Annotated in this window: 116 protein-coding genes, 7 tRNA genes, 1 other RNA gene, 2 pseudogenes, 1 riboswitch and 1 other annotated feature (1 of these 128 running past the window's edge); of the genes and pseudogenes, 63 read left to right on the forward strand and 63 right to left on the reverse strand. The window is 50.4% G+C overall.

All coding sequences use genetic code 11. The features are described from left to right. Window positions 1-428: 428 nt before the first annotated feature. The gene (locus tag DESHY_RS08145) at window positions 429-698 is read left to right on the forward strand and encodes a hypothetical protein (protein ID WP_048818005.1); all 270 of its coding nucleotides are present in this window, start codon (window positions 429-431) and stop codon (window positions 696-698) included. Window positions 699-850: 152 nt separating this feature from the next. Then, entirely contained in the window at window positions 851-1,225 is a 375-nt protein-coding gene (locus DESHY_RS08150; protein WP_008411886.1) for a DnaJ family domain-containing protein, read from the forward strand. Between the two features lie 243 nt (window positions 1,226-1,468). Here the strand turns inward: DESHY_RS08150 and DESHY_RS08155 are convergent, their stop codons facing one another. Continuing rightward, window positions 1,469-2,998 (reverse strand): YifB family Mg chelatase-like AAA ATPase, encoded by a 1,530-nt coding sequence (locus DESHY_RS08155; RefSeq protein ID WP_008411887.1) that lies wholly within the window; start codon window positions 2,996-2,998, stop codon window positions 1,469-1,471. Between the two features lie 347 nt (window positions 2,999-3,345). Here DESHY_RS08155 and DESHY_RS14885 point away from each other — a divergent pair. The 7 genes and pseudogenes from DESHY_RS14885 to DESHY_RS08180 all read left to right on the forward strand — a co-directional run. Further along, window positions 3,346-3,504, forward strand: a pseudogene (locus DESHY_RS14885) (stalk domain-containing protein); the annotation flags it as partial. Between the two features lie 89 nt (window positions 3,505-3,593). Beyond that, entirely contained in the window at window positions 3,594-3,674 is an 81-nt protein-coding gene (locus tag DESHY_RS14890; protein ID WP_420795117.1) for a hypothetical protein, read from the forward strand. Window positions 3,675-3,838: 164 nt separating this feature from the next. Beyond that, window positions 3,839-4,186, forward strand: a complete 348-nt coding sequence (locus DESHY_RS08165) for a cupin domain-containing protein (RefSeq protein WP_008411891.1) — start codon at window positions 3,839-3,841, stop codon at window positions 4,184-4,186. Window positions 4,187-4,238: 52 nt separating this feature from the next. Beyond that, on the forward strand, window positions 4,239-4,991 hold the full coding sequence (locus tag DESHY_RS08170; protein ID WP_008411893.1) for an SIR2 family NAD-dependent protein deacylase: 753 nt from the start codon (window positions 4,239-4,241) through the stop codon (window positions 4,989-4,991). Window positions 4,992-5,088: 97 nt separating this feature from the next. Then, window positions 5,089-5,979: an MBL fold metallo-hydrolase gene (locus DESHY_RS08175; protein WP_008411896.1), complete on the forward strand. Its 891-nt coding sequence runs from the start codon at window positions 5,089-5,091 to the stop codon at window positions 5,977-5,979. Window positions 5,980-6,026: 47 nt separating this feature from the next. Further along, the gene (locus DESHY_RS14275) at window positions 6,027-6,185 is read left to right on the forward strand and encodes a hypothetical protein (RefSeq protein ID WP_008411897.1); all 159 of its coding nucleotides are present in this window, start codon (window positions 6,027-6,029) and stop codon (window positions 6,183-6,185) included. Window positions 6,186-6,205: 20 nt separating this feature from the next. Then, the gene (locus DESHY_RS08180) at window positions 6,206-6,460 is read left to right on the forward strand and encodes a hypothetical protein (RefSeq protein ID WP_008411899.1); all 255 of its coding nucleotides are present in this window, start codon (window positions 6,206-6,208) and stop codon (window positions 6,458-6,460) included. Window positions 6,461-6,468: 8 nt separating this feature from the next. On the opposite strand, the gene DESHY_RS08185 is transcribed toward DESHY_RS08180, so the two are convergent. Next, window positions 6,469-6,831 (reverse strand): YraN family protein, encoded by a 363-nt coding sequence (locus tag DESHY_RS08185; protein WP_008411901.1) that lies wholly within the window; start codon window positions 6,829-6,831, stop codon window positions 6,469-6,471. A 69-nt stretch (window positions 6,832-6,900) separates the two neighbouring features. Between DESHY_RS08185 and DESHY_RS14730 the strand changes: the two genes are divergently transcribed. Next, the gene (locus tag DESHY_RS14730; RefSeq protein ID WP_274377193.1) at window positions 6,901-7,035 is read left to right on the forward strand and encodes a hypothetical protein; all 135 of its coding nucleotides are present in this window, start codon (window positions 6,901-6,903) and stop codon (window positions 7,033-7,035) included. A 206-nt stretch (window positions 7,036-7,241) separates the two neighbouring features. Here DESHY_RS14730 and DESHY_RS08190 read toward each other — a convergent pair whose 3' ends face one another. The 22 genes from DESHY_RS08190 to ylxM form a co-directional block, all read right to left on the reverse strand. Beyond that, window positions 7,242-8,672: an NADH-quinone oxidoreductase subunit N gene (locus DESHY_RS08190; RefSeq protein WP_008411902.1), complete on the reverse strand. Its 1,431-nt coding sequence runs from the start codon at window positions 8,670-8,672 to the stop codon at window positions 7,242-7,244. Then, complete coding sequence (locus DESHY_RS08195; protein ID WP_008411903.1) at window positions 8,673-10,187, reverse strand: complex I subunit 4 family protein; 1,515 nt, start codon at window positions 10,185-10,187, stop codon at window positions 8,673-8,675. Then, window positions 10,184-12,121, reverse strand: coding sequence for an NADH-quinone oxidoreductase subunit L (nuoL, locus tag DESHY_RS08200; protein WP_008411904.1), 1,938 nt, complete (start codon window positions 12,119-12,121; stop codon window positions 10,184-10,186). The genes DESHY_RS08195 and nuoL overlap by 4 nt, the downstream gene beginning before the upstream one ends. Before the next feature lie 23 nt (window positions 12,122-12,144). After that, window positions 12,145-12,462 carry an NADH-quinone oxidoreductase subunit NuoK gene (gene nuoK / locus DESHY_RS08205; RefSeq protein WP_008411905.1) on the reverse strand — a complete coding sequence of 106 codons (318 nt, stop codon included), beginning with the start codon at window positions 12,460-12,462 and terminating at the stop codon, window positions 12,145-12,147. Next, complete coding sequence (locus tag DESHY_RS08210) at window positions 12,446-12,967, reverse strand: NADH-quinone oxidoreductase subunit J family protein (protein WP_008411906.1); 522 nt, start codon at window positions 12,965-12,967, stop codon at window positions 12,446-12,448. Before DESHY_RS08210 ends, nuoK begins: the two co-directional genes overlap by 17 nt. A 2-nt stretch (window positions 12,968-12,969) precedes the next feature. After that, a complete protein-coding gene (locus DESHY_RS08215) occupies window positions 12,970-13,452 on the reverse strand; it encodes a NuoI/complex I 23 kDa subunit family protein (RefSeq protein WP_008411907.1) in 483 nt (160 codons plus the stop codon). A 7-nt stretch (window positions 13,453-13,459) separates the two neighbouring features. Continuing rightward, window positions 13,460-14,509 carry an NADH-quinone oxidoreductase subunit NuoH gene (nuoH, locus tag DESHY_RS08220; protein ID WP_008411908.1) on the reverse strand — a complete coding sequence of 350 codons (1,050 nt, stop codon included), beginning with the start codon at window positions 14,507-14,509 and terminating at the stop codon, window positions 13,460-13,462. Window positions 14,510-14,530: 21 nt separating this feature from the next. After that, window positions 14,531-15,631: an NADH-quinone oxidoreductase subunit D gene (locus DESHY_RS08225; protein ID WP_048818029.1), complete on the reverse strand. Its 1,101-nt coding sequence runs from the start codon at window positions 15,629-15,631 to the stop codon at window positions 14,531-14,533. A 22-nt stretch (window positions 15,632-15,653) separates the two neighbouring features. Further along, window positions 15,654-16,097 (reverse strand): NADH-quinone oxidoreductase subunit C, encoded by a 444-nt coding sequence (locus DESHY_RS08230; RefSeq protein ID WP_008411910.1) that lies wholly within the window; start codon window positions 16,095-16,097, stop codon window positions 15,654-15,656. Further along, complete coding sequence (locus DESHY_RS08235; protein WP_008411912.1) at window positions 16,097-16,672, reverse strand: NADH-quinone oxidoreductase subunit B; 576 nt, start codon at window positions 16,670-16,672, stop codon at window positions 16,097-16,099. Before DESHY_RS08235 ends, DESHY_RS08230 begins: the two co-directional genes overlap by 1 nt. Continuing rightward, the gene (locus DESHY_RS08240; protein ID WP_207635915.1) at window positions 16,663-17,025 is read right to left on the reverse strand and encodes an NADH-quinone oxidoreductase subunit A; all 363 of its coding nucleotides are present in this window, start codon (window positions 17,023-17,025) and stop codon (window positions 16,663-16,665) included. The genes DESHY_RS08235 and DESHY_RS08240 overlap by 10 nt, the downstream gene beginning before the upstream one ends. Before the next feature lie 445 nt (window positions 17,026-17,470). Further along, the gene (locus DESHY_RS08245) at window positions 17,471-18,136 is read right to left on the reverse strand and encodes a ribonuclease HII (RefSeq protein ID WP_008411917.1); all 666 of its coding nucleotides are present in this window, start codon (window positions 18,134-18,136) and stop codon (window positions 17,471-17,473) included. 147 nt (window positions 18,137-18,283) lie between these two features. Further along, window positions 18,284-19,144, reverse strand: coding sequence for a ribosome biogenesis GTPase YlqF (gene ylqF, locus DESHY_RS08250; protein WP_008411919.1), 861 nt, complete (start codon window positions 19,142-19,144; stop codon window positions 18,284-18,286). A gap of 77 nt (window positions 19,145-19,221) precedes the next feature. Then, on the reverse strand, window positions 19,222-19,779 hold the full coding sequence (gene lepB, locus DESHY_RS08255) for a signal peptidase I (RefSeq protein ID WP_008411921.1): 558 nt from the start codon (window positions 19,777-19,779) through the stop codon (window positions 19,222-19,224). A gap of 53 nt (window positions 19,780-19,832) precedes the next feature. Then, a complete protein-coding gene (gene rplS / locus DESHY_RS08260; protein WP_008411922.1) occupies window positions 19,833-20,180 on the reverse strand; it encodes a 50S ribosomal protein L19 in 348 nt (115 codons plus the stop codon). A 121-nt stretch (window positions 20,181-20,301) separates the two neighbouring features. Continuing rightward, the gene (gene trmD / locus DESHY_RS08265; protein WP_008411924.1) at window positions 20,302-21,057 is read right to left on the reverse strand and encodes a tRNA (guanosine(37)-N1)-methyltransferase TrmD; all 756 of its coding nucleotides are present in this window, start codon (window positions 21,055-21,057) and stop codon (window positions 20,302-20,304) included. Window positions 21,058-21,070: 13 nt separating this feature from the next. After that, on the reverse strand, window positions 21,071-21,580 hold the full coding sequence (gene rimM, locus DESHY_RS08270; protein ID WP_008411926.1) for a ribosome maturation factor RimM: 510 nt from the start codon (window positions 21,578-21,580) through the stop codon (window positions 21,071-21,073). A 15-nt stretch (window positions 21,581-21,595) separates the two neighbouring features. Beyond that, entirely contained in the window at window positions 21,596-21,997 is a 402-nt protein-coding gene (locus DESHY_RS08275; protein ID WP_008411927.1) for a YlqD family protein, read from the reverse strand. 74 nt (window positions 21,998-22,071) lie between these two features. Next, window positions 22,072-22,299 carry a KH domain-containing protein gene (locus tag DESHY_RS08280; protein ID WP_008411929.1) on the reverse strand — a complete coding sequence of 76 codons (228 nt, stop codon included), beginning with the start codon at window positions 22,297-22,299 and terminating at the stop codon, window positions 22,072-22,074. Window positions 22,300-22,323: 24 nt separating this feature from the next. Next, on the reverse strand, window positions 22,324-22,593 hold the full coding sequence (rpsP, locus tag DESHY_RS08285; protein WP_008411930.1) for a 30S ribosomal protein S16: 270 nt from the start codon (window positions 22,591-22,593) through the stop codon (window positions 22,324-22,326). A 39-nt stretch (window positions 22,594-22,632) separates the two neighbouring features. After that, window positions 22,633-23,973, reverse strand: coding sequence for a signal recognition particle protein (ffh, locus tag DESHY_RS08290; protein ID WP_008411932.1), 1,341 nt, complete (start codon window positions 23,971-23,973; stop codon window positions 22,633-22,635). Between the two features lie 42 nt (window positions 23,974-24,015). Next, window positions 24,016-24,369: a YlxM family DNA-binding protein gene (ylxM, locus tag DESHY_RS08295; RefSeq protein ID WP_008411934.1), complete on the reverse strand. Its 354-nt coding sequence runs from the start codon at window positions 24,367-24,369 to the stop codon at window positions 24,016-24,018. Between the two features lie 186 nt (window positions 24,370-24,555). Between ylxM and DESHY_RS08300 the strand changes: the two genes are divergently transcribed. From DESHY_RS08300 to DESHY_RS14610, 3 genes are all read left to right on the forward strand, one after another. Next, window positions 24,556-25,965 carry an aspartate aminotransferase family protein gene (locus DESHY_RS08300; RefSeq protein WP_008411935.1) on the forward strand — a complete coding sequence of 470 codons (1,410 nt, stop codon included), beginning with the start codon at window positions 24,556-24,558 and terminating at the stop codon, window positions 25,963-25,965. A gap of 68 nt (window positions 25,966-26,033) precedes the next feature. Beyond that, window positions 26,034-26,582, forward strand: a complete 549-nt coding sequence (locus DESHY_RS14605) for an AlbA family DNA-binding domain-containing protein (protein WP_008411937.1) — start codon at window positions 26,034-26,036, stop codon at window positions 26,580-26,582. After that, window positions 26,582-27,208, forward strand: a complete 627-nt coding sequence (locus DESHY_RS14610) for a hypothetical protein (RefSeq protein ID WP_008411938.1) — start codon at window positions 26,582-26,584, stop codon at window positions 27,206-27,208. The genes DESHY_RS14605 and DESHY_RS14610 overlap by 1 nt, the downstream gene beginning before the upstream one ends. Before the next feature lie 3 nt (window positions 27,209-27,211). Here the strand turns inward: DESHY_RS14610 and DESHY_RS08315 are convergent, their stop codons facing one another. From DESHY_RS08315 to mtnP, 6 genes are all read right to left on the reverse strand, one after another. Next, window positions 27,212-28,387, reverse strand: a complete 1,176-nt coding sequence (locus DESHY_RS08315) for a class I SAM-dependent rRNA methyltransferase (RefSeq protein ID WP_008411940.1) — start codon at window positions 28,385-28,387, stop codon at window positions 27,212-27,214. A gap of 319 nt (window positions 28,388-28,706) precedes the next feature. Continuing rightward, window positions 28,707-30,008, reverse strand: coding sequence for an amidohydrolase (locus DESHY_RS08320; RefSeq protein ID WP_008411941.1), 1,302 nt, complete (start codon window positions 30,006-30,008; stop codon window positions 28,707-28,709). Window positions 30,009-30,046: 38 nt separating this feature from the next. Continuing rightward, entirely contained in the window at window positions 30,047-30,706 is a 660-nt protein-coding gene (locus DESHY_RS08325) for a class II aldolase/adducin family protein (protein ID WP_048818006.1), read from the reverse strand. A 13-nt stretch (window positions 30,707-30,719) separates the two neighbouring features. Next, window positions 30,720-31,976, reverse strand: coding sequence for an adenosylhomocysteinase (locus tag DESHY_RS08330; protein WP_008411945.1), 1,257 nt, complete (start codon window positions 31,974-31,976; stop codon window positions 30,720-30,722). A gap of 11 nt (window positions 31,977-31,987) precedes the next feature. Beyond that, window positions 31,988-33,028 (reverse strand): S-methyl-5-thioribose-1-phosphate isomerase, encoded by a 1,041-nt coding sequence (mtnA, locus tag DESHY_RS08335; RefSeq protein ID WP_048818007.1) that lies wholly within the window; start codon window positions 33,026-33,028, stop codon window positions 31,988-31,990. An 8-nt stretch (window positions 33,029-33,036) separates the two neighbouring features. Continuing rightward, window positions 33,037-33,828: an S-methyl-5'-thioadenosine phosphorylase gene (gene mtnP, locus DESHY_RS08340; protein WP_008411948.1), complete on the reverse strand. Its 792-nt coding sequence runs from the start codon at window positions 33,826-33,828 to the stop codon at window positions 33,037-33,039. A 165-nt stretch (window positions 33,829-33,993) separates the two neighbouring features. On the opposite strand from mtnP, the gene DESHY_RS13650 reads away from it, so the two are divergent. After that, a complete protein-coding gene (locus tag DESHY_RS13650) occupies window positions 33,994-34,260 on the forward strand; it encodes a hypothetical protein (protein WP_235695546.1) in 267 nt (88 codons plus the stop codon). On the opposite strand, the gene DESHY_RS08345 is transcribed toward DESHY_RS13650, so the two are convergent. The 14 genes from DESHY_RS08345 to DESHY_RS08410 all read right to left on the reverse strand — a co-directional run bounded on the left by DESHY_RS08345 (window position 34,257) and on the right by DESHY_RS08410 (window position 47,660). Continuing rightward, complete coding sequence (locus DESHY_RS08345) at window positions 34,257-34,457, reverse strand: DUF1540 domain-containing protein (RefSeq protein WP_008411950.1); 201 nt, start codon at window positions 34,455-34,457, stop codon at window positions 34,257-34,259. The genes DESHY_RS13650 and DESHY_RS08345 overlap by 4 nt on opposite strands. A 146-nt stretch (window positions 34,458-34,603) precedes the next feature. After that, window positions 34,604-35,533 (reverse strand): signal recognition particle-docking protein FtsY, encoded by a 930-nt coding sequence (gene ftsY / locus DESHY_RS08350; protein WP_008411951.1) that lies wholly within the window; start codon window positions 35,531-35,533, stop codon window positions 34,604-34,606. Window positions 35,534-35,629: 96 nt separating this feature from the next. Beyond that, on the reverse strand, window positions 35,630-39,190 hold the full coding sequence (gene smc, locus DESHY_RS08355) for a chromosome segregation protein SMC (RefSeq protein ID WP_008411954.1): 3,561 nt from the start codon (window positions 39,188-39,190) through the stop codon (window positions 35,630-35,632). 19 nt (window positions 39,191-39,209) lie between these two features. After that, window positions 39,210-39,956, reverse strand: a complete 747-nt coding sequence (gene rnc / locus DESHY_RS08360) for a ribonuclease III (RefSeq protein WP_048818008.1) — start codon at window positions 39,954-39,956, stop codon at window positions 39,210-39,212. A 9-nt stretch (window positions 39,957-39,965) separates the two neighbouring features. Next, on the reverse strand, window positions 39,966-41,207 hold the full coding sequence (gene fabF / locus DESHY_RS08365; RefSeq protein ID WP_008411957.1) for a beta-ketoacyl-ACP synthase II: 1,242 nt from the start codon (window positions 41,205-41,207) through the stop codon (window positions 39,966-39,968). Window positions 41,208-41,270: 63 nt separating this feature from the next. Continuing rightward, window positions 41,271-41,501, reverse strand: a complete 231-nt coding sequence (gene acpP, locus DESHY_RS08370) for an acyl carrier protein (protein WP_008411959.1) — start codon at window positions 41,499-41,501, stop codon at window positions 41,271-41,273. An 82-nt stretch (window positions 41,502-41,583) separates the two neighbouring features. Further along, window positions 41,584-42,327 carry a 3-oxoacyl-[acyl-carrier-protein] reductase gene (gene fabG, locus DESHY_RS08375; protein ID WP_048818009.1) on the reverse strand — a complete coding sequence of 248 codons (744 nt, stop codon included), beginning with the start codon at window positions 42,325-42,327 and terminating at the stop codon, window positions 41,584-41,586. Between the two features lies 1 nt (window position 42,328). Beyond that, on the reverse strand, window positions 42,329-43,273 hold the full coding sequence (gene fabD / locus DESHY_RS08380) for an ACP S-malonyltransferase (RefSeq protein ID WP_008411962.1): 945 nt from the start codon (window positions 43,271-43,273) through the stop codon (window positions 42,329-42,331). A 2-nt stretch (window positions 43,274-43,275) separates the two neighbouring features. Beyond that, the gene (fabK, locus tag DESHY_RS08385) at window positions 43,276-44,223 is read right to left on the reverse strand and encodes an enoyl-[acyl-carrier-protein] reductase FabK (RefSeq protein WP_008411964.1); all 948 of its coding nucleotides are present in this window, start codon (window positions 44,221-44,223) and stop codon (window positions 43,276-43,278) included. Beyond that, window positions 44,213-45,232: a beta-ketoacyl-ACP synthase III gene (locus tag DESHY_RS08390; RefSeq protein WP_008411966.1), complete on the reverse strand. Its 1,020-nt coding sequence runs from the start codon at window positions 45,230-45,232 to the stop codon at window positions 44,213-44,215. Before DESHY_RS08390 ends, fabK begins: the two co-directional genes overlap by 11 nt. Next, on the reverse strand, window positions 45,232-46,236 hold the full coding sequence (plsX, locus tag DESHY_RS08395) for a phosphate acyltransferase PlsX (protein ID WP_048818032.1): 1,005 nt from the start codon (window positions 46,234-46,236) through the stop codon (window positions 45,232-45,234). The genes DESHY_RS08390 and plsX overlap by 1 nt, the downstream gene beginning before the upstream one ends. Next, window positions 46,236-46,808, reverse strand: a complete 573-nt coding sequence (gene fapR, locus DESHY_RS08400) for a transcription factor FapR (RefSeq protein ID WP_048818033.1) — start codon at window positions 46,806-46,808, stop codon at window positions 46,236-46,238. Before fapR ends, plsX begins: the two co-directional genes overlap by 1 nt. Before the next feature lie 137 nt (window positions 46,809-46,945). After that, on the reverse strand, window positions 46,946-47,131 hold the full coding sequence (rpmF, locus tag DESHY_RS08405; protein WP_048818010.1) for a 50S ribosomal protein L32: 186 nt from the start codon (window positions 47,129-47,131) through the stop codon (window positions 46,946-46,948). A 22-nt stretch (window positions 47,132-47,153) separates the two neighbouring features. Continuing rightward, window positions 47,154-47,660, reverse strand: a complete 507-nt coding sequence (locus tag DESHY_RS08410; RefSeq protein WP_008411971.1) for a YceD family protein — start codon at window positions 47,658-47,660, stop codon at window positions 47,154-47,156. Between the two features lie 153 nt (window positions 47,661-47,813). Between DESHY_RS08410 and ylbJ the strand changes: the two genes are divergently transcribed. From ylbJ to DESHY_RS08425, 3 genes are all read left to right on the forward strand, one after another. After that, complete coding sequence (gene ylbJ / locus DESHY_RS08415; RefSeq protein ID WP_008411973.1) at window positions 47,814-49,067, forward strand: sporulation integral membrane protein YlbJ; 1,254 nt, start codon at window positions 47,814-47,816, stop codon at window positions 49,065-49,067. Window positions 49,068-49,161: 94 nt separating this feature from the next. Further along, window positions 49,162-51,267 (forward strand): acetate--CoA ligase alpha subunit, encoded by a 2,106-nt coding sequence (gene acs / locus DESHY_RS08420; RefSeq protein ID WP_008411974.1) that lies wholly within the window; start codon window positions 49,162-49,164, stop codon window positions 51,265-51,267. 32 nt (window positions 51,268-51,299) lie between these two features. Continuing rightward, a complete protein-coding gene (locus tag DESHY_RS08425) occupies window positions 51,300-52,349 on the forward strand; it encodes a phosphotransacetylase family protein (RefSeq protein WP_008411976.1) in 1,050 nt (349 codons plus the stop codon). Window positions 52,350-52,477: 128 nt separating this feature from the next. On the opposite strand, the gene DESHY_RS08430 is transcribed toward DESHY_RS08425, so the two are convergent. The 3 genes and pseudogenes from DESHY_RS08430 to rsmD form a co-directional block, all read right to left on the reverse strand. Beyond that, window positions 52,478-52,918: a Vacuolar-type H+-ATPase subunit H gene (locus DESHY_RS08430; RefSeq protein ID WP_008411977.1), complete on the reverse strand. Its 441-nt coding sequence runs from the start codon at window positions 52,916-52,918 to the stop codon at window positions 52,478-52,480. 29 nt (window positions 52,919-52,947) lie between these two features. Further along, window positions 52,948-53,436, reverse strand: a complete 489-nt coding sequence (gene coaD / locus DESHY_RS08435) for a pantetheine-phosphate adenylyltransferase (protein WP_008411979.1) — start codon at window positions 53,434-53,436, stop codon at window positions 52,948-52,950. Between the two features lie 12 nt (window positions 53,437-53,448). Further along, window positions 53,449-54,006: pseudogene (gene rsmD, locus DESHY_RS08440) on the reverse strand (16S rRNA (guanine(966)-N(2))-methyltransferase RsmD); the annotation flags it as partial. 155 nt (window positions 54,007-54,161) lie between these two features. Here rsmD and gpr point away from each other — a divergent pair. Beyond that, complete coding sequence (gpr, locus tag DESHY_RS08445) at window positions 54,162-55,148, forward strand: GPR endopeptidase (RefSeq protein WP_008411982.1); 987 nt, start codon at window positions 54,162-54,164, stop codon at window positions 55,146-55,148. A 122-nt stretch (window positions 55,149-55,270) separates the two neighbouring features. Here gpr and recG read toward each other — a convergent pair whose 3' ends face one another. After that, a complete protein-coding gene (gene recG / locus DESHY_RS08450) occupies window positions 55,271-57,328 on the reverse strand; it encodes an ATP-dependent DNA helicase RecG (RefSeq protein WP_008411984.1) in 2,058 nt (685 codons plus the stop codon). A gap of 175 nt (window positions 57,329-57,503) precedes the next feature. Between recG and rpmB the strand changes: the two genes are divergently transcribed. Continuing rightward, window positions 57,504-57,692, forward strand: coding sequence for a 50S ribosomal protein L28 (gene rpmB, locus DESHY_RS08455; RefSeq protein WP_008411986.1), 189 nt, complete (start codon window positions 57,504-57,506; stop codon window positions 57,690-57,692). 133 nt (window positions 57,693-57,825) lie between these two features. Here the strand turns inward: rpmB and DESHY_RS08460 are convergent, their stop codons facing one another. After that, complete coding sequence (locus tag DESHY_RS08460) at window positions 57,826-58,998, reverse strand: ISL3 family transposase (protein ID WP_008411033.1); 1,173 nt, start codon at window positions 58,996-58,998, stop codon at window positions 57,826-57,828. A gap of 235 nt (window positions 58,999-59,233) precedes the next feature. On the opposite strand from DESHY_RS08460, the gene DESHY_RS08465 reads away from it, so the two are divergent. The 13 genes from DESHY_RS08465 (at window position 59,234) to DESHY_RS08525 (ending at window position 69,121) form a co-directional block, all read left to right on the forward strand. Further along, window positions 59,234-60,055: an RMD1 family protein gene (locus DESHY_RS08465; RefSeq protein WP_008411989.1), complete on the forward strand. Its 822-nt coding sequence runs from the start codon at window positions 59,234-59,236 to the stop codon at window positions 60,053-60,055. An 86-nt stretch (window positions 60,056-60,141) separates the two neighbouring features. Continuing rightward, the gene (locus DESHY_RS08470) at window positions 60,142-61,383 is read left to right on the forward strand and encodes an HD-GYP domain-containing protein (RefSeq protein ID WP_008411990.1); all 1,242 of its coding nucleotides are present in this window, start codon (window positions 60,142-60,144) and stop codon (window positions 61,381-61,383) included. Between the two features lie 132 nt (window positions 61,384-61,515). Next, on the forward strand, window positions 61,516-62,400 hold the full coding sequence (gene pdxS, locus DESHY_RS08475) for a pyridoxal 5'-phosphate synthase lyase subunit PdxS (protein ID WP_008411991.1): 885 nt from the start codon (window positions 61,516-61,518) through the stop codon (window positions 62,398-62,400). 8 nt (window positions 62,401-62,408) lie between these two features. Next, window positions 62,409-62,975, forward strand: a complete 567-nt coding sequence (gene pdxT, locus DESHY_RS08480; RefSeq protein WP_008411992.1) for a pyridoxal 5'-phosphate synthase glutaminase subunit PdxT — start codon at window positions 62,409-62,411, stop codon at window positions 62,973-62,975. Window positions 62,976-63,194: 219 nt separating this feature from the next. Further along, entirely contained in the window at window positions 63,195-63,488 is a 294-nt protein-coding gene (locus tag DESHY_RS08485) for a hypothetical protein (protein ID WP_008411993.1), read from the forward strand. Between the two features lie 96 nt (window positions 63,489-63,584). Continuing rightward, window positions 63,585-63,834, forward strand: a binding site (T-box leader). An 82-nt stretch (window positions 63,835-63,916) separates the two neighbouring features. Then, a complete protein-coding gene (locus DESHY_RS08490; RefSeq protein ID WP_048818035.1) occupies window positions 63,917-65,074 on the forward strand; it encodes a pyridoxal-phosphate-dependent aminotransferase family protein in 1,158 nt (385 codons plus the stop codon). Then, window positions 65,071-66,654, forward strand: a complete 1,584-nt coding sequence (serA, locus tag DESHY_RS08495) for a phosphoglycerate dehydrogenase (RefSeq protein WP_008411995.1) — start codon at window positions 65,071-65,073, stop codon at window positions 66,652-66,654. Before DESHY_RS08490 ends, serA begins: the two co-directional genes overlap by 4 nt. 247 nt (window positions 66,655-66,901) lie before the next feature. Then, window positions 66,902-68,176: a serine--tRNA ligase gene (gene serS, locus DESHY_RS08500; RefSeq protein ID WP_008411996.1), complete on the forward strand. Its 1,275-nt coding sequence runs from the start codon at window positions 66,902-66,904 to the stop codon at window positions 68,174-68,176. 107 nt (window positions 68,177-68,283) lie between these two features. Further along, a tRNA-Ser gene (locus tag DESHY_RS08505) sits at window positions 68,284-68,373 on the forward strand. Window positions 68,374-68,389: 16 nt separating this feature from the next. Further along, window positions 68,390-68,483 (forward strand) — tRNA-Ser (locus DESHY_RS08510). A 298-nt stretch (window positions 68,484-68,781) separates the two neighbouring features. Beyond that, window positions 68,782-68,858 (forward strand) — tRNA-Arg (locus tag DESHY_RS08515). A gap of 53 nt (window positions 68,859-68,911) precedes the next feature. After that, window positions 68,912-68,988, forward strand: a tRNA-Arg gene (locus tag DESHY_RS08520). Window positions 68,989-69,044: 56 nt separating this feature from the next. Continuing rightward, a tRNA-Arg gene (locus DESHY_RS08525) sits at window positions 69,045-69,121 on the forward strand. A 145-nt stretch (window positions 69,122-69,266) separates the two neighbouring features. Here DESHY_RS08525 and DESHY_RS08530 read toward each other — a convergent pair. Further along, complete coding sequence (locus DESHY_RS08530; protein ID WP_008411997.1) at window positions 69,267-69,632, reverse strand: hypothetical protein; 366 nt, start codon at window positions 69,630-69,632, stop codon at window positions 69,267-69,269. A 371-nt stretch (window positions 69,633-70,003) separates the two neighbouring features. Here DESHY_RS08530 and tadA point away from each other — a divergent pair, with 371 nt between their 5' ends. The 9 genes from tadA (at window position 70,004) to DESHY_RS08570 (ending at window position 83,919) form a co-directional block, all read left to right on the forward strand. Further along, complete coding sequence (gene tadA / locus DESHY_RS08535; RefSeq protein WP_008411998.1) at window positions 70,004-70,456, forward strand: tRNA adenosine(34) deaminase TadA; 453 nt, start codon at window positions 70,004-70,006, stop codon at window positions 70,454-70,456. A 3-nt stretch (window positions 70,457-70,459) separates the two neighbouring features. Continuing rightward, window positions 70,460-70,553 (forward strand) — tRNA-Ser (locus DESHY_RS08540). 393 nt (window positions 70,554-70,946) lie between these two features. Then, window positions 70,947-71,186 (forward strand): type II toxin-antitoxin system Phd/YefM family antitoxin, encoded by a 240-nt coding sequence (locus tag DESHY_RS08545; protein ID WP_008412000.1) that lies wholly within the window; start codon window positions 70,947-70,949, stop codon window positions 71,184-71,186. Between the two features lie 218 nt (window positions 71,187-71,404). Continuing rightward, window positions 71,405-72,628 carry an IS21 family transposase gene (gene istA / locus DESHY_RS08550; RefSeq protein WP_008409807.1) on the forward strand — a complete coding sequence of 408 codons (1,224 nt, stop codon included), beginning with the start codon at window positions 71,405-71,407 and terminating at the stop codon, window positions 72,626-72,628. After that, the gene (istB, locus tag DESHY_RS08555; protein ID WP_008409491.1) at window positions 72,625-73,392 is read left to right on the forward strand and encodes an IS21-like element helper ATPase IstB; all 768 of its coding nucleotides are present in this window, start codon (window positions 72,625-72,627) and stop codon (window positions 73,390-73,392) included. Before istA ends, istB begins: the two co-directional genes overlap by 4 nt. A gap of 65 nt (window positions 73,393-73,457) precedes the next feature. Continuing rightward, window positions 73,458-73,742: a type II toxin-antitoxin system death-on-curing family toxin gene (locus tag DESHY_RS08560; protein ID WP_008412002.1), complete on the forward strand. Its 285-nt coding sequence runs from the start codon at window positions 73,458-73,460 to the stop codon at window positions 73,740-73,742. Window positions 73,743-74,036: 294 nt separating this feature from the next. Then, window positions 74,037-75,434, forward strand: coding sequence for a PAS domain-containing sensor histidine kinase (locus DESHY_RS08565; protein WP_160162491.1), 1,398 nt, complete (start codon window positions 74,037-74,039; stop codon window positions 75,432-75,434). A 288-nt stretch (window positions 75,435-75,722) separates the two neighbouring features. Continuing rightward, window positions 75,723-77,858, forward strand: a complete 2,136-nt coding sequence (locus DESHY_RS14400) for a Glycosyltransferase 36 (fragment) (protein ID WP_008412004.1) — start codon at window positions 75,723-75,725, stop codon at window positions 77,856-77,858. Continuing rightward, on the forward strand, window positions 77,770-83,919 hold the full coding sequence (locus DESHY_RS08570; protein WP_207635916.1) for a glycoside hydrolase family 94 protein: 6,150 nt from the start codon (window positions 77,770-77,772) through the stop codon (window positions 83,917-83,919). Before DESHY_RS14400 ends, DESHY_RS08570 begins: the two co-directional genes overlap by 89 nt. A gap of 5 nt (window positions 83,920-83,924) precedes the next feature. On the opposite strand, the gene DESHY_RS08575 is transcribed toward DESHY_RS08570, so the two are convergent. The 4 genes from DESHY_RS08575 to pflB form a co-directional block, all read right to left on the reverse strand. Beyond that, window positions 83,925-85,481 (reverse strand): methyl-accepting chemotaxis protein, encoded by a 1,557-nt coding sequence (locus DESHY_RS08575; RefSeq protein ID WP_008412006.1) that lies wholly within the window; start codon window positions 85,479-85,481, stop codon window positions 83,925-83,927. Between the two features lie 198 nt (window positions 85,482-85,679). Next, entirely contained in the window at window positions 85,680-85,979 is a 300-nt protein-coding gene (locus tag DESHY_RS14150) for a hypothetical protein (protein ID WP_162470943.1), read from the reverse strand. Window positions 85,980-86,031: 52 nt separating this feature from the next. After that, window positions 86,032-86,766 (reverse strand): pyruvate formate-lyase-activating protein, encoded by a 735-nt coding sequence (pflA, locus tag DESHY_RS08580; RefSeq protein ID WP_008412007.1) that lies wholly within the window; start codon window positions 86,764-86,766, stop codon window positions 86,032-86,034. Window positions 86,767-86,785: 19 nt separating this feature from the next. Further along, window positions 86,786-89,020, reverse strand: a complete 2,235-nt coding sequence (gene pflB, locus DESHY_RS08585) for a formate C-acetyltransferase (RefSeq protein ID WP_008412008.1) — start codon at window positions 89,018-89,020, stop codon at window positions 86,786-86,788. Between the two features lie 66 nt (window positions 89,021-89,086). After that, window positions 89,087-89,169: riboswitch (ZMP/ZTP riboswitch) on the reverse strand. A 242-nt stretch (window positions 89,170-89,411) separates the two neighbouring features. On the opposite strand from pflB, the gene DESHY_RS08590 reads away from it, so the two are divergent. The 4 genes from DESHY_RS08590 to DESHY_RS08600 all read left to right on the forward strand — a co-directional run bounded on the left by DESHY_RS08590 (window position 89,412) and on the right by DESHY_RS08600 (window position 92,994). Beyond that, the gene (locus tag DESHY_RS08590; protein ID WP_008412009.1) at window positions 89,412-90,488 is read left to right on the forward strand and encodes a zf-HC2 domain-containing protein; all 1,077 of its coding nucleotides are present in this window, start codon (window positions 89,412-89,414) and stop codon (window positions 90,486-90,488) included. A 283-nt stretch (window positions 90,489-90,771) separates the two neighbouring features. Continuing rightward, window positions 90,772-90,863, forward strand: a tRNA-Ser gene (locus DESHY_RS08595). A gap of 19 nt (window positions 90,864-90,882) precedes the next feature. Continuing rightward, an RNA gene (gene ffs / locus DESHY_RS13660) (signal recognition particle sRNA large type) lies at window positions 90,883-91,146 on the forward strand. A 180-nt stretch (window positions 91,147-91,326) separates the two neighbouring features. Further along, complete coding sequence (locus DESHY_RS08600; protein WP_008412010.1) at window positions 91,327-92,994, forward strand: nucleoside kinase; 1,668 nt, start codon at window positions 91,327-91,329, stop codon at window positions 92,992-92,994. 73 nt (window positions 92,995-93,067) lie between these two features. Here DESHY_RS08600 and DESHY_RS08605 read toward each other — a convergent pair whose 3' ends face one another. Then, a complete protein-coding gene (locus DESHY_RS08605) occupies window positions 93,068-94,204 on the reverse strand; it encodes a DUF362 domain-containing protein (protein WP_008412011.1) in 1,137 nt (378 codons plus the stop codon). 172 nt (window positions 94,205-94,376) lie between these two features. Here DESHY_RS08605 and dnaX point away from each other — a divergent pair, with 172 nt between their 5' ends. The 13 genes from dnaX (at window position 94,377) to DESHY_RS08670 (ending at window position 104,021) form a co-directional block, all read left to right on the forward strand. Continuing rightward, entirely contained in the window at window positions 94,377-96,011 is a 1,635-nt protein-coding gene (dnaX, locus tag DESHY_RS08610) for a DNA polymerase III subunit gamma/tau (RefSeq protein ID WP_235695547.1), read from the forward strand. A gap of 24 nt (window positions 96,012-96,035) precedes the next feature. Next, a complete protein-coding gene (locus tag DESHY_RS08615; RefSeq protein ID WP_008412014.1) occupies window positions 96,036-96,353 on the forward strand; it encodes a YbaB/EbfC family nucleoid-associated protein in 318 nt (105 codons plus the stop codon). 114 nt (window positions 96,354-96,467) lie between these two features. Continuing rightward, window positions 96,468-97,070 carry a recombination mediator RecR gene (gene recR, locus DESHY_RS08620; protein WP_008412016.1) on the forward strand — a complete coding sequence of 201 codons (603 nt, stop codon included), beginning with the start codon at window positions 96,468-96,470 and terminating at the stop codon, window positions 97,068-97,070. A 106-nt stretch (window positions 97,071-97,176) separates the two neighbouring features. After that, window positions 97,177-97,440 (forward strand): pro-sigmaK processing inhibitor BofA family protein, encoded by a 264-nt coding sequence (locus tag DESHY_RS08625; RefSeq protein ID WP_008412018.1) that lies wholly within the window; start codon window positions 97,177-97,179, stop codon window positions 97,438-97,440. A gap of 378 nt (window positions 97,441-97,818) precedes the next feature. Continuing rightward, window positions 97,819-98,484: an ATP synthase gene (locus DESHY_RS08630; protein WP_048818013.1), complete on the forward strand. Its 666-nt coding sequence runs from the start codon at window positions 97,819-97,821 to the stop codon at window positions 98,482-98,484. Between the two features lie 78 nt (window positions 98,485-98,562). Next, window positions 98,563-99,648, forward strand: coding sequence for a transketolase C-terminal domain-containing protein (locus DESHY_RS08635; protein WP_008412021.1), 1,086 nt, complete (start codon window positions 98,563-98,565; stop codon window positions 99,646-99,648). 32 nt (window positions 99,649-99,680) lie between these two features. Then, a complete protein-coding gene (locus DESHY_RS08640) occupies window positions 99,681-100,454 on the forward strand; it encodes a thiamine pyrophosphate-dependent enzyme (RefSeq protein WP_008412022.1) in 774 nt (257 codons plus the stop codon). Next, window positions 100,447-101,010 (forward strand): 2-oxoacid:acceptor oxidoreductase family protein, encoded by a 564-nt coding sequence (locus tag DESHY_RS08645; RefSeq protein ID WP_008412024.1) that lies wholly within the window; start codon window positions 100,447-100,449, stop codon window positions 101,008-101,010. The genes DESHY_RS08640 and DESHY_RS08645 overlap by 8 nt, the downstream gene beginning before the upstream one ends. Window positions 101,011-101,021: 11 nt before the next feature. Further along, complete coding sequence (locus tag DESHY_RS08650) at window positions 101,022-101,273, forward strand: 4Fe-4S dicluster domain-containing protein (RefSeq protein WP_008412026.1); 252 nt, start codon at window positions 101,022-101,024, stop codon at window positions 101,271-101,273. Between the two features lie 156 nt (window positions 101,274-101,429). Beyond that, entirely contained in the window at window positions 101,430-102,209 is a 780-nt protein-coding gene (locus DESHY_RS13340) for a GerMN domain-containing protein (protein ID WP_008412029.1), read from the forward strand. A 77-nt stretch (window positions 102,210-102,286) separates the two neighbouring features. Further along, window positions 102,287-102,607: a hypothetical protein gene (locus tag DESHY_RS08660; protein WP_008412031.1), complete on the forward strand. Its 321-nt coding sequence runs from the start codon at window positions 102,287-102,289 to the stop codon at window positions 102,605-102,607. Between the two features lie 54 nt (window positions 102,608-102,661). Beyond that, a complete protein-coding gene (locus DESHY_RS08665; RefSeq protein WP_008412032.1) occupies window positions 102,662-103,738 on the forward strand; it encodes a glycosyltransferase in 1,077 nt (358 codons plus the stop codon). 13 nt (window positions 103,739-103,751) lie between these two features. Beyond that, complete coding sequence (locus tag DESHY_RS08670; RefSeq protein WP_048818014.1) at window positions 103,752-104,021, forward strand: hypothetical protein; 270 nt, start codon at window positions 103,752-103,754, stop codon at window positions 104,019-104,021. Between the two features lie 45 nt (window positions 104,022-104,066). Here the strand turns inward: DESHY_RS08670 and DESHY_RS08675 are convergent, their stop codons facing one another. From DESHY_RS08675 to DESHY_RS08705, 7 genes are all read right to left on the reverse strand, one after another. Further along, window positions 104,067-104,330 carry a hypothetical protein gene (locus tag DESHY_RS08675; RefSeq protein ID WP_008412034.1) on the reverse strand — a complete coding sequence of 88 codons (264 nt, stop codon included), beginning with the start codon at window positions 104,328-104,330 and terminating at the stop codon, window positions 104,067-104,069. Next, the gene (locus DESHY_RS08680) at window positions 104,331-105,035 is read right to left on the reverse strand and encodes a LysM peptidoglycan-binding domain-containing protein (protein WP_143147796.1); all 705 of its coding nucleotides are present in this window, start codon (window positions 105,033-105,035) and stop codon (window positions 104,331-104,333) included. 1 nt (window position 105,036) lies between these two features. Further along, a complete protein-coding gene (locus DESHY_RS08685) occupies window positions 105,037-106,023 on the reverse strand; it encodes an N-acetylmuramoyl-L-alanine amidase (protein ID WP_008412038.1) in 987 nt (328 codons plus the stop codon). A gap of 84 nt (window positions 106,024-106,107) precedes the next feature. After that, on the reverse strand, window positions 106,108-107,232 hold the full coding sequence (locus tag DESHY_RS08690; RefSeq protein WP_008412040.1) for a GerAB/ArcD/ProY family transporter: 1,125 nt from the start codon (window positions 107,230-107,232) through the stop codon (window positions 106,108-106,110). 20 nt (window positions 107,233-107,252) lie between these two features. Next, a complete protein-coding gene (locus tag DESHY_RS08695) occupies window positions 107,253-107,498 on the reverse strand; it encodes a hypothetical protein (protein WP_008412041.1) in 246 nt (81 codons plus the stop codon). Window positions 107,499-107,509: 11 nt separating this feature from the next. Next, window positions 107,510-108,721: a Ger(x)C family spore germination protein gene (locus DESHY_RS08700; RefSeq protein WP_008412042.1), complete on the reverse strand. Its 1,212-nt coding sequence runs from the start codon at window positions 108,719-108,721 to the stop codon at window positions 107,510-107,512. Window positions 108,722-108,733: 12 nt separating this feature from the next. Then, on the reverse strand, window positions 108,734-110,344 hold the full coding sequence (locus DESHY_RS08705; protein WP_008412043.1) for a spore germination protein: 1,611 nt from the start codon (window positions 110,342-110,344) through the stop codon (window positions 108,734-108,736). 214 nt (window positions 110,345-110,558) lie between these two features. Between DESHY_RS08705 and DESHY_RS08710 the strand changes: the two genes are divergently transcribed. Together DESHY_RS08710 and DESHY_RS08715 are read left to right on the forward strand one after the other, a co-directional pair. Further along, the gene (locus tag DESHY_RS08710) at window positions 110,559-111,662 is read left to right on the forward strand and encodes a GerAB/ArcD/ProY family transporter (RefSeq protein WP_008412044.1); all 1,104 of its coding nucleotides are present in this window, start codon (window positions 110,559-110,561) and stop codon (window positions 111,660-111,662) included. Window positions 111,663-111,754: 92 nt separating this feature from the next. Beyond that, a complete protein-coding gene (locus tag DESHY_RS08715; RefSeq protein ID WP_008412045.1) occupies window positions 111,755-111,943 on the forward strand; it encodes a sigma factor G inhibitor Gin in 189 nt (62 codons plus the stop codon). Here DESHY_RS08715 and DESHY_RS08720 read toward each other — a convergent pair. Next, entirely contained in the window at window positions 111,898-112,167 is a 270-nt protein-coding gene (locus DESHY_RS08720) for a hypothetical protein (RefSeq protein ID WP_008412046.1), read from the reverse strand. The genes DESHY_RS08715 and DESHY_RS08720 overlap by 46 nt on opposite strands. Window positions 112,168-112,348: 181 nt before the next feature. Between DESHY_RS08720 and DESHY_RS08725 the strand changes: the two genes are divergently transcribed. The 3 genes in view from DESHY_RS08725 to holB are tightly spaced (at most 30 nt apart) and all read left to right on the forward strand, a layout consistent with a single transcriptional unit that may run on beyond the window. Continuing rightward, entirely contained in the window at window positions 112,349-113,794 is a 1,446-nt protein-coding gene (locus DESHY_RS08725; RefSeq protein ID WP_008412047.1) for an aminotransferase class I/II-fold pyridoxal phosphate-dependent enzyme, read from the forward strand. Between the two features lie 30 nt (window positions 113,795-113,824). Beyond that, window positions 113,825-114,448 (forward strand): dTMP kinase, encoded by a 624-nt coding sequence (tmk, locus tag DESHY_RS08730; RefSeq protein WP_008412048.1) that lies wholly within the window; start codon window positions 113,825-113,827, stop codon window positions 114,446-114,448. After that, a protein-coding gene (gene holB, locus DESHY_RS08735) for a DNA polymerase III subunit delta' (RefSeq protein ID WP_420795115.1) crosses the window boundary here: on the forward strand, window positions 114,429-115,343 show its 5' portion. 126 nt of this gene lie beyond the right edge of the window; the window shows 915 of its 1,041 coding nt (coding positions 1-915); its start codon is at window positions 114,429-114,431; the stop codon falls past the right edge of the window. The genes tmk and holB overlap by 20 nt, the downstream gene beginning before the upstream one ends.

The following is a 115,343-nucleotide window of genomic DNA, read 5'->3' on the forward strand; positions in this document are numbered from 1 at the left end:
AGTGTGGGAGAGAAAAGGAGTGTGTGTCGAGTTATGTTGAGAGTTCATAATGTAACATTTGTGAAAGAATGAATACATTCGCAATAATTACCTCTCTTATATTTTTATTTGATTAGAATACAATTTTTGGGGGGGAAAACGCTTTTTTTTTAATTGGGGGGGGGGAGGGGGTCATTTTTTGTTTTAGAGATATAAAATTTTTATTCCCACCAAAAAACAAAAAATGTGAGTTGTTATTCGAAAGTTACCCATTCCCCCNNANANNGGGTTTTGGGCCCCGGGGGGGTGGGGTTAGTAAGGGGGGGGGGGGGATCAAAACTTTCCATAAAAAATATTCTTGGAATATTTTTACAAAAGTTTTTGGTTTTTTGTTGGTTTTCCGTTTTTTCCCGTTAAGGTTTTTTTTCGCCTGGGGGGAGGTTGGTGTTGTGTCACAGTTTTTATTTTTTTTTGATGACTTTTTTGACTGGACCGGTGGTGCATTCATTCATTTACTGTTTAAGTTTTCAAAAGACCGCCCGGCCCTTGGGGACCGGAAATTTCATCTTACAATATCTCCCGCTTTGTTGCAAGGGGAAGTTTTTGGTATTTCGTTCACCCCCCCTTATCAGCGGGGGAACTTTTATCTTCCACTTTTTGCCGCCTGCGGGCAAGTGGTATTTTTTAGGGCCGCTTCGAAGCGACGTTTTTTATGTTAACATACTTGCTTGCGTCTTACAAGTGTAAATTTTATGAATTATTGCTGTGTGGCAGGGAATATAATTGACTTTGTCTAAAAATCTATATAATGCTCATTATTTTTGCATATACCTTACTATCATGCTATTATTAAATGTCGGAAGGTGAAGCAATGGATATCTTTGCACTTTTGGCTGAAAATAAAATTCGCGAAGCTATGGAAAAGGGTGAATTTAACAACCTGCCAGGCAGTGGCCAACCGTTAAAACTTGATGATTTATCGCACGTTCCCGATGATTTAAGGGCAGGCTACAGATTATTAAAAAATGCCGGTGTGTTACCGGAAGAATTAGAAATAAAAAAAGAAATTATAACTCTGCAAAAACTTATTGACTACTGTTACGACCAGGATGAGAAACGTCAATTAACTAAAAAACTTAATGAAAAAATCCTGCGCTTTAATATTCTCATGGAAAACAGAAAGACCGGTTCCGCCGCCTTAAGTTATTACAAGCAAAAAATATACAGTAAACTTGGCGGATATTAAATTTTTATGTTACCACAATAATGCCTTGACAGTACCTTAAATGCCGCTCAAGGTGCTAATATCCGAACCGGGCCGGCCGGTCGGGATAATTGACCGGACAGCAAAAGCCGGTTGATTTCGTCCATGGAGTGCCGGGAAGTACCGGCGCTGACTGCCAGGTAAACGGACAGGCTTAATCAATGCTTGCTTCTCCCTTTGCGGCAGGCTGTTCGGATGACACCTAATTTCTTGGCAGGTAAAGTATTACCTGAACAGACGGTCCAACCCCCGGTATTGAATGGCTTCCGCCAAATGCTGTGAACATATTGCCTCACTGCCTTCCAGATCGGCAATGGTGCGGGCCACTTTTAAAATTCTGTCATGGGAACGAGGGCTTAAAGACATCCGCTTGAAAGCATCCTGGAGTAGCCTGGTACCCTTAGTATCCGGTTTGCAAAATTGTCTTACATCCCTGGCAGCCATAGCAGCATTGCAGGTAATGGCTAAAGCCTTAAATCTTTCCCGCTGAATTGCCCTCGCTTTTTCTACCCGGCTTTTAATCTCCTGTGAAGTTTCCCCTGCTGACGGTTCGCTTAGTTCTGTAAAGGAAATTTTAGGAACTTCTATATGAATATCTATGCGGTCTAACAGCGGGCCCGAAATACGGTTTATGTATTTTTGTACTTGATAAGGCGTACAGCTGCATTGTTTTTCTTGATCAAGCAAGAAACCGCAGGGACAAGGATTTGCCGCACCCACCAGCATAATGCGGGCCGGAAAAATAAAACTGGCTGCCACACGTGAAACACTGACACACCCGTCTTCCAACGGCTGCCGTAAAGCTTCCAGGGTGTCTTTGTGAAATTCCGGCAGCTCATCCATAAACAAAATACCCAGATGCGCCAGGCTGATTTCTCCTGGCTTGGGAACCCTGCCGCCGCCCACCAGACTGGCTGTAGAGGATGTATGGTGGGGCGCTCGAAAAGGACGTTTGGTCATTAATGGCTGTTGAGATGACAGCTGACCGGCCAGACTGTAAATTTTTGTAACCTCGATGGCTTCGTCAAAGGTTAGATCAGGTAAAATGGAAGGTAAACGTCTGGCCAGCATGGTTTTGCCGCAGCCGGGACTGCCCAGCATCAATACATTATGCCCCCCTGCCGCTGCCACTTCCATAGCCCGCTTGGCCGCCACCTGTCCGCGGATGTCTGCAAAATCCAATGTTTTTTCTACGGCTGACCATTCAGCCGTTATCTTTTCCGGTTGATAATGTTCTAATGGAAGTTCGCCTCGCAAAGCAGCAGACAGCTGGCCAAGACTTGTCAGACCGAACACCATAACATCCTGTACCAGAGCAGCTTCTGCAGCATTTCCCAGAGGGACTACTACTTTTTTAAATCCGATTTGCCGCGCCGCTAAAACCAACGGCAGAACCCCATTTACTTCACGAATGGATCCGTCCAGGGACAACTCGCCAAGAAACAGCATATCACCGTACAAAGCAGGATTGATCTGACCGGTGGCAGCCAGGATGCCTACTGCTATCGGCAAGTCGAAAAACGGACCTTCCTTGCGCAAATCCGCCGGCGCCAGGTTTACCGTAATTCTTTGCACCGGAAAAAACAACCCCGAGTTTTTAATAGCTGTGCGGACACGGTCTTTAGCTTCTCTCACTGCAGCGTCGGGTAATCCGATAATATCCAGCGCAGGTAACCCGTTCGATACATCTACCTCGACCCTGACTTTTTGCCCTTCTAACCCCAATAATGCCACGCTATCAACAATAGACAGCACAATATTGCCCCCGATACTTAAATGCTGGTAAGCCTTACCCGGCTACTAAGGTTACTTTGTTTAATTTCAACAAAATTCTGTCTTTTCCTTTTATTTTATTAACAGGTATAAAATATATTTTTAATAAAAACCCATCTGGCGAACTTAGCAAATCCTCGCGTCGTCTACTTTTAATAGGTACCTAAATTAATAACAACTCCCGGGAGGCAAAAATGAAGAAACTATCGGTTATTCTTTTGGTCGGCTGCTTGCTTATGAATCTGGCTACCGCCTATGCCGCTCCAACCAGCCAGGCAGTTTTTTTCCTTAACCTTAATTATTATGCAGTTAACGGCAACCGGCTTGTAATGGATGCAGCTCCCTTTATTCAAAACAATCGCATCTATGTACCTGTTCGTTACCTGGCCTATGCCTGCGGTGTTAAGGAGCAGGATATTAATTGGGACCCTGTAATGGAAACAGTAACATTAAAACTAAACGATAACGTGCTTCAGATGCAACTGGGCATTAACCAGGCCATACATAATAACCTGGTTGTCGACCTGGATGTAGCACCTATTTTACAACAGGTCGCACTTACCTGCCGGCACGTTGGATTGCCGAAGCATTTGGCTATGAAGTTAACTGGGATGAGCCAACCAAAAAAATTATGATAAACTCATTGGGATCGTTTTAATTGCATAACTGCCCCGCTGATTGTTCAGGCTCTGCAGCAAAAAACCCGCCAAACGGATAAAAAGGCGGGTTTCTTTGATGTATGAATTTTCGTTGTTTTCAAAGGAAAAGAACATTATTTGTCAAATAGTAGTAAAAGCTTAACTTTTTCAGGGGAGGTAAACCATGTTTGTTAATAATATCAAAAATATTAAAAAAGTTGACCTTAATGCTCCGGGTGTAGCCGGAGCCTGTAAGCAAACCTTAATCGGTCCTGCCCAGGGATGGGATGGCTGGGTTATGCGTCAGTTTTACCTGGCCCCCGGTGGACATACGCCTCGCCACTCACACCCCTGGCCACACATTAATTATATAATCAGCGGTCAGGGCACTTTATTCCTTAATGGCCAAAAATACTGTGTGGAACCCGGTTCTGTGGCTTACGTTCCCGCCGGTTCAGAGCACCAGTTTATTAATGACAGCCACCAGGAATTTTCCTTCATTTGCATAGTTCCTGCAGAGGGGGATGTTTGATAAAATTGTAAGAATAAGGGAAAATATTTAAAAGTTTACTAAAGAAAGGAAGTTGCAACTGGATTACCGGGTAAAAATCCATCGTTTAATCAGTTTAATACATCAGGCAGGCAAAGTGTTGGCCTTAACCGGTGCCGGCATTAGCACCGAAAGCGGCATTCCGGATTTTCGCAGCAGAAATGGCGGCCTGTGGGTACGCTTTGACCCCGCCGAGATTGCCAGTGTACAAGCATTAAAAAGGGATCCTGCAACTTTTTATCGTTTTCATTTACCATGGTGGCAAACTTGTCTCAAAGCCGCTCCCAATGTCGGCCATAAAGCCCTGGCCCAGCTGGAAAAAGCCGGCTGGCTGTTGGGGGTAATCACGCAAAATATTGACGGATTGCACCAGGCAGCCGGTTCTCAAAGGGTCTGGGAAGTGCATGGACATTTAAGGAACTGTCATTGCCTGGGATGCGGCCAAATATATGAGCTGAAACAACTATATCAAAGCTTTTTCTGTACCCAATGCGGCAATCTGCTGCGGCCCCAGGTTGTGCTTTTCGGTGATCCCATGCCGCCGGACTATTTTACGGCTGAAAAAGTACTGTCCGGTTGCCAGTTGTTGTTGATTATCGGCAGCAGCATGCAGGTTCAGCCGGTGGCAAATCTGCCTGCCCTGGCAAGGCAAGTGGTAATTGTCAACCGGGAAGCTACGCCTTGGGATGATTATGCGGAACTGGTTTTTCATGAATCAGCCGGTCAGGTGTTGAAGGACCTGGTTGCCGGTTTGCAAGGAAAAACCGGCCCTTATTTCTTTGCTTAGTGCTGCCGGTATTGGAAAACTGTCAATTGCTTTGTTTAGAAGGCAGCGTATTAAACTAAGAAAGGTTAAATATTTTACCAGGTCAGGAGGGGCTGTTTTGGCGCTGGAAAAAATCAAAGAATCTGTTCACATATATAAAGCACCCACTAATGTGGGCGTTATTACGAATGATGACCGGGAAGCTGTCCTTATTGATACCGGTATTGACGAGTCAATAGCCAGAAAACTGCTGCGGGAGGTGGAAGCAGCCGGCTTTCACGTCAAATATATAATAAATACCCATTCCCATGCCGATCATATCGGGGGTAACCCGTTTATCTCCGGACGCACCGGCGCATTGATCTGTGCTTCCGCTCTGGAAACCCCCTTTATTGAAAATACAATTCTTGAGCCTGCTATGCTTAACGGCGGCGCTTTTCCCTGGAAGGAATTGCGTAATAAATTTCTGCAGGCTAAACCAAGCTCCGTGGCCAAGCAATTGTCGGCCGGCCCGGTTCACCTCTGCGGACTGCCTTTAGAAATAGTGTCTCTGCCCGGACACAGCCTGGATCAAATAGGCGTTCTGTATGATGGTGTGTTATTTTGCGGCGATGCATACATCAGCAGCAGTTTACTGGATAAACATGGCATTCCTTACAATGTGGACATTCAATCATATTTGGCCAGCCTGGAAAAATTAGAATCTTTTGCCTGCGACTGGTATGTCCCGTCTCATGGCGCACCATCCCGTGATATTGCTTCTGATCTGGCCTGCAACCGCAGCAAAGTTATCGAACTGCTGGAACAAATAGACGGCCGGTTGACCGTACCATGGGAAGCGGAAGAATTAGTTGCGCAATTATGCTCCCAGCTGGGGATAAACGCTGCCAACCCCGGTTTGTTTTTCTTGTACCGTACTGCCGTAATGGCTTATCTTAGCTATTTATATGAACAAGGACGTGCCAAAACCTTTATCCAGGATAACAGATTATTGTGGCATAAGCAGTAAAAACTGTCTGTTCGGCTAAGTTAAATTTATACCAGAGGTGATGCAATATGCAACGGGAACGTCCCAGCTTTGCCAAATCCTTGCGAACCGCCGGCATACTGCTGATTATCATCAGCTTTTTTGTGGATCAAAAGGTTGAATTTGGGCTCTTTGGCATTGCCCTATTCGTTCTGGGAACCATGCAATTTAAAAAGCCAGGCAAATAAATTACAAAGGAGGGCCTGTTATGGGCGGCGGACCTAATCTTAACTTGCACCAATATGATAGTCCCCCCGGTTGTTACGAGGAGTTTAGTTTTGGCGTTCGCGGTACTGCCTGCTTGCGTTACGGCTGCACGCCGGCCTGTGTGGCCTGCCGTTATTCACGTCCCCAAAATATACCGGCTTGCTATGAAAGCTTACCGGGTTATCCGGAGGATTGTATTTCTCCTTATTTCAAACCGGCATGCAAAAAGTTCTGCCGCTATGCGCAGGGCAGCTAATCAGTTAATTAAAAAGCATTGGTAATGTGGGTTATTTTTTTGTTGTTATCATTAAAATAAACCGCCACTACATCAAAACGGCACGGCTTATCCGGCAGCTGCGGGTGAGCCAGCAAATATTGCCGTGCCAGCCTTCTGAGCTTGTTTTGTTTTCTGTAATCCACACTTTCTTCCGGCATGCCGTGGCTAACACCGGTGCGGGAGCGAACTTCCACAAATACCAGCGCACCGGTGGTATCCCTGGCTACAATATCCAGCTCACCCAGGCGGCAGCGGTAATTTCGGTTTAGTATTTGCCATCCCAGGCCGCACAGCATTTGATAAGCCTCATCCTCTCCCCTTTTTCCCACATCTTTTTTGCTTATTTTCATGGGACCACCCTCCCCGATCAGAATCCTGCTACATTCTTTCTGGGTTTGTAAGACTTTTCCTTTATCAAAATGAGCTTTTACATAAAAAATTACGCCTGCTTAGGCAGGCGGCAGAGTGTCGACAAACATTATCGGTGGTTTATGATCCCCTTTGGCTCCGGTCTACGCACCGACAGCACTATGATTCGCTCCGGTCGCCCTTGAGGTCGCCTCAAACGGGCCGTCCTGGCCCGGTTCGGCTGGCGCCCACGTCCTGTGGGCGCCACCACAATGGCTCCTTTCGCTCATCAAGTGCTGTGACCGGTGCTTCGACAAGTCGCCGACAGGGGATCATAAAACCACCTCACTTTTTTTACACCTTTGTCTACAGTCTGACGCCTGTTTAGGCAGGCGGGAGTTATTGTATTACCCTATGGGAGGAAGAAAGACTGCGCCGCTAAATTGGCCATCTCAGCCAGCGGCCCCGGGTAGATGCCCAGGATAACGGTTGTGGCCAAAGTAATAAATAAGGTTATGGTGGCAGCGGTACCCATTTCAATAGGTGTCGGATCTTGCGGATCGTCACGGAACATTACCAGAACCACCCGCAAGTAATAGTATACCGAAACCATACTCATAATTAACCCCAGGTAAACCAGCCACATATAGCCTTCGACAATGGTTTTAAACAGATAAAATTTACCCACAAAACCTGCCAGGGGCGGTATTCCGGCCATAGAAAGCAGGCAAACCAGCATCACGGTGGCTGCCAGGGGGGCCCTTTGCACCAAGCCGGCATAGTCTGCTATTTCGTCACTGTTAATTTTATTATTTACCGCCGCTACTACCGTAAAGGCACCCACAGTGGCAAATACATACAGGAAAGCATAAAACATAACCCCTTTAATACCCGCTTGGTTGGCAGCCAGCAAGCCAACCAAAATATAACCTGCCTGGGCTATACTGGAATAAGCCAGCATTCTTTTGATATTGGTTTGCGGGATAGCCGCCAGGTTGCCGATCAGCATACTTAAGGCAGCCAGAACGGCCACCGGCACACTCCATTGTCCGTGTAGTTCTGCTAAACCGCCGATAAACAAGCGGAGTATTACAGCAAAAGATGCTGCTTTGGATCCCACAGCCAGAAAAGAGGTTATGGGTGTGGGTGCTCCTTCATAAACGTCCGGTGACCACATATGAAACGGCACTGCCGCAATTTTAAAACCAAGACCGGCCACCAGCATAGTGACCCCGGCAACCAAGAGGGGCGAAGCTGCCTTTCCCATAACCGCCCTGGCCACCTGTTCAATAATGACTGTACCGGTTGCTCCGTAAACCAGACTCAAACCGTAAAGTGTAACCGCCGAAGACATGGCCGCCAGCAGCAAATATTTTATGCCTGATTCTAAGGATTTACCGTCACTGAATCGAAAAGCCGCCAGGATAATAAACGAGATAGTCATTAACTCCATACCCAGATAGAGCGTAATAAAATCACCGGCGGAGGACATAACTGCCATGCCTAAGGTGGCAAAAACCACTGTGGAATAATACTCAAAGTGGTTACCCACCTGTTGGTCTACATAACGAAGGGAACCAACAATAACCAAAATAGCTGCTATTAAGAATATTACTTTAAAGAAAACCGCATAGCCATCCACCAGGTACATACCGTTTAACAGTTCTCCCTGGTGCGACCGGTTAAACACTGTAAGACCCAGCACCAACACAAGGCCCAGCGCTGCAAAACTTCCTAAGCCTCGGCGAGAACCGGCAGGCACCAGCAGGCCCAACACAAAGATGGTTAAACCAAGGATAAACATGGCCAATTCGGTTGTCAGCAGGGAAAAATCAAGGTTCATTTATTTCCCCCCTATCTGCAGGGCTTCTTGAATATGAGCTAAAATAGGTGTTACCCCGCTATTCACCATATCAAACAAAAGTGAGGGAAGAATGCCGCCAATCACCAAAACGCCGCCCAGTACCACCAGCGGTACCAGCTCCGGCCCCCTGATGTCTTTAATATGGTTGTATTCCTCCCGGGCCGGCCCAAACAAGGTATTGGCACCCGCCCTTAAAACATACAAAGCAGTGATTATGATACCGGCAATGGCAACAACCGCCAGCCAACCAAATACCCGGAAAGACTCAACAAAAATTGTAAACTCAGGAATAAAACTAATCAAACCGGGCAGGCCCAGGGAGGCCATGGCAGCCATCATAAAGCCCACTGATAACCGGGGCGCCTGATGGGATAACCCCCCCAGATCGGGAATCCAACGCGTATGGGTTTTCTCATAAATAAACCCGATCATAGAGAAGAATAATGCAGCCATTACCCCGTGGGCAAACATGTTGGCTACCGCACCGTTTACGCCGACAACTCCCAGGGAGGCTACACCCAGTAAAACATAGCCCATATGGGATACCGACGAATAACCCACAACATATTTGAGATCCTTTTGCGCCAGTGCGCCCAGCGCAGCATAAGCCACACCGATAACACCCAGTACGGCGATCCAAGGTGCCCAGAATTTGGCCCCCAGCGGTAAAACGAAAATAGCTATCCGGATTAAGCCATAACCACCGATTTTTTTCAACACACCGGCGTGAATCATGGACACAGCAGTGGGCGCCCCGGCATAGCCGTCCGGCGACCAGGAATGAAAGGGCCACATCGAAAGCAGCGAACCAAAGCCCAGCAGCATTAAACCAAACATATAAATCTGGAATTGCTCCGGCAAGGCCACCCGGGCCAGCCCCTCAAAGCTCATGTCAGGTGTACCTGTAATGGCAACCGAGTGAACAAAAGTAGCAATAACCCCCACCAGCAAGAAAGCCGAACCTATCAACAAATATATCGTCAGTTTCATGCCGGCGTATTCTTTAGTCACCCGTTTAGAGCTCCCCCAAATGATTACCATAATATATATGGGAATTACCACTACCTCGTAGAACAACAGGAAAATAAATAAATCCTGGGCAATAAAGGTACCCATAACCCCGGCAATCAAAATCAGCAGATAAATCATCAGCTCTTTAGCCCGGTGAGTGACATTCCAGGAGGCAAAAACCGCTGCAAACCCGATCAGGTTAGTTAACAGCAACATGGGTAAACTTAAACCGTCCACCGCCATATAGTAGGAAACGCCCAAATCCTTAATCCAGGGAACCGGCCCGCCGAAATCCACCCACTGCAAGCCGCCCACGGTACGGTCATAACCAAAATAAACATAAAGGCTAAGCAGCAGGGCTAAGCCTGTACCAAAGGCTGCTACCCACTTGCAAAGTTTTTCTTCTTCTTTGGGAATAAACACAATAATTAGTGCAGCCAGCACAGGAGCCAGCAGGGTTAACGTTAATATTGGCATATTCACTGTTTTCCACCTCCTATGACACCGGCCGCTGAGGTGTCGCCAAAGGCCAGCACCACAGTAATTACCAGAACAGCCAGGAAAAACACCAATGCATAGGTCTGTAATTTGCCTGTTTGCAAATAACGCAGACCCTGTCCCGATCCCCTGGTTATCCCGGCCAATCCGTTGACTATACCGTCCACTACATAGATGTCAAACCAGTACAGCAGATTGGCACCGGCATCCACCACCCTGCGGGTAAACCACAGGTAGAGTTCATCCACGTAATATTTGTTGTAAGACAGCCGGTAAAGGGTGGCAAAACGAACAGCCAGTTGGCGGGCTGTCTTTTTCTCCTCATCCTTATAATACAACAGGTACGCCAGGCCAATGCCGGCCACTGCCAGCACCACTGAAAGCACCATCAACCAAATGACAGGTTCACCGTGATGAGCTTGCCCGTAGTGGATCCATTGCGACCACAGGTTGGCCCAAGGTGTTCCCACCAGACCCCCTGCAGCTGCTAACACAGCCAGCACAATCAGAGGCAAAGTCATGTTCCAGGGTGATTCATGCGGATGATTTTCTGGTTTTTCCTTACCGAAGAAAGCCAGGAAAATCATGCGCCACATATAAAAGGCTGTTAGAAAAGCCGTTAAAGTTGCCATAGAGAACAAAACATAACCCAGAGGGTGGCCGTGCTGAGCATAAGCCAGGGTGACGGCCAAAATTTCATCCTTGGACCAAAAGCCGGCGAAAGGTGGTATCCCTGCTATGGCAAGACCGCCCACTACAAAGGTCCAACCTGTTATGGGCATCTTTTTAAGCAAACCGCCCATCTCCCAAACATCTGCCTTGTGATGCAGAGCGTGCAGTACCGAACCGGCCCCCAGGAACATCAGTGCTTTAAAAAAGGCGTGAGTCCACAGGTGGAACATACTGGCGGATAAACTGCCCACCCCCAGCGCCAGCATCATATAGCCCAGTTGAGAAACCGTAGAATAGGCTAAAATACGCTTAATCTCTCTCTGGGTAACAGCAATGGTTGCTGCAAACAACGCTGTAAATGCGCCGGTAAAGGCTACCACTTCCATAGCGCCGGGTACTTCCGTAAACAAGAACAAGGTTCTGCCCACCAGGTAGACACCCGCAACCACCATGGTGGCGGCGTGAATCAGAGCAGACACCGGGGTAGGTCCTTCCATAGCATCAGGTAACCAAACATGTAGCGGAAACTGGCCGGATTTGCCGATGGGACCAATAAACAACAGGACAGCAATAATAGTTAGTAATTCCAGGGAAATGCCATACTGTGCAAAGTGAGGTACCCGTTGCGCCAGTTCAGTTAAGTCAAGGGTACCAAACACAATTTGTAAAAACAGCAATCCCAGCATCATACCAAAGTCGCCGATACGGGTAGTAATAAAGGCCTTTTTGGCCGCTTCCCGGGCGGAAACCTTAAAGGTGTAAAAGCCGATTAAGAGGAAGGAACAAAGCCCCACCAGTTCCCACATGACAAACATTTGCAATAAATTGCCGGAGATAACCAATCCCAGCATCGAAGCGGCAAACAAAGAAAGATATGAGAAGAATACCGAGTATTGCGGGTCTCCTTCCATGTAGCCGGTGGAGTAAATCTGTATCAGGGTGGCCACCAGGGACACCATAAAGATCATCATGGTGGATGTAGGATCCAACATAACTCCTACATGTACTGTAAACCCTTCCATACCAAACCAGCGCAAGGAGTAAACCAGCGGTTTTTCAATAAAATGAGGATTGGTAAATACTCCATAAGCAATGAAAGAAGCCAGCACAAAGGATGAAAAAATGGCAGCAATGGACAATGTTGAGCTAATCCTGGGCCAAGGTCTGGTTAGGAAAACAATCATAACAAAAGCCAGAGCGGGTAACAGCGGTACCAACCAGGCATGATTTAATGCAAATTCAACCATTCATTAACACCTACCTTCCATTCCTACCACTTCATCCAGTCAAAATCGTCCAGGTTAACCGACTTGCGCAGGCGGTAAATGGCAATGACAATGGCTAAGCCCAACCCCACTTCCGCTGCTGCCACTGTTATGACAAAAATAGCAAATATTTGTCCGATAAAACCCTCAGGTGTTAAAAACTTATTAAAAGCCACCAGGTTAATATTTACCGCTGTCAGCATCAGTTCAACAGAAACCAGCACCGCAACTGCATTTTTGCGGGATATGGCGCCGTACATACCAATACAAAACAGTGCCGCACTGAGGGCGACAAAATAGGAAGGATTAAGACCTGTCGCCATGTGATTTAACCTCCTTTACCAGCACCAGAGCACCCGTCAAAGCTACAGTCAGCAAAACAGCCGCTACTTCAAAGGGAATAACAAAATCATGCAGTAAGATGGGAGCCAGGTTTTGTACTGTTTGTGCCGGCACTGCCTGGCCGGGGGCTGCCCACCGGGCTTTCGCAGTAAGCAGAGCGACAACCATAAACATTCCGCCTGCCATGGGAGCAGCAATTTTAAAGCGCCAATTAACCGGGTTACTGTTGGCCATATCGGTACGCTGTACCAGCATGACACCAAAAACAATCATAATGCAAACCGCCCCGGCATAAACCAGCACTTGCACAGCAGCCACAAAATCCGCATTAAGCATAAGAAAAATTCCGGCAACTCCCACAAAGGTAACAATAAGCCAGAGAACGCTGTGCACCAGGTTCTTTAAAGTAACTACCAGCAGGGCGGATCCCAAGATTAAGCCGCTGAGCAAGACAAAGGCGAGCAATTCATAAATATTTGTTGACATGATTAACTACCCTCCTTGTCGGCTGCTTGGGCTGTCGCAGCTAATGCCTTGGCCGCCTCAGCAGCAGCCTTTGCGGCAGCTTGTTTGATTTCTGCCTTCTTTCTCTCTGCCATGTCCGGCTGTACAAATGCAAGCTTGGCAGCAGAGCGGCGATAACAGGTAAGCTCAAAATCTTTAGTGAATTTAATCGCGTCTTTGGGACAGGCTTCCTGACAGAACCCGCAAAATAAACAATACTGCAAGTCAAAGTCATACCCGATGACCACTTTCTTTTTTTCTACGGTTTCGGTTACCAATTTTATGACCTGGTTAGGGCAGGCATTGACACACATGTTGCAGGCAATACATTTGTCATAATAAAACTCCGGCCGGCCAAAGAAACGGTCCGGCAAGGGCAGCCGTTCTTCCGGGTACTGCACTGTCACCTTAGGCTGAAAAAAACGCTTTATGGTAATGCCCAATCCTTTGATAAGCCCTTTTGCCACGGTAAGCTCACCACCTTACGGCCTGGTACAGATATTTACCTATACCGGTGATAAAAATGTTAGCGATGGAGAGAGGTACCAACACCTTCCAACCAAACTCCATCAGTTGATCAACCCGAATACGCGGGTATGTCCAGCGGAACCACATAAACAGGAAAATCATCAGGTATACCTTGAGCAGGAACCAAATCCAGGAGGGAATAAAGGTAAGACCAAAGGGAGCGTGCCAACCACCTAAGAATAACGTGGTGGCCATGACAGATACCAACACCACGTTGGCATATTCAGCCAGGAAGAACATGGCAAACCCCATGCCGCTGTACTCGGTAAAGGGCCCGCAAATAATTTCCGACTCCCCTTCCACCAGATCAAAGGGCGCCCGGTTGGTTTCTGCAATACCGGCTATTAAATAAATTATGAATCCCAATGGTTGTAAAAAAATAAACCACACATTTTCCTGGGCCCTGATAATTTCGCTCATGTTCAATGTGCCGGTAAGGATAATGACCCCCACAATAGACAGAATTAAAGGCATCTCATAGCTTACCATCTGAGCCACTACCCGCATGCCGCCGATCAGGGAATACTTATTATTGGAAGCCCAGCCGGACATCCAAACAATTACGGTGGACAGAGACGCTACAGCCAAAAAATAATAAACACCGATATTCATATCAATGGCTACCATGTCTTTGCCAAAGGGAGCCACCGCAAATACAGCCAGAGGCGGCATAAAAATCAAAACAGGTCCAAGCAAAAATAACTTTTTATCAGCCAAACGAGGAATAATTATTTCTTTACTGATTAACTTACCAATATCTGCCGTAGTTTGTAATAAACCAAACGGTCCCACCCGGTTGGGGCCAAGCCGGCACTGCATGTATGCAGATACCTTTCTTTCCATATATACCAGCCAGAGGGCGCTGATAAGAATGTATACTAAAATGGCCCCCAATTTTAAAAACATCATTACAAAATCTGTTGCCAGGTCGGGTAGGCCGGCGGCAGCCAGCAAGGCCCGTAGCCAGCCGGCCGTATGCACAAAAAGGTTTTCCACGCTGCCTCACTCCCCCACTTTCTATGCGTCTACTTCACCTAAAACAATGTCTATACTGCCCAGGATGGCAATGACATCGGCAATTTTCCAGCCTTTGAGCATTTCATCCAGGTAACCCAAGTTGATAAAGGACGGCCGGCGAAAATGCACCCGATAGGGTCGGCTGCTGCCGTCACTGACGACATAAGTTCCCATAATACCCTTGGAACTTTCAATTTCTGCATAGGCTTCGCCTGCCGGCGGCTTAATCAGCTTGGGCACCTTCCCTTTAACGGGCCCGTCAGGTAATTGTTCTAAGGCTTGCCGGATAATTTTGGCAGACTGCTCCATCTCTAATATCCGTACATAATACCGGTCGAAACAGTCGCCTTGACTGCCTAACGGCACAGAAAATTCAAAACGATCGTAGACGCTGTACGGTCTGACTTTGCGAAGATCAAAGTTAACCCCCGAGGCCCGCAGTACCGGTCCGGACAAACTCATATCTATAGCCTTGGCTGCCGGCAATACGGCTACATTTTTGGTTCTCGCCTGAAAAATTTCATTTCCGGTGATTAAGCCGTTATATTCTTCGATTGCCCTGGGAAATTCATCAAGAAAACGACGGCATTTGTCAATAAAACCATCCGGAATATCGTAAGCCACCCCGCCGATTCTCATGTAACTGGGAGTTAAGCGAGAACCGCTGATCATTTCAAACAAGTCCATGATCTCCTCACGATCCCGGAAGGTATAAATAAAACCTGTCAAACCGCCAATATCAGCCGCATAGGCACCGGTAGCCACCAGGTGACTGGCAATTCTCGCTAACTCTCCCACAATAACCCGGATATATTCGGCCCGCTCCGGCACCTCGACATCCAGTAATTTTTCTACAGCCATTACATAGCCCCAATTCATCAGCATGCCAGCCAGGTAATCCAGGCGGTCTGTATAAGGAATAACCTGGGTGTAGGTACGGGATTCCGCCAGTTTTTCAATGCCCCTGTGCAAATAGCCCGGTATCGGCACGGCCTTTACCACCGTTTCGCCATCCAGGGTTAAAAGAATCCGGAATACCCCGTGGGTACTGGGGTGTTGCGGGCCCAGGTTAAGCAAAAATTCTTCGGTTTTCAGGGTCAAAGCTGTCACCTCTCTCCCACCTTTATTCTCTGCCGCCCTCATAGGAATAATCTTTCCGCAACGGGTGCCCCGGCCAGCTATCCTCCAGTAAAATTCTTCTCAGGTCAGGGTGGCCTTGAAAGGTAATACCAAACAAGTCATATACCTCTCGCTCCTGCCAAACAGCACCACCCCAAATAGGTACCATAGACGGCGCCACAGGATGCTGCCGGTCTATTTTGCATTTAACGTGAAGCATATCCGGCTTCCCAATAACAGCTAAGTCGTATACCAGTTCAAAATACTCCAGGTAATCTGCAGCGGTTAAATTGGTAAGAAAAATAAAGCCGTAGTTTTCTTTCAGATCCCGCATTAACTTAGCCAATATTCCCAACGGCGCCAACAGATAACCTTGCTGCGTAACCTCCAGTTCCGGATATTTAGCCGTCAGTTCCTGCATCATGGCAGCCTGCGGTTGGCAGCTCATCAGCCATTCACCACCTCAGGATTAATAATTTTTTCCTTCAATTTCATAAAAGCATGAATCACTGCGTCAGGCCTGGGGGGACACCCAGGCAAGTAAACATCAACCGGAATCAGCCGGTCAACGCCGGGCACCACATGATATGAATCCACAAAGGGCCCGCCGGAAATGGCGCAACTGCCCATAGCAATCACATACTTGGGTTCCGCCATCTGTTCGTACAAGCGCACCACAAAGGGTGCCGCCTTTTTGGTTACTGTACCGCAAACCAACATCACATCGGCCTGGCGCGGGGACGCCCGCATTACTTCATAACCAAACCGGGCTAAATCGAAGCGGGCCATGTTGGCCGCCATTAATCCTTCAATTGCGCAACAGGCCAGGCCAAAGCCCATGGGCCAGAGTGAGTTGGCCCGTGCCAGATTAAGCAGCTTTTCCAGCGGCCCTACAGAAACCAACCTGGCAACCTCTCCCACCACAGCCGGCTCTGCCCCAATTTTTTTTAATCTTGCTAAGGTTTCCTCGTACATTTCATCCCTGACCGCATTGGTTTGTTTGTCTTGTTCTTTTATCTCCATTCCAAAGCACCTTCTTTCCAGGCATACCAGAGACCCAAAACCAGAATAAAGATAAAAATAAACATTTTTATCAAACCGGCCAACCCCAGGTTAGTAAAACTCACTGCCCAGGGATAAAGAAAAATAACTTCTACATCAAAAATGACAAACATAAGTGCATAGGTAAAATACTGGTTTTTAAACTGAACCCAGGATGCCCCTTCGGTTGGCAAACCGCATTCGTATGTCTCTCCTTTATACCTGTTTTTGCTGCGAGGTTGAATCAGATAACTGGTTAGCAAGCCGCCGGCTCCAAAAATAATACCTACCGCCATAAAAAGTGCCACAGCTGCCCAATCTGACAAAACCACCATCTCCTTTCTCGTTGTCGTAATTTTCTGGACAAGCAAATTTTATCTTAAAAAAATGACAAAACCATATCCAAAACGTTAAAATGCAATTACCTTGCCAAAAATCTAAAAAGCCGGGGTTTTGGATCAGACAAGCTGAAAATCGTTTTAAGTCATAACGTCTTGTTCCATTATAGAACACTTATAATTTGTTTGCAATTGAAATTGTATCATACCAGAACAGTTATTAAGCGAAATGTACCAAAACCAATTTGCATACAGCGTATGTTGTCGGGCTTGCTGGTTCTAACTTAACTTACTTTTGGCTCCGTTGGTGTGATGCGTCTTACACTAACAGAGTGATATCCGTCACACCGGGCACGGCCGGATCGAGAGCCTTGGCAAAAATGTTATAACCTTTGCCTGACAAGCTAAAACGGGTTGATCCAAAGACCAACCCGTCTGATTCTTATTCTGTATCCTGGTTTTGAAACAATACTTGTTGTTCCGCCGCCAACCTGGCCATTAGTTTTTTTAAAAACGTCAGCCGGTGCAGGGGGGTGGGACCATGTTGTGCTAAAGCAGCCACATGTGCTTTGGTACAATAACCTTTATGACTGGCAATGCCGTAAGCCGGAAACCGGTTGTGCCATTCCAAACATTTGCGATCCCGAAAAACTTTGGCTAAAATTGAAGCAGCAGCAATGCCGTGCGAAATAGCATCACCATGCACAACCCCCTGTTGAGGAATATCCAAATCTATGCTTTCTATCCCGTCAATTAGTAAATAATCGGGTCTTACCGGCATACCTTGTTTATTTTGCAGATTCATTACCGCTTTTTTCATGGCCAGCCGGCTGGCTTGCCGAATATTAATTTGATCAATCTGACGGTTATCCACTTCCCCAATCCCGACCGCCAGGGCATGCTGCTGAATAATATCATACAAGGCTTCTCTTTTTTTTACAGTAAGTTTTTTGGAATCATTGACACCTTCAATCCACAGCCGGACAGGCAAAATTACCGCCGCTGCCACAACACTGCCCAGCAGCGGCCCCCTGCCTGCCTCATCGCAAAAGGCCACCAGTTCAATACCTTCTGCCCATAATTTTTGTTCAATATCCATGGAGACCATAAATTTACCTCATAACCCTTACTAATAATTAATTCTTTCAGAGTGTCGCCAAAGGTTATCGTGGGTTGATATGTTTTACAACCTTTGTCAACAGTCTTAGTTATTTATTCTTTGGCAGGTTCATCTTTCCTGCCCCAAGAAGGTTTTTTATCGGTCAAACGGCGGCATATCAAGGGTATACCTGCCCAGCAAACCTTCCCGGAATTCCTTTAGCAGCAGCTGGGCTGCCTTATGTACGTCAACCGTCCCGCCGGCCACCAGCAAGCCCCGGCGAGCACCGATGGCGGCCAGCAGGTCGGGTATGTTCTGAGGGAGTTCAGACAGCCTATATCTTTCTTTCAGCCTGTCCGGGTAATGACTAGCCAGCCAGCCGAGCAACCGTACTGCCACTTCGTAAATATCAAAGACCTGCTCTTTAATGGCACCTGTTATAGCTAACTTGTACCCTACCTGGGGATCTTCAAATTTTGGCCATAAAATACCCGGTGTATCTAACAATTCCAGCGATCCCTGAACCCTGATCCACTGCTGTCCTTTAGTAACCCCCGGTAAGTCACCGGTTTTGGCAGCCTTTCTGCCCACTAAGCGGTTAATAAAAGAAGACTTGCCAACATTTGGTATGCCCAGCACTAAACAACGGATGGCTCTGGGTCGCCTTCCCCTGGCCGCCAGTTTAGCCATTTGCTCTGCCACCAGGGCGGCAGCCGCCCGGGGAACTTCCTTCAAACCCTCACCTTTCAAGGTATCCAAAGCTATAACCTTCACCCCGGGGCGTTCCAAAGCCTTTAACCACAACTTGGTTAAGGCCGGATCAGCCAGGTCACTTTTATTTAGTACCACCAGCCTGGGTTTTTGCCCCAGAATCTGGTTTATCAGCGGGTTACCACTGCTTACCGGAATGCGGGCGTCCAACAACTCAATGGCCACATCAACTAATTTAAGTGCCTCCTGCACCTGGCGCCTGGCCCTGGCCATATGTCCGGGAAACCATTGTATTTGTGAACTCACGGCAATACCTCCAATGGTAAAAAAAGCTTCCGTAAGAGTTTACCCGTAAAAGGTCTCTTCGAAAGCTGTCTGAGCAATTATTTTACCAGACTGATGCGGTTCAGGGGCCAGTAAATCACTTCCGCCTTCCCCACAATTAAATCTCTTGCCAAAAAACCCCAAACCCTGCTGTCATCGCTGTTGTTTCTGTTATCGCCCATCATAAAGTAGTGGCCGGGAGGTACAGTTTGCGGTCCAAAATCTTGAAAAGTCAGGTCCTTGGGCAAATAAGGCTCCGGCACAGGTTTGCCGTTAATGTACAGGACACTGTCTTTTATTTCAACCGTATCGCCTCCCCTGGCAATCAGCCGCTTAACAAAATTGCGGCTGGGATCCAACGGGAATTTAAATACCACAATATCTCCGGGTTGGGGCTCTCTCAGGTGGTAAGTAATTTTACTGACGATAATTCTGTCTCCAATCAACAATGTTGGCTCCATGGAACCCGAAGGAATATAAAAGGGTTCCAGAATAAAAAGCCTAATAACAGCGGCCAGCAATACCGCTATCACAATTGATTCCAGCATTTCCCGCAGGGCCGACTTTTTTGGCTGGCTCGCCCCTTGTACTTCCTGCTGAGAATCCAACTGCTCCATGGTTTATTCCTCCCCAAAAGCCAAAAAGGGACTGTTGGCCAGTCCCCTTCGGTTTAGTGAGCGGTAAGTTCTTTAATGCGGGCTTTCTTACCACGCAGAGCGCGCAGGTAGTAAAGTCTGGCCCTCCGCACTTTACCGCGGCGTACCACTTCGATGCTGTCGATCTTGGGAGAGTGTAAAGGAAAAGTTCTCTCTACACCAACGCCATAAGAAACACGACGCACGGTAAAGGTTTCACTCAGACCGCCTCCGCGGCGACGGATGACAATACCTTCAAAGGCCTGAATACGTTCACGGTTGCCTTCAATAACCTTATAATTAACTTTTACTGTGTCGCCGGGTCTGAAAGAAGGGATATCCTTCTTAATGTGTTCTTGTTCCAAAGACTGAACGAGGTTCATTTGCTGTACCCCCTTCCTCGCCTAGGCGTTCGTACCTTTTCCCCAAGGCAGCGGAACACCCGTAATACACACATAAAAAATTATATCATAGACCTTAAAAAGGAGCAAGAATTTGTTAATGTTAAGATAAATTAAGTGACTGCAGCAAATGTAATAAATCTGCCAATATTTTTTTATCCTCATTGGTTAAAGTTGCTCTTGTCAGCAGCTCCGGCCGGCGTTCCAGCGTCCGCAAAAGAGACTGTCGGCGGCGCCACCGGCGGATGTTTTCATGGTGACCGGACAACAGAACTTCCGGCACCTCATAACCCCGGTATGATCTAGGCTTGGTGTAATGCGGATACTCTAACAAGCCATGATAAAAGGAATCATCCTCTGCACTGGCCGCTTCACCCAAAACACCGGGTATCATCCTGGCCACGGCATCCACCACCACCATAGCCGGCAGCTCCCCGCCGGTCAAAACATAATCGCCGATAGATATCTCATCGGTAACCAAGGCTTCCCGTACCCTTTCATCAATACCTTCGTAATGCCCGCAGACAATTACCAGGTGTTCCTCGCGGGCCAATTCTCTCGCATATTGCTGGTTGAAAGGCTCTCCCTGGGGACACATCATAATAACCCGTCCGGGCTTACCGCCATACTTTTTTTCCAGGTAATCAAAACATTCAAAAAGAGATTCCGGCCCCATGACCATACCTGCCCCTCCGCCATAAGGGGTATCGTCCACGGTGTGATGTTTGTTGCGGGAAAAATCACGAATGTTAATGGCATTAATTTGCAGCAGCTTTTTTTCCTGGGCCCGCTTTAAAATGCTGTGGCTGAAGGGACTCGCAAACATTTCCGGAAAAAGCGTTAAAATATCTATCTTCATGTTTTCACCTTTGTCAGATTAATCCTTCAGGAAGTTCCACTTCCATCCGGCCGCCGGACACATCAATTTTCTTAACGACAGACTTGATGGCCGGAATTAATATTTCTTTGCCCTGAGGCGGCTTGACTACATATACATCGTTGGCACCGGTCTGTAAGACTTGAACAACCTGGCCCAGTTCTCCAACTTCTTTATCAATTACCTTTAAACCGATAATTTGAAATATATAGTAGCGATCCTCGGGCAAAGGCATCAGCTCTTCCGGGGTAACCTGCAACAGGCCGCCTTTAAGTTTCTCCGCTGCCGTCATATCGGTTATCTCGGCAAATTTGAGAATAATGAATTGCTTATGCTGCCAAACTTTTTCTATGGTTAAGCAACTGCGTTGATTATTTAAAAAAAGTATAAGCTTTTTATTAACAGCAAAGCGTTCGGGAAAATCTGTAGCGGGCAGCACCCTTACCTCTCCCCGGTGGCCCTGCGTGTTAACAATTTCCCCTACCGTAATGAATTGTTCCGTCACAGTTATTCCTCCGGCTTACAAACCTCTGATTTCTACCACTCTGCCGTCTTCCAGAATAATTTCGGCTTGCATTAAACGGTGCCAATCATCTCCCACTTGCACCTGTACAAAACTTTCCACCTTACCCTGCAGCACTTCTGAACCGTTGACCAACTTGCCCACTTCTTTTATTTTATCCAGCAGTTTCAGCTTAGTATCCAGGCGGCTTTGTTTTTCCTGTTCCCATTGCGCCAGGGCAGCCTCTGCTGCACCGGGATTTTTCTTACTTATTTCCTGCAGTTTGCGAATTTGGTGCTCTATATGCTGCAGTTCTGACTCTAACCCAGCCACCCTGTGCCTGAGTTCTAAAGCCAGGCTTTTTTTGTAGTTGTCCGTCACTCGAATCTTTATCAAAACAGGGCGTGTAACGGTCAGCAAACAACCAACCCCCTAATATGATAGCAAAGGAGGCTTGACGCCCCCTCTGCAGTCCGGCATATAAAAATGCCGTTTCAGACAATTTCTACGACTACTTTCTTACGCTGCTTGGTTGCCGCAGCCTTAACCACCGAACGGATGGCCCGGGCAATACGCCCTTGTTTGCCAATCACTTTTCCCATATCCTCGGGAGCCACTCTCAACTCAATAACCACGGATCTTTCTTTTTCCACCATGGTTACTGCCACTTTGTCCGGTTGGTCTACCAGGGCTTTGGCCAGAATTTCTACCAGTTCTTTCACAGTTCTGGACCTCCCCTGTACACCTTAGGCCTCTTTGGTTTTGGCCCGGCCCGGGATAATACCTGCTTTGACAAACAGGGACTTGGCAGTATCAGAAAGCTGAGCACCTTTCTTCAGCCAGTCCTGGGCTTTGGCCTCGTCAATTTTTACCTCAGCCGGTTGTTTGACGGGGTCATAGTACCCAATTTCCTCAATGAAACGGCCGTCACGCGGGGAACGGGAATCGGCTACCACTATACGGTAAAAGGGGTTTTTCTTAGCCCCCATACGTCTTAGGCGAATTTTTACAGCCATTTTGCATATCACCTCCTTAGACAGGTTTAACAACAAATTTTATTGAAAGAAAGGCAATTTAATTTTGCTCTTCTTGCCTCCCTTGGTCATATTAGACAGTTGTTTCATCATTTTGCGGGTTTGTTCAAACTGTTTCAACAGCTGATTGACATCCTGCACCCGGGTGCCGCTGCCCCGGGCAATGCGTTTTTTACGGCTGCCGTCAATTTTTTCCGGATGCTGGCGTTCCCACGGAGTCATGGAATAAATAATTGCCTCCACCTGGGCCAATTCTTTGCCGTCCAGTTGCTGGTCTTTCAGCTGCTTGGTCAACTTGTTCATGCCTGGAATCATACCGAGAATTTGTTCCAGGGGGCCTAATTTTTTAACCTGTTGCAACTGCTCCAAAAAATCTTCCAGGTTAAAATCAGCCTGGCGTATTTTTTTATTCAACTTGGCCGCCTGCTCGGCATCAAAATTGGCCTGGGCCTTTTCAATCAGGGTTAATACATCCCCCATGCCCAAAATGCGATCGGCCATTCTGTCCGGGTGGAAGGGTTCCAAAGCATCTAATTTCTCGCCCATGCCGGCAAATTTAATGGGCGTTCCGGTTACCTTGCGCACCGACAGAGCAGCACCGCCCCTGGCGTCACCGTCCAGTTTGGTCATGATAATACCGTCCAGACCCAGCTTCCGGTTAAAGGTATCCGCCACGTTAACCGCTTCCTGACCGGTCATGGCATCCACCACCAGCAAGATCTCATGCGGTTTAACAGCAGTTTTTATCTCTGCCAGTTCGCCCATTAACTCTTCATTAATGTGCAAACGACCGGCTGTATCAATAATCACAACATCCTTACCGGTACTGCCGGCTTGATCCACCGCTGCCTGAGCAATTTTAACGGGATTTTCCTGACCCAGGCTAAAAACCGGTATTTGCAGTTGTTCACCCAGCACTTGCAATTGTTTAATTGCTGCCGGCCGATAAATATCCGCTGCCACCAGCAAAGGCCGGCGTCCCTGCTTGCTTAACAGCTTGGCCAGTTTACCGGCGGTAGTAGTTTTTCCTGCCCCCTGCAAACCTACCAGCATGATGATGGTGGGCGGTTTGGCGGCCATATTAATTTTGGCCTGGGTACCGCCTAACAACTCTGTCAACTCATCTTTAACAATTTTTATAACTTGTTGGGCAGGACTGAGACTTGCCAGAACATCCTGACCAACCGCCCTTTCTTTAACTTGGGCAACAAATTCTTTAACCACCTTAAAGTTAACATCAGCTTCCAGCAGGGCCATCTTTACTTCCCGCATTGCCTGATTAACATCTTCTTCTGTAAGGCGTCCTTTACCCTTGAGAGATTTAAAAATTTCATCCAGGCGTTCGCCCAATCCTTTAAACATGTCAGACGCCTCCTTTCTCCGGTCTGTTAAAGGATTCGCTGATTAGAACTCCTGCCTGTTTTGCAGGATCGATTGCAGTATTTGTATAGATTCGGCCAGCCCCTCCGGTTTTTGCCCGGCCTGATAACCTGTTAAGCAATTTAATGCTTTTTCTATTGATTTATACTCCTGGCTGAATTTACCAACCAGGCCCAGCTTTTCTTCATAGTTTTGCAGGATTTGTTCCGCTCGCTTAATGGTATCATGGACAGCCTGGCGGGTTACCTCAAACTGTTCGGCAATTTCCCCCAAAGATAAATCTTCCCCGTAATACAACTGAATAAAATTCTGCTGTCGCTCGGTGAGCAAGCTGCCATAAAAATCATAGAGAAGGTTTATCTTGTGAAACTCTTTCAAAGCGCAGTCCCCCTTGCACCAGGTATAAAGGACTTTCACTTTACAGATATATTTATTTTACTGAACACGGTCTTCCCTGTCAAGTTTAAAGATTTTATAGCCCCATCACAGCTTGTATTAAATTGTCATTTGTCCGGCCGGTCCACATATTTTATAGGTAAAAGAAAATCACGGAGGTGTTGACACTTGTCCCATCAGCATTGTTCCTGCGGCTGCAGCGGCTTTATTCACCTTGAACAGGCCCTTGCGTTACCGCAAAGCCAGGTAAAAGATCTGCACAATCGCTATCTGAATGCCAGTTTGGTTACGCTGCTCAGTTTAATTAATTTTGATCGACAGTTTGTAACAGCCAACGGTGTGCTGGTTTACGACGATCAGGGCAACCAATATCTGGACTTTTTAGGGGCCTATGGCGCTCTCAACCTAGGACACAACCATCCGGATCTTTTAGCAGTCCTGCACAAGGTGCAGTCCCGGCCCAATTTACTGCAAGCCTCCTTGAACGCTCTGGCTGCCGCCCTGGCCCATAACCTGGCAGCCCTGGCACCTGGCAACCTGCAGCGGAGTTTTTTCTGCAACAGCGGAGCAGAGGCGGTGGAAGGAGCCCTTAAGTTGGCCAGAATCGCCACCGGGCGTCAAAAATTTATATACTGCAGCAACTCCTTTCATGGCAAAACTTTGGGTGCTCTTTCGGTGACCGGACGCCACAAATACCGGCACCCCTTCAAGCCGCTGCTCAACCAATGCGTAGAAGTTCCCTATGGCGATTTATCTGCCTTACAGCAGCAGTTGGCAGACCGGGAGGCAGCAGCCTTTATTGTGGAGCCAATTCAAGGTGAAGGCGGCATCATAGAACCGCCCGCCGGCTACTTGGCAAAGGCAAAAAAACTTTGTGCCCGGTACGGTACCCTGCTGATCGCCGATGAGGTACAGACCGGCTTCGGCCGTACCGGGACATTTTTTGCCTGCGAAGCATACGAGCTGGTACCTGACATTATCTGTATAGCCAAGTCACTGGGCGGTGGCATTATGCCTATAGGTGCATACATCACCAGCGATGAGCTGTGGCGCCAGGCCTATGGCACCATGGATAAAGCCCTGCTGCACACCTCCACCTTTGGCGGCAACACGCTTGCCTGTGCTGTTGCCCTAAAAACCATTGAGATAATTATGGAGCAGGACCTTTGCCGACAGGCCAGGGAAAACGGCAGCTATTTACTGGCGCAGTTAAATAAACTGAAAGAGAAGTATCCTATGTTAAAAGATGTGCGGGGACGCGGTTTGATGATCGGTTTGGAATTCCGGCAACCGGCCGGCCATAAAACGTTCTCCTTCAAGTTTACCCTGAATGTAGTGCAAAAACTGGCCCAGGAATATTTAGGCAGCTTGGTAGCCGGCGAGCTTTTAAATAAACACCGCATTATCACAGCTTACACTTTAAACAATCCCAATGTTATCCGCTTGCAGCCACCGCTCATGGTAACCCGGGAACAAATAGACCGGGTACTAAACGCTCTGGAAGAAATATTGACCAAACACACAGGTTTTTTCAGTATGGTGGGCGCCGGGGCTAAAAATTTATTAATAAAATTGTGACCTGATGCGGCATCACACACCATGCTGAAAAATATGGTAAAATAATTAAAAAATGTGTGGAGGCCGCTATGATCAATCCCTTTGGCAAACCTCTGGAGCAACTGGAAGAAGCAGATCTTGATAAATTAATTGAGGAGGATATCCCGGAAGGTCTGTATGTAGAGTACAAAGAAGATTTCCCCAGGCATCTGGCCAAAATTGTCGCCAGTTTTGCCAACACCTTTGGGGGATGGCTTATTATCGGTGCGGATGCTCGAAATCCACGCAATGTACCTACTTCTTTCCCGGGCATTGAAATTTTTAACGACCCCAAGGATCGTTTTCGTAACATTTGTCAGGGAAATATTACTCCGGTACCTCTTTTTGCGTCTAAATTGATTCTTAAAAAAGAAGATAATAAACGGGGCATTTTGGTAATCAAGATACCTGAAAGCACCTACCCGCCCCACATAACAAATGATGGCCGGATTTACCGCCGCAACATGGAAGGCTCCGACCCGGTGCCGGAAACAGACCGGCATATTTTAGACCGGCTGTTTGAAAAAGCAGGCTTAATAAGACAGAAGTTAAAGCCTTTATTAATCGCAAACTGCAAAAGAGTGACCAGGGGAAGGTAATGTTTAAGGTCATGTGCTGCCCGGTGCCTTTAAATTTAAAATTAATTGATCCCTTTTTTGTGCCGGAACGCATCTCCCGCCTGAAAAAGATGGCCCGCAACATTTGGCAGGGCACTTTGCCCAACACAATTCGTTTTGAACCGGAGGGCTTCGCCTTTGACGGAGAAAACCAAAGGCTGGAAATTCTTCGTTCGGGTGTAGTTTGTTATTTTTGCACCATCGCAACAGATAGTAAAAAAATAGAACGACCAAACGGCCAACCCCTGGTGCTTGATTTTCTGGATTACCGTGCTGTGCAGGTGGCTCTGCTGCGTACCGTTAAATTGGCTCGGGAAGTATATCGTTTTACCGGTTATATGGGTTTATTTGTCCCCAAGGTAGCGCTGGAAAACATCGCTGATAAAGGCTTGTACGACCCAAAATTTATCCATTTTTACACCAATACCCCTAATCCCCGGTGCAGCTACCAGGACATTATCCTTCCCTATGGATTTAATCCTCTGGAAGCAAAAAGCCTGGAAACACCCCGCCAGATTGCCGATAAGCTGCTGCGCTACATATACCGCTGTTTCGGCTTTGAAGCCCTGGATACCCATACCATTGCGCGGACCGACCTGTCCAAGTAGCAACTACCATACCTGCAACACCAAGCACTTTAAATAATGGCTTTCCGGATAGGCCAGCAGCATGGGATGATCTTTAGCCTGGCGGCGCAATTCTACTAATCTTAATTGACGGCCGGCATCCCGGGCGGCCTCCTGAATTACTTGCAGGAATAAGTCCTCTTTCATATGATAAGAACAGGAACAGGTAATTAAGTAACCTCCCGGTGGCAGCAGTTTCATGCCCCGGAGGTTAATTTCTTTATAGCCGCGAACGGCCCCCGCCACTGCCTGGCTTGATTTGGTAAAAGCCGGCGGGTCGAGAATCACCACATCAAACTTATCACCGGCCTTTTCCATAGCCCTTAATTCGTCAAAACTATTGCCTTCCTTAAAAGAACATAAATCACCGTATCCGTTTAATTGTGCATTGGCACGGGCCACCTCCAAAGCCGGGGCGGCTATATCCAAACCCAGCACTTGACGGGCACCGTACTTGGCGGCATACATGGCAAAGGTACCGGTATGACAGAAGCAATCAAGCACCCGACCCCCTTTAACCAGTCCCTGCAAGGCCATGCGATTTTCCCGCTGGTCCAAAAAATAACCCGTTTTTTGCCCCCCGGCCAGGTCTACCACAAACTTAATGCCGTTTTCTTTAATTACCACCTTAGGATCAAAGGGCTGTCCCACAAACCCTGTAATTAACGGTAATCCTTCCAGTTTACGAACCGCCACATCATTTCTTTCATAGATGCCCGCCGGCTGCATGACTTCCTGCAGTACTTTAAAAATAGTTGCTTTATGGACGTCGATACCCAAAGCCAGGGTTTGTACTACCAGGTAATCAGCAAACTTATCAACAATTAAAGCAGGCAGAAAATCCGCCTCACCAAAAATTACCCGGCAAGCGTTAGTATCACGCACCACTTGCTGACGATATTGCCAGGCAGCCTGAATCCTGCGGCGAAAAAAATCTTCATCAATCTCTTCCGCCGGTTGTCTGGTCATTATACGAATGGTTATCTGGGAGGCCGGGTTAATATAGCCCCGACCCAAAAATCTGTCACGGCAATCATAAACATCCACAATATCTCCCGGTGCGTACGGCCCTTTTATTTCCTTAATTTCACCCCGGTAAACCCAGGGATGCCCGTTGATAATGCGTTTTTGTTTGCCCTGGTGCAAAATCGCTTTTGCCATTAAAATACCTCCAAAATATATAAGTTATTTTTATTATCACCGATATAAAGTTCTCTAACAAAAAACAAAAAGTGAGAACAGCTATTTCTCACTTCAGAGTGTCGACAAACATCATCGGTGGTTTATGATCCCCTCGCTCATCAAGTGCTGTGACCGGTACTTCGGCAAGTTGACCACAGGGGATCATAAAACCACCTACTTTGTTTTACAACCTTTGCCTGCAGTCTGAAGTGAGAATAGTTATTTCTCACTTCAGACTGCAGGCAAATGAGCCGGCGGTTCAGAATGCCGGCAAATTCTTGTTGCAAACCTCAGCAGTTTACTGACCGGCCAACCTGGCAGCCCGTTCCCGTACTTCATACATTACCCGCTCTTCGTCAATGGTTAAAACAACCCGATCCAACATCACCACTTTGCCGTCAATAATCACCGTACGAACATCCGAAGCACCGGCTGCATAGGCAATATTAGCTACCAGGTGATGACGGGGACACATATGGGGTTGGGTGGCATCAAGCAAAATTATATCTGCCCGCATCCCTTCTTTGATTAAACCGACCCGATCCCCCAGACCCATGCAGAGAGCCCCGTCAATGGTGGCCATTTGCAAAGCACGGTAAGCCGGCAGAACTTCCGGGTTCATGGTGCTGACCTTTTGCAGATAAGAGCCGGTTCTCAGTTCTTCCAGCATGTCCAGGTTATTATTGCTGGCTGTGCCATCCGTACCGATACCAACTGTGGCGCCCAGCTCCAGCAGCCTGGCCACCGGAGCAATACCACTGGCCAACTTCATATTGCTCTGGGGATTGTAAGCAATACCCATGGCTTTTTGAGCCAGAATTTCCATATCCTGCTCATCCAGATGTACACAATGGGCAGCCAGTACAGGAAATTTAAATAATCCTAAACTATCCAGATGCTGTACCGGTGTTTTGCCGTACCGTTTTTTAATTTCCTCCACTTCCGCCAGTGTTTCCGATACATGAATGTTAATCCCCAGTTTAAGCTTTGCAGCCAAATTCATTACCTTATCCAAATAATCCGGCGGACAGGTATAGGGAGCATGGGGACCCAGCATCACTGTAATACGACCGTCCGCTTTGCCGTGCCAGTTTCTGGCCAGTTCTTCGGCATCAGCCAGAGCCTTGTCTGCGGTAGGCAGCACACCGATCATCCCCCGGGACAGCATGGCCCGCATGCCGCTGTTTTCTACTGCCCTGGCCACCTCGTGCATGTGGTCATACATATCGCCAAAACAAGTGGTGCCTGATTTAATCATCTCTAAACAAGCCAGCATACTGCCCCAGTAAATATCTTCACCAGTCATTTTAGCCTCAAAAGGCCATATTTTTTCCGACAACCATTTCATCAGGGGCAGGTCGTCAGCATAACCTCGGAGCAAGGTCATGGCCGCATGGGTATGACAGTTAATAAAGCCCGGCATGGCTACTTGTCCGTCAGCCTCAATGACCTCGTCCATATCAAAGGACCCGGATGCCGAACCCGGAAGACCCACATGGGTAATCCAGCCGTCTTCAATAAGAATTTCGCCCGCATTGATGATGGCCTCCGGGCCTTCCATAGTTAAAATTGTCGCCCCGCGGATTAATAACTTATTCAAAATTCATCTCTCCTACACTCCCCCTGCCAGGGTTATCTCTATTTTGCAGGTTGTCCGTAGGCACTACGGTATAACCTGCTCAACATTAACACGTCCTGCTCCGGTAACACCGCCGGTTGCCCGATTGTACAGGCCCAAGCATAAATTTTAGCACATTTTTCAACTACCTGGCAAACCGTAAAGGCTTCTTCCACGCTGCGGCCTACCCCAACCAGTCCGTGATTTGCCATCAGTACAGCAGATCGCTGGGCCAGGGCTTCCACCACCTGCCTGGCCAGTTCAGGCGTACCCGGCAGGGCATACCGGGCAACTTCCACCGCTCCGCCCACCAACATAGCGGCATCTTCCACCACCGGTGGGATAGGCTGCCGAACCACTGCAAAGGCGGTTGCCACTTCGCTGTGCGTATGCACAATACCCCCTACGTCCGGCCTGGCTTGATAAATGGCCAGGTGCAGCGGTGCCTCACTGGAAGGTCGCCGCTGCCCTTCAACCGGCCGCCCTTGCAAATCCAGCACCACCATATCTGTCGCCTGCAGGCAGGTGTAGTCCATACCGCTGGGCGTTATCACCACCAAACCGGCTTCCCGCACCAGAGCTGAAATATTACCCCAGGTTCCCGCTACCAATCCTGCCTGCAGCATTTTTTTCCCCAGTTCGATTATCTTTTGTTTGGCTGCTTCAATAGCTTGTTGCATCTGAAACTCCTCATCAGGTGGCATGATTCCACTCATTGATATATGCTGCCTGCTCAGGCGTCAGTCGGTCGATATGAACTCCCAGCGATTGCAGCTTCAAGTTGGCTACACGATCATCAATTTCTTTGGGAACTACATATACCTTATTGAGCAAACCGCCGGCGTTATCCAACAGGTAGCGGGCGCTTAAAGCCTGCAACGCAAAGGACATGTCCATAATTTCCGCCGGGTGGCCGTCCCCGGCAGCCAGATTTACCAGGCGTCCTTCGGCCAGTAAATAAATCTTTCGCCCGTCGCTCAGGCTAAACTCTTCAATATCCTTGCGCACCTTGCGCCGGCCGGCAGACATGGCAGCTAAGTCAGGAATATTAATTTCTACGTCAAAATGACCGGCATTGCACAGAATGGCACCGTCTTTCATTACCTGATAGTGCCGGGCGGTAAAGACATCTTTACATCCGGTGGCAGTTATGAAAACATCCCCCAGTTTAGCAGCTTCCAAACTGTGCATCGGATGGCAGCCGTCCATATAAGCTTCGATAGCCTTAACCGGGTCAACCTCTGTTACAATAACCTTCGCTCCTAAACCCTTGGCCCGCATGGCAATACCTTTGCCGCACCAACCGTAACCCGCCACCACCACTGTTTTGCCGGCTGTGATTAAATTGGTGGTGCGCATAATGCCGGACCACACTGACTCCCCGGTACCATAGCGGTTATCAAACAAATACTTGCAATAGGCATCATTAACTGCAATCATGGGAAACTTGAGGGCGCCTTGTTTTTCCAGCGAACGCAAACGCAAAACCCCGGTGGTGGTTTCTTCGCAGCCGCCCAGAACTTTGGCTGCTACCTCCGTTCTTTCGGTATGCAGCAATTGTACAACATCACCGCCGTCATCAATGACAATGTCCGGTTGATCGTCGATTAAATGCAGCAGGTGTTCCTTATATTCCTGAGCGGTGGCGTTATACCAGGAATATACATTTATTCCCGCATCAGCCAGGGCAGCGGCCACATCATCCTGGGTAGACAAAGGATTGGAACCGGCAATGGAAACCTCAGCCCCGCCGGCCTTCAGCACCTCAGCCAAATAAGCCGTTTTGGCCTCCAGGTGAATACATACCGCCACCCGATAACCCTTAAAGGGCTGCTCCTTGATAAACTGCTCCCGGATCACGTTTAAAACCGGCATGTGTTGGCTTACCCAATCTATTTTTAAGCGGCCGGCAGGAGCCAGTTTAATATCTCTGACAAGATAATTCGGCATCTTTTACCTCCTTATTTATTATTACCGCATACTTTCGCCAGGTTTTCCAAATAGGGTGGATAAATAACACCCTGCTCAGTAATAATGGCTGTTACCAATTGATGGGGCGTCACATCAAAGGCCGGGTTCCAAACCTGCACACCCTCGGGTGCCATGGCCTGCCCCCCATGGTGAGTAACTTCCCGGGGATCTCTTTCTTCAATAGGGATTTCGTCCCCCGAACTGAGTCTCAGGTCAATGGTGGACAGGGGAGCAGCTACATAAAAAGGTATGTTATGGTGTTTGGCCAGTACTGCCACCCCGTAAGTACCGATCTTGTTGGCCACGTCGCCGTTGGCCGTAATCCTGTCAGCCCCCACAATAACACAGTCAACCTGTTGCTTGGCCATCAAATATCCGGCCATGTTGTCTGTAATTAAAGTAACCGGAATGCCGGCCTGTAACATCTCCCAGGCGGTCAAGCGGGCTCCCTGCAACAGCGGCCGGGTTTCATCGGCAAAGACATGAATTTGTTTGCCTTTTTCATGGGCAGCCCGGATAACTCCCAAAGCAGTACCGTAACCGGCGGTAGCCAGAGCCCCGGCGTTGCAGTGGGTTAATACCCTGGCCCCGTCAGGCAGCAATGCCTGACCGAATTCCCCCATCTGACGGTTGCTTTGAATATCTTCTTGATAAATGGCATGTGCTTCATCCAGTAATATGCGCCGCAATTCCTGCACATCTTGCTCCGGAGCAGCGGCAAGCCGCATCATCATACGGTCCAGGGCCCAGCGCAGGTTTACGGCGGTAGGACGCGTATCGCCCAGTTCACGGGCAATGTCAGCCAGTTTGGCCACAAAGGTTTGCCGGTCGGCGGCTTCAATTTGTCCGGCCCCTACCACCAGGCCATAAGCTGCGGCAGCACCAATGGCCGGTGCCCCTCGCACAGCAAGCTTTTTAATAGCCTCCGCCACCGTCTGATAATGGTTGCATTCAATGTATTCAATACTGCGCGGCAGCTTTGTTTGATCCAGCAGTCGCAGACGGTTATGTTCCCAAATTATTGCTTCCATAGAGAGATTCACTCCTTGTTCAGCTTCTCCAGGGCATCCTGGCACAGGCAGTCTCTTTCCGGATCAATTAAACTGATGGCCAGCATCGCCAGTTTTCTTAAATTCTCTGCATTGGCCGCCATTACTTCCAATACTTCCTGATGGGTTAATTTGGTTGGCGAAATACCCGCGGCATAGTTTGTCACCATGGAGATGTTGGCATAACACATCTCTTTTTCCCGGGCTAAAACAACCTCCGGTACGCTGGTCATACCCACCAGGTCGCCGCCCAACAGTTTGTACATTTTTATTTCTGCCGGAGTTTCAAAGCGTGGCCCTTCGGTGGTGACATAGGTGCCATACCGGTGATAAGTTAAGCCTAATTGTTCAGCGGCTCTTGCCAAAACCCGCCGCAATTCCGGGCAATAGGGGTCGGTCATGTCAATGTGAACGACGCCCTGGGCGCCACCCTCAAAGAAGGTATGCTGACGAACCTTGGTGAAGTCCAAAAATTGATCAGCAAAAACAAAATGACCGGGCGCCATGTTCATGTTTAATGAACCCACTGCAGCGGTGGCAAAAATACTTTTAACCCCCAGTTCTTTAAGGGCAGCAATATTGGCCCGGTAATTTACCAGGTGGGGCGGTACCGAATGACCGGCGCCGTGACGGTTTAAAAAGGCCACAGATTTTCCTTGATAATCGCCGATTTTTAAACTTACTTCCCCGTACGGGGTAGTTACTTTCTCATCCCGGATATTGGTTAATATACTAGGGTCGTAAACACCGGTCCCTCCGATAATGGCAATACGTACAGACATACGGATTCTCCTTTATCCACAATTTTCTTAAGTTAGCATTGGTTATACAAACTTGAAATATTCTCCTTAACGGGTTTGTTTTCCTCCAATAACAATAATTTTTACACATAAAAACACCCCCGTTAAGGGGTGTTTCAGAGTGTCGACGAACAGTATCGGCGGTTTATGATCCCCTTTGGCTCCGGTCTACGCACCGACAGCACTATGATTCGCTACGGTCGCCCTTGGGGTCGCCTCAAACGGCCCCTCCTGGCCCGGTTCGGCTGGCGCCCACATCCTGTGGGCGCCCCCCCAATGGCTCCTTTCGCTCATCAAGTGCTGTTACCGGTGCTTCGACAAATCGCCGACAGGGGATCACAAAACCGCCTCATTTTGTTTTGCAACCTTTGTCTACAGTCTGAAACACCCCCGTTAAGGGGTGTTTGCCGTTAGCCGTTAGCCGGTTTAAAGGTTTGGCAACAGGTATCATCAATACTGTTGGCCGGAGTTGCCGCCAGGTTTTGCAGGCTGGCATTGGGGCTGATGCCGCCGCCCTGAGCGTCGTTTTGGACGATAATTTGTTTGGCGGTGCAAAGGTTATTTTGGGTCCAATACTTGCAGTTATTGACGGTGCACGCTACTTCAGGCATAAATATTCCACCTCCTGATGTTTTATCGTGGTTAGCTTTTGTCTGTTTAATCTGTTTTATGCAAAACCAGAAAAATTCAAGGAGTGGAATCATATGCAAACTGCCCACAAGTCTTGCCGCTGTTGATCATCCGTTTTCAGGCTTTTTTACTCATCATCTTTTTTCTTGCCGTACAGGGCATCAATAAAATCTTTAGGGTTAAAGGGCCTTAAATCATCCATTCTTTCGCCAATGCCGATCAACTTCACCGGAATTGCCATTTCAGTAACAATGGCGGTAACTACGCCGCCCTTGGCGGTGCCGTCCAGTTTTGTTAAGGCAATACCCGTCACATTAACCGCTTCACTGAATATTTTGGCCTGGTTAAGGGCATTTTGGCCGGTGGTGGCATCCAGTACCAGCAGCACTTCATGAGGAGCGCCGGGCATTTCCCGGGCAATAATTCTATGCACTTTCCTTAATTCGTCCATTAAATTGCTTTTGTTGTGCAAACGGCCTGCTGTATCAATCAGCAGGACATCCACATTGCGGGAGCGTGCTGCATGAACGGCATCGTAAGCCACCGCCCCCGGGTCAGAACCCTCCTGATGTTTAATAATATCCACACCTACCCGCTGGGCCCAAATTTCCAGCTGGTCAATGGCAGCCGCCCGGAAGGTGTCACCGGCTGCCAGCAAAACCTTCTTACCCTGTTCTTTATACTGGTAAGCCATCTTGCCAATGGTGGTGGTTTTACCCACCCCGTTAACACCTACTACCATAATTACCGTGGGGCCCTCGGCATTTTCTTGAATGGGGGTGACCTTTTCTCCCATTAAATAGGCTAACTCTTCATAAAAAATATCCTTCAGGCGGGATGCCTCTTGCACATTACGGGCCTTGACCCCCTTGCGCACCCGTTCCACCAGTTTCATAGCCGTGTTTACACCCACATCCGCCTGGATTAATACTTCTTCTAATTCCTCGTATAGTTCCTCATCGATGCCCTTGCGTCCGGTAACCACCTGGTCAATTTTTTCAATAAAAGTTTGGCGGGTTTTGGTTAAACTTTCTTTTAAACGGCTGAAAAAGCCCACTTGACAATACCTCCAGTACAGTGCTTATTTTGCCGGATCTTGTCCTTACTATAATGCCAAATAAAAGGCCCTGTCAATCAGGCAGTACGGGTTTGGTCAGGCTGACCGCTGCTTGTCCTTAAATTCCTCCAAAGACATAGAAAGCAGCCGGGTAACCCCTGCTTCATCCATGGTTACACCATACAGGGCGTCTGCTTGTTCCATAGTGCCTTTCCGGTGACTGATAACTATAAACTGTACTTCTTGGGATGTGCGGGATAAATAATCTGCTAGGCGCTTGACATTGGCTTCGTCCAGAGATGCTTCTATTTCATCCAACACGCAAAAGGGACTTGGCTTGTACTGTAGAATGGCAAATAACAAGGCAATAGCTGTTAAGGCTCGCTCTCCCCCCGAAAGAAGAGATAAATTTTGGTTTTTTTTGCCTGGCGGCCGGGCGGTAATCTCAATCCCGCAAGTCAGGGTATTTTTGTCCGTCAGGGACATGGCTGCACTTCCGCCGCCAAACAGTTGTTGGAAAACTTGGTTGAAGTTGCGGTTAATTATGTTGAAGGCTTCCGTAAATTGAGCGGCCATAACGCGGTTTAATTCCTCCACCAGCTGCTGCAACGCCCTTTTGCTTTCTGCCAAATCCTGCTGCTGACCTAACAGGAAATGATATCTTTCCGTTACTTCCCGGTATTCTGCTTCAGCGCCGGGATTTACCGGTTCCAGCGCCGCCATTTGAGTCTTGATTTCCTGCCACCTGGCCCGGGCCTGTCTTTTACTGGCGGCCGGCGCCACCGGAATACCCGCCGGATCAGCAATTCCGTTTTCAGCCAACCGCTTGCTTAACAGTTCCAGCTCCGTTTGATTCCTGGCCTGCTGCAGTTCCAGAGCATGTATCTGTTCCCGTGTCTGCTGCCAGTATGCCTGCAGTTTTTGCCACCGTTCTTCCAACTGTTTTAACACTGCTGCCTCAGCTTCATGTTTTTTCTTTAATTTATCCAGATTTTCCGCAGCCGATTGTTGATCCTGCTGCAGTCCTTGCAATTGGTCGCTTAAGGCCAAACGCTGGGCAGCCAATTCCTGAACCCTGTTTTGCAAATGAATCAACTGAGCCTCAGCAGAACTTAAAAACATCCTCTTTTCTTCCCTTTCTCTGGTCAGCCGCTCCATTATTTTTTGCGACCCGAGAATTTGCTGGCGCAGTTCCGCCTGCTGTATTTGTTCCCGGTGTACCGCGCTTTCCAACTGTGTCTTGCGGTCATTGACAGCCGCCAAGGCCTGCTGGGTAGACGTCAGGTGAATTTGTAACTGTTCTAACTCCTGTTCCAAAACCGTCAGTTTTTCAGCCGCCGCCGCCTCGTTAGCAGACCAGGATGTTATTTCTTGTTCTGTTTTGGCAATTTCCCATTGACCCTCCTGAATACGTTCGCGCACCCTCTGTAACTCTTCACCGGTTTTGCTGACATCAATGTCTGCTGCCTGCAGCTCCAATTCCAGATTAATCAACTGCTGCTGGCAGGTCTGCTGTGCTTCGGTCAGCTGCCGCTGTGCCAGTTGCTTGTCGGCTAACCGCTGGGCTAATTCGTTAATCTGCTGTTGCAATCGCTGCAACTGCCGGGCCAGTTCCTCACGTTCCCGGCGGCTGTGCAACATGCCCCCGGCATTACGCGCCGGCCCCCCGCCGGTCAACGAACCGCCGGGATGCAGCAGTTCGCCGGTAAGAGTAACTATTCTGATTCTCTGTTGCAGCTGCTTGGCCGCTTTAACGGCATTATCAAGTTTATCAACCACCACCAGTCGGCCTAATAACAATTCTACTACCGAACGATACCTGGCCGCCGCCTCGGTTAAATCAGACGCCAAACCAATTACCCCCGGCAACCCGAGGGCTTTTTTTTCCCACAGGCCGGCCGGAGTTGGCCGCAGCGAATCAAGGGGAAGAAAAGTAGCCCGGCCCAGGTTGTGTTTTTTAAGATACTCAATGGCCGCTTTGGCCTGGTCTGATGTTTCGGTAACCAGATTTTGCAAAGCGCTGCCCAGGGCCGCTTCAATAGCAGTTTCCATGCCTCGAGGTACTTTAATTAAATCTGCCACCGCACCGCAAATTCCCGTCAACTCAGCCGGGTAGTCTCGGGCAGCCTTTAACAGTTCTCTGACCGGTTTGATAAAACTGCTGTGCGAACTTATGCTCTCGTCTAAAACTCTAAGCCGTGACTGTTTGGCTACCAATGTTTCTTTCAGACGCATCAGCTTCGCGTTAAGTCCGGATAAGTCCTGATTTATTTGTGTCAATTCCTGTTCCCTTTGTTGAATGCCTGACACTAACAGTTGCTTCCGGCGACCCGCTTCCTGCAGTTTATCTTGGGCCCTTTCCAGAGCGGCAAGCAAACTTTTTTCCCGTTCGGCCGTCTGGCCGGCCAGTCTTTGCATATGAGATAAACGCTGGTTTAACTGCTCTTTGCGATCTGCCGCTTGATTTTTAATATTGCGCTGCTGGGCCACGCGATTCAGTTGATCAATTAAATCATTATTCAGATTGTTTAGCAACGCCTGTTTTTCTTGCATTTCTTGCGCCAATTGGTGCAGTTCCCGGTGACCGGAGGAAGCAGATTTTGCTGCTGCTTCCTGCTTTAATTTATCTAATTTTTCTTTTTCCTGGTGCAATTCAGTTTCAAGTTTTTGCAGCGCAGCTCGTGCTTCTTGACAGTCCTTTTCCGCCCGTGCAATTTCGTTGTGATAGTGGCTAAGCCGGTCATTTGTCAGTGACAGTTTGTTTTGGGCGGTTTCAATTTGTGAGGTTATAAAATGATATTTTTCCCTGGCATCCGTTATGGATTTTTCCAGACTGAGCAGCTCTGTCCGCACCTGCTCCAATTTTTCTTCAATAACCGGCCTTTCGTCCTGCAATTCTTTTTTCAGTTGCTGCACCTGCTGCGCAATTTCCTCTGCTTTGGCGGTCAGCTCCTGCCAGTCCCGCTTAAATAAAGATAATTCCAACTGCCAGGCTTGTTCACTAAGCTCTTTGTATTGTCTGGCCTTGGCTGCCTGAGCGGCCAACGGTTGGATGCGTGAGGCCAGTTCATTAATAATATCCGAAATTCTGTCGAGATCCTGCTCCGCGGCCGCTAATTTACGCAGAGCTTCTTCTTTACGGTAGCGGTATTTAACAATGCCCGCCGCTTCTTCAATCACAGACCTTCTTTCATCCGGCCTGCTGCTTAATATTTCGTCCACCTTACCCTGTCCTATAAGAGAGTAGGCCCCGCGGCCTAACCCGGTATCCATAAAAAGAGCCTGGATATCCTTAAGCCTGCAGGGCACTTTGTTGATAAAAAATTCACTTTCCCCGGAACGGTAAAGGCGTCTTGTAACAGCAATCTCTTCATAGGGCAGAGGGAATGTTTTGGTTTCGTTGTCCAGAGTTAAGGTTACTTCTGCCATACCAACCGGTTTTCTTTTATCACTGCCGGCAAAAATAATATCTTCCATGCGTGAACCCCTCAGCTGGGAGGCACGATGTTCACCCAGGCACCAGCTGATGGCGTCAGCGATGTTGCTTTTACCGCTGCCGTTAGGACCCACAATGACGGATAAACCAGGATACAGTTCTAACCGGACACGATCGCCAAAAGATTTAAATCCCTGAATTTCAATTCTTTTCAGACTCAATGCTTTTTGCCCCCCGTTATCAATCGTGATGGGCGTTTGATTTGAAAGCGCCGGCTTTCAACCGGTCTAAATTCATAAAGGCATCCTTGGCAGCCTGCTGTTCGGCCTCTTTCTTGGAATGCCCGCTGCCTGTACCGATTACACGGCCACGGTAAAAAACACCGGCGGTAAAGGTTTTGTCGTGATCCGGCCCCGATTCGCCCATGATTTTATAAACCAAAGGCTCCGGTGAAGTTTGCTGCAGTGTTTCCTGCAGCTCTGTTTTATAATCTCTGTCCAGCCTGCCTGCCACAACATCGTCAATGATGGGTTTTAAGCAACTTAACACAAAACGTCTGGCCTCCTCTAAGCCCTGATCCAGGTAAATGGCACCCAGTAGGGCCTCAAAAGCGTCTGCCAGGATGGATGGCCGCTCCCTGCCGCCGGAACGTTCTTCACCTCGCCCCATGCGCAGGCAACGGCCCAGGTCCAGTTCCCGGGCTGCTTTGGCCAAGGAAGGTTCGCAAACCGAAGCAGCCCGCATTTTTGTCAATTCACCCTCGGTTCGGTCAGGAAACATACGGTATAGCTCTTCGCTGACAACTAACTCTAAAACCGCATCACCTAAAAACTCCAGCCTCTGATTATGGTATATGCCATGCCCCCTGCTTTCATGAACACAGGAACTGTGGGTAAGGGCCTGTATCAGCAGGGATGGATTATGCCATTGAAAACCCAGTCTTTGTTTTAAGCGATGGGTCTGCTCGTCCAGTTTAGACAATTGCATCACCCAAATCTAAGGTCTGAACTTTTTAAAGGCCAGTGTGACATTATGCCCGCCAAAGCCAAAAGAATTGGACAGGGCTACCTGCACAGGCATCCGGCGTGCCTGATGGGGTACAAAATCCAAATCGCAGGCCGGATCGGGGTTTTCCAAATTAATGGTTGGCGGTACAACATCATGTACAATAGCAAGTACGGAAGCAACACTTTCCACCGCCCCGGCGGCCCCCAACATATGACCAGTCATGGATTTTGTCGAACTGACGGTTAACTTATAGGCGTGTTCGCCAAACACACGTTTAATGGCTGTTACCTCGGCAGTATCCCCCACCGGCGTAGAGGTACCGTGAGCATTAATGTATTGTACATCTTCCGGTTTTAAACCGCCATCCGCCAGGGCCATCTGCATAGCGGCGGCAGCACCCGCTCCTTCCGGATCAGGGGCGGTAATATGGTAGGCATCACAGGAACTGCCATACCCGACAATCTCCGCATATATTTTGGCGCCCCGCCTTTGGGCGTGTTCTAACGTTTCTAATACCAGCATGGCGGCCCCTTCACCCATGACAAAGCCGTCCCGGTCGGCATCAAAGGGCCGGCTGGCCCGGGCCGGTTCTTGGTTTCTGGTTGACATGGCTTTCATCGCACAAAAACCTGCTACCGACAGCGGGGTAATAGGCGCTTCGGTACCACCGGTAATTACCGTTTCGGCACCGCCCCGCTGGATTAATTTATAGGCATCCCCAATGGCATTACCGCTGGATGCACAGGCAGTAATCGTAGTAATGTTGGGTCCCCGCAAGCCAAATTTAATGGCAATCTGGCCGGCCGCTATATTGGCAATCATCATGGGAATTAAAAAGGGACTGATCCGGCCGGGCCCCCGGTTTACCAAGACACGGCACTGTTCTTCAAAGGTTTCCATACCGCCAATCCCCGAACCTACAATAACACCGGTACGGTCTTTATCCAGGGCGGCCAGATCCAGACCTGCATCCTCCAGGGCCATGGCCGCTGCCACTACGGCATACTGGGAAAACTTGTCCATACGGCGGCCTTCTTTTTTATCCAGGTACTTGGAATAATCAAAATCCTTAACCTCACCCGCAATTTGCGTGCTGTATTCGGACGGGTCGAACCTGGTTATTCTGGCAATTCCGGAAACCCCTGCCGTCAGAGACTCCCAGAAATCAGCCAGTCCGATACCAATGGGAGATATTACCCCCATGCCGGTAATAACAACCCGTTTTGACAAATTCGTTTCCTCCTTACATTTGAAAAAAGTCCCGGATGATACATGCCGGGACTTTTACCATTATTACAGGCGGTCCTGAATAAAATTAACGGCATCGCCAACAGTGCGAATTTTTTCGGCCTCTTCATCCGGAATTTCCAGGCCGAACTCTTCTTCCAGAGCCATTACCAGCTCAACAATATCGAGAGAATCAGCACCCAGATCATCCACAAAGGAAGCATCCAGGGTGACATCTGCCTCATCAACGCCCAGTTGATCTACAATAATTGCTTTAATTTTGTCAAAGGTTGCCAAGTTGTTCACCCCCCTTCCGGGTATCGCATAATCTATTTATTAAAGGTATTAATATCGAGGTAAATTTATGTACCTCGAACCTTTACATTACTATACCGCCGTCCACCCCGATAACCTGTCCGGTAATATAACTGCAGTAATCGCTGGCCAAAAAAGCTACCAGGCCGGCAACATCTTCCGGCTTGCCCAGGCGGTTAAGAGCAATGGCTGAGGTTAATTTTTCTTTCGCCTCAGGGGTTAGGTGTTCGGTCATATCAGTCATAATAAAACCGGGCGCCACTGCATTTACGGTAATATTTCTGGGGCCCAGCTCTTTAGCCATGGTTTTGGTAAGCCCGATCAAACCGGCTTTGGCAGCGGCATAGTTGGCCTGACCCGGGTTGCCATACAGCCCCACCACCGAAGAAACATTGATAATGCGGCCGTAACGCGCCTTCACCATGGGACGGGCCACTGCTTTAATGGTATTAAAAGCAGATTTCAGGTTTACCGCCAGCACGGTGTCCCAATCTTCTTCTTTCATTCTTAAAATTAAATTATCCCGGGTAATCCCGGCATTATTCACCAGGATATCCACCCTGCCAAACTCCGCCAGCACGGCTTCCACCATCTGCTGCACCTGGCCGGTATCAGATACATCCGCCCGGTAAACCAGCGCCCGGCGACCCATTTGCCTTACAGCTTCAGCGGTTGCTTCCGCCGCATCCGCTCTCCCGGCATAATTAATTACTACATCAGCCTGAGCACCGGCCAGGGCCAAAGCTATGGCTTTGCCAATCCCTCTGGAGGCGCCGGTAACAATGGCAACTTTACCGTTCAGAAACATTTTAGCCAACCTCCTTGAACTCTGCAAGGACTTTTTCCAGGCTTGCCAAATCTTCCAGATTGTAAGTCCTTATTTCCTTGTTAATTTTTTTAACCAGGCCGCACAATACCTTGCCGGGCCCCACTTCCAGCATGGCACTGACACCTTGTTCAGCCATCTTTTGGATACCGTCTTCCCAGAGTACGGCACCGCACACCTGTCTGGCCAGGGCATCTTTAATTGCAGAGGCTTCAGACAGATAGTGCGCACTGATGTTAGCCATTACCGGGATATCAGGTTCCCTCACTTCCGTCTGCGCCAATACTGCCGCCAGCCTTTCAGCCGCGGGACGCATTAAACTGGAGTGAAAAGGTCCGCTTACCGCCAGTTCGACTGTTCTTTTCGCTCCTGCTTGGCGGCAAAGTTCCATGGCTTTTTGCAGCGGCTGCCGTTCTCCGGCTATCACCACTTGACCGGGGCAGTTAAAATTTACCGGTTCCACTACCCCTGCTACGGCTGCTTGACGGCAACAGTCAACAACAGCCTGCCGGGCCAGCCCCAGGATGGCAGCCATGCCGCCCAGCCCTTCCGGTACAGCCTCCTGCATGAATTGCCCCCTCTGCCGTACCACCTTGAGGGCATCCGAATAGTTAAGAGAGCCGGCTGCCACCAGAGCGGCATACTCACCCAGACTGTGCCCGGCTACCGCCCGGGGTTTTAAGCCACATTCCTGCTGCAAAACCCTGAGGGCGGCAATACTTACTGCCAAAATTGCCGGTTGAGTATTAACAGTGCGGTTTAACTCCTCGGCCGGCCCCTCAAAGCATAATTTAGTTAAACCAAATCCTAATGTATCATCCGCTTCTTCCATGGTTGTACGGAAAACCGAAAAGTTTTGATACAATTCCCGACCCATCCCCACATACTGGGAACCCTGTCCGGGAAATAAAAATGCGGTTGTTAACAAAATTAAAACTCCCCTTTGCTTAATCGGCTCACAACTTGTTCAGCACCGGTAACGATATCTTGTATGATGGCGGCAGCCGGTTCAATTTTTTTAATCATGCCGCAAATTTGGCCCGCCATGACAGAACCTTCCTGTACATCACCTTCCACCATGGCCATGCGCAGGCGACCGACTCCCAGTTTCTCCAGTTCTTCTACCGGCGCACCTTGACGTTCTTTTTCTTCAAATTGTTTGGCCAGTTTATTGCGTATAATGCGTACAGGATGTCCGGTAGTGCGGCCGGTTACCACAGTATCACGGTCTTTAGCTTTCACCAACAGCTGTTTTACGTTGTCATGAATGGTACATTCTGTAGCACACATAAAGCGGGTTCCCATTTGGATGCCTTGCGCCCCCAGCGCCAAGGCCGCTACCAGCCCTCTGCCGTCAAAAAAGCCGCCGGCAGCAATTACCGGGATATCCACTGCATCAACCACCTGGGGTACCAGCGGCATGGTATGCAGTTCCCCAATATGGCCGCCGGATTCGCCGCCTTCGGCAATCACCGCATCCACCCCTGCTTTGGCCATCCGCTGGGCCAGTGCCACTGACGGGATAACAGGAATAACTTTGGTACCCACTTCCTTTAAGCGGGGTATATATTTACCGGGGTTGCCGGCCCCGGTGGTAACCACCGGTACTCTTTCACGAACAATTAACTCCATGTTTTGTTCCACATAGGGGGACATTAACATAACGTTAACTCCGAAAGGCTTATCGGTCAGCTGCTTGGCTTTTTTGATCTGTTCTTCCAGCCACTCCGTGGGAGCGTGTCCCGAGCCGATAATGCCCAGTCCGCCTGCCTCAGAAACTGCTGCCGCCAATTCGGCTGTCGAAACCCAAGCCATACCGCCTTGCAGAATGGGATATTGAATACCCAACAAGTCGCACAATTTAGTTTTAAGTTTCATTACTCTCCCTCCCCTTACTCCACTTTAAAACAATACCGCCGGAAGTGAGACCTGCCCCGAAAGCCACCATAACGATGTTGTCTCCGGCTTGCACACGTCCGGATTTTACCGCCTCATCTAACGCTAAAGGAATAGAAGCGGATGAAGTGTTGCCGAAACGGTCTAAATTTATTACCACCTTATCCATGGGTAACTTTAACTTTTTGGCAGCATGTTCAATAATACGGATGTTGGCCTGGTGAGGTATTAATAAGTCTATATCCGTTAACTGCAGATTAGCCGCTTTAATTAAGTGGAGGGATTCCTCCTCCATCACGCGGGTGGCAAAACGAAACACTTCTTTACCGTTCATATGCACATAATGCAAATTTTTTTCAACCGTAAGGGGATCAGCTGGCATTTTGGCTCCCCCTGCCGGAATATACAGATGCTCCCAGCCGGTTCCTTCGGCGCTCAATTTGCTGGCCAGAATGCCTTCCCCGGGTGCTACCGGGCCCACCACCACGGCACCGGCCCCGTCTCCAAACAGCACACAGGTGTTACGATCCTGCCAGTTAATTATTCTTGACAATGCTTCGGCCCCAATAACCAGTATCCGCTGCATAGCTCCGGTGGCAATAAACTGGGCTGCAATGGCAAGCCCGTAAACAAAACCGCTGCAGCCGGCTTCCAGGTCAAAGGCGCCGGCCCTGTGTGCCCCTAACTCGGCTTGCACCAGACAGGCCCCGGCCGGCAACAGCATATCTTTGGAACAAGTGGTGAGAATAATCAAATCAAGTTCTTCCGGTTTAACGCCGGCATCGGCCAACGCTTGCCGGGAAGCCAGGACAGCCAGGTCGGAAGTAGACTGGGACGGGTCAAGGATTCGCCGTTCCCGAATACCGGTCCGTGCGGTAATCCATTCGTCGCTGGTATCCACCATTTGTTCCAGCTCTTTGTTCGTAAGTATCCGTTCAGGCACATAACTACCCACCCCAAGGATGCCAGCCTGAATTTGGTGGTTGGGCATTAATATTTCCCCTCCTTAAAGTTCTCTTTTTCCAGGCTTACCTTGATAGCACGAACCAGCTGCTGTTCAACCGCTTCTTTAGCCACCCGGACAGCATTTTTAATTGCCCTGGCCCGTGAACTGCCATGGCAAATCACAGACACTCCGTCAACGCCCAGCAGCGGTGCTCCGCCATACTCGGCATAATCCATGCGGCGCTGAAAGCCGCCCAGAATATGCATAATTTTCTCCCGGCCCAGGATATCCTCCAGTTTACCCAATTCCTGTTTAAACATCCCTAAAATATACATGGCTAAACCTTCAGCAGACTTTAGTATAACATTGCCCACAAAACCGTCGCACACAGCCACTGAAACAGCGCCGAAAAACAAATCCCTTCCCTCAACATTGCCAATAAAGTTAATATTTGTTTCTTGCAACAAATTATAGGCCGCCAGAGTCAATTCATTGCCCTTGGTTTCTTCAGCACCTATATTCACCAGTCCTACCTTGGGATTGGCCAGTCCCAAAATTTTTTCAGCGTACAGGGAGCCCATGACAGCAAATTGCTGCAGGTGCTGCGGACGGCAGTCCACATTGGCGCCCGCATCCAACAAAGCCACCACACCGTTGGCTGTAGGTAAAAGAGTACTGATGGCAGGACGGTCAACTCCTGCAATACGACCCAGAATAAATAATGATGAGGCCATTTGAGCCCCTGTGCTGCCGGCGGAAACCACTGCGTCAGCTGCCCCGTCCTTGACCAGTTGAGTGGCTACAACAATGGACGAATCTCTTTTTTTGCGGATGGCGCTGACCGGGTGTTCGTCCATGCCAACCACTTCCGAAGCGTGTACAATTGAAAGCAGGCCGCCGGCATTATCACCCGCCAATTCCTGCTGTATTTTTTCCCGGTGGCCCACCAGCATAATCTGAACTTCTAATTCACGGGCAGCCTCCCTGGCACCACGGACGATTTCTGCCGGCGCATAGTCGCCCCCCATTGCATCTAAGGCTATTTTGATCATTGATTATCCTCCTCTGACAAGGCAAATACCGTAAATGTACCTTCCAAAATAACTGTTTCTTTTACCCGGGAAACCACCCTGACAACCGTTTTATGCCCCTGTTGGCTGCTGACCGTAGCCCGGGCCAACACCAGATCGCCGGCAGTGACAGGATGTTTAAACAACACCCTGGCTGCGCCGGTTAAGGCAACCTCGGCGTCTATGACAGCCACCGCCAGGGAGTTGGCCTGAGCAAACAGGTGGTGCCCCCTGGCCACCAAATTTTTGCGAAAGCACATTTCAGGGGTTATTTTCAGCATTGACACCCCGCACCGTCCTACCTCAATATCTAACAATTCACCCACCAGTTCATCGCTGGCCAGCGAACGTACCGGACGGCGGCTTTGCAGGGCTGTTTTCATGCGTTCCCGCAACTCAGGGATTTGTAGTTCAGAACGATCCAACCGGATGGTCTGAATACTGACACCAAACAAAGCGGCCAGTTCTTCATCCTTTAACAGGGGATTATTGGTCAGATATCTTATTAGTTCTTGTTGTCTTAAATGTTTGGCCTGCCCATCTCTTGCCATGATTGTAATCACCAACATAATTAGTACCTGGTACTAATTATAACTGTAATTTTTGTTTAATGCAATTAATTTTATATATTTTTACCAAAAAAAGTAAAAACCCTTTCTCACTGACTGAGAAAGGGCCCGGATTATCATTACTTGTTGGCAGCCGCAACAACTTCGCGGTTTTTGTAATAACCACACTCAGGGCACATATGGTGCGGTTGAATCAAGGCATGGCACTGTGGACAAGCCACCAGGCTGGGGGTTTCCAACTTCATATTCATAGCCCGGCGTTGTCTTCCCCGATGCTTTGCAAGTTTCCTTTTCGGTACACCCATTTCTTACACCCCCTTTAAAAAGTCAAAACTTATTGATGTAATTTTTAAGAATTGCCAACCTTGGGTCAATCTCCTCAACTTGGCAATCACATGTTTGAACATTTAAATTGGCACCACATCGTTGGCACAGCCCCCGGCAGTCCGGCGAACATGCCAAACGCATTGGTATTTCCAACACCAGTGACTTTATTACTTCCGGCTCAACATTGATAATATCGCCGTCAAACCCAATTATCTCCGCGTCAGAGCCGGAAAGCTCGCCGTCCCTGGCGTATACTTCATCCAACCGACCGTGCAGGCTTAACTCAAAAGGTTCCAGGCAGTAGGTACAGCCGGTCCGAACTGTCGCTCTGGTTTCACCCTTAACATGAAAAAGTTGCCGGCGATTTACCACCTCGCCGCTGGCTGACACCGGAGCAACAAACCTGAATACTTGCCCTCCCAGTTCCAGGGCCGCTAATTCTTTGCTGAAGTTAAAGGTCAGCCTCTCACCAGGTGCATTTTTTAACTTTAAAATATTAATCTTCACCGGTTAAAAGTCACCTCGATATTTAACAAAATTCATTATATAAAGCAGACCCATATTTGTCAAGGAAAAATCCTGTATATGTCATAACTCCACACCTGGTCTAAAGTCAAGGCCGCTCAGTTATATATATTGTTAGGGACCTTGTCTAATCCTATGCACGGGGTGATTTTCTTGCTGCCAAAAAAAATCCGGACAACGCTGGTGCGGCACCGACAGGAAGCCATATCCCTGATCTGGCTGGCGTTGGCGTTAAGTTTTGTCCTGGGGATGATCTTGCAACCCCAAATTGTTTTTGAAGGTGCCGTTAACGGTCTGCAGACCTGGTGGAATATAGTGTTTCCTTCCCTGCTGCCGTTTTTTATCGCCTCGGAAGTTCTCATAAAGTTAGGCCTGGTAAGATTTATGGGCGTTTTGCTGGAACCCGTTATGCGGCCGCTTTTTAATGTGCCGGGAGCCGGTGCCTTTGTCGTGGTAATAGGTTTTACCAGTGGCTTTCCCATCGGCAGTATGGTTACTGCCAAACTAAGGCAACAGGGTTTATGCAGCCGGGTGGAAGCCGAACGTTTAATTTGTTTTACCAACAATTCCAGCCCCCTGTTTATGCTGACTGCTGTTGCCGTAGGCATGTTTGGACGTCCTGAGCTGGGTATAGTAATTGCCGGTTCCCACTATCTGGCAAATATCCTGTTGGGTTTGCTGTTGCGCTTTTACCGTCGTCACGATTCTTCACGCTGTTTTTCTCAGCCAACCGGTTCCCTCCGCCAGGCCCTTCGGGCACTGCTGCAAGAAAATCGCCAGGCAAGGTTACCGCTGGGACAGTTGCTGGGTGAGGCAGTGACCTCTGCAGTGACAAAACTGCTGCATATCGGCGGCTTTATTATCTTGTTTGCGGTTATCATCAAATTACTTCACCATGCAGGTGTCATTAACCGGCTGGCCGCCTGGCTCGGACTGGTGTTCATACCCCTGGGGTTCTCTCCCGAAATCTTACCGGCACTGGCCAGCGGTTTGTTTGAAATGACTATCGGTACTCGGTTAGCCTCGCAAGCCGGCGCACCTGAATTGCAAAGGCTGATGGCGGTGGCCGTCATCCTCGGCTGGAGCGGCCTTTCCATTCACGCCCAGGTAGCCAGCATGATTGCCCAAACTGACATCAAAATGGGTTTGTTTGTTATTACCCGCTTGTTGCACGGCGCCCTGGCCGCCTTTTTTACTTTTTTATTCTATCATCCCGCAGCATCTTCCGGCGCACCTGTGTGGCCGGTTTTGGCCCCGGTCTTTGTTTGGTCCCCAGTTTTTCTGCTGACATTTTCTTTTCTAAGTATGCTGGCCGGTATTATTTTGTTAATAGTATTGGGATTGGGCGTGCAGATTTTCAGTAGGCTTGGCAAATTTGCCCGCCGTTAAAAAAGGTATTGGGCTATCTGCTGTGGAAAAAACTACATTGTAGTATAAACAGCAAAAAACTCAGGTGGGATTTTATGTAGGGAAGGTGAAAACAATGGCAGACTTAACGCCCTTGTTTAATGTGAAGTCGGTAGCCATTATCGGAGCATCAAATAAAACCGGCAAAATTGGCCATGTAATTGTCAAAAATATAATTGAATGCGGGTTTAAAGGTGAAATTTTTCCCGTTAACCCGAAAGAAACCGCCATTGCCGGGTTACCCTGCTTCAGCAGTGTCAGCCGGATTCCTGCCGGTGTTGACCTGGCGGTAATTTGCGTACCGGCAAAATTGTGTCCCGAAGTGATGGAAGAATGCGGCAAAAAGGGCATCAAGTTTGCCGTGGTCATTTCCGCCGGCTTTAAAGAGGTCGGGCCGGAAGGACTGGAGTTAGAGAAAAAATTATTATTAATTGCAAAAAAATATGGCATTGCCATGGTGGGGCCCAATTGTGTGGGCATTATGGATACCCATCTCCCCCTCAACACCTCCTTTGCCGCCGGATTTCCTCTGCAGGGGGATATTGCTTTTATTTCGCAGAGCGGTGCAATGCTGGTTTCTATCATGGATTGGGCCAGATCTGTCGGGCTTGGCTTCAGCAGGGTCATCAGCCTGGGCAACAAAGCCGATTTAAACGAAGCTGACTTTATTGGGGCGCTGGCCGACGATCCCTTTACCAGAGTAATACTTTGTTATATTGAAGACGTGCATGATGGAAAATATTTCTTGGAAGCAGCCGGCCGAGCAGCCGGAAAAAAACCGGTTATTGTATTAAAATCAGGCACCAGCCAAGCCGGCGCCTTGGCTGCCTCTTCGCACACCGGCGCTCTGGCGGGCAGCGACTTGGCCTATGCCACAGCTTTCACTCAGGCCGGTATTTTACGAGCCCGCAGCATGACCGAGCTGTTTGATTTGGCTATTTGTTTTTCCTATCAGCCTTTACCTAAGGGAGATCGTGTGGCTATCGTTACCAACGCCGGGGGACCCGGTATTGTGGCCTCGGATGCCATAGAGGAAGCCCATTTATCCATGGCCCGCTTTACTAAAGAAACCTTGGATGCCCTGCGGGCTAATTTACCACCGGAAGCAAATATTTACAACCCGGTGGATGTTATCGGAGACGCCCGGGCAGATCGTTATGCCTTTGCTTTGGAAGCCGTCCTCAAGGATCCCCATGTGGATAGTGTGGTTGTTTTGGTCTGTCCCACTGCCGTTACCGACCCGGTAAATATCGCCCACAAAATTATTGAGCTGCACCGGAAATACCCGGATAAACCGCTGTTAACAGCTTATATGGGAGGTATAACTTTAGCTGACGGTGTTAAAATTTTAACTCAGGCCAAAATCCCGGTATTTACCTTTCCGGAACCGGCCGTCCGTTCTCTAGCCGGTATGGTCAATTATATGCGGCGGCTGGAAAACCGGCCGGAAGGAGAAGAAATCCGCTACGATGATATCAATCCGGACAAGGTCAAGGCTATTTTTTACGATGTCATCCGCGATCGCCGCAGCGTGCTGCTGGGCAGCGAAGCCGCTGCGGTAGCTGAAGCTTATGGCATTTCGGCAGCTCCCATAAAACTTTCCCTTACGCCGGAGGAAGCGGTTGCCATCGCTGAATCCATCGGTTATCCGGTGGTTCTTAAAGTAGCTTCGCCAAAAATAATGCACAAAACCGATGTAGGCGGTGTTAAAGTTGGGTTATACAGCGCCGAGGAGGTTCGCAACGGTTTTATTGAAATTTTAGAGAACGTGCAGCGCTACTTGCCCAACGTTATTCCCTATGGCATTGAAGTTAGCAAAATGATGCCGAAAGGAACAGAATTGATTGTTGGTATGACCAGAGACATGCAGTTCGGACCCTTAATTGCTTTTGGCCTGGGCGGTATATATGTTAACTTGCTAAAGGACGTTTCTTTTCGTTTGGCCCGTGGCATCACCCATGCGGAAATTGCAGCAATGATTGCCGAAACCAAAGCCGCCACCTTACTGCGGGGGTACCGCGGCGAACAACCGGCGGATATGATCAGCCTGATTGATATGGTAGCCCGGGCAGCCCGGTTAATCTTAGATTTTGAAGAAATCAGTGAAATGGATATCAACCCGGTTTTTGCCTATCCTGACGGCTATTCGGCCTTAGATATAAAAATTACCATTGAGTTTTAACAGGCCAATATTTAATAAGCGAGGTGTTATCGGTGAAAAATCTTTACATTATGGGTTCTGCCGGCAGCGGAAAGACAGCTATGGCGGTTGGTTTGGCATTAAAGTTCCGCCAGGTAGGTCTTAAAGTGTCTTATTTTAAACCGGTAGGAGCTTCTACTGCTACCGGCAAAACCGATGAAGATGCCGTTTTGATGAAAGAATTATTAAATTTATCGGCTCCTCTGGAGATGATTGCCCCCACCACAGCCAGTCCTTTTTATCTGTCCCGGGGTAGTCGTTCCGCTGAAATGCTGGCAACCATTAAAAGGGCATATCAGCAAATGGCCCAGGATAACGACCTGATGATTATTGACAGCGCTATTTTCCCGCACATCATGGGAACCGTCGGCCTGGACGCACCTTCTCTGGCTGCTGAACTGGGGGCCGGTGTATTGTACTTAATAAATATAAAAAACGATTACAGTTTGGATCAATCTGTATTCTTCAACCAATACTTGCGCTGCAAAGGCGTACCGGTATTAGGTAACATTTTTACCCATGTACCCAGACCCATCCAGGCAAAAATAGAAGGGGTATACAAACCCCTGCTGGATGACCTTGGTTTTCGCACCCTGGGTATTGTCCCCAGGGTACGGGAATTGTCCTCCCCCTCGGTAGCTCAAGTACATGAATTACTGGGCGGCGAATTGCTTACCGGCGAGAAAAATTTGGATCTGCTGGTTGAAGACATCATGGTGGGCGCCATGACTATCGAAAGTGCCCTGGCCTACCTGCGGCGCTCCAACAATAAAATCTTTATTACCGGCGGCGACCGGGCTGACATGGCTCTGGCAGCCCTGGAAACCAGTACATCCGCCATTGTCTTAACAGGCGGTCTATACCCCGATGTCAAGGTCATCAGTCGGGCCATGGAAAAGGGTGTACCGGTGTTGCTGGTTCATTATGACACATATACCGCCATTGAAAAACTCAGTGAGCTTTCCGGCCGCATTACCGCAAATAATAAAGAAAGTATTGACAAAGCGCTGGAAAACGTGGAACGTTACTGCGATTGGCAGAGCATTTTAAACAGCCTTAGCTAATAACAAGGTCAGACCTCCACAGGGGGTCTGACCTCATAGTGTCAAAAGCTTTTGTCGGTGTTTTAAATCCCTTTAGCTTCGGTCAACGCACCAACAGCACGATGCTTCTTTGTTTTTACAACCTTCTGCTACTTGCGCAGTTCACTTCTGCCCTGCTGAATCTCACCCAGTATTTTACTTAGTTTTTCTTCCAGCGATTGTAGTATGTCATCAGCGTATTCACGGGCTCCCTGACGAATTTGCAGCGACACATCCTCAGCCTTTTTAATTGTTTCCTGGGCTATTTTTTCCGCTTTCTTGACAATTTCGTGATCTTCCGCCCGCTGTTCAATTTCACGGGCAACATCCTCCAACATCCGCTGTGCTTCCTTTTTGGATTCAGAGAGTACTTTATCCCTCTCTTTCACCAACCACTTAGCCTGGCGAACTTCTTCGGGAAGCGAGGTGCGAATGCGGTCCAGGTAGTCCAGAAGTTTATTCTCATCTACCATGACACGCCTGGTCATCGGCACCCTGGGGCTCTCCTCAATGAGTTCTTCCAGCTCATTCAGGATATTAAAGAGCTCCACAATTCTACCCCTCCTTGATCAAACCATTATCATTTCCCATAACCGTATTTCTCTTTAAGTTTTGCTGCCACCGGTTCGGGTACCATGGCACTTAAACAACCGTTATATGAAGCCACTTCCTTCACTGTGGATGAACTAATAAAAGAATACTCCGCCCTGGTCATTAAATAAACCGTTTCCAGTTGGGGCGCCAGCTTCTTATTAGTAAGAGCAAAAACAAATTCGCTTTCAAAATCTGTAATCGCCCGCAAACCTCGTACAATGGCTTTGGCGCCCTGTTTTAAAGCATAATTTACCGTTAAACCGTCATATGAGTCGACAATGATATTAGGGTACTTTTCTAACACCGATTCTAAAAGTTGGATTCTCTCGTTTACAGTAAACAAGGGCTTTATTTTTTGCGGATTCCTGGCCACTGCTACAATCAGTCGATCAAACAGCCCGGCAGACCGTTCAATAATATCCAGATGTCCGTTGGTAACCGGATCAAAACTGCCAGGGTAAATGCCAATTCTCATATTTTTTCCCCCTTAGCTGTCAAACCTATAAAATGTCAGAGCTGTATCACCATATTGCTGGCACCGATAAGCAACCAGGTTTCCCACCCGGTCCGGCGGCAGGTCTGCCCGATTGCTTTCGACCACCGCTATGCCACCGGCAGCAAGAATATTATGCCGCAGAACTTTTTCGATGGTAGGTTTCTCAAAACCTTTTCGGTATGGCGGATCGATAAATATGAGATCAAAAACATCCTTTCTTTGGCCCAGCACCTGAAGACCCCTGTCCACATCCATAGCAAGGACTTCGGCCTGGTTAAGCAACCCACATAACTTTAAATTTTCGTAAATAATGCCGGCTGTCTGACGATCCTTTTCAACCAGGACAGCCCTTGCCGCCCCACGGCTCAGTGCTTCGATGGCCACAGCACCGGTACCGCTGAATAAGTCCAAAAAACGGCTGTCTGGTACCAGGGGGGACAAAATGTTAAAAAGGGCCTCCCGGACCCTGTCTGCTGTCGGTCTGGTAGACATCCCTCTGGGACTTTTCAAAATTCTTCCTCTGGCAGAACCGGCAATAACTCGCAATCTTGAAAATCCCTTCCTTAACTGGTCTTGGTTGCTAACTTATTATAGCATAATATATGGAAAAAATCGATTTATTTACATTTATCACAGGTTTTGCATAAATTTCTTATGGAAAGAACAGGATATTAGCGATGTCTTTTTTGCTAGGGGGTATTCCTATGGATGCAAACTTTTACAAGCGCAATAATATCCGTTTAGACCTGGCTGTTGAAGCAAGGGAAGTAATCTGCGGTCAAACCGGTCAGGAAATTCCGGGTTGCCGGATGGATAAAGAAACTTATACCCACGCCACCGTTACCACTGTGCATATAGAAGAGGATTACGCAGAACAACTGATGGGCAAGCCGCAGGGTACATATATCACCATCGAGGCTCCCGCTATTCGTGACAACAACCGTCAAATCCATCAGGAGATTGTAGAAATCTTTGCCCGCCAGCTTGCATCTTTATTTAACTTGCCCGAACATGCCAATGTGTTGGTGGTGGGACTTGGCAACTGGAACGCCACGCCGGATGCCTTGGGTCCCAAAGTAGTCGGTATGACTCTGGTGACTCGACATATGTATAATTATGCACCGTCGGAAATCAGGGACGGCATGCGTTCAGTCAGCGCCCTCTCGCCGGGAGTTTTAGGTTTAACCGGCATTGAAACCGCCGAAATCATTAAGGGTGTGGTGGATCGAATTAAGCCGGAACTTATCATAGCGGTTGATGCTCTGGCTGCTCGGGCGGTGGAACGCATTGGCACCACCATCCAGCTGGCTGATACAGGAATCGCGCCCGGCTCCGGGGTAGGCAACAAACGGGCGGGCATTAATCAGGCATCCATGGGCGTGCCGGTAATTGCCATTGGCGTGCCCACAGTTGTGCCGGCTGCCATTATTGCCGGTGAAACCCTGGATCGCTTGGCGGAACAAACCAAAGACCGTCCGGAACTGCAGGGGATCTATCAATTTATGAATTCCGAGGCAATTCAACCCATTGTTAATGCCGTCCTGCAGCCCTACACATCAGCTCAACTAATGGTAACTCCCAAGGAAATTGACACATTAATTGAAAATACCGCCAAGATTATTGCCGGCGGGATTTCCCTGGCGCTACACCCGGCCATTACTGCCGATGAGTACAGCCAGTACTTGCAGTGATGACTGATAATTTACTTTTTAATCTTCACCCAGGCACATAATTAATACTAAGTAATTCCTAACAAAAGATTATGGTTTTGCCATCCGTAACGGCACTATTCATCTGTTGTGACAGGCGAGAATTAACTGACGTCACTGTACTTTATAAAATCAGGAAAACGCCTGGCAAAATGTTCAATCAGTAACTTGTGTTCCGGTTGGCGTAAAAGAGGATCCTCCTGCAGAAGCTGTTCAGCTTCCCGGCGGGCCAGCTCTGTTTCCCTGCCGTCCCGCACCAGGTCAGCTATTTTAAAATCCGGCAGGCCAGACTGGCGTGTACCGAAAAACTCTCCCGGCCCCCGCAGTTTCAGGTCTTCCTCCGCCAGGGCAAAACCGTCCTGGGTACGACACATGGCACTTAGACGTTCTCTGGCTTCCGGCGTTCCGGGATCACCCACCAAAATACAGTAAGATTGGTAGCTGCCCCGTCCCACTCTGCCCCTTAATTGGTGTAACTGGGCCAGGCCAAACCGCTGGGCATCCCAAACAACCATCACGGTAGCATTAGGTACATCCACCCCCACCTCGATGACTGTGGTGGATACCAGCACAGAGATGTCACCGCGGCGAAAACCGTTCATAATATTTTCCTTTTCCTGCCACTTCATTCTGCCGTGCAGCAATCCTACACTGTAATGGGCCAGAGCTTTTTTTAATCTTTCATACAAAGCTATGGCTGCCTGGGTATCAATTTTCTCTGATTCTTCCACCAGCGGGCATACCACATAGGCCTGCCTGCCCTGATCAACCTGTTGTTTGATCAACCCCACCGCTTTGCCTGCCTGGGCAAGGGGAAGGTGGTAAGTTTTAATGTCCTGCCGGCCTGGCGGCAACTGATCAAGCACTGAAACATCAAGGTCGCCGTACAGGGTTAAAGCCAGTGTGCGGGGTATTGGGGTTGCGGTCATTACCAAGACATCCGGCGTTATCCCTTTCTCCTGCAGGGCCGCCCGCTGGCGGACGCCGAAGCGATGCTGCTCATCCACCACCACCAGAGCCAGATTGCTAAACTGTATCCGGTCCTGTATCAGGGCATGGGTACCAATTACCACCTGTACTTCACCGCCGGCTATATCCGCTAAAAGTTGTTGCCTGCCTCGCCGGGCGCTGCCGGTTAGCAGGGCCACCCGGACACCCAGGGGTGCTAACAGCTCTGTGATACTTTTGGCATGTTGTTCAGCCAGCAGCTCAGTAGGTGCCATCAGGGCACTCTGCAAGCCGGAACCCGCTGCTTTGCAAAGGGCCAGGGCAGCCACCACGGTCTTACCCGCTCCCACATCTCCCTGCAGCAGACGGTTCATTGGATAAGGGCCCGCCAAGTCGTGGGCAATTTCCTGCCAAACCCGTTGCTGTGCCGGTGTTAAGCGAAAAGGCAGGCTGTTTAACAGCAAATCGGTGAGTGATTCCGGCAAATATTGATGTTTTTTAGCCTTTTTAATATTTTTACTTTTTTGCAGCAACATTCCCATCTGAAAGAGGAATAATTCTTCCAAAACAAACCTCTTGTGGGCCCGGCTGCAGGCCTCATTGTCGGACGGGAAATGAATCTCTTGCAGCGCTTCCGGCAAGCATGGCAAGCGGTGGCGGTCCAGCATCCGATCGGGCAAAAATTCCGGAATTAAGGACCCGGTTTGATCCAAAACGTTTTTAATTAAGCTGCGCAAAAAACGTTGGCTGATACTTTCTGCCAATGGATAAACAGGCACAATGCGGCCGGTATGCAATCTTTCATCTCCCGAGAGCAGTTCATGATCTGTTACATGCACCTGGGGTACACCAAAACCCCTGTCCACCTTGCCGGTGACCAGCAACTTTTGACCCGGCAGGTATTGTTTACGAATATATGGTTGGTTAAACCACACTGCATAAAAGGTGCTGCCGCTTTCCTGTAAAACCAGCTTGGTTATACACAAGCCCCGCCTCGGCTTTGTTTCCTGGCTGGCCGTCACCACCCCTTTGACAGTGGCTAAATCACCGTGAGCGTATGTATGTATGGGGCGTATATCGCTCCTGTCTTGGTAGTTTCTGGGAAAATGATAAAGCAAGTCCCACAGGGTATGGATGCCCATGCCTGCCAATTGTTTAGCCCTCTGGGGACCCACGCCTTTAAGGTATTGTACCGGCTTGAACAAATCCACCATATATAATCACCATTCAAAACATATGTTCCATTATAACATGGTCGCAATTTCCATGGGTAGCAAGAATTCATAAATTTTCATTTGATTTTGGGATTATTTGTGGTATACTAACCTAGTGAGATTATTGCAGTTCCTGATAGACACAGGTTACGGTCGTTAAAGGAGGTGTGTGTCAATGGCCAAGTGCGCAATTTGTGACAAAGGTGTTACCGTTGGTATTAAATTAAGCCACTCCCATATCCGTACCAAGCGGACCTGGAGACCCAACTTACAAAGGGTAAAAGCCATCGTAGACGGTTCCCCTAAGCGGATTATGGTTTGCACCCGTTGTCTCCGGAGTGGAAAGGTTCAGCGTGCTATTTAATTGCACCCCTCTCTTGAACTTTAAACCCGCCTATGAAAAAACGGCCCCTGGCCGTTTTATTTTAAGGCTCTATGTCAAATGTTGGGGTGACAGGTGTCTACGGATACCTGTCGCCATATTTTTATGTCCAAAATTAAGCGCAGCAGTGAAGAATACGTGAGCGGAATCTATTAAAATTTCTAAAACCAAAAGCATTACGCTTGATGACTTTAATTTTGTTGTTGTAGCCTTCAATACACCCATTTGAGTAAGGGACATCAAATGAATTTAGAATTTCAGTTTTCCAGTTTACGATTGTATTAGCCAGGTAGTAAAATTCTTTGATTTTATGTTGTTTAACGAGATTTAGCCACCGGTTAAGTTTTGATTCTGCTTCAACAGAGGAACTTGCCTTTACAAAATCCATGAACTGTTCTTTCAAAAGATAAGAAACTCTAAGTTCATCATTAAAACGAAGGATGTTGGCCAATTTGATTTTAGAATCATCGCTTAACTTATCGGGTCTTGAGAGAAGGAGTCTACGGCTGAATTTTAAAAATCGGCGTTTTTCATAAGGTAAAGACTGCTGAACACGTTTTCTGACCTTATCAATAGCCCAAATGCAGTTTCTGACGTAGTGAAAGCGATCAATAACAATCGTAGCGTTAGGAAAAACCAGTTCGGCAGCCCGCTTATAAGGGCCCCACATATCAATAACAACATACTTAACCTTATCGAGATTATTAAACTTTTTAAAGTAGCTAACCAGATAATCCTGGGTACGGCTTTCAAGGATGTCAAGGACTTTGGAACTAATGGGATCAGCCAGAATGCAATGGTATTTACCTTTGTCAGTAGTGCCTTTAAACTCATCAATAGAGAGGACAGTAGGCAATTCCTTAAGGCTATAGGATAGGTAATCAAAGATTCTAGTGATAGTACATGGAGAGAGAGAAAAATCATCAGCGACAGAGCACATACTGGAGTTTGAGCGGAGCCTATCCACAACGGCCATAATCAGTCGTTTAGTCATTCTTTGATATTTACCGATAAAGTCAACTTGTTCGTAAAACTTCTTGTTACATTTACGGCAGTTATATCGTCGCTTGCGATATATTAAGTAAAGGGGTTTATTTAGCCAGGGAATATCCTTAATCTTTTGAGTTCGGTAGTCATGGATAGATTTAGTTAATGTCCCACAAGCAGGGCACTTATGGGGTCTAACGGGCATTGATAGAGAGATTTCAGAGTGGCTGTCAAAATGCTCAACATTGCTAATAATAACATCTTTCAAATTAATAAAATTTCTGATAGACTGAAATTGCATTTGGAAGAATACCTCCTCTTTGAGGGTTTGGTTTGGCGACTAAGGTATTCGACCAAATGCTTTTCTTTTTCCTGTCACCCCAACATTTATTTTAGAGCCTTTGTTTTTAAATCATAGGAAACTGATCGGGTTAAATCATAACCGCCTTTTAATTAAATTGATTAAGTTGAGTCTTTTTCAATAAAAATATAAACTTAATAACACACGGAAAAATAAAAGATCGAGGAGAATAGTTATGCAGTCAATGGAATTTTTGGCAGTTTCAGTGGCGCAGGAATTAAACTTAAATTTAATTGCCCGGCATTTTGGTATTGAAAAAAAATACAAGTGGGAAGAGCCGCTGGTCCTTCAGGGTAAAGATTTAAAAGGAATTCTGGAAGATTATCACAATAAAAAGATTTACCTGTTTTACTTTGGTTGCCTGGTGGCGGTTAATGCAACCAAGTACGACCTGTCTGACATGTATAAATATCTATGCAAGATAGAGGATGCTTTGTCGCAAAGTGTAAATCACTTTGAATATATGGATTCTTATCGGCTGGAGATTAAAGCCGATGAAGACCTGCAAGTGCATAACGATGTTATGACAGCGCCCCGGCTGCTGGACTATTACCCGCAAATTATTGCCATTGTGCTGGCCAGATCAGTGGCCCTTGACCGCATTGAGGATGATGTGGAAAAGGTTTCTGACGAAATTGAAAAAATTATTGACTACCTGGATAAAGGAAAGCTAACTATTAACGACCATCAGCTGGCTAAATTGTCGGCGCAAATCCTCCGGTTTAAGTACAACACCATTTCCTATGTCATGGTTTTAGATAAACCTGATATTACCTGGTACCGTGAAGAAGCTGAAGAAATATTTTTAAAGTTAACTGATCTTTTTGATATTCAAGAGAGATATGAAAGTTTGCGCCATAAGACTGAAAATGTTATGAACATTACCGAGGTGTTTACTATTTTGGCCCATGCCCAGCGAGGCACCCGGCTGGAGTGGATGATTATTATCTTAATTGCCATAGAAATTGTTATTTCTCTGTTGGAAAAATTACTTTAGGTGACATAAAATTACATACCGCAACAGGTATTTAGCCAGGACAGGTCGAATTATTGCAATGCCAAAAAGTTCCACAGGAGACGGTTATGCCATCTTTAATAACTAATTACTATAAATTATTAAGCTCTTTGAGTCTGGCTATGGACTTTAACAGCCACGGCCTTATGCGTCACCATCAGAGGGTGGCGCTAATGGCTTTGCAAATAGGAAAATTATATGGTTTATCATCTGCCCAATTGGAGAAACTGTTTACAGCGGCCATTTTGCATGATGCGGGATCCAGCACCTGGGAAGAAAAAAACCAGTTAACCGAATTTTTAGCCGGCGGTACCCTCAATCACTGTAAAAAAGGATACGGGCTTTTTTACGGGCATTCTTTGTTTGGTGCCGTGGCGGATATTATTTTACATCACCATGACCGCTGGGACGGCCTAAATAATGCATGCGGTCTGCGGGGGGAACAAATTCCCATAGAAAGCCGCATCATCCACCTGGCGGACCGGATAGATGTTTTAATCAGGGACGATGTTTACATATTAGAACAAAAGAAATATATTTGCCGGCGCATAAATGAAGAAAGCAGCCGCCTGTTTGACCCCCGGTTGGTGGAGGCTTTTAATGATCTCAGTGCCAGAGAATGCTTTTGGCTGGACCTGCAGGCGGAATTTATGGCTGACATTTTGGCGCACCATTGCCCGGTGACCGCCAAAGAACTTGGTTTATCTGAAGTTACCGCAGTGGCGGAGACGGTGGCCCGCGTAATTGACTTTAAAAGCCCCTTTACCCGCCGGCATTCGGGCGGTGTAGCCAGGGTAGCCCGCCTGCTGGCTGCCCGGGCCGGTTTTTCTGAACAGCATTGTGATATTGTAAAAGTGGCCGGCTTGCTGCATGATTTAGGGAAACTGGGTGTACCTGATGCCATACTGAACAAGCCGGGCAAGCTTACAGAGTCGGAATACAACATAATGAAAAAGCACACCTATTATACTTTTCAAATTTTAAAAATGATTGATGGATTTGATACCATCAATCACTACGCTTCCTGCCACCACGAAACCCTTAACGGTATGGGGTACCCTTTTAAATTAGACAGATCAGACTTAAAAACAGGGGCCAGAATTGTGGCAGTGGCGGATATTTTTACTGCTTTGACCGAAGAACGTCCCTACCGTCAACCCTTAGCTAAAGAGCAGGTAATTAATATAATGGCCAACCAGGTAAAAAAAGGCGCCATTGACGGAGAGTTAACGGACCTTTTATTAGCTGATTACCGGGAAGCATGGTTGGCTGGCCAGGGTGATTGTGTCAATATATTAAATAGTCGTTGACGTTTGTGTGATCCGGTAAGTCTATATTTTTTGGATATTCAAGATAACATAAGCAAAAACTTGTCAGGCAAGGTAGAATAAATTAAAATTAATAATCAGTGAGTAAAACTCTATTTTTTGGAGGGAAATATCGTGGCTGAAAAGGGTACATGGACCGTCAAAAAAGGTCTGGCTGAAATGCTAAAGGGCGGCGTTATTATGGATGTTACTACGCCGGAACAGGCAAAGATTGCTGAAGAGGCCGGCGCCTGCGCTGTTATGGCGTTGGAAAGAGTTCCTGCAGACATCCGGGCTGCCGGCGGTGTAGCCAGGATGGCAGATCCCAATGTAATTTTGCGCATTATGGATGCCGTTACCATACCGGTGATGGCAAAAGCCCGCATTGGACACTTTGTGGAGGCCCAAATACTGGAAGCACTGGGTGTTGACTACATTGACGAAAGTGAAGTACTGACACCGGCTGATGAAGTATTCCACATTAACAAACACGATTTTAAAGTACCTTTTGTGTGTGGTGCCAGAAACCTGGGAGAAGCCCTGCGCCGCATCGGCGAGGGAGCTGCCATGATCCGTACCAAAGGGGAACCCGGTACCGGCAACGTGGTAGAAGCTGTCCGCCATATGAGACAGGTTATGAGCGAAATCCGCATGGTACAACACATGCCTAAAGATGAGTTAATGACCGCAGCCAAAGAAATGGGTGCACCCTACGACCTGGTGGTACAGGTGCATGAATTGGGGCGGCTGCCTGTGGTTAATTTTGCCGCCGGCGGTATTGCTACCCCGGCAGATGCTGCTTTGATGATGCAGCTTGGCTGCGACGGCATATTTGTAGGTTCCGGTATCTTTAAGTCGAAAGACCCGGTAGCCCGGGCCAAGGCCATTGTAGCTGCCACCACCCATTATAATGATCCGCAAGTTCTGGCCGAAATTTCCAAAGACCTGGGTGAAGCAATGCCGGGCATTGAAATTGCTACCATTGCCGCTGAACAGCGGATGCAAGAAAGAGGATGGTAGATAACAAAATGGTAATAGGCGTTTTAGCACTGCAGGGTGCCTTTATCGAACACCAGAAAGCACTGGCTGCCTGTGGGGTAGCAAGCAGGCAGGTGCGTAAACCGGAGCAGTTGGCGGGTATTCAGGGGTTAATTATCCCCGGCGGTGAAAGCACCACCATGGGCAAATTAATGCACCGGTTTGCCTTGTTTGAACCCCTGCAGGAATTGGGGCGGCAGGGCCTGCCTATTTTTGGCACCTGTGCCGGTTTGATTATGCTGGCCAAAGAAATTGCCGGGTCAAACCAGCCTCGCTTGGGCTTGCTGGATATCGAGGTGGAGCGAAATGCCTTTGGCCGGCAGGTAGAAAGTTTTGAAACCGGCCTTGAAGTGCCTGAGCTGGGACAACAACCCCTGCGGGCTGTCTTTATCCGAGCTCCCTACATCAAAAGGGTGGCGGACAATGTACAGGTAATGGCAACCTATCAAGATAAAATTGTGCTGGCCCGCCAGCATAATTGCCTGGTTGCGGCCTTTCACCCGGAATTGACGGACGATCTGAGGCTGCACCGTTACTTCTTAAACATGATTAAGTAAATTTTAACCCGTATCACCCTAAGTGGTACGGGTTTGTTGTTTATAATAAAAACAACAGTAAATAATTGGAAATATAAAACCGAAGGAAAAAATAACCACAAACTTTAAAAAACAGGCTGTAGCGTTAAATAAACATCCTAAATGGAATTATATGGAAAATAATTTATATGGTAAACTAAATTTGACGCTGACTTGGCGGCGTTCAGGAGGTGAACGAAAATGAAGTTTATCAACCTGAACAAGCCCGGCAAGTGGCTGATTACGGTGGCGGTAATATGTTCCTTTTTGTTTGGCACCCTGTTAGAGAATAAATTACATGCGGTGCAAAACTTGCAAAATGCCGTCGAAAACGTAACTGCCGTTATCTTGCCGGCCGGCAACAAATTTATAGAAAGGTTTGATGCCTACTACAAAAAAGCAGAAAAGACTTATGATGCGTTAAAAATCGGAACGGCTATCAGTATTGCCATCGTTTTGAACACACTGCCCAAATCAAATAACCGGGGGCCTTAACAAGGAGGGTAGCAGAAAATTATAAAAAATTAACATATCCATTATTGACAAACAAAAGTCTCCTGTGTAAAATCATTTACATGATAAAGGACATCGAGAAACCCAGCGAAGGGGAAAAGTAATTTAAGCCTGTTCTTTCAGAGAGCCGGTGGGTGGTGCGAACCGGCAGAGGGTTTAAGTGAATTCCTCCCCGGAGGGGATCCGCCGAAAAACAGCGAGACAGATAAAAGAGCTGCCAGTAGGTGGATACGGGAAGACACCCGTTATAACAAATGAGTGGGTCAGAAGTTTTTAGTTTCTGACCAACAAGGGTGGCAACGCGGGAGCATAACCTCTCGTCCCTAATGGACTATCATCCGTTAGGGGCGGGAGGTTTTTATATTTCCCCCCCGGCGGGTAACAAACAATTTTTACTGGAGGGATTGTTGATCATGCAAGACAAAAAGTATCTCTTAATTCCGGGACCGACACCAATTCCCCCCCGGGTGGCAGAGGCCATGTCGCGGCCTGTTATCGGGCACCGCAGCGCTGAGTTTCAGGCTGTGATGGAACGAGTAACAGGCAAACTGCAGCAGGTGTTTCAAACCAAAAACCACGTCTTTATTCAGGGCAGTTCCGGCACCGGTGCTTTGGAAGCAGCTGTGGCCAACCTGGTTAATCCCGGGGATAAAGTGCTGGCCCTGTCCTGCGGCAAGTTTGGCGAACGTTTTGCGGAACTGGCCAGAATTTACGGCGGCGAAGTAGATTTTGTGGATTTTGGCTGGGGTTATGATATTGACCTGAATGTGGTGAAAAAGAAATTAGATGCCGACCCAGCGATAAAAGTGGTGCTGGCTACCCAGAACGAAACTTCCACCGGCGTGCAAAACGATATTGAAGGTTTAGGCAAGCTGGTGGCCGAGTATAATGCGGTGCTGGCGGTAGATGCTGTCAGCGGACTGGCTGCCATCGACCTGCGGACGGACGAGTGGCATGTGGATGTGGTGGTCAGCGGTTCGCAAAAAGCATTTATGCTGCCCCCGGGGCTGGCTTTTATCAGTGTCAGCGATAAAGCCTGGCAAAAAATTGAGCAAAATACATCTCCCAAGTATTATTTTGATTTACTGAAAGCCCGCAAATCCATTGCTAAATGGAATACTGCCTATACCACGCCGGTTACCATGGTTTTTGGCCTGGAAGCAGCCCTGGATATGATTTTGGAAGAAGGTCTGGATAACGTGTTTGCCCGTCATAAGCTGTTGGCTAAAGCTACCCGGGCTGCCATCCAGGGTTTGGGACTGGAGCTGCTGGCGCCGGACGAATGTGCCTCCCAGGCTGTTACCGCCGTACAATCACCCATGGTGGTAGATGCCGATACCTTGCGTAAGGTACTGCTGCGGGATTACGGCGTTACTTTTGCCGGCGGCCAGGACAAAATGAAAGGCAAGATTTTCCGCATTGCTCATATGGGTTATGCCGATAAAATGGACGTTATTATTGCCATTGCTGCCCTGGAAATGGCTTTAGGCAAATGCGGCTATAAAGCTGAACTGGGTGCCGGTGTCAGAGAAGCGCAAATGGTATTTGTAGGAGGCGAGCACGCATGATGAAAGTATTAGTAATGGACGGTGTGGCAGAACAGGGTTTGGTGCCTTTACGCCGGCAACCTGATATTGAAGTGGTAATTGGCGAAAAAATGACTGAAGACCAACTGGTGGAAGTAATTGGCCAGTATGACGCCTTAATTGTCCGCAGCGCCACCAAGGTAACTGCCCGGGTGATAGAAGCAGCCAATAAATTAAAAGTGATTGGCCGGGCCGGCGTAGGGGTTGACAACATCGACCGCAACGCTGCCACCAACAAAGGTATTGTGGTGGTTAACGCCCCGGATGGCAACACCATTGCCGCAGCCGAACATACCATGGCCATGATGCTGGCCCTGGCCCGCAAAGTACCGGCTGCCTGCGGCAAGCTGAAAAACGGCTGCTGGGATAAAAAAGCCTTCCTGGGTGTTGAGTTGCGAGGGAAAACCCTGGGTATTATCGGTCTTGGCCGCATAGGTTCGGCGGTGGCCAAGCGGGCCCAGGCGATGGAAATGCACATTATTGCTTATGATCCCTATATTGCGGAAGAACACGCCAGAAAAATGGCGGTGGAAATAGTCACCCTGCAAGAACTGTTTAAACGGGCAGATTTTATTACGGTGCATATGCCCAAAACCAAAGAAACCTATCATATGATTAATAAAGAAGCCTTTGAACAGATGAAAGACGGGGTGCGCATTATTAACTGCGCCCGGGGCGGTATTATTGATGAAGCTGCCCTGTACGAATATATGGTTAACGGCAAAGTGGCGGGAGCAGCGCTGGACGTTTTTGAAACCGAGCCCTGCACCGACAGCCCGTTACTGCAGCTGGAAAACTTTATTGCCACCCCGCACCTGGGCGCCTCTACCCAGGAAGCCCAGATAAATGTGGCGGTGGATGTGGCGGAAGAAATTGTTGCAGCCTTGCGGGGTGAATTGGTGAAAAATGCCGTCAACATGCCTTCCATGAGCCCCAAGCTGCTGGCTAAAATCCGCCCCTTCCTTGACCTGGCAGAAAAACTTGGTACCTTCCAGGCGCAAATGCTGAACGGCCGGCTTCAAAAGGTAGAGGTTATTTACAGCGGCGAGTTAGCTAAATATGATGTTAATCCTATCACGACCATTTTATTGAAGGGATTGCTGGATCCCATCCTGCAAGAAAACGTTAACTTTGTTAACGCCACCCTGGTGGCTCGCAACCGTGGTATTACGGTTGTGCAAACCACCAAGGAGAACGGAGAAGACTATCATAATCTGATTACCGTTCATGTTTATACCGACAAAGGCCGGCGGCTGCTGGCAGGCACCATGTTCCAGGGCAACGACCCCAGGATTGTCAATATTGACGGCTTCCGCATCAACGCTGCCACCGGCGGCCACATGCTGGTGGTGCCCCATATTGACAAACCCGGCATTGTCGGCAAGGTGGGTACCATTGTGGGCGATAAAAACATCAACATCGGCGGTATGCAGGTGGGACGTGTGGAACTGGGCGGCAAAGCCATTATGGTGATGATGGTGGACAACATTGTGCCCCAGGATGCCCTGGATGAAATGGCCCGTATCGACGGTGTATTGGAAGTAAAAATGGTCAGCTTGTAATATAAAACAGTGAGAGACTAGAGGCGCCCCGCAAGGCAGCCAAAGTCTCTCACTTTTTTTAAGGCTTGCAACTGCCTTCAACCGCCCTGCGCCGGTCCGCTTGCTTGCTCTTTTCAAGGTTGCAGCCCAGCCTATTGTTTTACAAAGGGATGGGGTTGTAGTATAATACAGAAGGAAAATTTTGCAGTTTTTCGCCACATTAATACCAGGCAACTAAATTCCTGCTAAATTTGTAGGGGGCAGATCAATGTTAGATATTAAATTAGTCCGCAGCAATCCCGAACTGGTACTGGAAGGTCTGAGAAAACGGGGCTCAGACATATCTTTGGATGAATTTTTACAACTGGACGCCCGGCGCCGGGAAAAGCTGGTGGTGGTCGAACAGTTAAAAAACACCCGTAACGTGGTTTCACAAGAGATTGGCAAACTGAAAAAAGCAGGCCAGGATGCTGCAGCCAAACAGCAAGAAATGCGCCAGGTATCCCAACAGATAAAGGATTTGGATGACGAAATAAGAACGCTGGAGGAAAGGCTGCAGGAAATCCTGCTGTCAATTCCCAACATCCCGCATGAATCTGTGCCGGAAGGCAAAGATGACCAGGATAACCAGGAAGTACGCCGCTGGGGCAAACCCCGGCAGTTTGAGTTTGCTCCCAAAGCCCATTGGGATTTGGGCGAAGCTCTGGATATTATTGATTTTGAACGGGGCGGCAAGGTAACCGGCGCCAGGTTTGCATTTTATAAAGGGTTGGGAGCCCGCCTGGAACGTGCCTTAATTAACTTTATGCTGGATTTACATACCCGGGAGCACGGCTACACTGAAGTTTTTCCGCCTTTTATCGTCAATGCCGACAGCATGGTGGGCACCGGTCAGTTGCCTAAATTTGCGGAAGATATGTTTAAGCTGGAAGGTTTAAACTATTACCTGATTCCCACCGCCGAGGTACCGGTAACCAACCTGTACCGGGAAGAAATCCTGCCGGCCGACAAGCTGCCCATCTATCACTGCGCCTACAGCGCCTGTTTCCGGGCGGAAGCCGGGGCAGCCGGCCGGGACACCCGCGGTTTGATCCGCCAGCACCAGTTTAACAAAGTAGAACTGGTAAAATTCTGCAAACCGGAAGAATCCTTTGATGAACTGGAGCGCTTAACAGCCAATGCAGAAAAGGTATTGCAAGCACTGGGCCTGCCTTACCGGGTGGTGCTGCTGTGTACCGGCGATATGGGCTTTTCTTCCGCCAAAACCTATGATATAGAAGTATGGTTGCCCAGTTATAATGCTTACAAAGAAATATCCTCCTGCAGCAACTTCCTTGACTTCCAGGCCAGGCGGGCCAACATTAAGTACCGTCCGGCACCTAAAGCCAAACCGGAATTTGTGCACACCTTAAACGGTTCCGGTATTGCTGTAGGACGGGCCTTATCGGCCATCCTGGAAAACTACCAGGAAGCAGACGGCAGCATCACCGTGCCGCCGGTGTTGGTGCCATATATGGGCGGCATTGAGAAGATTAGCCTGTAAAACCATGAATAACTCTTAACAATTAAATTGACAAACAGGTTTTGCCTGTGTTATACTCTATCTTGCTTGGGGTTTCGGGCTGTTTTGGAGGAATCACCTCCGGGTTCGGAGGGATGTCCGAGCGGTTTAAGGAGGCGGTCTTGAAAACCGTTGAACTCTTACGGGTTCCGTGGGTTCGAATCCCACTCCCTCCGCCAGGTAAGATAGAATTACGGAGAGCTGGCCGAGTAGGCTGAAGGCGCTCGCCTGCTAAGCGAGTATACGGGGTAAACCTGTATCGAGGGTTCGAATCCCTCGCTCTCCGCCACATAAGCAAACCGTTGGCAAAACAGCTAACGGTTTGTTGTTTTTCCTGCCTGAGAAGCTAACAACTTTAAAATTGGCAAAAAACAACCGACCTGTGCATAAAGCCTGAACAGTGTCAACATGGTTTTTCTCAAAATCTGATCAAGTGGCGACGCTGGCAATTATAGGCCAGACAAAGGAGTAATATTTGCATAAATGTAATACAGCCACATAATTACAGTTGATTTTTCTTTTCAACTTGTTATATAATAAGTTTTGTGACAGGGACACCTGTTGTTTCTATAAGCTCCTTGCAATATGTGCCTGTAGCTCAATTGGATAGAGCATCTGACTACGGATCAGAAGGTTAGGGGTTCGAGTCCCTTCAGGCACGCCATAAATGCTTGACATAGCTGCAAAACTGTGATAATATTTGTTTTGCCTTTATATGTGCCTGTAGCTCAATTGGATAGAGCATCTGACTACGGATCAGAAGGTTAGGGGTTCGAGTCCCTTCAGGCACGCCACTGTCATAATGTTGTTAGTTCTAAGTGGGTATTTGGAGCTAACAACTTATTTATATGCGCCCGTAGCTCAGGTGGATAGAGCAGCGGTTTCCTAAACCGCGTGTCGGTGGTTCGAGTCCTCCCGGGCGCACCATTTACAGTAAAAGCAAAAAGCACTGCTGCGACAGCGCAGTGCTTTTGTAATTTAACAGGAACGGCTGACCCGATACCCATAAACCCATAAACAGGTTCCGGCAGCGGTTGCACGGCTTCGGTCTGGTGCAAGCCGTTTGCAGGTGCTATTCGGTTTTAATTAACTCATCGAAACGGCAAATCATAAGCGTAACATAGCAGGAAATTACCGGTACAATAACTAACTGTATAAAAACATTGTAAGCATTTAAGCCGGTTTTGCCGATAAGACTGTTATTGCAATACAGGTTGGTCAAACAAAGCACACCCACATAAAGGTAGCCCAAAGTAATTTTTTTTGCTAACAGCATACAGGAACCGTTTCTGTGACAATACAAAACATACAGCCAGGCATTACAACACAGTACCGCCGGAGCAATTAACATCAGCCAGTGCGAGCTAAAGCCGTGCCAGAGCAAAAAAACCGAGGTGTTGGCTAAGCCAAACAGAGTGCCAAAAAACACTTCTTTCACAGGTGGCACCTCCTTTCAATAAGTTAGTTTTAATATGTAATAAAAATAAGATTTATTGTTTTATTATGCAAAAATTTATTTAAACAACAAACATCTTTTATAACTATAATAAAGCATTGTATGTATATTCTATGTCGAAAGAAATAAGCAGTTGATAAAAATTTTTCACTGCTCTTTTTGGCTTGATTCCGGGTTATTTTAATTGCTGCATCAACTATGTTGTCACTGCCTTGCTCACGCCGAATCAGTTCTGGAACAGGTCTTGAGAATTAGTGCGGTATATGCTATAATTACGGTTGTTTACGGGCTAAATGCCCGGGTACCCCTTTAAGCAGGGTAAACCGACTAGAAGCTGTTAAGGGGTTTTGGCCTTGACACATGCTGACTACATGCAGGAAGCGCTGGCAGAGGCCAGGCAGGCGGCTGCCAAGGGCGAGGTGCCTATTGGTGCTGTGGTGGTGGTAAACGGGCTAATTGTCGGACGGGGCCATGATTTGCGGGAAAGCCTGTGCGATGCCTCTGCCCATGCCGAAATACTGGCCATGCGGCAAGCGGCCGGGCGGTTAGGCGATTGGCGCTTAAACAATGCCACCCTCTACGTTACAGTGGAACCCTGTGCCATGTGTGCCGGTGCCATCACGCAATTTCGGGTGCAGCGATTAGTTTATGGCGCCCCCAATGCTAAGTTTGGTTCGGTTGATTCGGTGCTTAATATCCTGCAGCAGCCGCGCTTTAACCACCGGGTTGAGGTAATTGCCGGCATCCTGGAGGATGAGTGCCGTGCCATCCTGCAGCAGTTTTTTCGCACATTAAGAAATAAGTAATTCGGAGAGTTGGCCGAGCTGGTCGAAGGCGCTCGACTCGAAATCGAGTAGGCCGTGATGAGCGGTCTCTAGGGTTCGAATCCCTAACTCTCCGCCACTTGAGAACCGCTTTACTTAACTAAAGTAAGGCGGTTTTTTTATGCTATTTCACAAAAATTTCACATAAGATTTCACAAAACAAAAATTCATTTCATATTATTGGAGATAGACAAAGCCATCGGTTCCCGTATCCTGGAGCGGGGCAAAGGAAATACGGTGATTATTGAGGGTCAAGCATGCAACTTCTGCTTACTGAAGGTGAACCGGACCTCGCGCCACCTGAGATGATTGCAAAGGAGTGGGCCGTAGCAACAGCCAACCGGTAATCTGTTAGCAGTGTACATTTACTAAATAATGGGTAACAAAAATGTAACAACTATGAATAAATTTTAGGTTAAATAAATCCTAATTATAGTATAATAAAAGTAATAAACTCTAAGAAGGTGGTCATATGAATATAAACACAGACTGCATAGTAAGTATTTCGGATGCTAACCAGAACTTCTCTAGAATTGCTCGTCTTGTTGACGAAAAGAAAAAAGTTATTGTAATGAAGAACAATAAACCGCGGTATCTTATTATTGATTTTGACGATTATGAAGCCCAGCGGGCAGAAGAAATGAAGCTTGATAAAATAGCCGATAACATTTTAGAAAAGAACCTCAATGCCTTTAAGAGGTTGGCAGAATGAAATGGCTTTCCATTGATTATATTCTCAAATTACATGAAAAAATGATACAAAGAACTGGAGGTGCACCTGGTTTAAGAGACATAAAATTACTTCAGTCAGCTATTTATGTCACCGCCGGGATATAATTGACCCAGGTTCGCCGGAAAGAAAATGACCCACCCTTAGCGAATATATCCCCTTCGTAATTAACGGCCAAGTTAATCTTCGGAGGGAGACACATGCTAAGGAGTGGGATAGTGATATCGTTACATACCATGAGGGCAGAAGGCAAGAGTATTCGTGAAATTGCCCGTCTAACGGGGCATTCTCGAAATACAGTTCGCCGATATCTCCGGGGTGAATTCTCCCCCGAAAAGGGAACCCGTAAATCTCGTGGTTCCAAGCTTGATCCGTATAAACCGTTCCTGCAGGAACGTCTTCAAGAAGGTATCTATAACTGCGAGGTTTTATTCGATCTTCTACGAGAAAAGGGGTATACCGGGGGACGTACCATCTTGAAAGACTATGTGAAGGACTTCCGTCCTCCCAAACAAGTTCCCGCTGTTCTTCGTTACGAGACGAAACCTGGTGAATATGCACAGGTCGACTGGGGACTGTGTGATTACGTAGATTTGGACGGTACAGTCCGAAAAGTGCCGGTATTTGTCATGGTATTGGGGTACTCTCGTTCCACCTATATAGAGTTCACTAAGCGTTGTGACATTCACAGCTTTCTTCGTTGCTTGATTCATGCTTTTGAATATTTTGGGGGCATCCCAAAGGTAATGCTGACCGACCAGATGAAAACCGTCGTACTGGGCATGGGAGATGATCGAAAACCTCGCTGGCATCCGCTTTTTGCCGACTTTGCTGCAGCGATTGGGCTTGTTCCAAAAGTATGCAAAGTTCGACGCCCCGAAACAAAGGGAAAAGTGGAACGAGGCGTTCAATACGTAAAAAACAACTTTCTTCCTGGCAAACGCTTCGTTGATTTACAGGATCTCAATCAACAAGCCCTACACTGGTGCGAGCGGATTAACCGCCGTATTCATGGAACAACCGGCGAACGTCCCATCGACCGACTCCGTGAGGAAAATCTGTCGCCTATCCCTTCAGCTGAACGATGGGAAAAATACTTGCATGAACCAAGACAGGTCAGCCGAGACGGATTTGTTAGCTACGATGGTGTACGATATGGGGTTCCATGGAGGTACAGTGGACGTGAGGGTACCGTGCGAGAAGTGAATGGGTGGGTGGAAATCTGGGCCGACGGCACATGTATTGCTCGACACCAAAAGGTCTATCGATCCCGTGCAACTGTTTTTTGTGAAAACCAGTATGCAGGTCTTACGACTGCTCAAGGATATGCCTATCCACGTCCGCAAGCCCGACAGATTTCATCGCAGCAAGTGGAAGTGCGTTCGCTGGATGTCTATGAGCAGCTGACGGGGGTGGGAGCATGATTGAACTGGAACAAGCACGGCTACGTCTCGAGGAACTTGGGCTTCAGCAAGCGGCTCTACTCTTGGATGCCCATTTGGAAGCGGCAAGTCATGGACAGCCCACCTATCTGTCCTTTCTCAACATGCTTCTAGATGCAGAGATAGCGGAACGTCAAAAACGGAATATGGAGGTACGCACCAAACTCGCACACTTGCCTTACCGAAAAACGCTGGAGGAGTTCGATTTTGCTTTCCAACCCAGCATTGACGAACGGTTGATTCGAGAGCTGGCCACGATGACTTTTGTAACCCGACACGAGAATGTCTTGTTCTTAGGGCCTCCCGGAGTAGGAAAAAGTCATCTGGCGGTGGCGTTGGCTGTAGAAGCCATCTCGCAAGGGATATCCGTTTACTTTGTCAGTCTCTCGCAACTCATCGAAGATCTGCGAAAAGCTTACACGGAAAACAGGCTGGATAAACGCCTACGCATCTATATTCGACCAAAGCTCCTGATTATTGACGAAATTGGTTACTTACCGTTTGACAGTTTGGCAGCTAACCTCTTTTTCCAGGTAGTAAGTGCAAGATACGAGAGAGGGAGTATTCTGTTGACCAGCAACAAGAGTTTCGGTGAATGGGGGGAACTGATGGGCGATCCGATACTTGCTACGGCTATCCTGGATCGGCTCTTACACCATTCCCACATCGTCAATATTAGGGGGAATAGTTACCGACTTCGTGAGAAGATGAGGACTGGAGCCTACGGCTCCCCCTCTACCACCTAACCAACAAAAAATCGCCGGGTGGGTCAATTCTAAACCGGCGATGGTGGGTCAAAATAAAGTCGGCGTTGACAATTTACAATGCCCAGGCAACCTTTGAAGGACAAGATCTTTACCCGGATATAGAAAGTAAAATAGCTGCTATATGTTACGGGATCATTAACAACCATCCTTTCGTTGATGGTAATAAGCGGATGGGTATTTACTTAATGCTAATCCTGCTGGACTATAACGATTATCGTATTGAATATATCGAGGATGAACTTGTAGATTTAGGATTTGCCATAGCGGAGGGTATATTATCTAAGGAGTATATAACCCGTTGGATTAAAGAACATAGTGTAACAAAGTAGTTGTTACACATTTCAATAATATAGCGACATAAAGGCCAGGATAAGCAAAAGCTGGCCGAAACTATGGCGGCAGGCAGCAGCCAAAAATAATACTTTTGCTTAAAACCCAAAGGCTCGGCATGGTTTATTCAATGCCGGGCTTTTGATTTAAAACAAAGGATTTTGTCATTATGCGTAGAAATGTACTAATCATATTTCAAGTTAACCTGAAGCCGGGAGCGTTTAGATGAGATGGCGGAGCTAAGGCAATGTGTGCAACCTGCCCAAACTGAATCAAACAACAGACGAAAACCGGTGCTAACAGAGGAACAATTACTGTATTTATTGGACAAATCCCCTGTTATTTTTTTTACCTGCCAGGCCGGGGGTGACTGGCGGCCCCGTTTTATCAGCAGCAATATAAGAGACGTATTTGGTTATGAAGCGGCAGATTTTATGCAGCCCCATTTTTTCCTGCAGCGTATTCACCCGGCCGACTTAAACCAAGTGGCGGCAGCTCAAAACAAGCTGCTGCAGGAAGGAGCGGCAGAGGGGGTTTTTCGCTTCCGCTGTGCCGACGGAACATATAAATGGACCTATAAACAAGCCAAACTGCTGTTTGACCGGGATAACAAGCCGTCGGAAGTTATCGGCTACTGGGTTGATATTGATGAACGCAAGAGGTTTGAAATATCCCTTAAGTTAACCAACCAGAAAATAACCAATATTTTAGAGCGCATTACAGATTGTTTTTTTGCGCTGGATAACGATTGGCGGTTTACATATATTAACAAAGAAGCAGAGAAATATTTCAATATCGACAAAACATACCTGCTGGGAAAATGTATTTGGGACATTTTCCCTAAAACCATCGAAACAGATTTTGGCAGCTATTGCCTCAGGGCCAAAACCAGCCAGTTGCCGGTTTGTTTTGAGTACCGGTCGGTGTATTACGATAAATGGTGCGAGATGAATATTTACCCCGCCCCTGACGGTCTGTCGGTTTACTTCAGGGATATTACCGGCCGTAAAGAAAATGATCAAAAACTGGCCCGGCTGGACAGGCTTAACCTGGTGGGGCAAATGGCGGCGGGCCTGGCCCATGAGATTAGAAACCCCTTAACCACTGTGCGGGGATTCCTGCAGATACTGGGAGAAAAAGCGGACTGCCGGCAATATAAAAAATATTATGCTTTAATGATAGAAGAATTGGACCGGGCCAACGGCATCATCAGCGAGTTTCTCTCCCTGGCCAGGAATAAAAAAGCCAATTTGCGCCTGCACAACTTAAATGACATCCTGCGGGCGGTATCCGAGTTAATCCGGGCGGATGCCTTAAACAGCAATAAAAATGTGATCATACAAACCGCCCCGTTGCCCGATTTGCTGCTGGACGCCAAGGATATCAGACAGCTGCTGCTGAACCTGGTGCGCAACGGCTTGGAAGCCATGGCTCCCGGGGGCACGCTTACGGTCAAAACCTATCTGGATAAGCAGGAGGTTGTGCTGGCGGTACAAGACCAGGGCAGCGGCATTGATCCGTCTGTAATTGAAAAACTGGGCACGCCGTTTTTGACCACCAAAGAAACGGGAACCGGCCTGGGGTTGGCGGTTTGCTACGGCATTGCCCGGCGGCATGGGGCTGCCATTGATTTTACCACGGGTTCCGAGGGAACAACTTTTTATGTAAAATTCAGGACTCATGAATTATAACTGCAAAGGAAATGCGCAAGCCGGCTTTTACACCGGAGGCCGACCTGCCGGGTACCATTAAGGAACCCCGGGGGTCGGCTTTATATTTGGGCAAGAAAATAAGCGGCCTGCTTTACTCCTTGCTGCTTTAAAAGCCGGTCGGTTTATAAGGCCGGATGTGTCAGCTTTTGCCTTAGTAATAACATTTTAGATAATAATTCTTACCTTAAATGGGAATATTTAAAATGTTGCCGCCTTTTGGCTGTTTGTTAGCACAAGTATAAATTCTAATTATAGATAGGTGACCCGATGATTTTACATACTGAACAACTGAGGCAAAAAGCACACGATCTGGCCTTAACCCATGATGCCGGCCCAAAACCCTGGTCAGCCCGGCGCCTGTGGCGGGAGGTGGCTGCCGATATCCGATCTCTGCGGAGTTTTATTGCCCTGCTGCAGCAGGACCGGACCGATTGTACCCAGCCGGCCGAAGAATGGCTGCTGGATCATGCTGAATTTATTGAAGATCAAATTCTGGCGGTACGCCAACAACTGTCCGGCGACCTGCTGCGGGATTTGCCGGTGTTGCGTGACACAGGCAAAAACCGGCTGCTGGCTGTATGTAATGATTATCTGGAACATGTGGACGGCAATCTTGATGAAGAAGGCTTTCTGTCGTACTTAAATTTTTACCAGGAGGTAGCGGTACTGACCCTGGCTGAAACCTGGGCGGTGCCGCCGGTGCTGCGCCTGGCTTTAATCCGGCGGCTGGCCTCCGTAATGCAAACCGTGCGCCGGCACCGGGAGGCAGGCAAACTGGTGGAAGGGCTGTTAGCCCGCATTGATCCGGCTCACCTGAGCCCGGAAACGCTGAACAACGCCCTGGCAGAAGCCGGCCAGGAAATGCCGTTGTCCGGCCTGCTGATTGTCCAGCTGGTACGCCACCTGCGGGAATTGGCGGAAGATACATCTACCCTCCGGCAATGGCTGTTGTGCAAACTGGAAAACGGCCCGGACAGCCTCGACCAGATAGTTTCTTACGAGTATCAACTGCAGGCGGCTTATCAGGCAACCACCGGCAATCTGATTGGCAGCCTGCGCCGGGTGGCGCGCTGGGACTGGCGCCGGCGGTTTGAGCAAATTTGTCTGGTGGAGCAAACCCTGCGGCAGGAAAGTGCCGGGGTTTACCCGTTGCTTGATTTTACCAGCCGGGACTTGCTGCGCCGGCAAGTGCAAAAGTTAGCCCGCCGCATGCGTGTGCCGGAAAACCTGGTAGCCAAACAAGCGGTGGAATTGGCAGCTCAGGCACACGAAAGCTGCCGCCAAGGGGAAGCCGACGAAGCGGCCGCAGCCGGCCCGGCTGTGGCTGAGCTGCCCCGCCGGGCCTTTGTCCCCTATTACTTGCTGGAATCAGACGGCATTAAAGAGCTGCGGGAGGCCTTGCAGGTCTGCGGTAAAATCGGCCGCCGGACGGTTAGGGGCATGACCGGCCAGACGGTGGGTACCTATTTTGCTATGCTGCTGGTGTTGTGGGCGGTTTTCCTGGCGTTGCCGGCCCTGTGGATTGGCCGGGGTACGGCAGGCCTGCCCTGGCTGCCGATAGTGCTGGCACTGGCATTGCCGGCCAGCGAATGGGCGGTAACGGCAGCCCACCTGGTAATTGAGTGCTGCCGGCCGCCCCGGCCGCTGTTAAGATACGATTTTGCCAAGACCATTCCGCCGGAAGCAACCACCATGGTAGTTATACCGGTAATCTGGTCCAGTGTGGAAGAAGTAGAAGAAATGGCTGACCGGCTGGAGCTGCATTACCTGGCCAACCGCCACAGCAACCTGCATTTTGCTTTGTTGGGTGACCTGGCAGACGCCAGGGCCGCCCGGCAGCCGGGCGATGCTGCGGTGTTAAGCGCCGCCCGGGCGGCCATTGAGGAATTAAACCGCAAGTATGCCGGGTCCGGCCACAATTCCTTCCACCTTTTCCAGCGCCGCCGGCAGTGGAACCCGGCCCAGGGCGCCTGGATGGGTTGGGAGCGCAAGCGGGGCGCCCTGGTTGAATTTGTAGAACTGCTGCGGGGGCGAAGCACCGATGGCTATGAGCTGGTGGTGGGTGACGCATCCGTACTGCCCCGCATTCGCTATGTGATTACCCTTGACGCAGACACGCAACTGCCCATGGGCAGCGCCTGGCGGATGATCGGTACGCTGCATTTGCCCTATAACCGGCCCCGCTTAAATGCTGCCGGAACACGGGTTGTAGAGGGTTACGGCGTCTTGCAGCCCCGGATTGGCGTCAGTTACCGGTCGGCTATGGCCTCGCGCTTTGCCTGGTTGTGGTCTGCCGACCCGGGCGTTGACCCCTATGCCTTTGCGGTTTCCGACCCTTACCAGGATGGTTTGGGGGCAGGGCATTTTTACCGGCAAGGGTATTTTCGATGTGGCTGTTTTTGACCGGGTTTTATGCGAACGCATTCCCGAAAACCGGGTGCTCAGCCACGATTTGCTGGAAGGTGGCTTTTTGCGCACCGGGCTTTTGACTGATATTGAACTGGTGGATGAGCAGCCTTCCACCTTCAGCGCCTATCAAAAAAGGCTGCACCGCTGGGTGCGGGGCGACTGGCAGCTGCTGCCCTGGTTGGGGCGAAGGGTAGCGGACCGGCGGGGCCGGCCGCAGCCGGTTGATTTATCTCCCCTCACCCGCTGGCAGATGATCGACAACCTGCGGCGCAGTATGCTGCCGCCGGCGCTGTTTGCGGTACTGCTGCTGGGCTTGACGGTGTTGCCCGGTGCCCCTGGGCGCTGGCTGGCGGTGGTGCTGGCCACCCTCTGTTTGCCGCTGGTGCGCCAGTTGCTGGCTGTCCGCCGCACCCTTTGGCGTCCCCGCAGTACACTGGCCACCGCCGGCCAGGTGCTGCTCAACCTGGCAACCCTGCCCTTTCAAAGTGCCTTGCTGCTGGACGCCATTGGCCGCACCCTGTACCGCCTGCTGGTTTCCAAACGCCAATTGCTGGAATGGGTTAGCGCCGCCGAAGTGGAGCGCCGCAGCCGGGGCGGGCGCCACCCGGTGTTGCTGGGCATGTGGGGCGGCTATCTGTTAATCATCTTATTTGGCCTGGCGGTGGTTGGCAGCGAAGCCGCCCTGCCGGGCGCCGCACCGGTGCTGGGCGGCATGTGGGCGGCCGCCCCGCTGGCGGTGCGCTGGCTGGACCGGCCGCTGCAGGCGGCAGAACAGCCGCTCAGCCAATCGGATGAGGCGGTCCTGCGCCAACTGGCCCAAGAAATCTGGGCATTTTTTGAGGACTATGTAACAGCCGCCGATCACTGGCTGCCGCCGGACAACCTGCAACTGGAACCGCCCAACGGGGTTGCGCATCGCACCTCGCCCACCAATATCGGGCTGTACCTGGCTTGCGTGCTGGCGGCCCGGGATTTCGGCTTCATTGATATGCCGGGTATGATTGAACGGGTGGAACGTACGGTTGGCACCATTGAACAAATGGAAAAATGGCATGGCCACCTCTATAACTGGTATGATACGCAAACCCTGGAGCCGTTGCCGCCCCAGTATGTATCAACCGTAGATTCCGGCAACCTGGTGGGGTGCTTAATGGTTGTTAAAGAGGGCCTGGCGGAATGGCTGGAACAGGGTAACGCTGCGCAGGCCGCTGACCGTCAAGGGGCGGAACGGCCGCCGGCCGGGGCGGCAGGGGCTTGGCCGGCCCGGGCGCGGCAGTTGTGGCACCGCCTGAACAAATTAATTGAAGAAACGGATTTCCGACCCCTTTATGACCATAAGACCAATTTGTTCAACCTGGGCTACCATGCCGCCCTGGAGCGGCTGGATCAGGTTCTTTACGACCTGCTGGCTTCTGAGGCCAGGCTGGCCAGCTTTATTGCCATTGCCCTGGGTCAGGTGCCGGTAACCCACTGGCATGCCCTGGGCAGGACATTAACCCGCATCGGACGGCAGGTTACCCTGTTATCCTGGTCGGGCACCATGTTTGAATATTTAATGCCCTGGCTGTTCATGCGCACCTACCCCCACAGTATTTGGGACAGCACTTACCGGGCGGTGGTGCGGCGGCAAATTGATTATGCCGCCGGCCGGGGGGTTCCCTTTGGTATCTCGGAATCCGGCTACTACGCCTTTGATTATCAGATGAATTACCAGTACAGGGCCTTTGGTGTGCCCGGCCTGGGCTTTAAGCGGGGCTTGGAGCAAGACCTGGTGGTGGCCCCTTATGCCGCCGTCATGGCCCTGCCCTTTGACCGGGCGGCCGCCATGGCATCTTTAAACAAACTGGCTGAGCTGGGGGCCCGGGGGCGGTACGGTTTTTACGAAGCGGTTGATTTTACCGTCCAGCGGCTGCCCAAGGACCGGACGGCGATGGTTATCCGCAGTTTTATGGCTCATCACCAGGGCATGAGCCTGCTGACGTTGGCCAACCTGCTGCTGCCCCAAAAAATATATCAGCGCTTTCATCGTGACAAACGGGTGCGGGCAGCGGAACTGCTGCTGCAGGAACGCCTCCCGGTGCGGCCCCGCATTGTCAAACACCCGGCCCTGGCCTGGGTACCCCTGCCGGATCACGAGCCGGCGGCCAGGGGCAGGCAGCGGGAATACCTGACGGCAGATACCCCCGCTCCGGAGGCATGTATTCTGTCCAACGGGGAATTTATGACGGTGGTTACCAACAGCGGCAGCGGTTTCAGCAGCTACCGGGGGTTAGCGGTGACCCGCTGGCGGGAAGACCCGGTGCTGGATAACTGGGGCAGCTACCTGTATATCCGGGATGTTACCCGGGATAGCGTGTGGTCGCCTGCTTTTCATCCCTGCCGGGTGCCCGCCCCGCAGCAGCGGGCGCAGTTTGCTTTGGACCGGGCCACCTTTATGCGGGTCGACGGTGATATTGAAACCAGCCTGGAAATTTGCGTATCGCCGGAATGGCCTGCCGAAGTGCGCCGTTTAACCCTAACCAACACCGGGGATGAGGAACGGCTGCTGGAAGTTACCACTTACCTGGAGCCGGTACTGGCGCCCTGGCAGGCTGATGAAGCCCACCCGGCTTTCAGTAAGCTGTTCATTCATACCGAATATGATGAGGCCGGGCAAACCTTGCTGGCCCGGCGCCGGCCACGCCAAACCGGGGAAAAAGCCGTCTGGGCGGCTCACTCGCTGCTGGCCCTGGCGCCCGACAGCGGGCAGGTGGAATATGAAACCGACCGGGCTGCTTTTATCGGCCGGGGTCACAGCCTGGCCTCGCCCCAGGGCATCGGCAGCCGCCTGCGGGGCACCGTGGGTTCGGTGGCGGATCCCGCCCTGATTATGCGGCGGCGGGTAAGCATCCGGCCCGGCCGGCAAGTACAGCTGTGTGCGGTTACCGCCATGGCTGACAGCCGGGAAGCGGCGCTGGATATAATCGGTCGCTTTGCCGGCGACCTGGTGGTGGAACGCACCTTTCAAATGGCCTGGCACCGCAGCCAGATCGAGCTGCGCCATTTGCACCTGACGCCTGAAGAAGCCCTGGCCTGGCATGAACTGGCAGGCCGGGTACTGTACACGCCTCCCTTCAAACCGGAACGGCAATCAAGTATTGCCCAAAATGAGAAGGGCCAGAGCAGTTTGTGGTCGTATGGCATCTCGGGCGACCTGCCGCTGGTGCTGGTTCGGGTTAAGGAGCGGGCCGGCCTGCCCCTGGCAGCTAAAATGTTAACCGGTCACGAGTATTTACGCCGCCTGGGGCTGTTGTTCGACCTGGTGCTGCTGAATGAATCATCCGGCGGCTACCGCCAGGATTTGCAAGAAGCGCTGCAACGGACGGCAGAACAGGTGATGCGGTGGCAGGGAACCGGCAGCGGCGGCGTTTTTATCCTTAAGCAAGACCGGCTGACGCCGGCCGAGCGAACCCTGTTATTGGCCACCGCCAGGCTGATCCTGCGGGCCGAGGGGCCTGGCATCAAGGTGCAAACCCGGCTGCCCCGGCGGCCGGCGGCCTTGCCGCCACCCCTGGTACCCACCGCCCCGCCGCACAGGTTTGCCCACCTGACGGCACCGGTGCAGCTGCCGCCCTTAGAATTTTTTAACGGCTGGGGCGGCTTTACGCCGGACGGCCGGGAATACCGGCTGCTGTTAAAAAACAGCCGGCACCTGCCGGCCCCCTGGATTAATGTGCTGGCCAATCCCTGCTTTGGTTGCCTGGTATCCGAACGGGGTACCGGATATACCTGGTGGCGCAACAGCCGGGAGTGCAAAATAACGCCCTGGTCAAACGACCCGGTGTTGGACCCGCCCGGTGAAGTATGTTACCTGAGGGATGAAGAAAGCGGCGAACACTGGTGCGTTACCGGTTCCAGCCACCCCTCAGATCCGGCTTACCTGGTTACCCACGGCCGGGGCTACACTTGTTTTGAGCATACCCGGCACGGCATCCGGCAGGATATGACGGTTTTTGTACCGCCGGCAGACCCGGTCAAGGTGATACAACTGCAGCTGCATAACCTGAGCCAACAGCCGCGGCGCCTGTCGGTTACCTATTACGCCGAATGGGTGCTGGGCGTACGCCGTCCGGCCGCTGCCCCTTACATTATCACCCACTGGGATGAGTCTGCCCGTATCTTGCTGGCCCGCAATGCTTATCAAGAAGCCTTCCGGGAAGCGGTGGCCTTCTTGGGCCTGTTTGTGCAACCGCAGGACGCCGCGGCTGAACGGGCGGAGCTGTCCTGGACAGCTGATCGCCAGGAATTCCTTGGCCGCAACGGTACGCCGGCCCAGCCGGCTGCCTTGACCCGGGAGCAGCTGTCCGGCTTAACCGGCCCCTTGCATGACTCCTGCGGCGCTGTGCAGGCAAAGTTTACCCTGGCGCCGGGCGCCACCCGTACGGTAATTATCCTGCTGGGCTGCCACAGTTCACAGACGGCGGCGGTGCGGCTGGCTAAACAATACAGCCGGGCGGCTGCCTGCCGGCAGGCCCTGCAGCAGGTGCAGCAGTTCTGGTCGGAGGTGCTGGAACAGGTGACGGTTACTACTCCGGTGCCGGCCATGAATATATTAATGAACGGCTGGCTGCTTTACCAGGCCTTGGGCTGCCGCATGTGGGCCAGAACCGCTTTTTACCAGGCGGGCGGGGCTTACGGCTTCCGGGATCAACTGCAGGATTCCCTGGCCCTGCTGCACAGCCGGCCGGATCTTACCCGAGCCCAGATTTTGCTGCATGCGGCCCATCAGTATGAGGAAGGAGATGTGCAGCACTGGTGGCACGAAGAAACCCGGCGGGGAATCCGTACGCACTTTTCGGATGACCTGCTCTGGCTGCCCTATGCCACCGCCCGGTATATTGAACATACCGGGGATCAGGCCATTCTGGATGAACGGGTGCCTTTCCTGCACAGTCAACCGCTGCAGGAAGGTGAACACGAACGGTACGAACCCACTCTGGTATCCGAACAGGAGGGCACCCTGCTGGAACACTGCCGGCGGGCCATAGATCGTTCTTTGCAACGCTTTGGCGAACACGGGCTGCCCCTGATCGGCATTGGTGACTGGAATGACGGAATGAGTCTGGTGGGGGCCGCCGGCCGGGGTGAAAGTGTTTGGCTGGGCTGGTTCCTCTATGAGGTGCTGCAGCGCTTCAGCCGGCTGTGCCAGGAAAAGGGCGACCGGGAGCGGGCCGACCGCTACCGTGCCGTGAGCCGTCAACTGGCCGACGCACTGGACCGGCATGCCTGGGACGGGCAGTGGTACCGGCGGGCCTTTACGGATGCCGGCCAATGGCTGGGTTCGGTTTACAACCAGGAATGCCGCATTGATGCCATTGCCCAATCATGGTCGGTGCTGGCCGGCGGGGCACCGCCCGATAAGGCCCGGCAGGCCATGGAGTCCTTTGACCGTGAACTGGTGGACAGGGAGCTTTCCCTGGCCCGCCTCTTAACGCCGCCCTTTGACCGCACAGAACCCAGTCCCGGGTACATTCAGGGTTACCCGCCCGGTATTCGGGAAAACGGCGCCCAGTACACCCATGGCGTCATCTGGAGTATTGCAGCCTGGTGCCGGCTGGGCCAAGGCGATAAAGCCTTTGAACTGTTTGACATGTTAAACCCGCTCAATCATACTCGCACCAGCCATGAGGTGCTTCGGTATGCCGGCGAGCCATATGTGATGGCGGCCGACGTTTACACAGCGGAACCCCACCGGGGGCGGGCCGGCTGGACCTGGTACACCGGCGCCGCCGGCTGGATGTACCAGGCGGGGCTGGAGTGGATTCTCGGCCTGCGCCGGCGGGGTCGGCATCTGTATATCAATCCCTGTATTCCCGGGGAATGGCCGCAATTTTCGGTTAGCTACCGTTTTGGCAACACCCGCTACCTTATTACCGTACAAAACCCGTCGGGTAAGGGACGGGGGCCGGTATCCCTGGAGGTGGACGGACAACGGACAGAACTGTCAGGGCAAGGAGAAGCCCGGGTTGACTTGCAGGATGACGGCCGGCCGCATACAGTGGTAGTAACCCTGTAAATAACTTAGATTTTAAACTTCTCCACAGAGGATTGCAGCTTGCCGGCAATGTTGGCCAATTCCTGGGTGGCGCCGGCCACTTGTTGGATGGTGGAAGTAACCTGCTGGTTGCTGGCAGACAACTGCTGGGTACCTTCGCTGGTTTGGCCGGCTCCCTGGGCAATTTCTTCCACCAGCTCAATGTTGCCGGTTACCGCCTGCATAATATTGTCCAGGGCCTGGCCGGCCTCAGAGGCCAGATTAACCCCTTCTTGCACATCGGCAGTGCCCTGGGCCATGGCCTGGGCCGCCACGCCAATACCGCTCTGGATTTGCACCACCAGCTGGCCGATTTCCCGGGCGGCTGTGGCGGATTGTTCCGCCAGTTTTCTTACTTCTTCCGCCACTACGGCAAAGCCCCGGCCCTGTTCGCCGGCCCGGGCTGCTTCAATGGCAGCGTTTAAGGCCAGCAAATTGGTTTGGTCGGCAATACCGGTAATCAGGGCGGTGATGCTGCCAATTTTTTCGGACAACTGCCCCAGGCTTTGTACCGATTGGTGCACGGCTTCCACCGACCGGGCAATGGCATTGATTTTTTCAACGGTGCGCCGGACGGTGGTGCCCCCTGCGGCCGCCACCTCCAGCACCTTGTGGGATTCGGCCACGGTGGTGCGGGCATTGGCCAGGCTTTTTTCTGCCATGGCCGCCACCTGGTTGGTGGTACCGGCCACTTCTTCCGCGGTGCCGCTGACTTCCTCGGCGGAAGCCGCCAGTTGTTGGCTCTGGGCCGCCACTGTCTGGGCAATTTCAGTAATTTCGCTGACCAGATTTTTTAATTGCTCCCGGGTGCTGTTAACTGCCGCCGCCAGTTGGCCAATTTCATCCCCGGCGGACACGGCCACTTCCCTGGTGAAATCCCCTTCCGCCAGGACTTTGACACCCTGGTTAATGGTTTGCAAAGGGGTGGTGATGCTTCTGGTAATGATAACAGATAAGACAATACCCAGGAGCAGGGCCAGGCCGCTGAAAACCGTGACCCATTGCCTGCCCTGGGCCGCCTGGGAAACGGTTTCGTCAATAGCGGCGTTATTTTTGGCCTGGTTTTGCTGGATCATTTGCTGCAAAGTTTGGTTAATGCTTGCTGTCAAGGGGGTCAGGGTGTGGCCCAGCTGCAGGGCTTCTTCCTTTTTGTTTGCCTGCAGCAGGGGGATCATCCGGCCGGATAGTTGCTGCTCGTAGGAAGTAAAATCTGATAACAGCTTTTCCAATTTGGGTTTGGTTTCCGGGGCGGCATTTTGGATCCGCTGCCGGATTAATTCTTGGGTATGGGCCACCTGGTCCCGGTACTGTTGCAAAAAGGCCGGGTCGCCGTAGGTAGCGTAACCCCGGAGGGCCAGGGCAACTCCCTGAAAGCTGTTTTGTATCTGGTAGTCCAGGCTTAAATGCTGCGAGCTGGTATTTAACAGTTGCAATTCCGCTTGGGTAGCGCTCGTCACCTTAATGCTTAAAAAGGTGATAATACTGAGCAAAGCCAGCAGCGTAAAAAACGCACCGCCAATTTTCTTGCCGACAGATAATTTCATACCAAACCTCTTTTCCCTTATAAAGTATTTTCCTTAGTTAGTTCTTAATCAAAATTTGCGTTAATGCCTGGTCAAACAACTCACCCCTTATCCTTAATTATTTGTCTTATTTAAGACAAAACGTCTTATAGAGCAAGTATATAATTTGGCAATCAAAAAAAACAATCAGAATTTTGTTTAGATTATACGCCCTTTATATTAAAAAACTTCTGGTTTAACATTACAAAACAATAAAAAAGAGATTGGCAAAACGCCAATCTCACAGACTGTAGACAAAGGTTGCAAAACAAAAATTAAGGTGGTTTTATGATCCCCTGCCGGCGACTTGTCGAAGCACCGGTCACAGCACTTGATGAGCGAAGGAGCCATTGGGGTGGCGCCCACAGGACGTGGGCGCCAGCCGAACCGGGCCAGGATGGCCCGTTTGAGGCGACCCCAAGGGCGACCGTAGCGAATCACAGTGCTGTCGGTGCGTAGACCGGAGCCAAAGGGGATCATAAACCACTGATAATGTTTGTCGACACGCTGAGAGATTGGCAAAACGCCAATCTCAGATATCGTTAAACATTGCCGTGGCACCGGGCAGCAGGGAAGCCAGGGCGGCCAGAGCAGCCGGATCGGGAGGGTTCAGGCGGTGCAGAGTATAGGGATAGCCCAGCCGCTGCCACTTATGGACGCCCAGGGGGTGGTAGGGCAGCAGCTCCACTTTGGCTACCTGGCTGCCCAGGTGTTTAATCAGCTGCCGCAGCTTTGTCAGATGGCGGGCTTGATCATTAATGCCCGGCAGAACAACATAGCGCAGCCAGAGGGGGATAGCCGCTTGTTTAATATAATCCAGGGCGGCCAGGAACTTATGCCAGTCTTGACCGGTCAGCCAGCGGTACTGGTCTTGCTCCGCCGCCTTAACATCCAGCAGCAGTAAATCTGTGTAGGGCAGCACTTTCGCCAGGTGGTCCGGGTCGGCCCAGCCGGAGGTATCCACCGCCGTATGAATGCCCGCCTGCCGGCACCCCTGCAGCAGGGCGGCGGCAAAGTCCGGTTGCCACAGTGGTTCGCCGCCGGATAAAGTGACACCCCCCTGCCCCTTAAAGTAAGGCCGGAAGCGGCAAATTTGTTTCACCAGGTCAGCGGCCGCCACCGGCCGGCCGCCGTCGGGCTGCCAGGTATCCGGGTTGTGGCAATAGCGGCAGCGCAGGGGACAGCCCTGCAAAAAAACCACGCAGCGCAGTCCCGGCCCGTCCAGGGTGCCGCAGCTTTCTATAGAATGAATACGGCCTTGGGTCATCCGGTTAACCCCTTTCCGTTTAAAATCGTTCAAAAAAGGTGCGCTGCAAAACTTCCAACTGGTGAGCCCGGGATAATTTGGTAAAGTGTACCGCATATCCGGACACCCGGACAGTTAACTGGGGGTATTGTTCCGGCTGTTCCATGGCCCGCAGCAGGGTTTCCCGATCTAAAACGTTAACATTTAAATGATGGGCCTGCTGGCTGAAATAGCCGTCCAGAATGTTGATTAAATTGGCTACCCGGTCGGCGTGGCTTTTGCCAAGGGCCCGGGGTACGATGGAAAAGGTGTTGCTGATGCCGTCCAGGCAGGAGCGGTAAGGTAATTTGGCCACCGAGTTTAAACTGGCCAGGGCACCCTGGGTATCCCGTCCGTGCATAGGGTTGGCACCCGGGGCAAAGGCGGCGCCCCGGGGCCGGCCGTCCGGCGTGGCGCCGGTTTTTTGGCCGTACATAACATTGGAGGTAATGGTCAGGATTGACAAGGTATGGCGGGCCTGCCGGTAGGCGGCATATTTTTGCAGGTTGGCGTGAAAACTTTGCACCAGCTCAACCGCTAGCTGATCCACCCGGTCATCGTCATTGCCATATTTGGGGAAGTCCCCCTCAATTTTAAAATCCACGGCAATTCCCTGCGGGTTGCGCAAGGGGTATACTTTGGCGTATTTAATGGCACTGAAGGAATCCGCCACCACCGACAGCCCGGCAAGGCCAAAGGCCATCAGCCTGTCTGCCTGGCTGTCATGCAGCGCCATTTGCAGGCGCTCGTAAGCGTACTTATCGTGCATGTAGTGAATGACATTCATGGTATTAACGTATAGTTGGCACAGCCAGTCCTGCAACTGCAGGAAATTGCTTTTTACCTTTTCATAATCCAGCACTTCGCCTTCCGGCAAGGGGATGGCCGGCGCCAGTTGGCGGCCGGTAATCTCGTCCCGGCCCCCGTTGACGGCCAGCAGCAGCAATTTGGGCAGATTGGCCCGGGCACCAAAAAACTGCATTTGCTTGCCTATTTGCATGGCGGAAACACAGCAGGCGATGCCGTAATCATCACCAAAGATTGGCCGCATTAAATCATCATTTTCGTACTGCACCGAACTGGTTCTAATGGAAACGGCGGCGCAAAACTCCTTAAAGGGAGCGGGCAAATTCTCAGACCACAGTACCGTCAGGTTGGGCTCAGGGGAAGGCCCCAGGTTAATTAAGGTTTGCAAAAAACGATAAGAGTTTTTGGTAACCAGGGTGCGGCCGTCCAGGCCCTGGCCGCCGATGGCTTCGGTAATCCACATGGGGTCACCGGCAAACAACCGGTCGTATTCCGGCGTTCTTAACTGCCGGGCCAACCGCAGCTTAATCACCAGCTGGTCCACCAGCTCCTGGGCGGCTGCTTCGGTTAGGCGGCCGGTTTGCAAGTCCCTTTCAATGTAGATGTCTAAAAAGGTGCTTACCCGCCCCAGGGACATGGCAGCGCCGTTTTGCTCCTTAATAGCTGCCAGGTAAGCAAAATATAACCATTGAAAGGCTTCCCGGGCGTCAGCGGCCGGGCGGCTGATATCAAACCCATAACCGGCGGCCATTGTTTTTAACTCTTGCAAAGCCTTAATTTGTTCCCTGATTTCTTCCCGCAGCTGAATGATTTCCGGCGTCATGGGCTGCTTGGACAGGCGGGCCAGGTCTTGTTCTTTGTGATCCAGCAGCCGGTCAGTGCCATACAGGGCAACCCGCCGGTAATCACCGATAATTCTGCCCCGGCCGTAGGCATCCGGCAGGCCGGTAATAATGCCCAGGCTGCGGGCCAGACGCATGTCTTCGGTATATGCGTCAAAAACCCCGTCGTTGTGAGTTTTTCTGTACTTGGCAAAAAAATCTTCCAACTGCGGATCCAGGTTGTAACCGTAGGCCTGGCAGGCCTGCCGGGCCATGCGCAGGCCGCCGAAGGGATTAACCGAGCGCTCCAGCGGTTTTTCGGTTTGCAGCCCTACAATAACTTCCAGCGCCGGGTTCACATAACCGGGACCGTAAGCAGTGATGCCGCCGGCCCGGGTGGTATCAATGCTCAGCACACCGCCCTGGGCCCGTTCTGCTTGAAACAGGCTGAGGCACTGTTGCCACAATTGTTTGGTTTTGTCGGTGGCCTGGCAGAGAAACCGGGGGCCACCGGTGTAAGGGGCATAGTTGTTTTGTATAAAATCCCGCACATCTACCTTTTGTTGCCAGTTTACGCCCCGAAATCCGTCCCATTCCGGTCTGGTCATAGTGTCCTCACTCCCCATAAAAAATAAATAACCGCCCGGGCCATCACACAATGACAAAAGCATTGCACTGATTGCCCAGGCGGTCGGCAGCTTGACAGTTACAATCCCCTGTGGTGCTCCACATAATCCCGCCGGTCATGTAACTGTTTATTATCTTGTTTAATGTTTACGCAATGAATTATAAACAGATTAGCTGCATTTGGCAACTGTTTTTTTATTCTTGCAGGATTTGCCAAAACATTCGGATATTACAACTTTCGGTTTGCCCGGCGGTGGCATAAAATAAAATCAAGGTAAAATAAATTACTGTTAATGCCTTTGGAAAACCCTCGAAAAGCTGGAACAATTATGTTGCCATACACGTCTACCAAAGTAAAAGGAGGGATGTTCCGTGCGATGCCAGGATGCATTAGAGATGCTGTCACCTTACCTGGATGGAGCCCTTGATCCTGCCGAACAGGCAGCCGTGCAGGATCATCTGGCCGGTTGTCCCTCATGCAGAGCCGAATGGGAAGAATTACGGTCCTGTCTTTCCCTGCTGCAGGAACTTCCGGAAATTGCTCCGCCAGCCGGTTTTCGGGCTGGTTTAATGGAAAAAATTGATAGATTGGCTTTGCCGGCCCAGGCGCCCCGGCACACAACCTGGTTTGCGCGCATTAACGGGGTTGTCCGCCAGGGGTGGTACCGTACGGCCGCCGTGGCCGCTGTGCTGGCCATGACCCTGGGGCTGACTGCCCTGTGGGAAAAGGAAGGCCATCAATTTATTCCGGTACAGAATACTGCTCAGGAACCGGCGCTGGTTGAGCAGTTGAGCGGCAGCAATCTCAACCAGGAGAAACCGGCGGACGGTCAGGTTAAACAACAGGCAGGGGTTGTACAACCCGGTCAAACAGGCAAAGCAACCACGCCTGCCCAGTCGAGCCAAGCAGTGAATAAGCCGGCAGAACAGGGGGCGGTGGCCGGAGCGGCCAACCAACCCGAGAAAAAATTTATGCCTGAGAGCTACCGTCCACAGTCCAGCGAGGGCATGACAGCCCGAACGGCCGTTTTAAAGCTGGATGTGCCGGAACTGGATGCGGCCCTCAAGTCAGTGGCGGCTATCAGCCAGCAGGCGGGCGGTTCCATTGTGGTACCCTACAGTGAGGATAACGGTATCGGCATGTTGGCACTGAAAGTGCCGGCCGGCCGTTCCCAGACGGTTGAGCGTCAGTTGAAGGCGCTGGGGGAAGTAATTACCGACATGCCCGTTGAAAGGGATTTAAGCGCCCAGCATAAACAGGCGGTTGCCCTGCTGGAGCAATTACAGGCGCAGCAGGCTGATTTGGCCGCTCAAACAGCAGCCAAGGATGACCCGGCAACGGCTGAGCAATTAACCAATCTCAACCATGCCATCAGCCAGCAAATCAAGCTGATTAAGCAATTGGAAGACCAGAGCAACTATACAATTATTAACCTTACCCTGCAATAACCTGCGCGGCCGCCTCACAAAGGCGGCCTGCAAAATGTTGACAACATTTTGTGGTGGTTTATCCTCCCCTTTAGCTCCGGTCTACGCACCGACTGCACTAAGTCAGCTCTCATGGCAATTGGGATTTCTTTGTTTTGATAACGTTTGTCTGCTGTCTTAAGGCTAATTAACAGACTGACCGGTCTTTTTATGTTTACTTGTCTATAATTGGCTCTTGACTTGCCCGGGAGAAATTAATATAATCAAACATGTAGCCTGTTGGCAAAAACTTAATATGCTTAATGGAGAGGTGGCCGAGTCTGGTCGAAGGCGCATGACTGGAAATCATGTAATGGGGTAACTCATTCGCGGGTTCGAATCCCGCCCTCTCCGCCAGTAAAGTTTTGTACTATGGCCGTGCTAGACGGGGAGGTAGCGGTGCCCTGTACCAGCAATCCGCTGTAGCTGGGTTGAATTCCCGCCATAGGGGTTGGTTTGTGAGGTCTGGCCAGCGTAAGGGGCGTTGAGGATCGGGTCTTGCGCAGCGCAGGTTCTCGAACCGTGTCAGGTCCTGACGGAAGCAGCACTAAGGGAAACCCTGCGGGTGCCGCAAGGCAGCCTGGTCTGAGCAACCTGCGTTGGTACGCTTGGAAGCCATATCTCGAAGGTGGGTGCACGGTCTCTTATTTGCTTGATGGGTTAACTTACGAACTGCCTGTGCGATTTTGCACAGGCAGTTATTAATTTACGGCACAAACGGTTACTGACTGATGCAAAATTTTCGCAACGGTGGCTTTTTGTGAAAATTTTCGCTATAATATCTTTAATTAACTGACTGATTGTTTGGGAGGTGTTCAATATGGAGGAATTAATTAAGGTTCAGGTAGACGGGGATTACACCTATGAGGTAGCCCCCGGTACAACCGTGCTGGAATTGTTGCAGATGCACCCGCCGCAAAACATGCCGGTAGTGGCTGCCGGCATCAATAATCTGCTCAAGGATCTGCGGACACCGCTGACAACATCCTGTGAAGTGCGCCTGGTGAACCTGGCCTCGGCTGAAGGCATGCGGATTTACCACCGCAGTATTACCATGGTCTTGATGCGGGCGGTAGCCGAAGTGTTGCCCGGCAGTACGGCTGTGATCCAACATACCCTGGGGAACGGCTTGTATGGAGAAATTCACTATGACCGCCCGCTGCGGGATCGGGACATAGCCCGGGTGGAGCGGCAGATGCGTTATATTATCGAAGCGGATGAACCGTTCCTGCACACCGTCCTGAACAAGGAGGATGCCGAAAGGTTGTTTACCGAGGCGGGACAGGTGGACAAAATTCAACTGCTCAAATACTTGCCCGGTGATGAAGTGGCCATCTACGCCTGCGGCGGCTATTATGATTTTTGCCATGGGCCCATGGTGCCCGGCACCGGTTGCTTAAAGCAATTCCGCCTGCGTTTTTACCTGCCTGGCTTTATCCTTGAGCTGCCCAAAACCGAAAGCCCGCTGGAAATACCTCCTTATGTTGAGCAGGGCAAACTGGCCAATATTCACTTTGAGGCCAAAAAATGGGCCAACATATTAAAGGTTAACAATGTGGTGTCCTTAAACGATATGGTTACCGGCGGCGATGTGGCCAACTTGATCCGGGTATCGGAAGCCTTTCACGAAAAGAAAATTGCTCAGATTGCCGACCAGATTGCCGACAACATTGACCGCATCAGAATTGTTTTAATAGCCGGGCCGTCTTCCTCCGGCAAGACTTCCTTTGCCCAGCGGCTGTCCACCCAGCTGCAGGTTAATGGCATCCGGCCGGTGGCCATTTCGCTGGACGATTATTTTGTAGACAGGGAACACACGCCCCGGGATGAAAACGGCAACTACGATTTTGAGAGCATCAGGGCCATTGATATTCCCTTATTCAACGATCACCTGATCAAGCTGATTCAGGGCGAAGAAATTAAACTGCCTTACTTTAATTTTAAAACCGGCAAACGGGAATATCACGGCGAGCGGTTAAAACTGGGGCCGGCCGATTTGCTGGTGGTGGAGGGTATTCACGGCCTCAACGACTTGCTAACCGGCTCTATTCCCAAGGGCAGAAAGTTTAAGATTTATGTCAGCGCCCTTACCCAGATTAATTTGGACAACCAGAACCGCATACCCACCACGGATGTCCGGCTGCTGCGGCGGATTGCCCGGGATCAGCGGTGCCGCGGCCGCTCAGCCAGGGAAACCCTGGCCATGTGGCCTTCGGTGCGACGGGGTGAGGAGAAGAACATTTTCCCCTTCCAGGAAAGCGCCGATGTTATGTTTAACTCTGCCTTGCCCTATGAACTGGCGGTATTAAAGCCCATCGTAGAACCGCATCTTAAGGAAATCAAGCCGGAGCACCCGGAATTTGCGGAAGCCGGCCGGCTGCTTAATCTCCTTCGCTATATTGCACCCCTGGGTATGGATGAGGTGCCCTTAAACTCGATTGTCCGGGAGTTTATTGGCGGCAGTTGCTTTGAGGGGACGGTCAGATAGCCGGTAGCTTGGATTATATACTATATACTCATATGCCCCGGGTGAACCCGGGGTTTTGTTATTGAAGGGCTGGCTAACGCAGCAGTTTTTTGCCTAACCAGTGCTGCTGCACGCTAACCGCCCGCCGGGGGCAAAGTTCCTGGCAGCAAAAGCAGCGGATGCACTCAGCCAGCTTCACCCGGGGCAAGCCTTCCACCATTTGAATGGCCTCCGCCGGGCAACAGCGCCGGCATTCACCGCAGCCGATGCACAGCTCGGGGCTGAACACCGGCCGGGGCTGCAGTTTGCGAAGCAGGCCTTTTAAGGGGCCGGGCACGTTAAAATCCACCTGCCGGTGGGCCGGCAGGCGGAAGGGCGGGACCAGAACCGGCAGCGCTTCACCCACCAAATTGATACCGCCGGGGGGCGGGCAAAGCCGCCGCTCCATGGACAGGCGGATAAAGGGCAGCTCGGTTGGCTTAAGGCCGATTAAACCGGCGCCAACAAAGTCAAGCGCATAGGGACTGGGGGAAGCCAGTAACAGACCCACCTGCCGGGGAGAGCCGGCGGTGGGGCCGTCGCCCTCCATGCCCACCACGGCATCCATGATGGTGAGGCAGGAGGGCAGCAGGGTATTAATGTCAATTAACAGGTGGCTGAATTGTTCCAAACGCTGCATGTTAAAATGGTACTGGGCTTTTTTAAGACCGGGAACAGCACCGTACATCAACTTAACGGCGCCGGTGTAAAGGGTCATGCAGTGGGTTTTTAATTTAGGCAGGCCGATGATTAAGTCCGCTTCGGCCAGGGCTTTGAGGACGGTCAACTGCTTGACCGCCCGCCCGGCCGGGTGGGCCAGGGTCATTTCCGTGGTATCCAGGCAGAGATCACAGCCGGTGCGCCGGGCTACGGCCGCCATGCCGGTGGCCCGGTAGACGGCCTGCAGCAGCCCCTGGCTGGCCGGGCCGCCCGGCGAGTCAATAATAAAAGGCCGGCCGCCGGCCTGTTGAACCATTCTTACCACTGCTTCCACCAGGGCGGGGTGGGTAGTGGCGGCTTCCTCCGGCTTTTTTTTGGCAATCAAATTAGGTTTAACCGCGACAACTTGCCCGGGTTTGACAAAACCAGGCATTCCCCCCAGGTGCTGCAACAGCTTGTCCAGCGAGCGGCTGACCTGGGATAGTTCATAACCGGTACAGTGTGCTACGGCAACCGTGGCATGTTCTGGCAAAGGTGTTAGCTCCTTTCATTGAAAAGTAAGGCCCTGACGTATTCTAAAAAAACGGACGTGGTTTGTGGATGTTTATAAAGATTGCATTTTCGTTCAGTGTTCCATAATCTCCTGTTTTTTAAATTGGAAATGGCATCCCAAAAAGGAAAAGCGTATTAAAAGGCGAAAACTTATGGAAGAATATCAACGAGGTGGTTTTGTTTTGGCTTATCAAGCATTATACCGAGCCTGGCGTCCCCAGAACTTTAAAGATATTGTCGGACAGCAGCATGTTACCCGAACACTGCAAAATGCCCTGCGGCAGGGAAGGGCCGCCCATGCTTACCTGTTTTGCGGCCCGCGGGGTACGGGAAAAACCACCACTGCCAAGGTGTTGGCCAAAGCACTAAACTGCCTGAACCCGGACCACGGAGAACCATGCAACCGGTGTGCCAACTGCACCGCGGTGAACCAGGGCCATGCCCTGGACGTGGTGGAAATTGACGCCGCCTCCAACCGGGGCATTGATGAAATACGGGATTTAAGAGAAAAAGTAAAGTTTACGCCTTCTACCGGCAGCCGTAAAGTATATATAATAGATGAAGTGCATATGCTGACAGACCAGGCCTTTAACGCCTTGCTAAAAACCTTGGAAGAGCCGCCGGCCCATGTGGTCTTTGTACTGGCCACCACCGAAGCCCACAAAGTCCCCCTGACCATCCTTTCCCGCTGCCAGCGTTTTGATTTTCGCCGCATCAGGCCGGAGGAAACAGTGGCCCGGTTAAAGGAGGTGGCGGCGGGGGCGGGCATCCAGGCAACCGAGGAGGCTTTGCAACTGATTGCCCGGGCGGCGGAAGGGGGCCTGCGGGATGCCCTGAGCATTCTGGACCAGGCGGCGGCCTTTGCTGACGAAACAGTGACTGCCGATGATATTCACAGCATCCTGGGCACCGTACAGCAGGATATTTTAGAGGCTATGACCCGTTGCCTGACCGCAGGAAAAACCGGCGAGGCGCTGACGCTGGTGGCGGAGATAGCCGACCGGGGGAAAGACCTGCGGCTGTTTACCCGGGAAATGACAGCTTATTTAAGAGAGTTGCTGGTCAAGGGCCTGGAGGAGGGCCATAGCGGGCTGCCTGTGAATAATGAAACTTTGTACAGCCTGCTGCAGATTCTGATGCAGGCGGAACAAGAGATGAAGTGGAGCTCCCAGCCTACCCTGGTGTTGGAACTGGCCCTGGTTAAGGCCTGCCGGCCGGAGATAGCCGGCTCCTGGGAAGGTCTGGCCAGGCGGGTGGCGGCGCTGGAGCAGCGGTTGGCCCAGGGAGCGCCGGCAACACCGCCGGCTGCTGCCCGGCAGGCGGCAGAACCTGTGCCAACCGCCCCGGTTAAACCCCAGGCGGCGCCGGCCAAAACCCCGCCTGCCAAAACCCCGCCTGCCCTGCCGCCGGCAGCCAACCGGGAGGCAGCGGCCGGCGGTGTCAGTCCGGAACAGGTACGCCAGGTGTGGCCCGCTGTGTTGACCGCTGTCAAAGAGAGCAAAAAAATGCCCCTTTGGTCTTTACTGAGCAATAACCGGCCCCGCATGGAAGTGCAGGATCATACTTTAACCCTTTATTTTACAGATGAGTTTGATCAGAAAACGGCTGATAAGCCGGAGTACCGCCAATACCTGGCCTGGCTTTTAGGCAAGCACCTGGGCGGCCGGTGGGAGGTGCATTGTGTGCACCAGGCCCCCAAAACCGAAGCGGGCGCAGGGCCGGAGGAGGACCCGCTGTATACCGAAGCCGTCCGAATTTTTGGCAAAGATATAGTGGTTTTGGAATGAACATAAAAAGGAGGACTTTTTACTATGATGGGTGGAAATATGAACAAAATGATGAAACAGGTTCAAAAGATGCAGCAGGAAATGGCCAGAATGCAGGAAGAGCTGGCCAACCGCACCGTGGAAGCCACGGCCGGCGGCGGTGCCGTCAAAGTGGTGGCCAGCGGCCGGCAGGAGATTGTCAGTATTGCCATTAAACCGGAAGCGGTGGATCCGGAGGATGTGGAAATGCTGCAAGACCTGTTGCTGGCAGCCGTGAACGAGGCCCTGCGCCAATCCCAGGAGATGGTGGCTAAAGAAATGAGCAAACTCACCGGCGGCTTGAGCATCCCCGGCCTGTTCTAATTTAAGCAAGACACACCCCTTTTAAGCATAAATAAGTGTGCCAATACCAGGGGGTCGGCGGTAGCCGGCCCTTGATATGTGTAATTAGCACCACAAGCTGGGAGGTAATGCCATATGCTTTATTTTTCCGGACCGGTGGCCCGGCTGGCGGACGAGTTTGCCAAGCTGCCGGGGATTGGGCCGAAAACAGCCCAGCGGCTGGCCTTGCATATTTTAAACGCCCCGCCGGAGGTGGCCCAGGGCCTGGCCCGGGCGCTGGTGGAAGTGAGACAGGCGGTACGGCGCTGTTCCGGCTGCTGCAACCTCACCGACGAAGATCCCTGTGCCATTTGCCGGGATCCGTCCCGCAACCACCGGCTGTTATGCGTGGTTGAAGAACCCCGGGATGTCATTGCCATGGAAAAGGCCCGGGGTTATCGTGGGTTATACCATGTATTGCACGGTGCCATCTCGCCCATGGAAGGTATCGGGCCGGAGCAGTTAACCGTTAAAGAATTATTAAGCCGCCTGGCGGACAGTCAGGTAGAAGAGGTTATCCTGGCTGCCAATTCGGATGTGGAAGGAGAAACCACCGCCCTTTATTTGGCCCGGCTGCTGAAACCCCTGGGGGTAAAAGTTACCCGCATTGCCCATGGCATCCCGGTGGGTGCGGATTTGGAATATGCCGATGCCATGACTTTAAACAAAGCCCTGGAGGGGCGGGGGGAATTTGGCTAAACTTTCTGTTTGCAAAATTTACAGTCATAAAGTTTGTCCAAGCCCTCTATATTTAGCTAAGGGGCATATTGCCGCCGTATGCTTATAAGAAAAGGGGGCTTATTTGATGGAAGGGAAAACCATCTTACTTAGCTTGCTGGGTTTGTTGGGGTTGTATCTGTTTGGCACAATCTTTGCGCGGCCGCTGATCCTGCTGGGCAAACTGGTTGTTTCCCTGGCGGTGGGCGGCATAATGCTGGTGCTGGTTAATGTTTTGTTGGGCGGGCTGGGCCTGCACATTGCCATTAATCCCTTTACCCTGCTGACGGCAGGCATCCTGCAGGTGCCCGGGGTAGTACTGCTGATGCTGGCCAATTATCTTTTGCTATAAACATATTAAAATGCCATTTTTATTTTTATTGATGAAAAAGAATCAACTTTCATCTAATTAAAACTTTCTGCCGCCGGGCGTGCATATTTGCCTGTTGGGCGGGCCGGAACGTCCTTTCGCCGGCGGTCAAATCCTTTAATTCAGCCGTTCAGCGGCCTCCGGCAACCCTTTAACGAAAGGTCAAAAAACCGCCGTCAACGGTTGGCAGGGCCTGTTAAATTGGTTAACAAATTGTTGACTTCGTAAAAAATTCATCTTATACTGAGGTAAGGAACTCGGGAAATGTCTTGACATCCCGGTTCTTGCTGTTTATAGGCCTTTTAGGAATTTTCTGAAATGGGTAAACTAAGCCGTAAAGGCTAGGGAGGTGGTTGTGCCATCTCGCAGAGAATTGTTGAAGCATACGTTGGCGAATATGCCAGCGGCAAAAGCGAAGTGGCTGTAAACCGGGCGCTGGCGTTAGCCGGCGCGGGCCGCCAAGTAAATTTGGTGGATTTGGACATAGTTGAGCCCTGCTATACCCTGCGGCCTATTAAAAAAGAACTGGAAGCCACCGGCGTTACGGTGCTGGCCTGGGAAACCCGGGACACCGTAGGGCTGGGCGAAGCAGGCAATATTATTAAACCCGAGTGCCGCTGGGCATTATATCGCGAAGGTGATGTTATTCTCGATATTGGCTACGGGGTGGAAGGAGCCAAAACCTTAAACCTGCTGGAAGGCGTCGAGAACACCCCGGAATTGCAGGTCTTTGCAGTTATTAACGCCAAACGCCCCATGACTTCCACGCTGGATGAAATTGTAGCCTACATAAAAGAACTGGGGCCTGTTGACGGCCTGATTAACAACACCCATTTAGGTGACGAAACCACGCCGGACATTGTGCAAGAAGGTGCCCGGCTGGTCAGCCAAGCGTCCAAGCTTCTGGGTATCCCGGTGGTGGCCACCACCGCAGACCGGACTGTGGCGGAGCAGATGGGCCCGCAGGATTGTATGGGTCACCCCATACGGCCGCTGGTCAGATATATGCCGCGCACGTTCTGGTAGGACAACCAGACCATCATACTAAAAGTTTCACAAGCTTCCCAAAGGATCTTTATTAATTCAGGAGGTGTGGTATCTCTCATGTCCGAAAAACCCATTACCGGAGAAAAGCGGGCGTTCATGACTGGTAACGAGGTAGTTGCCTGGGCAGCCCTGGCAGCAGGTGCTGACATCATGTACGGCTATCCCATTACCCCTCAGAACGAAATCATGCACTATTGGACCCGCCAAATTCCCAAGTATGGCCGCAAGTTCCTGCAAACCGAAGACGAGCTGTCTGCCGGCTTTACCACCGTGGGCGGTGTATTGGCCGGTCTCAAAGCCTTCACTGCCACCGCCGGCCCCGGCAACACCCTGATGCAGGAACCCATGTCCATGGCTGAAATGATGAGACTTCCTACCGTTACCATAGTCCAACAGCGTGGCGGCCCATCCACAGCCACCGTTATTTACTCCCAGCAAGAAGTTACCCTGACCACCATGGGCGGCAACGGTGAAGGACTGCGCATTGTCTACTCCCCCAGCAACCACCAAGAACTGTTTGATTATACCGTGAAAGCCTTTAATACTGCCTGGAAATACCGTTTCCCCACCTTTGTTCTGGGTGACGGCTACCAAGCTAAAATGCGTGAGTCGGTAACCCTTTATGATCCCGCCGAAAAAGGCATTGAAATGGTACCCGCCGAGAAGTATGTCGGCAAGCCCGGCACCCCCGGTGTAGACCGTGAACCCGGCCATTACCGCAACACTTACAACACCGAAGAAGAACTGTTTGAAGTATTGCAGCAGCATTTTGCCGATTACGAAAAAATGGCACCGGAAGTGGTGGAATACGACCAGCAAGCAACAGAGGATGCCGACCTGGTTATTGTTGCCCACGGCGTGGTGTTCCGCGGTGTGCGTGATGCAGTAAAAGAATTAAGAGCTGCCGGGCTGAAGGTTGGTTATTTCCGGCCCATTACCCTCCGCCCCTTCCCGGCTGAGCAGCTGAAGGCAGTGGCCAATAAAACCAAGAAGCTGTTGATTGCAGAGTCTGCTCAAGGCCAGCTGGCCAGACTGGTCAAAGACGCCATTTATGGCGCCGGCGCAGAAATTGTGCCCATGTTCCGGCCCGGCGTAGGTATCACCACTGAGCAAATTGTTGCTAAAGTTAAAGAGTCCCTGTAAATTTTCTTCTTAATAAGGAGGGAGGTTTCCACATGTCTGTGACTCCACAACCTGCCATGCCCAAAAGCTGGCGTGTAGAAAGCAAACCCCACAAATTCTGCCCCGGTTGCGGCCACGGTTTGGTGCTGAAGTGCCTGGGCGAGGCCATTGATGAACTGGGTATTCAGGATAGAGTTGTTTTTGGCTGTGACATCGGCTGTTCCCTGCTGTCCTGGGACTTCTTCAACTGCGACAGCGTGCAAACCCACCACGGCCGTACCACCCCGGTGATGACCGGCATCAAACGGGCCAACCCCGATTTGATCTGCATTGCTTACATGGGTGACGGCGGCGGTTATGCCATCGGTGTGGGCGGTATTGTCAACGCTGCTGCCCGGAACGAAAAGGTGACCGTTATTCTGGCCAACAACACCGTTTATGCCATGACCGGCGGCCAAATGTCTCCCTGCACCATGCCCGGCCAGAAGGTAGAAACCGCTCCTTACGGCCGTGACCCGGAAGCCACCGGTATGCCCACGCAAGGTCCGGAAATGATTGCTGCCATTACCGGTGACGGTGCATATGTAGCCCGCGGCACCACTGCCAACTTAAAGCAATTAAAGGGCTACATTAAAAAGGCTCTGCAAACCCAAATGGAAGGCAAAGGCTTCTCCTTTGTGGAAGCGCTGGCTGCCTGCCCCACCAACTGGCGGACCAATGCCGAGAAGACCTGGGCCTTTGTAGAAAAAGAGATGCCTCAGTATTACAAAGTCGGGGAAAAGAAAAACCCCTTTGAGGCTAAAAAGGAGGCTCAGCAGAATGGCTAAAGCTGTAAAAATCTGCTTGGCCGGCGAAGGTGGCCAGGGTGTTCAATCGGTAGCGGAAATTATTGCGGCAGCAGCTAATGCAGAAGGCCGCGAAGCCCTTTATATCCCCAACTTCGGCGTGGAACAGCGGGGCGGCGTGTCGATTGCTTACCTGCAAATTGCTGATCAGCCCATCGGTGCGCCCAAGTTTGATAAGGCGGACATCCTGGTAGCCCTGAGCGACCGGGCGGTACGCCGCTGCAAGCAGTATGTGGATGAAAATACCGTTTATGTTTACGATGCCAGCATCGAAGGGGTGGCTGACGATCTGCCCAAAGAAGGCGAGGCTAAAAAAGTGCTGGCCATCCCGGCGCTGGAGATCTCCAAGAACGAACTGCACCCCCGGGTGTTCAACATCTTAATTATGGGGGCAGTAATCGGTGCTACCGGCGTAATCCCGGTAGAAGCTGCCAAGGCGGCCATTGAGAAGAAACTTGGTTACAAGTTTGAACAAAATCCCGAGCTGCGCGAGCTGAACTTCAAGGCCATTGACCGCGGCATTGAATTGATGAAATAGGGGGGAACAGCATGGAATTTAAAGGTCGTACCCTGGAACTCACCAAATGTGACTGGACGCTTTTTCCCGGCCTGTGCAAAGGCTGTGGGCTGTGCATTCAAAAATGCCCCAAAAAGTGTATTGCCTGGTCCAAGGTACTGGGTGTATACGGCACCCCCGCGGTAGAGGCTAACGATGATTGCATCGCCTGCGGCATCTGCCAGATGGTCTGCCCCGATACCGCTATCCGGGTGGATAAAAAAGCAGTGGCTAAACAAGCATAAATATATTGCTGCATAAAGGAGTGTTCCCAAAACGGGAACACTCTTTTTTATTTAAGGTAGCGCCAACAGAACAGCGCCTGCCTCTTTTTTGCACCGGTTTTCCAATAACAATGGCGATGGTCACTACATAAACTGGTGAAAAAGGTGGTATGGCAGATGGATAAACAAATCCAGGTTATCGTAGACGGCCGGTTGTTAAACTTTACAACTGATCCAGTTATTCTTAACGGGCGTTTAATGATACAACCGGCACCCCTGTGCGAAGCATTGGGGGCAAATTACCTGCTGGACAGTTCTACCGAAACATTTATAGTTCGCTATGACGCCATATATTTAATTATACCTGTTAACGAAGCAAACGGTTATAAAAACGGGGCAGCCGTTCCCTTTTATCCGCCGGCGCAAAGAATTAACGGCACCTATATGGTACCGTTGCGGGCGCTGGCGGAAACCTTAAACTTATCGTTGCATTGGGATTCGGTGAAGTATGTAGCTACAGTCAACTCCCGCATGAACGTGGTAGTTTACTACCCGGTTATGACAGAAACCAATGCCTACTTAAAAAAAGAGGTGCACAGTATTCCCTACACTAAAGGAGTGGCCAGAGCGGCTCTGGAAGAATTGATACATGGCCAACCGTTAACACCCGGTGCTGTAAAAGTAATACCAGAGGCAACCAGAATTTTATCTATTACGGTGGAGCAGGGATTAGCCGTAGTAAATTTTTCGCAAGAGGTGCTGGCAGCTAACGCAGGAGCCTACATGGAATACCTGGGCATATACAGTATAGTTAATACCTTAACAGAGTTTACCACCATCAAGCAGGTGGCCTTTAAGGTTGAAAATAAGCTGGATGATGAGATCTTAAGCTGGTGGGGGCATGTTGGTATTTATAACCAGCCATTTAACAGATTATTAATAATGGTAATGGATTAATATGTTTATTCTGGGTGACATTGCATATGGAGGCTGCATATTTGTAAATTAAAGAAACAAAAGGAGGGTATTTTACAATGGCTGCCACAAAGCTTAGCTTAACAACACTGGAAATTAAGCCCGGCACTGAAACAGACATGAACATTAATTTGGTAGAAGAAGTGCGTGCCTGTGTTCACGGGGTGGTAAGACTGCCAAACGGGGAGTACGCAGAAAATGCGGTTGTCAAATTATTTGCCACCGATCCTGTTACAGGCAACCTGATTCCTGTGGCCTTTGCCTTTACAGATCAGTTTGGACAGTTTCTATTTGGCATTGAAGACACCTCTCTGGAATACAAAGTAAAAGTATTCCACTATGTACCAGAGAATCCCCTTCCCACCGGAACAACTTCTTAAAAATACAGCCGGCTCAGGCCGGCTGTAAATTTACTAAAATAAGGGTGATCCCGCATGATAACCAGCAGCATATTAACGACAATGATTCTTCTGCTCCTGGTAATGGCAAATCTTTGGTTAGTTTTCCGGCTAATTGCCAGAAAACAAAGGGTTATTAAGCAAGCAGCCCGGTCAAATTTTACGCATTCGGAACTTTTAAACCAGGCCGGCGAACCGACTCCCGGCACCGTTTTAGTACCTGGAGATACTGTTGCAAAGCCACTGGTATCAATTATTATTCCTTGTAAAAACGAAGACTTAAATTTGAAGAAAACCATTGACAATATAAGAAGCCATAATGTTAATACGGCTTATGAAATTATTGTTGTTAATGACGGTTCAGAAGATCAGTGTTGTGATTTCTTATCTGGCAAAGATTATCAGGATTTACGACTTATCCTAACAAGCGGTGTGGGAGCGGCTGGTGCCAGAAATACCGGCGCTGAGCAAGCCCAAGGAGATATTCTGGTATTTTGTGATGCTCATGTGGCGGTATGCGACAACTGGCTGGATGGGCTGGTTGCATCTTTGCGGGAGCACCGGGCGCAGGCTGTTTGCCCTGCTGTTGCTGATATGAAAACCGGTCGGACAGTTGGTTATGGGCAGACATGGAACCGAGCCCTTAATGTCAGCTGGCTGCAAGAAAAACCGGCAGCCGGCACCGAGGTGCCGCTGGCGGGAGGTTGTGCTTTAGCAGTTGAACGGGAGGTATTTGGCAAAATAGGTGGCTTTGACCGGTACTTTCAAGTTTGGGGCAGAGAGGATGAAGAAATATGTTTAAAACTTTGGTTGTTTGGTTATCGGTTGGTAGTAGAACCGTCCGTCGTAGTACAGCATCTCTTCCGTAGCAGTCATCCCTACCGGGTAACCAATAACCATGTCATCCATAATCTGCTTTGTCTGGCCTATTCTCATTTTAACCGGCGCCGTTTAGCTAAAACTATAGATTTGGTGAAAACCAATCCTTATTTTCCTGCCTTATTAAGCGACCTGTTGCTGCATGAGGGATTGCGGGAACAGCGACGGTTATATTTATCAACGCGGGTTTATGATGACAACTATTACTTTGATAAGTTTAAAATTTCCTTTTAAGGAGGATCCAGGGATGAAATTGTTATTGGCTTTTTTGTTAATAGCGTTTTGCTTGTGGCTTTCTTATTATACTTACGCCAAACGAAGAAAATATTTTGCCATTCCCTCAAAGCCGCCGCACGCAGCAAGAAAACAAATGCCACCGGCTGTTGATGCCGGACGGGAGCAAGAGGCAGCCATCAGAAGCATTGCCATAAGCGGGGCCAGACCTGGCGCCGGGGGTAGTTTTAGTCCTCAAGGCAGTAAAGAAGTTAGACTGGATATCACAATAGATGACGATTAGCCTGGCTGTGTTGCAGTAAGATAAGTAAGTTTTTTATTACCAAAGTTACGGGGCTTGCAATTCTTGCAAAGGTAAGCCTTGCAGGTGGCGCCGAATATATTCGTAATCTTCTTTTTCGCAGGCGCTGATAAAATGCAGGGAAGACTTTCGAATATAAATGTTTACCGGTTTATTAACAAAACTCATGGAGACAATAACGTAGTCTTCTTTTGCGTCAGACAGCCGCCCGTGCATCAGCCATGAACCAAAGCCAATCACCACATACTGATTAAGGTAGGCGGCAAAATCTTTTTCTATTGAGCCAGCCAATTATATCCCTCCTTTAATAGCTTGTTTAGATTGTAAAACAAAGGGTTCTCCCAAACAAATATGACCGTTAGCGCATTCACTTATTATACCGTTAATTAAAAACTGACAATGGGCCAGTTCGCTAAAGGGCAATAAAGCGTCTAACAAAACATTAATTATGGTTAACTCTTGGGCGGCACCCACCCCTTGCTGAACCACCAGGTTACTTATATCTAAATAAGCAGTACTGCCTTCCGTCCAAAATTGCCGCAATTTTACAGGCTGGCGAAGCCATTGGGAGAGAATTTTCAATTGTTCACGCAGGGCAACTTTTCTAATGTCATCTATCAGATAAGTAATTTTTTTGTATAAAAAAGATTCAGCGCCGGCATCCTCCGTTATCTGAGGCTGCCACAGTTTAACCCGTACTTCCGGGATATAGAGATACTGCCCGACGGGAGCATCATCAATCATGTTGCATAGTTTAATTGACTGGGGGGAAGTGTGATATCTTGCTGCAATGGCTTCCGTGGTTTCTCCGGGCTGTACTAAATGAAAATACTTATAAGGATGGCGACAAGGAATTTTAACTTCTTCTCCCGGCAGCAATTCACGGGGAGGGTATATTTCGTTAAATTCCAAAAAATCCTTAACCAGCTGACGGTGACGCTGGCAGATACTGAATAAGGTGTCACCCTTTTCAACAAAGTAAGTAAAAAAATTCATTTTACTTGCCTCCTCGCCCATGGATTGCCCGGAAACGGTTTAACACAGTGGCAAACTCTCCCCAAAGCAAAGGATCCATCGGCTGGCGATTGGTGTTAATCAGTTGATCTTGCAGTAACAGGTTTATTTCCAAAACCGGATCCCAATTGGCATGGCCGGTAACCCGGCGGTTGCGCAGCCGGTTTAACACGGTGGCAAATTCTCCCCAGTAGACGCCTAACAGCGGCTGACGCACAGCGGACAGTAATTTGTCCTGCACCAGCAATTGCTGTTCAGCTACCGGATCCCAGGCAGCGCCGGTTGCGACCTGTTTTTTTCTTATTCTGTTTAGAAGTGTTGCCAGTTCACCCCAATTAACCACTGTCGAAGGGTCACGGACGGTATTAAGCAGGCCGTCTTTTACCAGTTCGGCAATTTCATTGGCAGGTATCCATGGCAGCACGGCAGGGGTTAAGTTCAGCGCTTTGACCAGTGCTGCAGCAATCGTTTTAGCTAATTTAACCAGATTTACCGGTTGGGCCAACCATTTGGCGTCGTAGGGATTATCAATAAATAAATTTTCCAGCAAGATGCAAGGGGCGGTGGTATGGCGCAAGACGGAAAAATTAGCACGCTTTTTCCCGCGATCCCGGAACCCTTCCTGACTTAAAAAAGACATTACTTCCCGGTGAATTACTCCCTGGGCCTCAACAGATACGGCGGAGGGATTGGTAAAAATGAAATCTTCATAACCGGTGCCGCCGCCGGCATTAGTATGAATAGAAATAAAGTAATCTGCCCGTGCTGAGTTGCTGAATTCTGAGCGAGCTAAAAGAGAGAGAAAAACGTCCGTTTCTCGGGTTAATAAAACTTTTACGTCATAAGTTTTGAGTTCTTGCTGAATGCCTTTGCTAACGGCCAGGTTTAAATCTTTTTCCAGCAAATTATTGGCAACAGCTCCGGCATCCTTGCCGCCATGGCCAGGGTCTATGACCAGTATTTTACCCATAATTCACCTCCTGTTTAGCATTGCTCATTGAGGGTTTGTTAATAAATTACTAACTATTCAAAGCATATGTAAATAAAAATTACTTCATAACCGGGAATTATTTTCGGTGTCAGCGGCGGCGCTGTTTTTATTGACGCCCAGGGCCTTTCTTAACAGGGCGGCAAGCCATAACAAAAGAGGGATACCGTATTCCAGGGGGATGGCATAAACCGGCCAGACGGTTTGAGCAAAAAATAATTCGTCAATGGCGCTTTTATAAACAAACAGGCTGAAAACCGCCAGCAGGGCCCCGGCAGGCAGCACCAGGGGGCGGTAATCGCGGGCGCCGGTCCAATGGGCCACCCCTTGCACAAAGGCATAGTAACAAATGATAAACTTAAAGATGGAAAAAAAGTACCAGATAACCGCCATCAGGGTGACCAGAATTTGCCCGCCGGGGATAGAGTTAATAGTAACCAGTGGGGTATAGATGGCCCGGGCCGCCACCGCCGGACCCAGGACGGTGACAGAGCGTTCAATGGATAAAAACAACATGAACAAACCGGCCGCCAGGCCGGCCAGGGGGTACCAGGCGGCTCCCCGGCCGGGTTTGAGGTGATAAATGACCATGCCAAACACCAGAATTTCGCCGCCGGGGAAGGAAGCAATGCCTACCGCAGCCCGCAGTACCGGCAGCCAGCCCTTCTCCAGCACCGGCAGCAGATTGTCAAACTGGGCAAACAACATGGCGGTGCCCTGCAGAATTGCAAAAAACACCGTCGCAAGCACCAGCGCTATGCCCAGGGCCCGGGCCATCACCTCAATGCCCAGCCGCACCGCATAGGCGGCCAAAAGGGTTATGGTAGTGCATAAAACAGCCGACGGGGTGCCTACCAAAAAAATAACATCAATAAATGAGACAATGTTGCGCAGCACCAGGGCGCCCAGGTGCAGGGCAAACCAGATTACCAGCAGGCCCACTGCTTTGCCCGGCCAGCCCAGGATGCTTTGGCTGTACTGCACAATGGACCTACCGGGGTACATTTTGTTTAAGACCAGCAGCAGGGCCAGCAGCAGCAGGCCGGGCGGCAGGGCGATAAACGGGGCCAGCCAGGCATCCTGGCCGGCCTGGCCGATGGCTGAGGAAGGAACCAAAAACAGTGCTGTCCCCACCACAAAACCGAGCAGCAACAAAAAAAGTTGTTGGGGAGAAATGTACGCCTTGCTCAAGACCATCTTCCTTTAGCGAATTACTTGGCGGTGCCAAACACCTGCTCCATATGCATGGCCAGGGGTTTAAGGGCGGCAGTTAACCAGTCGCTGGGATTGGGCAGCGGCAGGTCAAACACAAGGCCGTAGCCGTACAGCATGGCCGGCAAAAGCAGCAGCCCGAAAGCCAGCAGTTCGCGCCGGTGCCGGCGGGCCAGCAGGCGGGGCAGTTCCAGCGCAATTATCATGGCATAGGCAAAGGTGAGCAACAGCAGGGCTTTTGCCATGTTGGCTCCTCCTAACGGTATTTCTGGCCGGGATTCAGCGAGGTGGTAGTCAGTCCCAGGCCTTGAATGACGGGCTGTACCGTCACCTGCACCGCCAGTTGGGGAAACATCTCCGGCCATTGTTCAGCCAGCCCCTGCTGCCAGGTGCCCGGCATGCTCCGGTGCACCGCCCCGGCAAAACCCGGCGCATCGCTGTTAAGCTCCTGACAGCGGCTTACGGCGGCCATAACTTCCTGCTTAATTTGGGCGGCGACCAATTGCTCCAGTTGCTTTTTAACCGCCTCATCCAGCTTGTAAATGCCCGGGCTGGCTTCGGCCAGGTTGCAGTGGGTTTTAATGTCAATTTTTATCACCAGGCGGCCGTCAAGCACCTGGGGTTTTATTTTGGCGGTACTGTGTAAGATTTCAAACACAATTTTTTTATTTTGATAGGAGGTTACCACCAAACCTTCCTGAACCTCACCCTTGATCCACAGCAGGCCCCGGCTTTCGGTGGGGTTGAGCCAGCCCACCAGGCGGTCCCCCCGGAAAACCGCCGTGTCAATAACGTGCTGCTCAAATATTTTGCTGGCTTGAGCCACTGTTTTAGCAATCTGTTCTTTGGGCTTCATAATTCCTTCAAAGAAAGTAACTCCGGCTGTGTGAGGTTCCTGGCCAGGACTTTCTAACAACTGGTAAAAATCACCCAGGTTTACAACGGCATATTTGGCAACCCGCTGCCGCAGGTTAATAATATCGGCCAACGCTTTGGCCGGGGGCTGCCGGTTGCTCTCCCCCGCTTCCAGGATATCTGCTATGGATTGCTGCCGGGCCACCAGCAGCCAGGTGCTTTGCTTAAATTCCGGGTCCCTTTCCAGAAAATCAAGCACCTCCCGCACACCCTGCCGGGCCAGTCGTTCGGAAATGATAATTACCTGGTTATGGGACCAGAAAAACTGGTTGGGGCACTGCAAAGCCAGGTTGCGCACCGCATCAAAAAGGGTGGCGCCGGTGGCGTACCAGTTATGGTAGGACGGTTGATCACTGCCGCCGCCTCCCCCAGCGGCGCCGACGGTTTGCGGCCGAACCGTTTGCACCACCAGCTGGATGGCACCGTCCTCCCGCCGGTCAATGCCAAAACCCACCACAATGGCGGTTTGTTCAGCCTCCCGCAGGTCCCAGCAGCCGGTCAGGTTGGCAAATAAAAATAAAAGTAACACCAGACGAGCCAAGCGAACCGCCATGACTGCTCCTTTCTAACCTTTATCAGGGCCGGGCCGGAGGTTTTGGCCCAGGCGGTTGGTATTGGCCTGCACCATTTCTGCCGGCCGGCGCCGCCTGCTCCAGTGAGGGGCCACCAGCATGGTATCTTTAAAGGACTGCCAGTTAAAAGGTGCCAGGGGGCTTAAATAGGGCACCCCGAAGCTGCGCAGGGCACACAGGTGCAGCAGGATGGCCAGCAGGGCCGTCATCAGGCCAAACAGGCCTAAAAAGGCGGCGGCCAGCATCAAGGGAAAACGCAGCAGGCGAACTGTCTGGCCCAGGCTGTACTGGGGCAGCGTAAAGGTGGCGATGCCGGTGGCGGCCACCACAATGATCATGGCCGGCGAAACAATATTGGCCTGGACCGCTGCCTGGCCGATAACCAGTGCTCCCACAATGCTGATGGTTTGGGCCAGGGTGGTGGGCAAGCGGATACTGGCCTCCCGCAGGGTCTCAAAAAGCAGTTCCATGGTTATAGCCTCGATCACCGCCGGAAAGGGTACCCCCTGGCGGTTGGCAGCAATGCTGATAAACAGGGTGGTGGGGATCATCTCCTGGTGAAAATTGGTTACCGCAATGTACAGTGACGGTAAGGTTAAGGCCAGCACTAAAGAAACCAGCCGGATCCATCTGACAAAGGTGGCAAAATAATAGTCTGTGTAATAATCCTCGGAACTCTGCAGCAGGGACAAAAACTGCCCCGGCGCCACCAGCGCAAAGGGGGTGTTGTCGGTCAGGATGGCCACCCGGCCTTCCAGCAAATCCGCCGCCACTTTATCCGGGCGTTCGGTGGTGATAACCTGGGGAAAGGGCGAATAGGGATTGTCTTTAATAAACTGTTCCAAATAACCGCTTTCCAGAACTGCGTCAATTTCGATACGGGTTAGCCGTTGCCGCACTTCCGCCACCAGGTCTGCAGAAGCCAGTCCCTTTAGGTAAACCAATGCTACATTAGTAATACTGATGCGGCCCAGCCGGTAATTTTCCACCACTAAATTGGGGGTTACCAGCCGCTTGCGCAACAGGCTGATATTGCTGGATAACAACTCCACAAAGGCTTCCCGGGGCCCCCGGACGGTGTTTTCTTGTACCGGTTCGGGAATGCTCCGGCCGTTGTAGCCTTTGCAGCTGATAATAAAGGCCCGGCTATAGCCGTCAATAAATAAAACAACCTCTCCGACCAATACCCGGGACAGGACGGTTTGCAGGTTTTCTCCCTTTTGTATTTCGGCTTTGCTGATAAGTCCTCCCCGATCAAGCAGCTCCAGCAGGTGGGGGCCGGACTTATCGCCGGCCTCCAACAAAGGACGCATAATGTGTGAGCTTAAAATTTGCGAATCTATCATGCCATTTAGAAAGCAAACGGCTGCCGGCAGCGGGTCCTGCCGGCCCAGGGTAAAATTTCTCTTAACAAAGTCAATATTGTGCCCCAGGATACTGGCCATCTGCTCCAGGTTTCTGGCCAGGCTGCGGCTGACCGGCAGTTTGGCCAGTTCCTGCTGGGTGTAAACCTGACTCAGGTTGAGTTCTGAGGGCCGTTGGGCCGGCTTCTTTTTAAGGGGCGGCTGGAAAACTAATTTTAATAAATATTTTAGGAAACCCATAAGTTGCCTCCCGGGAGATTATCGTATCAACATAAAGTTGTTGTTTTGCATCAGCGGTCTGCTGCCGCTGTTTGATTGCCCTGGCGGCCAAATTTGTAATTAGTATTAATTTCTTTAAGGAAAAAAATGTACCAGCCAGGTAAAAAAATTACATTAATGCTTACAAAAGTTTATAACGGGAAAAATTTAGGTAAAAGGAATAAGGAGTGGTATATTGGCTCAGGTTCAAATGTCCCGTGGGGAATTATTGGTATTGACGGTGGCAGCCGTCACGGGTTTTGGCCATTTCATAACGGTAGCCCAGGTCTTGCAAGCAGCCGGCCGGGATGCCTGGTTAGCCCTGACGGTAGCGCTGCTGCCTGCTCTGGCCTTGGCCTTAATATTAGGGGCCCTGGCATATCTGAAGCCCGGGCAAGCCCTGGACATTCTGGCCGCCCGGTTATTTGGCAAATGGGCAGGTAAAACGGTTTCATTATTTTATGGGGTGTTTTTTTTACTGGCCGTGGCTATGACGTTGCGTTGCCTGGTAGATTTTATGAGGAATGCTTTCAACCCTCTGACGCCTTCGTTGGCAATGACTGTTATTTTTATGTTATTGGCATTGTATGCGGTACTAAGCGGCCTGGAGAACATTGCCAGGGTAAGCCTTTTGCTGCTGCCGCTAATGATTGTACTGGGTCTAACCTTAACAGTTATTTCTCTGGAAGAAAAGGAGTATATCCTGCTGCTGCCTGTTGCGGAACGAGGGATGCTGCCGGTTATACAGGGGGCGGTGCCGTTGCTGGGGTTATTTGGCGAGCTGGTTGTATTGGCTGTTTTGGCAGATACTGTAAGAGACGGCAAATATATGTGGCAGACAACCCTGACGGCAGTAGCTGTTTTTGGGCTGATGTTTATCGGACCGCTGACCGGGCCGGTGGCTATACTGGGAGAAAGAATTGCTGCCAGAACACCCTACCCTACCTTCGTTGAAATAAAGTATGCCAAAACGCTGGCAAGGTTTCAAACCATTGCTGTGTTGCTCTGGGTATGGGGCAGTTTCTTTCGCATTACTTTTTATTATTATACCGCTGCCAGATGTTTGGGGCGTTTTTGCGGTTTCCGGAAAAACAGCCGGGAGATGGCTTTAGCCACCGGTGCAGCAATTTTTCTGACAACGGTGTACGTATTTCCTACCGTAGCAGAAGTTAAAGCCTTTATTGACAGACCATTTACTTACCTGGCTCTGGCAGTGGGTTATCTGCCGCCGCCGGTGCTGCTGGCGGGCCTGGTGGTGCAAAAACTGCGGCAAGGCCGGTGGGTATGGGGGACAAACTAACAGAACGGATAAAAGCCCGCACCGGTGCCATGGTTCGGGCATACTTTAAGGTAAACAAATTTGATCATAAATTAATGAGGGGAGGCCACAGCATGCAGGAATTACCTGTGTGTGTAATATGCCGGTCGGTATTGGCGAACCCTGATGCCGGCATTATTATTTTAGGTAAAGCCATTTGTGCTGACTGTGAGCAAAAAATTATCAGCCTGACCGGCAATGAGCCGGATTATGCCGTTTATATCAGCGGCCTTAGAAAAATTTGGTGCGGCAGGGAGGCTTGAGCTTTGGCCAGGGCCTCTTTTCTTTTGGCCAGCCGCAGCTTGCGGTGAGCCATTTCAATATCTGTTTTAATTTGGCGCAGGGTCAGCAAATCAATGCCGGTCAGGGTGGCTATCTCTACGTCGCTTTGCCCGTTTTTCCACATTTTTATTAATTTAGCTACACTGGTGCGATATTTTTTGGATAAAGCCCTGGCGTCAAAGGGGGACGACTTTATCTTGGGCATGGCTTTGCTCCTTTCTTTAGTTTTTGGGCAAACTTTTTGCACAGTTTATTTTAAGTTAGCTTTCCCGCTGGATTTCATGCTATAAGGTTTAAGTTATGCCAAAGAAATCAGAAACTAAATTAGCAGTTAAAATGTGTATATGATAAAATAAATTGTTAAGATATTTTTAGAGGTTGCAAAGATGAACCAACAAAAGGCTCCTCTCTGGGAGGCTTTAGTAAAACATGCACATGGGGCCGCTGCCCAATTGCATATTCCTGGTCACCGCAGCGGGCAAGCCATACCGCCGGAGTTTTTGCAACTGGCCGGACAGGCGGTATTTACGCTTGATGTGACCGAAATTCCCGGTCTGGATGACTTGCATAATCCGCAGGGACCCCTTGCGGAAGCCATGGCGTTGGCTGCCGCAGCCTACGGAGCGGAGCAAAGTTTTATGCTGGTTAACGGTACCAGCTGCGGCCTGATGGCGTTAATCATGGCCTGCTGCGGCCCGGGGGACAAAATTATGGTGCCCCGCAATGCCCATCGCTCGGTGGTATCCGGGCTGATATTATCAGGCGCACACCCTGTCTATTACCAGCCGGGGGTGCTGGATGATTTTGCCTGTTTAACCGGGCCGGATGTTTGTCAGATTAAACAATTATTAAAGGAAAATCGGGAGGTTAAAGCAGTCCTGGCGGTTAATCCCACCTATTACGGGGTGGCAGGGGATATAGCCGCCCTGGCCGGCCTGTGCCACGCTGCCGGCATACCTTTGCTGGTGGATGAAGCGCACGGCGCCCACCTGCGCTTTCACCCGCAGCTGCCGCCGGATGCCCTGAGCTGCGGGGCGGATGCAGTGGTGCAAAGCACTCATAAAACCGCCGGCTCCCTTACCCAGTCCGCTTTGCTTCATGTGCAAGGAGCCAGGGTCGACCGCAGCCGGCTGGCCGAGGCCCTGCGCATGTTGCAAAGCACCAGCCCCTCCTATCTTTTGCTGGCTTCCCTGGACACAGCCCGCCGGCAGCTGGCCCTGCAGGGCCGGCAGCTGTTGGACCAAGCCCTGGTCCTGGCCCGCCGATGCAGGAAGCAGCTGGCCGGCATAGCGGGGGTAAAAGTATTAAGCCGGCACCACCTGGGAGGGGCAGGCGCAGCCTGGCTGGATCCCACCCGGCTAACAGTTTCTCTGTTGCCGGCGGGTTTAACCGGTTATCAAACGGCTGATCTGTTGCATCGCAGGTATCAGGTTAATGTAGAAATGGCTGATGCTGCCAATGTGGTGGCGGTAATTTCTATCGGCACCCGGGAGGAAGACTGCCGTCAATTAATCAAGGCGGTGGCTGAACTGGCAGGTGCTGCCGGGGCGCCGGTTTGCTGGCCGGCGTTGCCGCAGTTGCCGGCGCCGGAGGTGGCCCTGCCCCCCCGGGAAGCCTGGCAGCACCCCGGTCAATATGTGGCCCTGGAGAAATGTTTGGATCTGATTAGCGGTGAAACGGTGGCGGTATATCCGCCGGGTATTCCGGTGGTTTGTCCGGGAGAAGTGATCCGGCAGCCGGTGCTGGAATATCTCCTGGCGGTCCGGCAGCAGGGCGTGCACATACAGGGACCGGCCGACCACACGCTGCGCAGCCTGCGGGTGCTGCGGTAGTCCGGCAGGCTGCGAGCCATACCAGGGGAGGTGGCCAATATTTTTATAGTTTTTGAAGGTGTGGATGGGTCGGGGAAAACCACCCAGCTCAACCTGTTAAATAAATATTTAAGTGAGCAAAATATTCCCACCGTTATGACCCGGGAACCGGGGGGAACACCGGTGGGGGAAAAAATTCGGGAATTGCTGTTAGATCGCCGCTTTGCGGAGATGCAAGAACGTGCCGAAGCGCTGCTGTATGCTGCTGCCCGGGCCCAGCTGGTGGCTCAGGTTATCCGGCCCGGGCTGGCCGCAGGCAAGGTGGTGTTGTGCGACCGGTATCTTGATTCCAGTTTGGCCTACCAGGGTTACGGCAGGGGTATGGATACCGCTTTTTTAGCCGGTATTAATGAATTAGCCACCGGCGGCCTGCGGCCTGATCTCACCGTCCTGTTGGATATACCGCCCCGGGAGGGGTTGCAGCGATCCCGGCAGGACCGGCCGGCGGATCGGCTGGAGAGCGAATCTTTGGCCTTTTATCAAAGGGTGCGCAGCGGCTACCTGGCGCTGGCCCGGCAAAACCCGGCGGCTTATTTGGTGCTGGATGCCCGGCAGCCGGTGCAGCAGCTGCACACGGCCATATGTCAAGCGGTGGGTGGTTTGCTTGGCGGATAAGTTGAGCGGTATCATCGGGCATCAGGAAGTGATCCGCACCTTAAAAAATGCCCTGCAGAGAAACCGGGTAGCCCATGCTTACCTTTTTATGGGGCCGCCGGGGATTGGCAAACAAACGGTAGCCCGGGCCTATGCCGGAGCACTGTTGTGCCAACAACCCCAGGCCGGCGATGCCTGCGGCGGCTGTCGGTCCTGCCGGCAGATGGCCGGGGGGAACCACCCCGATTTTTACCGGCTGGCGCCCGGCGGCAGCACGCTGAAAATAGAACAAATCAGGGAGCTGCAGGGGCGGGTGCAGTACAAGCCCTACCAATCCCAACGGCAGGTCTTTGTGGTAGAACAGGCGGAAGCCATGACCCCGGAGGCGGCCAATTGTTTTTTAAAAACGCTGGAGGAGCCCGCCGGGCAAGCGGTGTTTATATTATTAAGCGACCGGCCCTATGCTTTGCTGCCTACCGTTTTATCACGCTGCCAGCAGTTGCAATTTCGTCCTTTAAGCAACCGGGAAGTGGCGGCAGGGCTGGTGAGCCTGGGCGGCCTGGACAGCCAAAGGGCCGCTCAACTGGCACCTTTAGCCGGGGGAAGTATGAGCCGGGCCTTGCGGCTGGCCGGGGAGGGTGACCGGTGGCCCTTGCGGACAAAAGTTCTGGAGCTGGTGCAGCAGCTGGCGCAAATAAATCAATCGGGGGCCCTGGCCCTGGCCGAGCAGCTGGCGGAAGACCGAAACCAGGCGGCAGATTTTTTAGAAATCCTCTCCTGGTGGTGGCGTGATATACTGGTCTACCGGTACACCGGCCAGCCAAACAAGCTGGTAAACCAGGATCGTTTGGCGGATATTGAGGAACAGTCCCGCCGGTATGATCCCCGGGTTATTGCGGCAATACTGGAAGCGATA

The organism is Desulforamulus hydrothermalis Lam5 = DSM 18033 (assembly GCF_000315365.1).
In the GTDB taxonomy this organism is placed as follows: Bacteria; Bacillota; Desulfotomaculia; order Desulfotomaculales; family Desulfotomaculaceae; genus Desulfotomaculum; species Desulfotomaculum hydrothermale.

Excerpts from the sequence above, each read along its gene's own strand:
- nuoK (WP_008411905.1), bottom strand. The coding sequence starts at position 12,462 with ATGGCGACAGGTCTTAATCCTTCCTATTTTGTCGCCCTCAGTGCGGCA.
- DESHY_RS14275 (WP_008411897.1), top strand. The coding sequence starts at position 6,027 with ATGCAACGGGAACGTCCCAGCTTTGCCAAATCCTTGCGAACCGCCGGC.
- serA (WP_008411995.1), top strand. The coding sequence starts at position 65,071 with ATGATGAAAGTATTAGTAATGGACGGTGTGGCAGAACAGGGTTTGGTG.
- DESHY_RS08460 (WP_008411033.1), bottom strand. The coding sequence starts at position 58,998 with ATGCAATTTCAGTCTATCAGAAATTTTATTAATTTGAAAGATGTTATT.
- DESHY_RS08235 (WP_008411912.1), bottom strand. The coding sequence starts at position 16,672 with ATGGAGATAAAAGAACAAGACAAACAAACCAATGCGGTCAGGGATGAA.
- DESHY_RS08315 (WP_008411940.1), bottom strand. The coding sequence starts at position 28,387 with ATGGCAAAAGCGATTTTGCACCAGGGCAAACAAAAACGCATTATCAAC.
- fapR (WP_048818033.1), bottom strand. The coding sequence starts at position 46,808 with ATGGCAAGAGATGGGCAGGCCAAACATTTAAGACAACAAGAACTAATA.
- trmD (WP_008411924.1), bottom strand. The coding sequence starts at position 21,057 with ATGAAGATAGATATTTTAACGCTTTTTCCGGAAATGTTTGCGAGTCCC.
- DESHY_RS08665 (WP_008412032.1), top strand. The coding sequence starts at position 102,662 with ATGATAACCAGCAGCATATTAACGACAATGATTCTTCTGCTCCTGGTA.
- rpmF (WP_048818010.1), bottom strand. The coding sequence starts at position 47,131 with ATGGGTGTACCGAAAAGGAAACTTGCAAAGCATCGGGGAAGACAACGC.
- DESHY_RS08715 (WP_008412045.1), top strand. The coding sequence starts at position 111,755 with ATGCAGGAATTACCTGTGTGTGTAATATGCCGGTCGGTATTGGCGAAC.
- DESHY_RS08325 (WP_048818006.1), bottom strand. The coding sequence starts at position 30,706 with ATGCAACAAGCTATTGAAGCAGCCAAACAAAAGATAATCGAACTGGGG.
- DESHY_RS08700 (WP_008412042.1), bottom strand. The coding sequence starts at position 108,721 with ATGGCGGTTCGCTTGGCTCGTCTGGTGTTACTTTTATTTTTATTTGCC.
- gpr (WP_008411982.1), top strand. The coding sequence starts at position 54,162 with ATGGATGCAAACTTTTACAAGCGCAATAATATCCGTTTAGACCTGGCT.
- DESHY_RS08190 (WP_008411902.1), bottom strand. The coding sequence starts at position 8,672 with ATGAACCTTGATTTTTCCCTGCTGACAACCGAATTGGCCATGTTTATC.
- nuoL (WP_008411904.1), bottom strand. The coding sequence starts at position 12,121 with ATGGTTGAATTTGCATTAAATCATGCCTGGTTGGTACCGCTGTTACCC.
- DESHY_RS08470 (WP_008411990.1), top strand. The coding sequence starts at position 60,142 with ATGCCATCTTTAATAACTAATTACTATAAATTATTAAGCTCTTTGAGT.
- DESHY_RS14730 (WP_274377193.1), top strand. The coding sequence starts at position 6,901 with ATGAGCTTTTACATAAAAAATTACGCCTGCTTAGGCAGGCGGCAGAGT.
- DESHY_RS14605 (WP_008411937.1), top strand. The coding sequence starts at position 26,034 with ATGATCAATCCCTTTGGCAAACCTCTGGAGCAACTGGAAGAAGCAGAT.
- DESHY_RS08210 (WP_008411906.1), bottom strand. The coding sequence starts at position 12,967 with ATGTCAACAAATATTTATGAATTGCTCGCCTTTGTCTTGCTCAGCGGC.
- DESHY_RS08670 (WP_048818014.1), top strand. The coding sequence starts at position 103,752 with ATGAAATTGTTATTGGCTTTTTTGTTAATAGCGTTTTGCTTGTGGCTT.
- DESHY_RS08680 (WP_143147796.1), bottom strand. The coding sequence starts at position 105,035 with ATGAATTTTTTTACTTACTTTGTTGAAAAGGGTGACACCTTATTCAGT.
- pdxT (WP_008411992.1), top strand. The coding sequence starts at position 62,409 with ATGGTAATAGGCGTTTTAGCACTGCAGGGTGCCTTTATCGAACACCAG.
- DESHY_RS08640 (WP_008412022.1), top strand. The coding sequence starts at position 99,681 with ATGTCTGTGACTCCACAACCTGCCATGCCCAAAAGCTGGCGTGTAGAA.
- fabK (WP_008411964.1), bottom strand. The coding sequence starts at position 44,223 with ATGAAACTTAAAACTAAATTGTGCGACTTGTTGGGTATTCAATATCCC.
- lepB (WP_008411921.1), bottom strand. The coding sequence starts at position 19,779 with ATGGAGCAGTTGGATTCTCAGCAGGAAGTACAAGGGGCGAGCCAGCCA.
- DESHY_RS13650 (WP_235695546.1), top strand. The coding sequence starts at position 33,994 with ATGATCCCCTTTGGCTCCGGTCTACGCACCGACAGCACTATGATTCGC.
- DESHY_RS08465 (WP_008411989.1), top strand. The coding sequence starts at position 59,234 with ATGCAGTCAATGGAATTTTTGGCAGTTTCAGTGGCGCAGGAATTAAAC.
- DESHY_RS08545 (WP_008412000.1), top strand. The coding sequence starts at position 70,947 with ATGAATATAAACACAGACTGCATAGTAAGTATTTCGGATGCTAACCAG.
- DESHY_RS08150 (WP_008411886.1), top strand. The coding sequence starts at position 851 with ATGGATATCTTTGCACTTTTGGCTGAAAATAAAATTCGCGAAGCTATG.
- mtnA (WP_048818007.1), bottom strand. The coding sequence starts at position 33,028 with ATGGAAGCAATAATTTGGGAACATAACCGTCTGCGACTGCTGGATCAA.
- DESHY_RS13340 (WP_008412029.1), top strand. The coding sequence starts at position 101,430 with ATGGATAAACAAATCCAGGTTATCGTAGACGGCCGGTTGTTAAACTTT.
- DESHY_RS08185 (WP_008411901.1), bottom strand. The coding sequence starts at position 6,831 with ATGAAAATAAGCAAAAAAGATGTGGGAAAAAGGGGAGAGGATGAGGCT.
- rpsP (WP_008411930.1), bottom strand. The coding sequence starts at position 22,593 with ATGGCTGTAAAAATTCGCCTAAGACGTATGGGGGCTAAGAAAAACCCC.
- rpmB (WP_008411986.1), top strand. The coding sequence starts at position 57,504 with ATGGCCAAGTGCGCAATTTGTGACAAAGGTGTTACCGTTGGTATTAAA.
- DESHY_RS08330 (WP_008411945.1), bottom strand. The coding sequence starts at position 31,976 with ATGCCGAATTATCTTGTCAGAGATATTAAACTGGCTCCTGCCGGCCGC.
- DESHY_RS08345 (WP_008411950.1), bottom strand. The coding sequence starts at position 34,457 with ATGCCTGAAGTAGCGTGCACCGTCAATAACTGCAAGTATTGGACCCAA.
- DESHY_RS14150 (WP_162470943.1), bottom strand. The coding sequence starts at position 85,979 with ATGATCCCCTTTGGCTCCGGTCTACGCACCGACAGCACTGTGATTCGC.
- fabG (WP_048818009.1), bottom strand. The coding sequence starts at position 42,327 with ATGTTTCTGAACGGTAAAGTTGCCATTGTTACCGGCGCCTCCAGAGGG.
- DESHY_RS08180 (WP_008411899.1), top strand. The coding sequence starts at position 6,206 with ATGGGCGGCGGACCTAATCTTAACTTGCACCAATATGATAGTCCCCCC.
- DESHY_RS08245 (WP_008411917.1), bottom strand. The coding sequence starts at position 18,136 with ATGGTCTCCATGGATATTGAACAAAAATTATGGGCAGAAGGTATTGAA.
- DESHY_RS08240 (WP_207635915.1), bottom strand. The coding sequence starts at position 17,025 with ATGGTGGTTTTGTCAGATTGGGCAGCTGTGGCACTTTTTATGGCGGTA.
- DESHY_RS08705 (WP_008412043.1), bottom strand. The coding sequence starts at position 110,344 with ATGGGTTTCCTAAAATATTTATTAAAATTAGTTTTCCAGCCGCCCCTT.
- recR (WP_008412016.1), top strand. The coding sequence starts at position 96,468 with ATGCTTTATTTTTCCGGACCGGTGGCCCGGCTGGCGGACGAGTTTGCC.
- DESHY_RS08650 (WP_008412026.1), top strand. The coding sequence starts at position 101,022 with ATGGAATTTAAAGGTCGTACCCTGGAACTCACCAAATGTGACTGGACG.
- mtnP (WP_008411948.1), bottom strand. The coding sequence starts at position 33,828 with ATGTCTGTACGTATTGCCATTATCGGAGGGACCGGTGTTTACGACCCT.
- DESHY_RS08485 (WP_008411993.1), top strand. The coding sequence starts at position 63,195 with ATGAAGTTTATCAACCTGAACAAGCCCGGCAAGTGGCTGATTACGGTG.
- DESHY_RS08725 (WP_008412047.1), top strand. The coding sequence starts at position 112,349 with ATGAACCAACAAAAGGCTCCTCTCTGGGAGGCTTTAGTAAAACATGCA.
- istB (WP_008409491.1), top strand. The coding sequence starts at position 72,625 with ATGATTGAACTGGAACAAGCACGGCTACGTCTCGAGGAACTTGGGCTT.
- istA (WP_008409807.1), top strand. The coding sequence starts at position 71,405 with ATGCTAAGGAGTGGGATAGTGATATCGTTACATACCATGAGGGCAGAA.
- DESHY_RS08685 (WP_008412038.1), bottom strand. The coding sequence starts at position 106,023 with ATGGGTAAAATACTGGTCATAGACCCTGGCCATGGCGGCAAGGATGCC.
- dnaX (WP_235695547.1), top strand. The coding sequence starts at position 94,377 with ATGGAAGAATATCAACGAGGTGGTTTTGTTTTGGCTTATCAAGCATTA.
- DESHY_RS08720 (WP_008412046.1), bottom strand. The coding sequence starts at position 112,167 with ATGCCCAAGATAAAGTCGTCCCCCTTTGACGCCAGGGCTTTATCCAAA.
- acs (WP_008411974.1), top strand. The coding sequence starts at position 49,162 with ATGGCAGACTTAACGCCCTTGTTTAATGTGAAGTCGGTAGCCATTATC.
- DESHY_RS08615 (WP_008412014.1), top strand. The coding sequence starts at position 96,036 with ATGATGGGTGGAAATATGAACAAAATGATGAAACAGGTTCAAAAGATG.
- DESHY_RS08165 (WP_008411891.1), top strand. The coding sequence starts at position 3,839 with ATGTTTGTTAATAATATCAAAAATATTAAAAAAGTTGACCTTAATGCT.
- DESHY_RS08660 (WP_008412031.1), top strand. The coding sequence starts at position 102,287 with ATGGCTGCCACAAAGCTTAGCTTAACAACACTGGAAATTAAGCCCGGC.
- DESHY_RS08695 (WP_008412041.1), bottom strand. The coding sequence starts at position 107,498 with ATGGCAAAAGCCCTGCTGTTGCTCACCTTTGCCTATGCCATGATAATT.
- DESHY_RS08575 (WP_008412006.1), bottom strand. The coding sequence starts at position 85,481 with ATGAAATTATCTGTCGGCAAGAAAATTGGCGGTGCGTTTTTTACGCTG.
- serS (WP_008411996.1), top strand. The coding sequence starts at position 66,902 with ATGTTAGATATTAAATTAGTCCGCAGCAATCCCGAACTGGTACTGGAA.
- DESHY_RS08635 (WP_008412021.1), top strand. The coding sequence starts at position 98,563 with ATGTCCGAAAAACCCATTACCGGAGAAAAGCGGGCGTTCATGACTGGT.
- ylbJ (WP_008411973.1), top strand. The coding sequence starts at position 47,814 with ATGCACGGGGTGATTTTCTTGCTGCCAAAAAAAATCCGGACAACGCTG.
- rplS (WP_008411922.1), bottom strand. The coding sequence starts at position 20,180 with ATGAACCTCGTTCAGTCTTTGGAACAAGAACACATTAAGAAGGATATC.
- pflA (WP_008412007.1), bottom strand. The coding sequence starts at position 86,766 with ATGACCCAAGGCCGTATTCATTCTATAGAAAGCTGCGGCACCCTGGAC.
- coaD (WP_008411979.1), bottom strand. The coding sequence starts at position 53,436 with ATGAGAATTGGCATTTACCCTGGCAGTTTTGATCCGGTTACCAACGGA.
- recG (WP_008411984.1), bottom strand. The coding sequence starts at position 57,328 with ATGGTGGATTTGTTCAAGCCGGTACAATACCTTAAAGGCGTGGGTCCC.
- DESHY_RS08625 (WP_008412018.1), top strand. The coding sequence starts at position 97,177 with ATGGAAGGGAAAACCATCTTACTTAGCTTGCTGGGTTTGTTGGGGTTG.
- DESHY_RS14610 (WP_008411938.1), top strand. The coding sequence starts at position 26,582 with ATGTTTAAGGTCATGTGCTGCCCGGTGCCTTTAAATTTAAAATTAATT.
- DESHY_RS08390 (WP_008411966.1), bottom strand. The coding sequence starts at position 45,232 with ATGCCCAACCACCAAATTCAGGCTGGCATCCTTGGGGTGGGTAGTTAT.
- ffh (WP_008411932.1), bottom strand. The coding sequence starts at position 23,973 with ATGTTTAAAGGATTGGGCGAACGCCTGGATGAAATTTTTAAATCTCTC.
- DESHY_RS08645 (WP_008412024.1), top strand. The coding sequence starts at position 100,447 with ATGGCTAAAGCTGTAAAAATCTGCTTGGCCGGCGAAGGTGGCCAGGGT.
- DESHY_RS08600 (WP_008412010.1), top strand. The coding sequence starts at position 91,327 with ATGGAGGAATTAATTAAGGTTCAGGTAGACGGGGATTACACCTATGAG.
- rnc (WP_048818008.1), bottom strand. The coding sequence starts at position 39,956 with ATGCAATTGTCTAAACTGGACGAGCAGACCCATCGCTTAAAACAAAGA.
- pflB (WP_008412008.1), bottom strand. The coding sequence starts at position 89,020 with ATGACCAGACCGGAATGGGACGGATTTCGGGGCGTAAACTGGCAACAA.
- DESHY_RS08230 (WP_008411910.1), bottom strand. The coding sequence starts at position 16,097 with ATGAGCTGCCAACCGCAGGCTGCCATGATGCAGGAACTGACGGCTAAA.
- DESHY_RS14400 (WP_008412004.1), top strand. The coding sequence starts at position 75,723 with ATGATTTTACATACTGAACAACTGAGGCAAAAAGCACACGATCTGGCC.
- DESHY_RS08570 (WP_207635916.1), top strand. The coding sequence starts at position 77,770 with ATGCCTTTGCGGTTTCCGACCCTTACCAGGATGGTTTGGGGGCAGGGC.